This is a genomic window from Nocardia sp. FDAARGOS_372, assembly GCF_002554515.1.
Taxonomy (GTDB): domain Bacteria; phylum Actinomycetota; class Actinomycetes; order Mycobacteriales; family Mycobacteriaceae; genus Nocardia; species Nocardia farcinica.
The window spans coordinates 273251-386746 of the sequence record NZ_PDDW01000001.1; the positions used below are offsets into that span (position 1 = coordinate 273251).

General features: G+C 71.7%; 109 protein-coding genes (2 of these 109 only partly in view). 57 read left to right on the forward strand and 52 right to left on the reverse strand.

Going from position 1 to position 113496, the window contains the following annotated elements:
- The 4 genes from CRM89_RS01500 to CRM89_RS30295 all read left to right on the forward strand — a co-directional run.
- Positions 1-1711: the 3' portion of an ATP-binding protein gene (locus tag CRM89_RS01500; protein WP_098083057.1), read on the forward strand. 431 nt of this gene lie to the left of the window's left edge; only the last 1711 of its 2142 coding nucleotides appear in the window; its start codon lies beyond the left edge, outside the window; it ends in the stop codon at positions 1709-1711.
- 7 nt (positions 1712-1718) lie between these two features.
- Positions 1719-2087 (forward strand): DUF742 domain-containing protein, encoded by a 369-nt coding sequence (locus tag CRM89_RS01505; protein ID WP_011208206.1) that lies wholly within the window; start codon positions 1719-1721, stop codon positions 2085-2087.
- Between the two features lie 34 nt (positions 2088-2121).
- On the forward strand, positions 2122-2871 hold the full coding sequence (locus CRM89_RS01510; protein ID WP_011208207.1) for an MHYT domain-containing protein: 750 nt from the start codon (positions 2122-2124) through the stop codon (positions 2869-2871).
- Positions 2872-2955: 84 nt separating this feature from the next.
- Positions 2956-3450 (forward strand): hypothetical protein, encoded by a 495-nt coding sequence (locus CRM89_RS30295; protein ID WP_127516038.1) that lies wholly within the window; start codon positions 2956-2958, stop codon positions 3448-3450.
- Positions 3451-3582: 132 nt separating this feature from the next.
- Here CRM89_RS30295 and CRM89_RS01520 read toward each other — a convergent pair whose 3' ends face one another.
- Positions 3583-3864: a hypothetical protein gene (locus tag CRM89_RS01520; protein ID WP_098083059.1), complete on the reverse strand. Its 282-nt coding sequence runs from the start codon at positions 3862-3864 to the stop codon at positions 3583-3585.
- Between the two features lie 443 nt (positions 3865-4307).
- On the opposite strand from CRM89_RS01520, the gene CRM89_RS01525 reads away from it, so the two are divergent.
- From CRM89_RS01525 to CRM89_RS31265, 4 genes are all read left to right on the forward strand, one after another.
- Positions 4308-5234, forward strand: a complete 927-nt coding sequence (locus CRM89_RS01525; RefSeq protein WP_098083060.1) for a helix-turn-helix transcriptional regulator — start codon at positions 4308-4310, stop codon at positions 5232-5234.
- Positions 5224-5430: a DUF397 domain-containing protein gene (locus CRM89_RS01530; RefSeq protein ID WP_098083061.1), complete on the forward strand. Its 207-nt coding sequence runs from the start codon at positions 5224-5226 to the stop codon at positions 5428-5430. Before CRM89_RS01525 ends, CRM89_RS01530 begins: the two co-directional genes overlap by 11 nt.
- Before the next feature lie 222 nt (positions 5431-5652).
- Positions 5653-6012 carry a hypothetical protein gene (locus CRM89_RS01535; RefSeq protein ID WP_098083062.1) on the forward strand — a complete coding sequence of 120 codons (360 nt, stop codon included), beginning with the start codon at positions 5653-5655 and terminating at the stop codon, positions 6010-6012.
- Between the two features lie 608 nt (positions 6013-6620).
- The gene (locus CRM89_RS31265; RefSeq protein WP_098083063.1) at positions 6621-6872 is read left to right on the forward strand and encodes a hypothetical protein; all 252 of its coding nucleotides are present in this window, start codon (positions 6621-6623) and stop codon (positions 6870-6872) included.
- Positions 6873-6989: 117 nt separating this feature from the next.
- Here CRM89_RS31265 and CRM89_RS01545 read toward each other — a convergent pair whose 3' ends face one another.
- Both CRM89_RS01545 and CRM89_RS30300 read right to left on the reverse strand, forming a co-directional pair.
- Entirely contained in the window at positions 6990-8942 is a 1953-nt protein-coding gene (locus CRM89_RS01545) for a UvrD-helicase domain-containing protein (protein ID WP_098083064.1), read from the reverse strand.
- 214 nt (positions 8943-9156) lie between these two features.
- Positions 9157-9759: a hypothetical protein gene (locus CRM89_RS30300; protein WP_127516040.1), complete on the reverse strand. Its 603-nt coding sequence runs from the start codon at positions 9757-9759 to the stop codon at positions 9157-9159.
- A gap of 318 nt (positions 9760-10077) precedes the next feature.
- Here CRM89_RS30300 and CRM89_RS01560 point away from each other — a divergent pair, with 318 nt between their 5' ends.
- Entirely contained in the window at positions 10078-10611 is a 534-nt protein-coding gene (locus tag CRM89_RS01560; RefSeq protein ID WP_098083066.1) for a hypothetical protein, read from the forward strand.
- A 314-nt stretch (positions 10612-10925) separates the two neighbouring features.
- Here CRM89_RS01560 and CRM89_RS01565 read toward each other — a convergent pair whose 3' ends face one another.
- Positions 10926-11258: a hypothetical protein gene (locus CRM89_RS01565; protein WP_060592595.1), complete on the reverse strand. Its 333-nt coding sequence runs from the start codon at positions 11256-11258 to the stop codon at positions 10926-10928.
- A 322-nt stretch (positions 11259-11580) separates the two neighbouring features.
- Here CRM89_RS01565 and CRM89_RS01570 point away from each other — a divergent pair, with 322 nt between their 5' ends.
- On the forward strand, positions 11581-11976 hold the full coding sequence (locus CRM89_RS01570; RefSeq protein ID WP_098083067.1) for a hypothetical protein: 396 nt from the start codon (positions 11581-11583) through the stop codon (positions 11974-11976).
- An 83-nt stretch (positions 11977-12059) separates the two neighbouring features.
- On the opposite strand, the gene lipA is transcribed toward CRM89_RS01570, so the two are convergent.
- The 5 genes from lipA to sucB form a co-directional block, all read right to left on the reverse strand.
- Entirely contained in the window at positions 12060-13118 is a 1059-nt protein-coding gene (gene lipA, locus CRM89_RS01575) for a lipoyl synthase (RefSeq protein WP_060592593.1), read from the reverse strand.
- Positions 13115-13867, reverse strand: coding sequence for a lipoyl(octanoyl) transferase LipB (gene lipB / locus CRM89_RS01580; protein ID WP_098083068.1), 753 nt, complete (start codon positions 13865-13867; stop codon positions 13115-13117). Before lipB ends, lipA begins: the two co-directional genes overlap by 4 nt.
- Before the next feature lie 90 nt (positions 13868-13957).
- Positions 13958-14491, reverse strand: coding sequence for a GNAT family N-acetyltransferase (locus CRM89_RS01585; RefSeq protein ID WP_011208219.1), 534 nt, complete (start codon positions 14489-14491; stop codon positions 13958-13960).
- A 248-nt stretch (positions 14492-14739) separates the two neighbouring features.
- A complete protein-coding gene (locus tag CRM89_RS01590) occupies positions 14740-15642 on the reverse strand; it encodes a TIGR01777 family oxidoreductase (RefSeq protein WP_098083069.1) in 903 nt (300 codons plus the stop codon).
- Between the two features lie 9 nt (positions 15643-15651).
- Positions 15652-17445, reverse strand: a complete 1794-nt coding sequence (gene sucB, locus CRM89_RS01595; protein WP_098083070.1) for a 2-oxoglutarate dehydrogenase, E2 component, dihydrolipoamide succinyltransferase — start codon at positions 17443-17445, stop codon at positions 15652-15654.
- Between the two features lie 261 nt (positions 17446-17706).
- Between sucB and CRM89_RS01600 the strand changes: the two genes are divergently transcribed.
- Positions 17707-18057: an oxidoreductase gene (locus CRM89_RS01600; protein ID WP_098083071.1), complete on the forward strand. Its 351-nt coding sequence runs from the start codon at positions 17707-17709 to the stop codon at positions 18055-18057.
- 36 nt (positions 18058-18093) lie between these two features.
- Here the strand turns inward: CRM89_RS01600 and CRM89_RS01605 are convergent, their stop codons facing one another.
- A complete protein-coding gene (locus CRM89_RS01605) occupies positions 18094-19605 on the reverse strand; it encodes a leucyl aminopeptidase (protein WP_098083072.1) in 1512 nt (503 codons plus the stop codon).
- 81 nt (positions 19606-19686) lie between these two features.
- Here CRM89_RS01605 and CRM89_RS01610 point away from each other — a divergent pair, with 81 nt between their 5' ends.
- Positions 19687-20154 (forward strand): NUDIX hydrolase, encoded by a 468-nt coding sequence (locus CRM89_RS01610; RefSeq protein ID WP_229434939.1) that lies wholly within the window; start codon positions 19687-19689, stop codon positions 20152-20154.
- Between the two features lie 30 nt (positions 20155-20184).
- Here the strand turns inward: CRM89_RS01610 and CRM89_RS01615 are convergent, their stop codons facing one another.
- Positions 20185-20985: a TetR/AcrR family transcriptional regulator gene (locus tag CRM89_RS01615; protein WP_229434941.1), complete on the reverse strand. Its 801-nt coding sequence runs from the start codon at positions 20983-20985 to the stop codon at positions 20185-20187.
- 97 nt (positions 20986-21082) lie between these two features.
- Between CRM89_RS01615 and CRM89_RS01620 the strand changes: the two genes are divergently transcribed.
- From CRM89_RS01620 to CRM89_RS01630, 3 genes are all read left to right on the forward strand, one after another.
- Positions 21083-21742, forward strand: coding sequence for a GNAT family N-acetyltransferase (locus CRM89_RS01620; protein WP_098083075.1), 660 nt, complete (start codon positions 21083-21085; stop codon positions 21740-21742).
- 9 nt (positions 21743-21751) lie between these two features.
- Positions 21752-22852: a glycine cleavage system aminomethyltransferase GcvT gene (gene gcvT / locus CRM89_RS01625; protein WP_060592582.1), complete on the forward strand. Its 1101-nt coding sequence runs from the start codon at positions 21752-21754 to the stop codon at positions 22850-22852.
- Positions 22853-22923: 71 nt separating this feature from the next.
- The gene (locus CRM89_RS01630; protein WP_098083076.1) at positions 22924-24024 is read left to right on the forward strand and encodes a branched-chain amino acid aminotransferase; all 1101 of its coding nucleotides are present in this window, start codon (positions 22924-22926) and stop codon (positions 24022-24024) included.
- A gap of 46 nt (positions 24025-24070) precedes the next feature.
- On the opposite strand, the gene CRM89_RS01635 is transcribed toward CRM89_RS01630, so the two are convergent.
- The 3 genes from CRM89_RS01635 to cobT all read right to left on the reverse strand — a co-directional run bounded on the left by CRM89_RS01635 (position 24071) and on the right by cobT (position 26752).
- Entirely contained in the window at positions 24071-24784 is a 714-nt protein-coding gene (locus tag CRM89_RS01635; RefSeq protein ID WP_060592579.1) for an MBL fold metallo-hydrolase, read from the reverse strand.
- A gap of 112 nt (positions 24785-24896) precedes the next feature.
- Positions 24897-25676 carry an adenosylcobinamide-GDP ribazoletransferase gene (locus CRM89_RS01640; RefSeq protein ID WP_098083077.1) on the reverse strand — a complete coding sequence of 260 codons (780 nt, stop codon included), beginning with the start codon at positions 25674-25676 and terminating at the stop codon, positions 24897-24899.
- Positions 25673-26752, reverse strand: a complete 1080-nt coding sequence (cobT, locus tag CRM89_RS01645) for a nicotinate-nucleotide--dimethylbenzimidazole phosphoribosyltransferase (RefSeq protein WP_011208231.1) — start codon at positions 26750-26752, stop codon at positions 25673-25675. Before cobT ends, CRM89_RS01640 begins: the two co-directional genes overlap by 4 nt.
- Positions 26753-26896: 144 nt before the next feature.
- On the opposite strand from cobT, the gene CRM89_RS01650 reads away from it, so the two are divergent.
- Positions 26897-27439, forward strand: a complete 543-nt coding sequence (locus CRM89_RS01650) for a bifunctional adenosylcobinamide kinase/adenosylcobinamide-phosphate guanylyltransferase (RefSeq protein ID WP_229434943.1) — start codon at positions 26897-26899, stop codon at positions 27437-27439.
- 28 nt (positions 27440-27467) lie between these two features.
- Here the strand turns inward: CRM89_RS01650 and CRM89_RS01655 are convergent, their stop codons facing one another.
- Positions 27468-28436, reverse strand: a complete 969-nt coding sequence (locus CRM89_RS01655) for a helix-turn-helix domain-containing protein (RefSeq protein WP_011208233.1) — start codon at positions 28434-28436, stop codon at positions 27468-27470.
- A 91-nt stretch (positions 28437-28527) separates the two neighbouring features.
- Here CRM89_RS01655 and CRM89_RS30695 point away from each other — a divergent pair, with 91 nt between their 5' ends.
- Positions 28528-28689, forward strand: a complete 162-nt coding sequence (locus CRM89_RS30695; protein ID WP_011208234.1) for a hypothetical protein — start codon at positions 28528-28530, stop codon at positions 28687-28689.
- Positions 28690-28746: 57 nt separating this feature from the next.
- On the opposite strand, the gene CRM89_RS01660 is transcribed toward CRM89_RS30695, so the two are convergent.
- Complete coding sequence (locus tag CRM89_RS01660) at positions 28747-29418, reverse strand: DUF3043 domain-containing protein (protein WP_041560805.1); 672 nt, start codon at positions 29416-29418, stop codon at positions 28747-28749.
- A gap of 178 nt (positions 29419-29596) precedes the next feature.
- Here CRM89_RS01660 and CRM89_RS01665 point away from each other — a divergent pair, with 178 nt between their 5' ends.
- Both CRM89_RS01665 and CRM89_RS01670 read left to right on the forward strand, forming a co-directional pair.
- Positions 29597-29947 carry an iron-sulfur cluster assembly accessory protein gene (locus CRM89_RS01665; protein ID WP_011208236.1) on the forward strand — a complete coding sequence of 117 codons (351 nt, stop codon included), beginning with the start codon at positions 29597-29599 and terminating at the stop codon, positions 29945-29947.
- Between the two features lie 119 nt (positions 29948-30066).
- Complete coding sequence (locus tag CRM89_RS01670; protein WP_011208237.1) at positions 30067-31035, forward strand: carbohydrate kinase family protein; 969 nt, start codon at positions 30067-30069, stop codon at positions 31033-31035.
- Positions 31036-31096: 61 nt separating this feature from the next.
- Here the strand turns inward: CRM89_RS01670 and asnB are convergent, their stop codons facing one another.
- Positions 31097-33040, reverse strand: a complete 1944-nt coding sequence (gene asnB, locus CRM89_RS01675; protein WP_086842545.1) for an asparagine synthase (glutamine-hydrolyzing) — start codon at positions 33038-33040, stop codon at positions 31097-31099.
- Positions 33041-33406: 366 nt separating this feature from the next.
- On the opposite strand from asnB, the gene CRM89_RS01680 reads away from it, so the two are divergent.
- Together CRM89_RS01680 and CRM89_RS01685 are read left to right on the forward strand one after the other, a co-directional pair.
- Positions 33407-34507: a cytochrome c oxidase subunit II gene (locus CRM89_RS01680; RefSeq protein ID WP_060593448.1), complete on the forward strand. Its 1101-nt coding sequence runs from the start codon at positions 33407-33409 to the stop codon at positions 34505-34507.
- Between the two features lie 13 nt (positions 34508-34520).
- Positions 34521-34937 carry a cytochrome c oxidase subunit 4 gene (locus CRM89_RS01685; protein WP_011208240.1) on the forward strand — a complete coding sequence of 139 codons (417 nt, stop codon included), beginning with the start codon at positions 34521-34523 and terminating at the stop codon, positions 34935-34937.
- Between the two features lie 133 nt (positions 34938-35070).
- Here the strand turns inward: CRM89_RS01685 and CRM89_RS01690 are convergent, their stop codons facing one another.
- The 12 genes from CRM89_RS01690 to CRM89_RS01745 form a co-directional block, all read right to left on the reverse strand.
- Positions 35071-36348 (reverse strand): FAD-binding oxidoreductase, encoded by a 1278-nt coding sequence (locus CRM89_RS01690; RefSeq protein ID WP_041559994.1) that lies wholly within the window; start codon positions 36346-36348, stop codon positions 35071-35073.
- A gap of 126 nt (positions 36349-36474) precedes the next feature.
- Entirely contained in the window at positions 36475-37239 is a 765-nt protein-coding gene (locus tag CRM89_RS01695) for a sporulation protein (RefSeq protein ID WP_060592571.1), read from the reverse strand.
- 133 nt (positions 37240-37372) lie between these two features.
- On the reverse strand, positions 37373-38095 hold the full coding sequence (locus CRM89_RS01700; RefSeq protein WP_011208243.1) for a 1-acyl-sn-glycerol-3-phosphate acyltransferase: 723 nt from the start codon (positions 38093-38095) through the stop codon (positions 37373-37375).
- Between the two features lie 172 nt (positions 38096-38267).
- Complete coding sequence (locus CRM89_RS01705; protein WP_041559995.1) at positions 38268-39302, reverse strand: ROK family protein; 1035 nt, start codon at positions 39300-39302, stop codon at positions 38268-38270.
- Positions 39271-39705 carry a hypothetical protein gene (locus CRM89_RS01710; RefSeq protein ID WP_011208245.1) on the reverse strand — a complete coding sequence of 145 codons (435 nt, stop codon included), beginning with the start codon at positions 39703-39705 and terminating at the stop codon, positions 39271-39273. Before CRM89_RS01710 ends, CRM89_RS01705 begins: the two co-directional genes overlap by 32 nt.
- A gap of 1 nt (position 39706) precedes the next feature.
- On the reverse strand, positions 39707-41017 hold the full coding sequence (locus tag CRM89_RS01715) for an ArsA family ATPase (protein ID WP_060592567.1): 1311 nt from the start codon (positions 41015-41017) through the stop codon (positions 39707-39709).
- A 44-nt stretch (positions 41018-41061) separates the two neighbouring features.
- Entirely contained in the window at positions 41062-41499 is a 438-nt protein-coding gene (locus tag CRM89_RS01720) for an SRPBCC family protein (protein WP_060592566.1), read from the reverse strand.
- Positions 41500-41574: 75 nt separating this feature from the next.
- The gene (locus tag CRM89_RS01725) at positions 41575-41958 is read right to left on the reverse strand and encodes a hypothetical protein (protein ID WP_011208248.1); all 384 of its coding nucleotides are present in this window, start codon (positions 41956-41958) and stop codon (positions 41575-41577) included.
- 59 nt (positions 41959-42017) lie between these two features.
- Positions 42018-43145: a glycosyltransferase family 4 protein gene (locus CRM89_RS01730; protein WP_060592564.1), complete on the reverse strand. Its 1128-nt coding sequence runs from the start codon at positions 43143-43145 to the stop codon at positions 42018-42020.
- 68 nt (positions 43146-43213) lie between these two features.
- Entirely contained in the window at positions 43214-44194 is a 981-nt protein-coding gene (locus CRM89_RS01735; RefSeq protein ID WP_098083078.1) for a peptidase MA family metallohydrolase, read from the reverse strand.
- Between the two features lie 5 nt (positions 44195-44199).
- The gene (locus CRM89_RS01740) at positions 44200-45264 is read right to left on the reverse strand and encodes an NlpC/P60 family protein (RefSeq protein WP_098083079.1); all 1065 of its coding nucleotides are present in this window, start codon (positions 45262-45264) and stop codon (positions 44200-44202) included.
- Between the two features lie 155 nt (positions 45265-45419).
- A complete protein-coding gene (locus tag CRM89_RS01745) occupies positions 45420-45992 on the reverse strand; it encodes a C40 family peptidase (protein WP_011208252.1) in 573 nt (190 codons plus the stop codon).
- Positions 45993-46586: 594 nt separating this feature from the next.
- Between CRM89_RS01745 and CRM89_RS01750 the strand changes: the two genes are divergently transcribed.
- The gene (locus CRM89_RS01750; RefSeq protein WP_098083080.1) at positions 46587-48383 is read left to right on the forward strand and encodes a DEDD exonuclease domain-containing protein; all 1797 of its coding nucleotides are present in this window, start codon (positions 46587-46589) and stop codon (positions 48381-48383) included.
- A 5-nt stretch (positions 48384-48388) separates the two neighbouring features.
- Positions 48389-48664, forward strand: a complete 276-nt coding sequence (locus tag CRM89_RS01755) for an Lrp/AsnC family transcriptional regulator (protein WP_011208254.1) — start codon at positions 48389-48391, stop codon at positions 48662-48664.
- Positions 48665-48699: 35 nt separating this feature from the next.
- Here the strand turns inward: CRM89_RS01755 and trpD are convergent, their stop codons facing one another.
- Positions 48700-49806, reverse strand: a complete 1107-nt coding sequence (gene trpD / locus CRM89_RS01760) for an anthranilate phosphoribosyltransferase (protein ID WP_050767983.1) — start codon at positions 49804-49806, stop codon at positions 48700-48702.
- 149 nt (positions 49807-49955) lie between these two features.
- Positions 49956-50417: a hypothetical protein gene (locus CRM89_RS01765; RefSeq protein ID WP_082668722.1), complete on the reverse strand. Its 462-nt coding sequence runs from the start codon at positions 50415-50417 to the stop codon at positions 49956-49958.
- Between the two features lie 124 nt (positions 50418-50541).
- Between CRM89_RS01765 and CRM89_RS01770 the strand changes: the two genes are divergently transcribed.
- From CRM89_RS01770 to CRM89_RS01790, 5 genes are all read left to right on the forward strand, one after another.
- On the forward strand, positions 50542-51153 hold the full coding sequence (locus CRM89_RS01770; protein WP_011208257.1) for a heme-copper oxidase subunit III: 612 nt from the start codon (positions 50542-50544) through the stop codon (positions 51151-51153).
- An 83-nt stretch (positions 51154-51236) separates the two neighbouring features.
- Positions 51237-52100, forward strand: a complete 864-nt coding sequence (locus CRM89_RS01775) for a c-type cytochrome (protein ID WP_076574026.1) — start codon at positions 51237-51239, stop codon at positions 52098-52100.
- Positions 52097-53281 carry a ubiquinol-cytochrome c reductase iron-sulfur subunit gene (locus CRM89_RS01780; RefSeq protein WP_082668646.1) on the forward strand — a complete coding sequence of 395 codons (1185 nt, stop codon included), beginning with the start codon at positions 52097-52099 and terminating at the stop codon, positions 53279-53281. Before CRM89_RS01775 ends, CRM89_RS01780 begins: the two co-directional genes overlap by 4 nt.
- Positions 53278-54909, forward strand: a complete 1632-nt coding sequence (locus CRM89_RS01785; protein ID WP_011208260.1) for a cytochrome bc complex cytochrome b subunit — start codon at positions 53278-53280, stop codon at positions 54907-54909. The genes CRM89_RS01780 and CRM89_RS01785 overlap by 4 nt, the downstream gene beginning before the upstream one ends.
- A gap of 178 nt (positions 54910-55087) precedes the next feature.
- Positions 55088-55267 carry an antitoxin gene (locus CRM89_RS01790; RefSeq protein WP_041559999.1) on the forward strand — a complete coding sequence of 60 codons (180 nt, stop codon included), beginning with the start codon at positions 55088-55090 and terminating at the stop codon, positions 55265-55267.
- A gap of 57 nt (positions 55268-55324) precedes the next feature.
- On the opposite strand, the gene CRM89_RS01795 is transcribed toward CRM89_RS01790, so the two are convergent.
- Positions 55325-55813: a polyadenylate-specific 3'-exoribonuclease AS gene (locus CRM89_RS01795; protein ID WP_041560810.1), complete on the reverse strand. Its 489-nt coding sequence runs from the start codon at positions 55811-55813 to the stop codon at positions 55325-55327.
- Between the two features lie 196 nt (positions 55814-56009).
- On the opposite strand from CRM89_RS01795, the gene CRM89_RS01800 reads away from it, so the two are divergent.
- On the forward strand, positions 56010-57398 hold the full coding sequence (locus CRM89_RS01800; protein ID WP_011208263.1) for a class II 3-deoxy-7-phosphoheptulonate synthase: 1389 nt from the start codon (positions 56010-56012) through the stop codon (positions 57396-57398).
- Between the two features lie 44 nt (positions 57399-57442).
- Here CRM89_RS01800 and pknB read toward each other — a convergent pair whose 3' ends face one another.
- Positions 57443-59410 carry a Stk1 family PASTA domain-containing Ser/Thr kinase gene (gene pknB, locus CRM89_RS01805; protein WP_216641954.1) on the reverse strand — a complete coding sequence of 656 codons (1968 nt, stop codon included), beginning with the start codon at positions 59408-59410 and terminating at the stop codon, positions 57443-57445.
- A 150-nt stretch (positions 59411-59560) separates the two neighbouring features.
- On the opposite strand from pknB, the gene CRM89_RS01810 reads away from it, so the two are divergent.
- Entirely contained in the window at positions 59561-59929 is a 369-nt protein-coding gene (locus CRM89_RS01810; protein WP_011208265.1) for an Rv2175c family DNA-binding protein, read from the forward strand.
- Positions 59930-60032: 103 nt separating this feature from the next.
- Here CRM89_RS01810 and CRM89_RS01815 read toward each other — a convergent pair whose 3' ends face one another.
- The 5 genes from CRM89_RS01815 to CRM89_RS01835 all read right to left on the reverse strand — a co-directional run bounded on the left by CRM89_RS01815 (position 60033) and on the right by CRM89_RS01835 (position 66071).
- Positions 60033-61226, reverse strand: a complete 1194-nt coding sequence (locus CRM89_RS01815; protein WP_098083081.1) for a phytoene/squalene synthase family protein — start codon at positions 61224-61226, stop codon at positions 60033-60035.
- Positions 61223-62917: an alpha-(1->6)-mannopyranosyltransferase A gene (locus CRM89_RS01820; protein ID WP_098083082.1), complete on the reverse strand. Its 1695-nt coding sequence runs from the start codon at positions 62915-62917 to the stop codon at positions 61223-61225. Before CRM89_RS01820 ends, CRM89_RS01815 begins: the two co-directional genes overlap by 4 nt.
- Before the next feature lie 64 nt (positions 62918-62981).
- Positions 62982-64562, reverse strand: a complete 1581-nt coding sequence (gene crtI, locus CRM89_RS01825; protein ID WP_098083083.1) for a phytoene desaturase family protein — start codon at positions 64560-64562, stop codon at positions 62982-62984.
- A gap of 160 nt (positions 64563-64722) precedes the next feature.
- The gene (locus CRM89_RS01830) at positions 64723-64929 is read right to left on the reverse strand and encodes a hypothetical protein (RefSeq protein ID WP_011208269.1); all 207 of its coding nucleotides are present in this window, start codon (positions 64927-64929) and stop codon (positions 64723-64725) included.
- On the reverse strand, positions 64926-66071 hold the full coding sequence (locus tag CRM89_RS01835) for a polyprenyl synthetase family protein (protein WP_081433290.1): 1146 nt from the start codon (positions 66069-66071) through the stop codon (positions 64926-64928). The genes CRM89_RS01830 and CRM89_RS01835 overlap by 4 nt, the downstream gene beginning before the upstream one ends.
- A gap of 183 nt (positions 66072-66254) precedes the next feature.
- Here CRM89_RS01835 and CRM89_RS01840 point away from each other — a divergent pair, with 183 nt between their 5' ends.
- The gene (locus tag CRM89_RS01840; protein WP_011208271.1) at positions 66255-67220 is read left to right on the forward strand and encodes a methylenetetrahydrofolate reductase; all 966 of its coding nucleotides are present in this window, start codon (positions 66255-66257) and stop codon (positions 67218-67220) included.
- Here the strand turns inward: CRM89_RS01840 and CRM89_RS01845 are convergent.
- The 8 genes from CRM89_RS01845 to CRM89_RS01880 form a co-directional block, all read right to left on the reverse strand.
- Positions 67187-68371 (reverse strand): LLM class flavin-dependent oxidoreductase, encoded by a 1185-nt coding sequence (locus CRM89_RS01845; protein WP_098083084.1) that lies wholly within the window; start codon positions 68369-68371, stop codon positions 67187-67189. The genes CRM89_RS01840 and CRM89_RS01845 overlap by 34 nt on opposite strands.
- The gene (locus CRM89_RS01850; RefSeq protein WP_011208273.1) at positions 68368-69177 is read right to left on the reverse strand and encodes a DUF1684 domain-containing protein; all 810 of its coding nucleotides are present in this window, start codon (positions 69175-69177) and stop codon (positions 68368-68370) included. The genes CRM89_RS01845 and CRM89_RS01850 overlap by 4 nt, the downstream gene beginning before the upstream one ends.
- The gene (locus CRM89_RS01855) at positions 69174-70541 is read right to left on the reverse strand and encodes an NtaA/DmoA family FMN-dependent monooxygenase (RefSeq protein WP_086842484.1); all 1368 of its coding nucleotides are present in this window, start codon (positions 70539-70541) and stop codon (positions 69174-69176) included. Before CRM89_RS01855 ends, CRM89_RS01850 begins: the two co-directional genes overlap by 4 nt.
- Complete coding sequence (locus tag CRM89_RS01860; protein ID WP_098083085.1) at positions 70538-71689, reverse strand: LLM class flavin-dependent oxidoreductase; 1152 nt, start codon at positions 71687-71689, stop codon at positions 70538-70540. The genes CRM89_RS01855 and CRM89_RS01860 overlap by 4 nt, the downstream gene beginning before the upstream one ends.
- Positions 71689-73296, reverse strand: coding sequence for an ABC transporter ATP-binding protein (locus CRM89_RS01865; protein ID WP_228802618.1), 1608 nt, complete (start codon positions 73294-73296; stop codon positions 71689-71691). Before CRM89_RS01865 ends, CRM89_RS01860 begins: the two co-directional genes overlap by 1 nt.
- A gap of 74 nt (positions 73297-73370) precedes the next feature.
- The gene (locus CRM89_RS01870) at positions 73371-74219 is read right to left on the reverse strand and encodes an ABC transporter permease (protein WP_170916197.1); all 849 of its coding nucleotides are present in this window, start codon (positions 74217-74219) and stop codon (positions 73371-73373) included.
- A gap of 37 nt (positions 74220-74256) precedes the next feature.
- On the reverse strand, positions 74257-75246 hold the full coding sequence (locus CRM89_RS01875; RefSeq protein WP_060592546.1) for an ABC transporter permease: 990 nt from the start codon (positions 75244-75246) through the stop codon (positions 74257-74259).
- Between the two features lie 2 nt (positions 75247-75248).
- On the reverse strand, positions 75249-76865 hold the full coding sequence (locus tag CRM89_RS01880) for an ABC transporter substrate-binding protein (protein WP_098083087.1): 1617 nt from the start codon (positions 76863-76865) through the stop codon (positions 75249-75251).
- A gap of 251 nt (positions 76866-77116) precedes the next feature.
- Between CRM89_RS01880 and CRM89_RS01885 the strand changes: the two genes are divergently transcribed.
- Complete coding sequence (locus tag CRM89_RS01885; RefSeq protein WP_041560814.1) at positions 77117-77815, forward strand: hypothetical protein; 699 nt, start codon at positions 77117-77119, stop codon at positions 77813-77815.
- Between the two features lie 12 nt (positions 77816-77827).
- Here the strand turns inward: CRM89_RS01885 and CRM89_RS01890 are convergent, their stop codons facing one another.
- The 5 genes from CRM89_RS01890 to CRM89_RS01910 form a co-directional block, all read right to left on the reverse strand.
- Positions 77828-79042: a glycosyltransferase gene (locus tag CRM89_RS01890; protein WP_041560815.1), complete on the reverse strand. Its 1215-nt coding sequence runs from the start codon at positions 79040-79042 to the stop codon at positions 77828-77830.
- Complete coding sequence (locus tag CRM89_RS01895; protein WP_011208282.1) at positions 79039-79800, reverse strand: DUF3153 domain-containing protein; 762 nt, start codon at positions 79798-79800, stop codon at positions 79039-79041. Before CRM89_RS01895 ends, CRM89_RS01890 begins: the two co-directional genes overlap by 4 nt.
- A 61-nt stretch (positions 79801-79861) precedes the next feature.
- Positions 79862-80704 (reverse strand): carotenoid biosynthesis protein, encoded by an 843-nt coding sequence (locus CRM89_RS01900; protein ID WP_098083088.1) that lies wholly within the window; start codon positions 80702-80704, stop codon positions 79862-79864.
- On the reverse strand, positions 80701-82254 hold the full coding sequence (locus CRM89_RS01905) for an NAD(P)/FAD-dependent oxidoreductase (protein ID WP_098083089.1): 1554 nt from the start codon (positions 82252-82254) through the stop codon (positions 80701-80703). Before CRM89_RS01905 ends, CRM89_RS01900 begins: the two co-directional genes overlap by 4 nt.
- A complete protein-coding gene (locus tag CRM89_RS01910; protein ID WP_060592538.1) occupies positions 82251-82859 on the reverse strand; it encodes an N-acetyltransferase in 609 nt (202 codons plus the stop codon). Before CRM89_RS01910 ends, CRM89_RS01905 begins: the two co-directional genes overlap by 4 nt.
- Positions 82860-82953: 94 nt before the next feature.
- Between CRM89_RS01910 and CRM89_RS01915 the strand changes: the two genes are divergently transcribed.
- From CRM89_RS01915 to CRM89_RS02025, 22 genes are all read left to right on the forward strand, one after another.
- Positions 82954-83394 (forward strand): SAV_6107 family HEPN domain-containing protein, encoded by a 441-nt coding sequence (locus tag CRM89_RS01915; protein ID WP_011208286.1) that lies wholly within the window; start codon positions 82954-82956, stop codon positions 83392-83394.
- 147 nt (positions 83395-83541) lie between these two features.
- Positions 83542-83961, forward strand: coding sequence for a DUF3040 domain-containing protein (locus tag CRM89_RS01920; RefSeq protein ID WP_011208287.1), 420 nt, complete (start codon positions 83542-83544; stop codon positions 83959-83961).
- A gap of 495 nt (positions 83962-84456) precedes the next feature.
- The gene (gene mraZ / locus CRM89_RS01925) at positions 84457-84888 is read left to right on the forward strand and encodes a division/cell wall cluster transcriptional repressor MraZ (RefSeq protein ID WP_011208288.1); all 432 of its coding nucleotides are present in this window, start codon (positions 84457-84459) and stop codon (positions 84886-84888) included.
- Between the two features lie 241 nt (positions 84889-85129).
- Positions 85130-86104 carry a 16S rRNA (cytosine(1402)-N(4))-methyltransferase RsmH gene (gene rsmH, locus CRM89_RS01930; protein ID WP_060593439.1) on the forward strand — a complete coding sequence of 325 codons (975 nt, stop codon included), beginning with the start codon at positions 85130-85132 and terminating at the stop codon, positions 86102-86104.
- Positions 86105-87156: 1052 nt separating this feature from the next.
- Positions 87157-89046 (forward strand): penicillin-binding protein 2, encoded by a 1890-nt coding sequence (locus CRM89_RS01940; protein ID WP_082668644.1) that lies wholly within the window; start codon positions 87157-87159, stop codon positions 89044-89046.
- Positions 89047-89202: 156 nt separating this feature from the next.
- Positions 89203-90777: a UDP-N-acetylmuramoyl-L-alanyl-D-glutamate--2,6-diaminopimelate ligase gene (locus tag CRM89_RS01945; RefSeq protein WP_098083090.1), complete on the forward strand. Its 1575-nt coding sequence runs from the start codon at positions 89203-89205 to the stop codon at positions 90775-90777.
- A gap of 154 nt (positions 90778-90931) precedes the next feature.
- A complete protein-coding gene (gene murF, locus CRM89_RS01950) occupies positions 90932-92431 on the forward strand; it encodes a UDP-N-acetylmuramoyl-tripeptide--D-alanyl-D-alanine ligase (protein ID WP_060592532.1) in 1500 nt (499 codons plus the stop codon).
- Positions 92428-93504 carry a phospho-N-acetylmuramoyl-pentapeptide-transferase gene (gene mraY / locus CRM89_RS01955; protein ID WP_011208294.1) on the forward strand — a complete coding sequence of 359 codons (1077 nt, stop codon included), beginning with the start codon at positions 92428-92430 and terminating at the stop codon, positions 93502-93504. Before murF ends, mraY begins: the two co-directional genes overlap by 4 nt.
- Before the next feature lie 47 nt (positions 93505-93551).
- Positions 93552-94994, forward strand: a complete 1443-nt coding sequence (gene murD / locus CRM89_RS01960; protein ID WP_041560008.1) for a UDP-N-acetylmuramoyl-L-alanine--D-glutamate ligase — start codon at positions 93552-93554, stop codon at positions 94992-94994.
- Between the two features lie 113 nt (positions 94995-95107).
- Complete coding sequence (ftsW, locus tag CRM89_RS01965; protein ID WP_050768252.1) at positions 95108-96502, forward strand: putative lipid II flippase FtsW; 1395 nt, start codon at positions 95108-95110, stop codon at positions 96500-96502.
- Positions 96503-96530: 28 nt separating this feature from the next.
- Positions 96531-97667, forward strand: coding sequence for an undecaprenyldiphospho-muramoylpentapeptide beta-N-acetylglucosaminyltransferase (gene murG / locus CRM89_RS01970; RefSeq protein ID WP_172964427.1), 1137 nt, complete (start codon positions 96531-96533; stop codon positions 97665-97667).
- Entirely contained in the window at positions 97664-99169 is a 1506-nt protein-coding gene (murC, locus tag CRM89_RS01975) for a UDP-N-acetylmuramate--L-alanine ligase (protein ID WP_060592530.1), read from the forward strand. Before murG ends, murC begins: the two co-directional genes overlap by 4 nt.
- Positions 99166-99864, forward strand: a complete 699-nt coding sequence (locus CRM89_RS01980) for a cell division protein FtsQ/DivIB (protein WP_086842468.1) — start codon at positions 99166-99168, stop codon at positions 99862-99864. The genes murC and CRM89_RS01980 overlap by 4 nt, the downstream gene beginning before the upstream one ends.
- Before the next feature lie 289 nt (positions 99865-100153).
- Positions 100154-101392 carry a cell division protein FtsZ gene (gene ftsZ / locus CRM89_RS01985; RefSeq protein WP_011208300.1) on the forward strand — a complete coding sequence of 413 codons (1239 nt, stop codon included), beginning with the start codon at positions 100154-100156 and terminating at the stop codon, positions 101390-101392.
- A gap of 132 nt (positions 101393-101524) precedes the next feature.
- On the forward strand, positions 101525-102259 hold the full coding sequence (gene pgeF, locus CRM89_RS01990) for a peptidoglycan editing factor PgeF (RefSeq protein WP_060592526.1): 735 nt from the start codon (positions 101525-101527) through the stop codon (positions 102257-102259).
- A gap of 59 nt (positions 102260-102318) precedes the next feature.
- Entirely contained in the window at positions 102319-103074 is a 756-nt protein-coding gene (locus tag CRM89_RS01995) for a YggS family pyridoxal phosphate-dependent enzyme (RefSeq protein ID WP_098083091.1), read from the forward strand.
- A gap of 107 nt (positions 103075-103181) precedes the next feature.
- A complete protein-coding gene (locus CRM89_RS02000) occupies positions 103182-104024 on the forward strand; it encodes a cell division protein SepF (RefSeq protein ID WP_041560009.1) in 843 nt (280 codons plus the stop codon).
- 89 nt (positions 104025-104113) lie between these two features.
- Positions 104114-104416, forward strand: a complete 303-nt coding sequence (locus tag CRM89_RS02005) for a YggT family protein (RefSeq protein WP_041560822.1) — start codon at positions 104114-104116, stop codon at positions 104414-104416.
- Between the two features lie 66 nt (positions 104417-104482).
- Positions 104483-105328, forward strand: a complete 846-nt coding sequence (locus CRM89_RS02010) for a DivIVA domain-containing protein (RefSeq protein ID WP_098083092.1) — start codon at positions 104483-104485, stop codon at positions 105326-105328.
- 62 nt (positions 105329-105390) lie between these two features.
- A complete protein-coding gene (locus CRM89_RS02015) occupies positions 105391-105585 on the forward strand; it encodes a hypothetical protein (protein WP_011208306.1) in 195 nt (64 codons plus the stop codon).
- A 287-nt stretch (positions 105586-105872) separates the two neighbouring features.
- Positions 105873-109001 carry an isoleucine--tRNA ligase gene (gene ileS / locus CRM89_RS02020; RefSeq protein WP_098083093.1) on the forward strand — a complete coding sequence of 1043 codons (3129 nt, stop codon included), beginning with the start codon at positions 105873-105875 and terminating at the stop codon, positions 108999-109001.
- Positions 109002-109359: 358 nt separating this feature from the next.
- Positions 109360-109923 (forward strand): NlpC/P60 family protein, encoded by a 564-nt coding sequence (locus tag CRM89_RS02025; RefSeq protein WP_041560010.1) that lies wholly within the window; start codon positions 109360-109362, stop codon positions 109921-109923.
- Here CRM89_RS02025 and CRM89_RS02030 read toward each other — a convergent pair.
- Positions 109920-110804, reverse strand: a complete 885-nt coding sequence (locus CRM89_RS02030; protein WP_076574018.1) for a UTP--glucose-1-phosphate uridylyltransferase — start codon at positions 110802-110804, stop codon at positions 109920-109922. The genes CRM89_RS02025 and CRM89_RS02030 overlap by 4 nt on opposite strands.
- 288 nt (positions 110805-111092) lie before the next feature.
- On the opposite strand from CRM89_RS02030, the gene CRM89_RS02035 reads away from it, so the two are divergent.
- The 3 genes from CRM89_RS02035 to CRM89_RS02045 form a co-directional block, all read left to right on the forward strand.
- The gene (locus CRM89_RS02035; RefSeq protein WP_172964428.1) at positions 111093-112475 is read left to right on the forward strand and encodes a DNA polymerase IV; all 1383 of its coding nucleotides are present in this window, start codon (positions 111093-111095) and stop codon (positions 112473-112475) included.
- 37 nt (positions 112476-112512) lie between these two features.
- Positions 112513-113070, forward strand: a complete 558-nt coding sequence (locus CRM89_RS02040; protein WP_011208311.1) for a hypothetical protein — start codon at positions 112513-112515, stop codon at positions 113068-113070.
- 112 nt (positions 113071-113182) lie between these two features.
- Positions 113183-113496, forward strand: the 5' end (the start) of a protein-coding gene (locus tag CRM89_RS02045; RefSeq protein ID WP_172964607.1) for an arabinosyltransferase domain-containing protein. The gene runs 2941 nt beyond the window's last position; the window shows 314 of its 3255 coding nt (coding positions 1-314); its start codon is at positions 113183-113185; its stop codon lies off the right edge, out of view.

Genomic DNA, 113496 nt, shown 5'->3' on the forward strand with positions numbered 1-113496 from the left:
GCGCGTGGAGGCGATCCACGTCGCGCTGCTGTCGGCCGTGACGCGGGCGGTCGCGGTGGACGGCGCGGAGAACATCGACCGCTTCACCGAGCAGTTCACCGACGCGTGGGATGCCCGGCGCGCCTTGACTACTCAGCGCATCCTGGCCGAGACGGTCGGTGACGATACCGCGGCGCGCGTCCGGCTCACCTTCCCGCTCGGTGCCGAAGCCGCCGCCATCGAACGGCTCGCCGCCGACTCGGCAGCCGCCGACGTCGCACTGGTCGCCGATTCGATTCAGGTGCGCCAGAACATGTTTCTCGGCGATCCCGACCCGGTGCGCGCTCCGCACTACACCGAGTCCGTCACCGCCGCCGCCAGGCACTACGACACCCTGCTCGCCGGGATCGCCACCGAACTCGTCGACAGTGCCGACGCGCAGGCCGCGGCCGCCCGCGCCGCCGCCCTGCGCGACACCGCCTGGGTCATCGGCGCGCTGCTCGCGGCCTTGACGTTCGCGTTGCTGGTCGCCCAGTCGTTGATCGCGCCGCTGCGCCGGCTGCGCCTCGGCGCCCTGCACACCGCCCGCCGCGACCTGCCCGCCGCACTGGAACGCATCCGCGCCGGCGCGGCCCCGGAAGCGGAGTCGAACACGAAGCTCGCGCTGGGCACCGGCGAAGAACTCGACGAACTCGCGCAGGCCATCGACCAGCTGCACGGCCAGGCCATCCGGCTGGCGGGCGAGCAGGCCGCCACCCGCCGCCAGGTCAACGACATGTTCGAGACCCTGTCACGTCGCAACCGTGCCCTCATCGACCAGCAGCTCGGCCTGATCGAGGAACTCGAGCACGACGAGGCCGACCCGTCCCGGCTACGCAGCCTGTTCCGGCTCGACCACCTGGTCACCCGCATGCGCCGCAACGGCAACAACCTGCTCGTGCTCGCGGGCACCCGGGTCCGCCGCAACCGCGCCGTGCCGGTCGACCTGGCCGAGGTGCTGCAGGCCGCGATGTCGGAGGTCGAGGATTTCCACCGGGTGCGGCTGCTGTCGGGCCCGGACGTCGAGATCGCCGGAGCGGTCGCGCCCGATCTCGTGCACCTGCTGGCCGAACTCCTCGACAACGCCCTGCGCTTCTCCCCGCCCGATGCCGCCGTGGATCTCAGCGTCGCGGCCTCGGTCAGCGGCGGCATCGTGATCGAGATCGTCGACACCGGCATCGGCATGTCCGACGAGGACATGGAGCGCGCCAACCGCACCGTCGCCGCCGGCGGCGCCATCAGCGTCGAAACCGCCCGCCGGATGGGCCTCTTCGTCGTCGGACGGCTCGCCGAACGCCACGGTGTCACCGTGGCCCTGCGCCGCACCAGCCCCGAGACCGTGCGCGGCGGCGTCACCGCCGCGGTCGGCGTGCCCGCCCAGGCGCTGGTCGTGCAGACCGTCGCCCCGACCGCCTTCGACCACGGAAACCCGCTGTCCACCAAAATCGTTCGCGGCAGCGGCGCCCACGCGCTGCGCCAGCAGGCGGCTCCCGTGCCCGACCCCGGCCGCCCCGCCCTCCCGCGGCGGGTCCGCGCCACCGACACCACCGGCTGGGAACGACCGACCCCGGGCACGGTCCCCGCCCGCGACCCCGACCACATCAGAAGCCAACTGTCGCAACTGCGCTCGGGAGTGGACCGCGCCCGGCGCGGGAACGGCAGCCACGACGAACAGACGGGCGCGGGACGCTGAGGTCGCCATGAGCGAGGAGCCCTACTATCTCGACGACACCGGGCCCCGGCTCGCCCGCCCCTACGCCGTCACCCGCGGCCGCACCGAATCGGCCGTCGACCTGCCCCTCGAGGCGATGATCGAGACCTGCCGGGACGTGGGCTTCGACGCCTTCCACGTCGCGCACGCCCGCATCGTCGCACTGTGCCACACCCCGCTCTCGGTCGCCGAAATCGCCGCCGAACTCGACCTCGCCCTCGGCGTCGCCCGCGTGCTCATCGGCGACCTGCTCGTCGAGGGCATCGTCCGCCGCCACCAGACCATCACCGCCGACGCCTCCCGCGAGCAGTGGATGCACCTGCTCGAACGCACCCTGCAGGGCCTGCGCGCCCTCTGAAAGTATTTCCTCCCAACGAATTCGGAGAACACCCATGCACCACCACGTCCACCACTTCGAGATGGGCGCATGGCTGATGTGGCTGGCCTACCTCGTCTCGGTCATCGGCTCGATCGTCGGCCTGGCCGCCGCCCGCCGCTCCCTGTCGGCCCGCACCGACGGGCAACGCCTGGGCTGGTTGTGGATGTCGGCGGTCGCGATCGGCGGCGTCGGCATCTGGCTGATGCACTTCATCGCCATGCTCGGCTTCGCCGTCCCCGGCGTGCCGCTGCGCTACGACATGACCTGGACCGCGGGCTCGGCGGTCCTGGCCATCGTCGCCGTCTTCGCCGGCCTCCTCGTCGTCGGCACCAGCGTCAGCGCCCCGCGCCTGCTCGCCGGCGGCCTGATCACCGGCCTGGCCGTCAACATCATGCACTACGCCGGCATGAACGCCGTCCGCTTCCAGGGCGAAATCCACTACAACCGCTGGCTGGTCGCCCTGTCGGTACTCATCGCCGTCGTCGCCGCCACCGTCGCCCTGCTGTTCACCCTCATCCTCGACTCGGTCCTCATGCGCCTGCTCGGCGGCCTCGTCATGGGCGTCGCCGTCGTCGGCATGCACTACACCGGCATGGCCGCCGTCAGCGTCACCGTGGACCAGAGCATCCCGGTACCCGAGGGGGCCGAAGTGTTCTCCTTCCTGTTCCCGGTATTCGTGATGGGACTGTTGGGATTGGCCGTGCCGATCACGGTGCTGTTGATCAGCGACCCGGACGATCTGGCAGCATCGGAACCGGTGTAGGGCGAGGCGGCATGCGTCCGAGATGGCCCGATCGCGGGTCATGCCGCTTCCCGCCGTCGGCAGGCGATCCCCGGGAGACATGACATGCGAAACCGGACCGAGTCGGTGGTGCTGTCGACCGCCGCATTCCTCGCCTGCGCGGCAATGACGACCGGTTGCGGAACCGACCATTCCCGAGCCGAGCCGAACTGCCCGACGACATTCGACTTCGCATCCTCGCCTGCACCTCTCGGCGATGGTGCAGAACTGTCGAACGCGGCCAGAACGGCCGCTCGGGGATCGGACCCCGTGACGATGCAGGACCTGACCAGCGCCGCAGGCCTGACCGACGAGTGGGACCGCATGGTGGTGGTCTTTCCCGGAACCTCGGAAGCCACGCTGAATTCCGACGCGGGCACCACCGGCGTCTGCTGGGCGAACCTGCCCGGCGCCTACGGGGACGACACACCGCACACCGCGTACTACTTGTTCGTCGCGGGGGACAGCCCGTCCAAGCAATTCACTGGTTCTATCCGAGCGATCGTGCGCTCGATTTCCTGCGGCCGCGCAGGAGCGTCATTCATCCGTCCACACTCCTGACTCCGGTACACACCGCAGGAGCCGAGCCCTTCCTCCGCCCGTCCACCGAGTGACGGCGTCGATCGTCGTGGCCACCGGCGCCCCGTGGTTCGATTGCCCTCATCGTCCACGGGCGGACCAGGGCGACTGGGCTCAGCCGACCGGTGGTTGTCGGCCGAGGTCGTCCGGGCTCGGATCCCACCGCCGCAGCAGTGTGCTACCCACCGCGAACTCGTCGGCGTCGCGCACGGCACGACCGGCGACCAGATCCAACTCGAAGGACGTGGCGTCACGACCGGTCGCCGCCGCGATCATGTGGCGGGCGGCCGACCGGATCGACTTCTTGTCGGTGGTCACGGTCCAGCGGTCGACGGCGGGGACGTGGATGAGCCAGTGCGGTCCGCAGCAGTGGACTTTGACGTAGTACCGGCGCACCGGTCAGGACCTCCTTCGGTGGGCGCACATGGGTCCGGTCACGACCCGGTTTCGGTGGGGGTCACCGGAGGCGGGGGAGAGGTGGGCACCCCGCCTCCGGGACGTTCTCGCGGACCCGCCCACTCGCGTAACGCGGCGGCGTAACGGGTCAGTACATGCAGGGGTGGCGGTGTGTAGCGAGTGCGCGGACGGTCGAGCGGTATCCGCTGCGGCAGAGCGCCGCGGTGCGTGTGGGGGTCGATCACGCTCCCAGTGGAGCAGCGGAACCGCGCGGTTCCGGCCTGTCCCGGGAAAGTCGTGGCGGAAAGCGGCGAATAGCCTGGACACCTTCCAGCGAATCTGCATAATGGGAGCTCGCGAGATCGAAATCATCTATTCCACAACATATTTCACAATATTCCAGTCCCGGTGACGGACGGATTCCACAGACGGGAGCACACTGCATGGGGGACAGGGATGTGCGGGCGGAGGCACCGCAGCTCGCCGCAGACGTTCCGGGGACGGCGGGCGTTCCACACCGCAGTCTCGGCCGGTGTCTGCGCGGGATGCGGCAGGAGGCCGGGTTGTCCATCGAGGTCGCGGCGCGGGCGATCGGGCGAGGGGTGGGGACGTTGCACCGGTTGGAGACGGGTGCGCCGAATGTGGTGGTCCGGGAAGAGGACCTGCGGCGGCTGTGCAAGCTGTATCAGCAGGTGGAGATGTTGCCGGTGCTGAAGTCGCTCGCGGCGCAGGGGAAGTCGCCGTCGTGGTTGGACGAATTCCCCGATCAGGTGAATCCGACGTTCAACGCTTACATCCAGATGGAAGCGGCAGCGACACAGATCACGAGCTACCGCCCGGACTTGCTGCCCGGGATATTCCAGATACCTGACTACGCGCGTGCGCTCGATCGTGTGTATTTTGCGAGCGATACTGTCGACGGCATCGAGCGGCGCGTGCGAGTCCGACGCAACCGAAAAGCTCTGATCACCCGCACCATCGCTCCGTTGCGCGCCGTACTCGTGCTCGACGAGGCGGTGATCAGGCGCGTGGTCGGCGGCCCTAAAGTCATGTCCGCCCAATTGCGACACCTGGCCGACCTACCACCGAATGTGCGCGTGCAAGTACTCCCCTTCGGCGTGGGTTTCCCGTTGGGAACCTCCACCGGACCGTTCACGATTCTGGACTTCGATAGTGATCAACACGGGAGGGTGTTGGAGCCTCCGGTGGTCTACGTCCAGAGCTACACCGGCGACATCTATCTCGAACGCCGGGACACGGTTCAGCGTTACAGGGCTGCGGCCGAGGTCATGCAGCGGGTAGCGTTGGATGTGCAGAGTAGCAAACGCCTGCTGAGACAGGCAGCGAAGGAGTTCGACTGTGTCCGTTGATCTATCCGGAGCACGCTGGTTCAAGAGCACACACAGTTCTGCTGGCAGCGACTGCGTAGAGATCGCACATCTGGACGGCGGACACGTGGGCGTCCGCGACTCCAAGAACCCCACAGGCGGGGCGCTGGTGTTCACGCCCTCGGAGTGGGATGCCTTCCTCGCGGGTGCGCGTGCCGGAGAGTTCGACCGTCCCTGACGTTCTCGGCCGGGCATCCCCGGCCCGGCCGATGGCGGAGCGGTTCGTGAAGCAGCCCGAGAATCGCCGGGGTGTCTGAGACCGGAGCAGGGACAACGCGCGATTAGCGTGTGACGCGCATCACTACAAGTGATGTCTGAAACATATCCGTTTCAACGCTGACCCTGTTTAGTGTGTGCATCGAGCGCGCAGGTAAAGCTCTTCCGTCGCAAAGGAATACGCATGAAACGGCTTCTCACCACCGGACTCGTCGCCCTCGCCACCACCGCCGTCGCCGCAGCCCCCGCACAGGCCGAGGGATTGGCTCTCGTCGACAGTCCGAGCACCGGTAGCACCGAGGTCGTCCCCGAGTGCTACAACGGTCCCATGGTGCTGTTCCACGGCACCGGTTCGGCCACGCTGGACAGCGCCGCGTCGGCGGCCGCCGAGGTGACACTCATGGCGCTGAGCCTGTTCTCCCCGGGAGCGAACACCGGCAGCGGCGACGACGCCGCGGTCGACGGCCCCTGTGCCGACCCGGGCGAACGAGACAAGGTGACCCAGTTCCTGACCTACCTCCACTCCGGCTCCGCACACCACTGATCACCGGTTCTCGTCGTCCCGTCGTGAGGTCCCGCTTCGGTCGTCCTCGGTCTGCTCGGCAATCGACCGAGGTCGCCCCTCGGCGACGGGAGCGTGAGGCCCTGCTACGCACCGGCTGCGTGGGGTACGGACGGACGGTCGATCAGGTACTCCGCCACGGTCGATGCGGTACTGAAGCCGACAACCCGTTGTTCGAGGCATCAACGGACACGTTGGCGTCGCAGTGAGAACAGGTCCCGTCCGGCACAATCGGTCGCGCGAACCAGTCGATGGGAGACAGGACGGCCGGGTCGTAAAGCGACGCCACCGAGAATTCGATTGCGATACTGTGAATTCGATGCGGTCTCGCAGTCTCCGATATCGTGAACTCGCTGTCGACACAGGGAGGGAGATGTGCGCCGTCAATCGCACTGAGCGTATCGCCGGGTGGCGGCCTCGGAGTGGTGCCCGCGGGCTTACGTGACGACGAGTCCGACCGATGGTCGCGGAACTGGAAGGGAACCTGCTGCCGCCGGCTCCATGTCCGGCGTCATGATTCGGGGGTGAGCCATGGTGAGGGACCGCGGCAACGTCGTCATCGAAGCGACCAAGGTTCGCTACATTCGTCGTTGGACGAGGCAGCGTTCTTTTCCTGGCTCCGCGCAATCGAGTGTGTGAAGTCGTTCGAGGGGCGTGAGCGTACGCTTTACATCACTATCGATCTCACGGCTGTCGACGAAGGCGGACTGCGTGAATTGGTAGCGCTGTACAGCAGGGACGACCTGGATCTGGCGCGATTGCGGGTCCTCCAGGAGTGCCGGGTGGGCCCGTGGTTCAGCAGCCCCGCCCACTGGTGGCACGATGAGGTCTCGAGCGGTTGAGTGGGCGTCCGCCGCCATGCGCAGTTCGGCCGTGCCAGTCTCCTCATCGTCGGCTGGGGATCTGGATTTTTGCTACGGCGGACGGGTTGGTCGGCCCGTGAGACGCGTCGTGGCGGGTCAACCCGATACATACGCCACCCACAAGTGGTCGCGTGCACGGCTGGTGGCGACGAGGCGTTGCCGGGCCAGAAGCTCCGCGCGGTCACGTGCTGCCGGGGTGAGGCCGCCCGGATCAGCCGGCGCTTCGGTGATGAAGTAGACGGCGGCGAAATCGATGCCCTTGGCGCGTCGGACGGTGCCCACCTTGATCGGATCGACCTGTGTGCCGTCGTACTTGTCGAGGGGCAGCGTGGACAGTCCGGCTCGGTCGAGGATGCGTTTGAAATGGTCGGCGTCCTTCAGCGAACCGACGATCACGGCGGTGTCGGTGAGCGGACGGTTCGATTCGGTGAGAGCGCGAACGAGTTCGGCGTCGACATCACGACGGCGTAGATGCTTCTCGACGACCGTCCCGCCCGGCAAGGTGGTCTCGCTGTCGCGGAGCACGACCCCCGGGCCGCCGTCCAGATCGTCGACGACGTTGCCGGCCTCGATTCGTTTGGTGTATTGGAGCACCGCGTGGCGGTTGCGGTAGTTGGTGCGAAGTACGCGACCGCGTCCCGATATCGGGATACCGGCGTCGGAGAGCCGCCAGCCACCCGCGTAGACCTGCTGTTGTCCGTCGCCGACGAGCAGGAGCGGGGCGTCGCGCCCGCCGCCCGCGATCTGGTGGACGAGGCGGAGTTCCATGAGCGTGAAGTCCTGGACCTCGTCGACCACGACCAGTCCGTAGTCCTCGGTGTCGTCGAGGGGACGGGCGCGCAGTTCGTCGACAGCCAGCCGGATCACATCGTTGAAGTCGTGCGCCCCTTTGGCTTTCATGGCCTCCTGGTATGGAGTGAACCAGTGTTCCCACACGTATTTGCGCCGTGGTCCGTGCAGTTGAATCCCCTCGCGGCCGGTGCGCCGCACGCTTTGATATTCGGTGAGCTTCGCTATGCCCCTGCCTTTGATGACCCGGTCGATTTCCTCCGTCCAGTAGGCGAAGTCGGTGCCCTCGACCCTGCCGAGCACCTCTCTGGCACCCTGCCAGGCTTTGGCGCGCGCGGAGTCGCGTGCCGCCTCGTCCAGGTTGTAGCCGACGCCGCGCCGCCTGAGGAAAGCGGTGGTCCAGGCGTGCAGCCCGGTGAACTGCGCACGGTCCGCGGCGCGCGGCGCCAACCGAGAGAATGCCGCACCGTGGTAGGCGGGCAGGGTCTTGACGAAACTGGTGAACAGCAGGCGGCCCGGGTTGTGCCTCGCGAATTTGCCCATCCGGTGCAAGGCCACCACCGTCTTTCCGGTACCCGCGGGTCCGCTGACTCGGGCCGGGCCGGTGAAATTCGTGTCGACGAGGGTCAGCTGGTCCGGGTCCAGGAAGGTGATCCACTCCCGGAACGGCCGCTTCAGCGCTTCCTCGCGTGCTTCCGCGGCCAGTTCTCGTGCGGAGATGAGGGTGTCCGCGGCGACGTCGACCGCGGCCGGAGCGCCGTCGGGGCAGATTCGGTCGAACCAGTCGAGCCTGCGGTCGAGCGCGTCGGCGACCTCGCGGACCTTGTTCGCCGACAGGCGTTGCTCGCCCTCGGTCAGCACGGTGTGCAGTGTGGACTCATCCGCGGCGACGAACAGGTCGTGTGCTTCCGTGCGGATGGCTCGCGGCATCAACAACACGACCTCCACCGTGTGCGGCACGAATTGTGCGCGGCCGCCCAGTAGCCCCCCGAAGGTCTCCTCCGCGCGCTTGCGGAGGCTTCGCAGGGCAGCGTGTTCCGGTACGTCGTCGGTGAAGACGAGTGCGTAGGCCCCCGTTCTGCCGACCGCGAACGCCGCGATGTTCCCTGGCGACGGAGCCGAACGGCTGACGAACAGGTGCCAGCCGCGCGCCATGAGCGGCACGGACAGGAACCTTCGATGCTTGGCGTCCAGCCCGGGTAGCTGCGCGAGTTGTTGCTCGACCCAGCGGACACGGCGTTCGCGGTGGATATCCGGCATCGTGAAACCCCCATCACCCCTCGAGGCCTTCCGGCGTGGTCAACGGTACCGGCGCGGTGGCGATTTCGCTCGGGATCGACTGTGTGGCAATGAGATTGATCGGCCGCGATTCGATGCCGAAGCCATCGCGTCGGGTCGGACGGGTCCGTCTCGACGGCCCGGTGGGATGGGGGTTGTGGGGTCGATGCGCATACCCTCTGTCGCGCATAGTGTTTCACCGAGGAGCGTGTCCATGAGAAGGAGCGTTGTCGGCGGCCGCGTTGCTGATGCCCGCCGGAGCCGCCGCTGCCGAGCCGGTCCAGGCGGTGCCGGTCGCGGTACCGGCGGGCTCTTCCTCGACCGGATCGGCAGCGGTGCTGGATCCGTTGCTGTGCGCGCCGGTGATAGGGTCCGTCATCCAGGCGCTCGGATACAAACCGTACGGGCCCTTGTTGCCGTAGATCAGCGCGATGCGCTGAACGGACAGCGCAGTTCGTTGCGCGGCTGGTGTCGCGCCACGGGGGCCGCACCAGGCGCGGCGCGACAGGAGGGTGCCGCCATGAGCGGGACTGATGAACCGGTGATCGAATACGACGATCGGTGGATCGCGCGTCCGCTGCGGAGGCGGGTCATCCGCAGGATCCGTTGGGCGTCCGATCGGGTCGAGCTGATCTTCGACCCGTTCCTGGCCGTTGTTGTCGGACTCGACGCTCGACTGTCCCCGGTATTCCACAAGGACGACCCGCGGCGGCAGCCGCTCACGTACTGGAGCAGGAAGGAGGCCGCGCAGCTCCTCGCGACGCCCATTCTCTCGGCCGTCTTCTTCAAGTCCGGTCACCTTCGATTCGGATTCGAAAACGGATGGAATCTCACATCGGCCCGGCAGCCGGAACGGCCCCCGTGCGCGTATACCCGTGAGGGAGTTCTCTGGGACGGGTCCGTCTGGCATGAACACCCCGGCTATCGGGTGGTGGCGGTCGACAAATGGAGTGGACAGGTGATTTCCGCTCCTCCGTGGCCGATGCGCCCGCCGGAGCTGGGTTCGGAGTCCGGTTCCGGCGACATCAACGGATGAAACGGCGGGTCTGATCGGCGGATCATGTTCGGGCGCGGATATCGGTCGTGCGGGTGGGGCAATAGTCGGTAGAGGAGTGAGATGGCGCGGGTCAAGCAGGTGATCAGCCCGATGGTGTTGCTGTGGATGCTGGTCGTGGTGGTGGGGTTGCTGGCGTTCATGGCGGGTGTGCTGCAACTGGGTATGGCGATCGCGCGATGGAGCGGGTCGGACGTGGCGATGGCGTTGTTTCTCCCGGTGAGCGCGGTGGCGGGGATCGGCGCGTGGTCGGTGGTCCTGAGCGCGGCGTGGTGGTTGCGGCGAAGGTGCTTGCGGCGGGTGGGGGTGGCGGTGCCTGATGCGACGGTGGTCGAGTCGCAGGTGCGGTGTAAGCGGATGCGGGCGTTGTTCGATTTCGATCTGTGGCAGGTCACGGTGGAGGCTCGGTTCTCGCATCCGGACTCGGGACGTGAGGTTCGGGTGCGGAAGCAGTACTCCTTTCATCAGTTTCGCGCGGCTGCCGCTCGGCGGTTCGCGGATCGGCTGAGTGTGGGGTCGTCGGCGCCGGTCGTGGTTCGGAGGAACGCGGCGATGTTCGATGTTCCGCAGCGGCCGGTCTGGGTGGACATCTGGTGAGGTCCGCGGTGCGCGCCGCCGCCCGTTCGTTCTCGCGGCCCGGACGTCCGGTGGTCGGGCCCGCGGCTGGTAGACGTGTGCTGATCATTGCGCGGCGCGGGCAGTGGTGTGGCGGCAACTAGCAGGTGTCGGGGCACGTTCGGCGTGGTCGCCGTGTGTGAATCGGCGCGGTGTCGGTTTCGAGGTTCCGGCCCGATTCCCGTGTGGTGACGGTAGCGGTCGGGGCGGCTGGATCTCGATTGCCGCGGATTCGCTCTGGGCCGTGAACGATCCGCGTCGTCGCGGGCCGGCTGGGGTGTGAACGAGCCGGTGGATCAGGAACTTTCGCAGCCGATCCCGTTGCCGTCGCGATCCAGGTCGTAGTCGTCGGGGCCGATGACGCGGACTCGGCCGGTGTACACCGGCCCGTCGCCGGATCCGCCCGCGCAGTCGACGTCGATGACTCGGGGGAGGCAGGGGTCGTAGGAGGGGTGGCAGTCCTGGGATCGGGGCGGGGGTGCGACCGGCGGTGGGGGTGGGCAGAACTGGGCGGAGCCGCTGGTGCAGAGGAAGTCGGTGAGGGGGTCGGCGGTGGCGGTCAGGGGCGCGGTGAAGGCCAGGGCGAGGGCGGCGCCGGAGGTGAGGGCGAGCGTGGTTGCGGTGCGCATGGTGGTGCCTCGAGACGGGATCGGGTGCTCGGCAAGCGAGTGGCTAATTTCCTGATGCTACGGCGGAGGCTCAGCGTCAAGAGGGGTTTCGAGAATCGTGGGGGATCGGTGGAACCGAACCGTGATACGGGCCGTCCAACCCGGTATCGAACTGATCGTGCGGGGAAGGGGAGTCGTGGTGATGTCGGAATCTCGTCGGTTGCCTGGGCGGTACTGCCACGGGCGGTCGGGGCTGGTTGGTCGGTCCGGTGGCCGGGTGCGCGGGGCTGGTGGGCCGCCGCGGATGCGGTATGCCTGCTATGCCCATCACCCGGATGGTCGGATGGAGATTCCGGTGCATGCGGGGGCTCGGGCGGCGCCCGGGGCGATCGTGCAGGTGATGCTGGCGCCGCAGGTGGTTCGGGAGGCGGACGGGTCGTTCTCGGCACGGTATCCGTCGCAGGACTGGAGCGTGGCGGGGGCGACGCGGGAAGCGGCGATCGGGGCGCTGGTGGTGGAATCGCGGCGGCGAATGCGGGATCCGGCGTATGTGGCGGCGCACTACGAGGTGACGTTGCGGCATGTGCGCGGCGACCAGACGACGCCGGGGATCGAGATCGCGGTGCTGTCGTCGGAGCAGTACGTCGAGCGGATCGGGCGGCTCGGGGCGCGACTCAGACGCGGCTGGCAAGCGCCCGGGCCCGCGGGCGACGACGGTCTCGGTGGGCGGGGCCGGTGATGAGGTATTCGGAGGGTCTGATTCGTCGCTTGCGGGCGGTGTGCTCGGTCGACGGAGGAAGCCGCCGACCGAGCACGGCGAAATCAGCTACCGAACCGGGCCAGTACCGCCGAGGCTTCCTGCGAGGCCGTGCCTTCCTCCGCGAGATGTGCCATCGCGGGCGGGATCTCACGGCCGTGGTGCGCCATCGCCTGGGCGTAGAGACGGCCGGCGCGGTAGGAGGAGCGCACCAGCGGGCCCGCCATGACGCCGGCGAAACCGATCTCCTCGGCGACGCGGGAGTGCTCGACGAACTCCTCCGGCTTGACCCAGCGGTCGACGGGGTGGTGCCGGGGCGACGGGCGCAGGTACTGGGTGATGGTGAGGATGTCGCAGCCGGCCTCGTGCAGGTCGCGCATCGCCTCGGTGACCTCTTCGGGGGTCTCGCCCATGCCGAGGATCAGGTTCGACTTGGTGACCAGGCCCGCCTCGCGGGCGGCGGTGAGCACCGCGAGCGAGCGCTCGTAGCGGAAGGCGGGGCGGATGCGCTTGAAGATGCGCGGCACCGTCTCGAGATTGTGCGCGAGCACCTCGGGGCGGGCGGAGAACACCTCGGCGAGCTGGTCGGGATCGGCGTTGAAGTCGGGGATGAGCAGCTCGACACCGGTGGCGGGGTTGAGGCGCTTGATGGCACGCACGGTTTCGGCGTAGAGCCAGGCGCCGCCGTCCTCCAGGTCGTCGCGGGCGACGCCGGTGATGGTGGAGTAGCGCAGCCCCATCGCCTGGACGGACTCGGCGACGCGGCGGGGCTCGTCACGGTCGAGGGCGGCCGGTTTGCCGGTGTCGATCTGGCAGAAATCGCAGCGCCGGGTGCACTGCTCGCCGCCGATGAGGAACGTCGCCTCGCGGTCTTCCCAGCATTCGAAGATGTTGGGGCAGCCCGCTTCCTCGCAGACGGTGTGCAGGCCTTCGCGTTTGACCAAGCCCTTGAGCTCGGAGTACTCCGGGCCCATGGTGGCGCGCGTGCGGATCCACTTGGGTTTGCGCTCGATCGGGGTCTGCGCGTTGCGCGCCTCGATGCGCAGGAGCTTGCGGCCGTTCGCGGTGGCGGGGGCCGGGGCGGGGGTGCCGCCGTGCGGTGTCGGGGTGTCGACTGAGGTCACGTCATCGACCTTACGCGTGTCGAATTCGGCGCCGCCGGGGTATTGCCGGGGCGGGGGAGATCGTGGTCGCGGACGGGCAGGTCGCCGTTGAGCGCCTGCACCACGGCGGTGGCGACCATCGGCTTGACCTCGGCGACGGTGACCTCGCGGCCCAGTTCGCGGGTCAGCGTGGTGACGCCGGCGTCCTGGATGCCGCACGGCACGATCGCCTGGAAACCGTCGAGGGCGGAATTGCAGTTGAACGAGATACCGTGCAAGGCCACGCCGCGCTGCACGCGGATGCCGATGGCGGCGATCTTGCGTTCGGCGAGGGTCTCGGTCGCGGGCAGCCACACGCCGGAGCGCCCTTCGACCCGGCCGACGGTGAGGCCGAGCTCGGTGCACACCGAGATCAGCGCCTCCTCTAGGCGGCGGACGTAGTCGACGACGTCGACCGGCTCGGCCAGACGCACGATCGGGTAGCCGACGAGCTGCCCGGGGCCGTGCCAGGTGATCTTGCCGCCGCGGTCGACCTGGACGACGGGGCTGCCGTCGATCGGCAGGTCGGCGTCCTCGGTGCGGCGGCCCGCGGTGTAGACGGAGGGGTGCTCGAGCAACAGCAGACGGTCGGAACCGGCACCCTCGGCGCGCTCGGCGGCGATGGTGCGCTGCAGCTCCCAGGCGGCGTGATAGTCGATGAGACCGAGATCCTCGACGACGACAGGGGTGGTGTCGAAGCGGGCGGACCGTGAGGTGCGCGTGTCGTTCACGAGGACGACGTTACGCCCGGTGATTTCGCCGGGGGCGACGACCCGCTGTGGTCGACGCCACACGGTTGCGGAGGCGGCCGCGAGCCGCCGTCAGTCGCCCTCCGCGGGCAGGGTGAGCTGCAGCAGGGTGAGGTCCATCCAGCGGCCGAACTTGCGGCCCACCTCGGGCAGGCGGCCGACCTCGACGAAGCCGAACCGCTCGTGCAGGGCGATGGAGGCGGTGTTGCTCGACTCGATGGCCGCGATCATCGCGTGCACCCGGCCCGAGGCGGTGGCGCGGTCGATCAGTTCGCGGAGCAGGGCGGCGGCCAGGCCGCGGCGCTGGAAACGGTCCACGATGTAGACGGAGTTCTCCACGGTGAAGCGGTAGCCGACCTTCGGGCGCCAGCGGCCGTAGCTGGCGTAACCGGCGAACTCGCCGTCCACCTCCGCGACCAGGATCGGCATGCCCGCGCCGGTGCGGTCGCCGAACCAGGCCAGGCGGTCCTCCAGACCGACCTGCTCGACGTCCCAGATCGCGGTGGAGGTGGCGATGTTGGCGTTGTGGAGCTCGAGGATCGCGGGCAGGTCGTCCTCGGTTGCGTCGCGGATGACGGCGGGGGGACGGGTGTGCGTCGCGGTCAACGGGTTCTCCGGGCGTCGGCGGAATGGGGGCGGGGCCTCGCTCGCGCGAGACGCGCCGCCGGGGCGGCGCGAGCAGCCGCTTCCTCGATCATCGCCGGTCGGCAGCGCGAGCGGCAATGCGGGATCGGTCACGTTCGTGGCACGCGGAGGAGGTCGCCGACATCGCGGGGAAGCCCGCCGGGCTGCGCGGAGGTCGATGGGGTCGGAGCGGCAGCCGGGGGCCGCGTCGCACCGGGCGGCCGAGCGGGCTACCGTCCGTCCGGCCCGAAGATCGCGGTGAGCGCCGTCCCGATCGTGGGATGCCGGAACGAATACCCCGCCTCTTCCAGTGCGGCCGGGATCGCCCGTGGCCCGCGCAGGATCGCCTCGTCGGCGAACTCGCCCACCACCGCGCGCAGCGCGAACGCGGGCACCATCAGCGCGGACGGGCGGTGCAGGGCGCGGGCGAGCGCGCGGCTGAACTCCGCGTTGGTGACCGGGGCGGGGCCGGCCAGATTGACCGGGCCGCGCAGGGCGTCGTGGGTGAGGGCGAAGACGATCGCCCCGATCTCGTCGTCGAGGGAGATCCACGGTAGGTACTGGCGGCCGCTGCCGAGGCGGCCGCCGAGCCCGAGGTTGTACAGCGGCGTGAGCATGCCGAGCATGCCGCCGTGCCGGGAGAGCACCACGGCACTGCGCAGCAGCACGGTGCGCGCGCCCGCGGCGCGCGCCCGTGCGGTGGCGGCCTCCCAGTCCCGGCACAGGGTGGCCAGGAAACCGGTGCCCGCCGGGGAGTTCTCGTCGACGACCCGATCGCCGGTGGCGCCGCCGTAGTAGTGCACGCCGCTGGCGTTGACCAGCACCGGCACGCCCGCGGCGGCCACCTCGGCGGACAGCACATCGGTGGGTGTGATGCGGCTGTCGCGCAGCTCCTGTTTGAAGCTGCCGGTCCAGCGCCGCCGTCCGAGACTCGCGCCGCACAGGTTGACCACCGCGTCGGCGCCCCGCAGCGCGCGCGGATCGAGCTCGGCGCGAGCGGGGTCCCAACGGAATTCGTCGCGGGCCGCGACGGGACGGCGCACGAGGCGGGTCACCTCGTGTCCGTCCCGGCGCAGGGCGGCGACCAGCGCCGTCCCGACCAGCCCGGACGACCCGGCGATCACAACCTTCATCGGCGGGAGTTACAGACCCAGATCGGCCTCGAACGCGGCCTCCTCGAGGCGGTGCCGGATGGTGGTCAGGAAGCGACCCGCGTCGGCGCCGTCGATGAGGCGGTGATCGTAGGTGAGCGGCAGGTAGCACATCGACCGCACGCCGATGGACTCGCCACCGGTCTCGTCGGTCACCACCACCGGGCGCTTGACGATCGCGCCGGTGCCGAGCATGGCCGCCTGCGGCGGAACCAGGATCGGAGTGTCGAACAGCGCGCCCTGGCTGCCGATGTTGGTGATGGTGAACGTGCCGCCGGCCAGCTCGTCCGGCTTGAGGCCGCCGTTGCGGGCCCGGTCGGCGATGTCGGCGATGGCGCGCGCCAGCCCGGCCAGCGACAGGTCGCTGGCGTTGTGGATCACCGGGGACAGCAGACCCTGCTCGGTGTCGACGGCGATGCCGAGGTGCACCGAGGCGTGGTAGGTGATCTCCTTGGTGTCCTCGTTGTAGGAGGCGTTCACGTTCGGGTGCACGCCCAGCGCCTCGACGACGGCCTTGGCGAAGAACGGCAGGAACGTCAGGTTGACGCCCTCGCGCTCCTTGAACGCCGCCTTCGCCTGCGCGCGCAGCGCGGCGATCTTGGTGACGTCGGCCTCGTGGACCTGGGTGAGCTGCGCGGTGGTCTGCAGCGACTCCCGGGTCTTGGTGGCGGTGATTTGCCGGATCCGGCTGGCCTTCTGCGTGGTGCCGCGCAGGTGCGCCAGCTGCGGGGCGGGCGCGGGCGCGGACGGCGCCTTCGCCGCGGGCGCGGCGGCGGCCGGGGCGGGCGCGGCAGCGGCGGGCGCGGCAGCGGCGGCGGGAGCCTTCTTGGCCTCGGCCGCGGCGAGCACGTCCTGCTTGCGGATGCGGCCGCCGACACCGGAACCCTTGATCGAGTTCAGGTCGACACCGTGCTCCTCGGCCAGCTTGCGCACCAGCGGGGTGACGTACGGCGTGGCGCCGGAGTCGGCCGGAGCGGGGGCCTGCGGCTGCGCCTGGGCGGCGGGCGCGGGCTGCTCGGCCTTGGGGGCGGGCGCGGGCTTCGGCTCCGGTGCGGGCTCGGGCTTCGGTTCGGGCTTCGGCTCCGGGGCGGGCTCCGGCTTCGGCTCGGCCTTGGTCTCCGGCGCGGGGGCCGGGGCGGGCGCCGACGCGGCGGCGGGCTTGCCGCTGCCGATCACGCCGAGCTGACCGCCGACGGCGACGACGTCGTCCTCCTGCGCGGTGATCTCGAGCAGGGTGCCCGCGACCGGCGAGGGGATCTCGGTGTCGACCTTGTCGGTGGAGACCTCGAGCAGCGGCTCGTCGACCTCGACCTGGTCGCCGACCGACTTCAGCCAGCGGGTGACGGTGCCCTCGGTGACCGACTCGCCGAGTTCGGGCATCTTCACGGGGGTGCCCTCGGCGGCGTCGCCGGACGCGGCGGGCTGCTGGGCGGGGGCCTGCTCGGCCTGGGCCGGCTCGGGCTCGGCTTCGGCGGCCGCGGACTCCTCGGCGGGAGCTTCGGCGGCGGGGGCTTCGGGGGCGGGGGCGGATTCGGCGGGCGCCTCACCGGCTTCGCTGATCACACCGAGTTCGCCGCCGACCTCGACCACGTCGTCCTCCTGGGCGACGATCTTCGACAGCACACCCGCCGCCGGGGACGGGATCTCGGTGTCGACCTTGTCGGTGGAGACCTCGAGCAGCGGCTCGTCGACCTCGACCGTGTCTCCTTCCTGCTTCAGCCACCTGGTCACCGTTCCCTCGGTGACGCTCTCACCAAGAGCCGGCATCTGGACGGAGAAGGCCATGTCCGTTGACTCCTCTGACTGCTCGACGGGTTCTACAACAGTTGATCTTCCAGCGGGCGGTCACCGCGGTCGCGGCGAAAACCCGGAAGCCACGCCGACATTCTGCGCGGCACCGGAGATCGGTGCGGTTCTTGTACCGCCGACCATCCTTGCACTCGACCGCGTGGCGCGTAGCACAGGGCGGTCATCTGAGCGTGAGCTGGCACTATGGAAGGTAGCGGTGGCGCGGTGTGCCGCCGCCGCACGAGGAGGTCGGCACGAATGGGTCTGTTGGGTCGCCTGCGTGGCGCGGTCAGCCGGGGCGGCGGGACGGGCCCGCGCGCGGAAGACGCGCGCTACCTGGCCGAATGGGTGCGCACGCACACCGGTGTGGAGGGTTTCGTCGAGCCGAAGACGACGGTGACCGACGTGACGGTGGTGCTGGTGGCCGCCGACGGCGAATGGACGCGCCGCGTGGTGGGGGAGGCGGGCGCGCATAGGCTGGCGAGCGACTTGCGCATCCCGGTCTACGACGTCGCCAAGACCGGTTACCCGCAACGGATGCGCGACTACGACGAGCGCAGGCGCATCGAGCGACGCCGCGCGCTGGAAGACGAACTGCGCGATCTGTGACCGGCGGCGGCCCGCCGGGACCGCCGCCGGTGGTGCTCACTCGGCCGCGATGTCCTCGAGCACCGCGATGAGGGTGCGCACCGGAACACCGGTGCCGCCCTTGCCGATGTAGCCGAACGGGCCGCCGGTGTTGTAGGCCGGGCCCGCAACGTCGAGGTGCGCCCACTGCACGCCTTCGGGCACGAACTCCTTGAGGAACAGTCCCGCCGAGAGCATGCCGCCCCAGCGGTGCGGCGCCACGTTGGCCAGGTCGGCGATCTTGGAGTTGAGGTCGGCGCGCAGTTCGGCGGGCAGCGGCATGGGCCAGCCGTTCTCGCCCACCTCCTGGGAGATGCGCGCGACCCGGTCGCGGAATTCGTCGGTGCCCATCACGCCCGGCGTGCGGGTGCCGAGGGCGACCATCTGGGCGCCGGTGAGGGTGGCGACGTCGATGAGGAACTCGGGGGAGTCCTCCCCGGCCCGCACGATCGCGTCGGCCAGGATCAGCCTGCCCTCGGCGTCGGTGTTGAGCACCTCGACGGTGGTGCCGCCGTACTGGGTGAGCACGTCGCCGGGACGCTGCGCGGTGGCCGAAGGCATGTTCTCGGCCATCGGCACGGTCGCGGTGACCGTGATCGGCAGGCTCAGCCGCGCGGCGAGCAGGGTGGTGGCGATGACCGCGGCGGCGCCCGCCATGTCCGAGGTCATGTTCTCCATGTTCTGCGCGGGCTTGATGGAGATGCCGCCGGTGTCGAAGGTGACGCCCTTGCCGATCAGCGCGACCTTCTTCGGCCCGCCCGCGTAGGTGAGGCGGACCAGCCGGGGCGGGCGCGAGGAGCCCTTGCCGACGCCGAGCACGCCGCCGTAACCACCCGCCTCCAGCGCGTTCTCGTCGAGCACCTCGACGTCGAGGCCGGCGGCCTCGGCCAGCACCTGGGTGCGCGCGGCGAACTCCGCCGGGTAGAGGTGGCTCGGCGGGGTGTTGACGAAATCGCGGGCGGTGGCGACGGCCTCGGCCACCAGCTGCGCGCGGAACAGCGCCTCCTCGCCGAAATCGGCGGTGGGCACCAGGAACTCGACCTTGGCGACCGGCCGCTCGTCGGGCTTGGGTGCGGACTTGGCCGACCGGAACGGGGTGAAGGTGTAGGCGCCGAGGTAGAAGCCCTCCGCCGCGGCGGCGATGTCGATGCCGCCCAGGGTGGTGGCGACCACTTCGGTGCCGGTCAGCGAACGGGCGGCGACCCCGGCGCTGCGGCGCAGTTGCTCGGCGTCGAGCTTGTCCGGTGCGCCGAGACCGACCGCGAGCACGCTGGTGACGCCCTCGAGTGCGGCGGGTGCGGGCACCCGGGTCAGCTCCTCGGCCTTGCCCTTCGCGCCGACGGCGCCGAGCTGGTCGAGCAGCTCCGCGCGCACGTCCTCGGTGAGCACGTCGCCGAACATGTCGTCCGGCGCGATCGAGGGACCGTTCTCCGACGAGGTCAAGCCGATCACCAGCACGTCGGTGTCCGGGCCGAGGGTTTCGGTGCGCGCCAATTCGGGTCCGAGGGAGCGATCTGCAACAGCGGTCATGGGCACAGGCTATTCGGTCGGCGCGGGGGCGTGCAGGTGGCGGGCGTGCGCGGGCGCCCGCGGTGGGCGAGACTGGAGCGCGTGACCGAGACGACGGCCGGGGTGGCGCAGCGACAGCGGGTGGCGGCGTATGCGGTGTGCGTGCGGGCGGGGCGAGTGCTGCTGGCCCGGTGGGTTCCGCTGGACGGGAGCCCGCCGCTGTGGACGATGCCGGGCGGCGGGATCGACCACGGCGAGGACCCCTACGACGCGGTGATCCGCGAGGTGCGCGAGGAGACCGGCTACGAATTCCGGCCGACCCGGCTGCTCGGCATGGACTCGTTGCGACTGACCGACGACGACGGCGCCGCCTTCCACGGGCTGCGCGTGGTCTACACCGGCGAGATCGTCGGCGGCGAGTTGCGGTACGAGGTGGGCGGTTCCACCGATCGCGCCGAGTGGTTCGACCTCGATGCGGTGACCGAGCTCGACCGGGTGGGGTTGGTGGACATCGCGCTCGCGCTGTACCGGGACCGACCCGCGACCGGCTCGCTCACGGCGAGCGTCTGACGGAGGCCGGCCGGGCGGTCGCCGGTCTCGTTACGGACTGCCGTGCTCGCGCCGGTGTTCGATACCGGTCAGCAGCAGGTCGACCGCGTCGCCGATCAGCCGCTCGACGTCCGGTTCGGCGGGGCCGCCCGCGAAGACCTTGTGCAGGGTCGGCCGGGCGACCGGATCGATGAGTTCGACCAGCTCCGGCGGCGGCGCGCCGGGCGGTCGCCCGCGGTCGGCGTACCAGAGCAGGGCGAGCCCTTGGACCAGGCCGGACAGGGCCAGGTAGGCGTTCAGCAGCTGCGCACCGGACAGTCCGAGGCGGTCGAGGGTGGCGAAGGTGGCTTCCAGGGAATCGAACAGGACCGGGCCCGCCGGTGGCCGGATGCGGGCGAGGACGGGCAGCAGCCAGGGGTGGGTGCGGTAGCGGCGCCACTCCGTGAGCGCGTCGTGGGTGAGGGCGGCCCGCCAGTCGGCGGGGCGCGAATCCGCCTCCGATGGTTCGGTTTCGGCGAGGACCAGTTCGGTCATCGCGCCCAGCAGGGCGTCCCGGTCGGGGTAGTGGCGGTACAGGGCGGCGGTGGCGACGCCGAGGTCACCGGCGAGGCGGCGCAGCGTGAGGCCCTCGATGCCGTCGCGGTCGGCCAGTGCCACGGCCGCGCGGGCGATCCCGACGCGGGTCAGGCGGGCGGGGCGCGGCGGCCGGTCGACGGGCGTGCCCGCGGCTCGTCCGGCCCGGCGGGAGCGGTAGGCACGGGCCTGGCAGGAGCGCGAACAGTAGCGGCGGGGCCGGCCGCGTGGCGGTTGCGGTACCGGACGGCGGCAGACGGGGCACACGCTTTTCCTCACACGAACAAGTGTGACGAAATCGTGGAAGCCGATGCGGGCGCTGCCTAGCGTGGCAGACGTTATCGCTGTTCACGTGGTCACTACGGGAGGTCGGGTCATGGAGTTGCGGGTGCGGCGGGCGCGGGCGGGGGACGTCGCGGCGGTGGCGGCGGCCTATGTCGCGGCGACCGCGGACGAGGCCGTCTGGGCGTGGGTGACCGCGGGGAGCGCCGAGATCGTCGAGGCGTTCCGGGTCGAGCACGCACCGCGCCTCATCGAGCGGGCGGTGGCCGAGGACGAGGTGTGGATCGCCGGGCCAGGGGACGAGGTCTGGGCGGTATCGCTGTGGCACCGGGTGACTTCGGTGCAGCGCTACCGCACCGAGGCCGAGGAGAGCGCCGCGATGGCCGCCGCCCCCGGGGTGCGGCCGCTGGCTCGCCTCGCGACGCTCACCGCGCTGGTGGCCGACCATCATCCGCGCGAGTTCCCGCACCGCTACCTGCAATCCATCGCCACCGTGCCCGAGCATCGCGGGACGGGTGCGGGCGGGGCCGTCATCGCCGACCGGCTGGCGGCCGCCACGGCGGCGGGCGAGCCGGTGTTCCTCGAGGCCAGCACCGAGCGGTCCGCCGCCCTCTACGCCCGGCTCGGTTTCACACCGACCGGCGCGGCTCTCGCGCTGCCCGAGGACGGGCCGGTCCTGCGCCCGATGTGGTTCCGTCCGGGCACGGCAGCGGGGGTCACGGGCGTGGCGGGAGCGACGGTGACCAACGGATAAGCTCGGCGGATGACCGAGACCGACCTGTTGCGCGGACCTGTTCACGACCTGCACGGCGAGCTGGGGGCGACCTTCGCCGAGTTCGGCGGCTGGCAGATGCCGGTGGCCTACGCGGGCACCGTGGGCGAGCACCAGGCGGTGCGCACGACGGTCGGGCTCTTCGACGTCAGCCATCTCGGGAAGGCGACGGTGGCCGGACCCGGCGCCGCGGAGTTCGTGAACGCCACGCTCACCAACGATCTGGGCCGCATCCATCCCGGCAAGGCCCAGTACACCCTGTGCTGTTCGGCCGACGGCGGCGTCATCGACGACCTGATCGCCTACTACGTCGCCGACGACGAGATCTTCCTCGTGCCGAACGCCGCCAACACCGCCGCCGTGGTCGCCGAGCTGGCCGCCGCCGCGCCCGCCGGTGTCACCGTGACGGATCAGCACCGGGACTACGCGGTGTTCGCGGTGCAGGGCCCGCGTTCGGCGCAGGTGCTCGCCGCGCTGGGGCTGCCGACCGAGATGGAGTACATGGCGTTCGCCGACGCGGCGTGGGAGGGGCGGCCGATCCGGGTCTGCCGCACCGGCTACACCGGCGAGCACGGCTACGAGGTGCTGCCGCGGTGGGCCGACGCGGAGCCGGTGTTCCGCGCCCTGCTCGAGCAGGTCCGCGCGGCCGACGGCCAACCGGCCGGGCTCGGCGCCCGCGACACCCTGCGCACCGAGATGGGGTATCCGCTGCACGGGCACGAACTCTCGCGGGAGATCTCGCCGGTGCAGGCCCGCACCGGCTGGGCGGTCGGCTGGCGCAAACCGCAGTTCTGGGGCAAGGCGGCGCTGGAGCAGGAGAAGGCGGCCGGGCCGCGGCGAATCCTGATGGGGCTGAAGGCGATCGATCGCGGCGTGCTGCGGCAGGGGCAGCCGGTGCTGCGTGACGGCGAGCCCGTCGGCGAGACCACCTCGGGCACCTTCTCCCCGACGCTGAAGGTCGGCATCGCCCTCGCCCTGCTCGACACCGGTGCGGGTCTGGAGCCGGGCGCCGAGGTGGCGGTGGACGTGCGGGGCAGGCGGCTGCGCTGCGAGGTCGTCAAGCCGCCGTTCGTGCCCTCGCGCACGTCCTGAGCGGGCGGTCGCAACCGGCTCGTGGCCGACACGCGCGACGGCCGAAATCGGGCACCGATAGGATCACCGGCATGACCGTTGCCGCACAGTTCGCCCGAATTCCCCATCCCGCGCCGCTCCCGGCGCAGCGGGTAGCGGAGATTCTGGCGGCACCCGGCTTCGGGCGGTACTTCACCGATCACATGGTCTCCATCGAGTACACCGAGGCGCAGGGCTGGAGCAACGCCAAGGTCGAGCCCTACGGCCCGCTGCAGATGGATCCGGCCACCATGGTGTTCCACTACGGTCAGGCGATCTTCGAGGGGCTCAAGGCCTACCGGCAGGCCGACGGCGGTGTCGCCACCTTCCGCATCGACGCCAACGCCGCCCGCTTCCGCCGCTCCGCGCGCCGGATGGCGATGGCCGAACTCCCCGACGAGCTGTTCGTCGAGTCGGTGCGCCAGCTGCTCGAGGTGGACGAGCGCTGGGTGCCCGCCGCGGGCGGTGAGGAGTCGCTGTACCTGCGGCCGTTCATGTTCGCCACCGAGGCGGGCCTGGGCGTGAAGCCCGCGTCGGCGTACACCTACCTGCTGCTCGCCTCGCCCGCCGGTGCGTACTTCCCGCGCGGGGTGAAGCCGGTGCGCGTGTGGCTGTCGACGGAGTATGTGCGCGCCGCCCCCGGCGGTACCGGTGAGGCGAAGGTGGCGGGCAACTACGCGGCGTCGCTGCTGGCCCAGGCGCAGGCCGCCGAGCAGGGCTGCGACCAGGTGGTGTGGCTGGACGCGTGCGAGCGCCGCTACGTCGAGGAGATGGGCACCAACAACCTGTTCTTCGTCTACGGCTCCGGTTCGCAGGCGCGGCTGGTGACCCCGGAGCTGTCCGGTTCGCTGCTGCCCGGCATCACCCGCGACTCGCTGCTCACCCTGGCCGCCGACTCCGGCTACCCGGTGGAGGAGCGCAAGATCTCGGTGGAGGAGTGGCGTGCGGGGGCGCAGTCGGGCGAGATCACCGAGGTCTTCGCCTGCGGCACCGCCGCGGTGATCACCCCGGTGGGCTGGGTGCGTTCGGCCGAGGGCGAATTCACCATCGGTGGCGGCGAGCCCGGCGAGGTGACGATGGCGCTGCGGGAAACCCTCACCGGTATCCAGCGCGGCACCTTCGCCGACATCCACGGCTGGATGCGGCGGCTCTGAGCATCCCGGGTGCGGTGGCGGCCTGCCCGCCACCGCGCCGGCCGGATCAGCCCGGCATCAGCATGTGCCACTGTTCGAGCGTCTGCGGGCGCATGACGTAGTTGTTGTCGCGCACGGTCGACAGCGCGGCGCTGGGTTCCTCGGAGTACCAGTGCCCCGGGTAGACCACCGGGTCGCCGCTCAGCCCGGCCAGGTAGCGCAGGCTGCGGAACATCTCGTCGGAGTCGCCGCCCGGGAAGTCGGTGCGGCCGCAGCCGTCCACGAACAGCGTGTCCCCGGCGATGAGCCGGTCCTCGAACAGGAAGCACTGACTGCCCGGCGTGTGGCCGGGGGTGTGCAGCAGCTCGATGGTCATCGCGCCGACGGCGATGGTGTCGCCGTGCTCGTGGCCGGTGAGTTCGCTGGGCGCGATACCGGTCACGTCGGCGACCCAGGAAAGCTCATGGGTGTTCACGTGCACGGGCACGCTGGTCTTCTCCAGCAGTTCGGCCACGCCGCGCAGGGTGAAGCCGAGCATGGTGCCGCCGACGTGGTCGGGGTGGTGGTGGGTGGCGAGCACGCCGGTCAGCCGCAGGCCGTCCGCCTCGGCGATGTCGACCAGATCACCGGCCGCGTAGGCCGGATCGACCACCACGCAATCACCGGTCTCCCGATCACCGATCAGGTAGGCGAAGTTTCGCATCTGCGTCGCGATCGGGTCGCCGACGGCGAAATCGCGCCCGGACAGCAGCTGCCGGAAGTAGAGACGGTCGGAAGACATACGCTCACCCTAGAGCCAGCACCCCGGCGTCGGCGCATCGGCGGCAATAAAATACCGGTCGGTTGGATCTAGGACTTATGTGACCGCCGGTTCCCACCGGGTGCGGCATCGATCAGTGCGTAACCATCGAGAAGCCGACGGCCGCGACGGCGACCGTGGTCTCGATCGCCGCGCCGAGCACGTCACCGGACAGGCCCTCGAAGCGCCGCACACAGTGCCGGACCAGCAGGAGCGCCGCCGCGACGGCGACCAGCACGACCAGCGGCCCGAGCCACGCCCGCCCCGGCACGGCGAACACCGCGCACGCCGCGGCGAGCACCGTCCACACCACCCCGGTCGCCGGATGCTGGGTGGCCGCCACGAGACTGCCGAAGCCGGTACCGGGCGCGGCGGGGGCGCGGCGGCAGGCGAACACGACGACGACCCGCCCGAGCGCCACCGCGAGCCCGATCGCGAGCCAGCGCCCCTCGGCGGCGGCCGTCCCGAAGGCCAGCGCGGGCACTCCGACGGCGAACACGATCGCCGCGACGCCGAACGGCCCGACGTCGCCGCCCTTCATGATCTGCCTGGCTCGCTCCGGCGGCCCGTAGCTGCCGAGGCCGTCGGCGGTGTCGGCCAGTCCGTCCAGGTGCATGCCGCGCGTGGCCACCGCGAGAGCCCCGACGGCGAGCAGGGCCGCGAGCCCCGTGCTCAGTCCCGCCGCGACGAGCGACCAGGTGAGCCCGGCCGCCGCGGCGCCGAGCACGACACCCACCACCGGGGCCAGCGCGATCGCCCGGGCGGCACCGGCCCGGTCGACCTCCTCGGGTCCGCGGACGGGCAGCACGGTCAACCAGGAGAACGCCAGCCGCAGCCCGTCGGGCCAGGACACCCGCCGCCCCGGCGCGGTCATTTGCGCAGGTTCAGCGCGGATTCCGCCGCGGTGGGTGCGGCGGTGCTGACGCCCGCCTCGTCGAAGGTGGCCATCTCCGCCAGGGCGGCGACGGCCGCGCGCAGGATCGGCAGCGCGGTGAGCGCGCCGGACCCCTCGCCCAACCGCATCTCCATATCGATGAGCGGATCCAGCCGCAGCTGCCGCAGCGCGAGCGCGTGGGCGGGCTCGGTGGAGCGGTGCCCGGCCAGCCACCAGGCGCTCGCCCCGGCCGCCAGATCCTCGGCGACCAGCGCGGCGGCGGTGACGACCACGCCGTCGAGCAGGACGGGGGTGCGGCGCACGGCGGCCTGGGCCAGGAAACCGGCGGTGGCCGCGATGTCGGCGCTCGCGGCCACGCGCAGCAGGTCGACGGGATCCTTGTGCACCGGCCGGGCCCGGCGCATCGCGTCGCGGATGGCGGCCACCTTGCGGATCCATCCGGCGTCGTCGACACCGGTGCCGCGGCCGACGGCGGCGACCGGTTCGGTGTCGGTGAGCGTCGCGATCAGCACGGTCGCGGGCGTGGTGTTGCCGATGCCCATGTCCCCGGCGATCAGCAGGTCGGCCCCCGCGTCGATCTCCTCGTCGGCGATGGCGCGACCGGCGGCGAGCGCGGCCTCGACCTCCTCCCCGGAGAGCGCGTCCTCGCGGTCGATGCGGCCGCTGGAGCGGCGGACCTTGTGGCCGGACACCGCCGGGTCGGTGTCGGCGTCCACCGCGATGTCGACCACCCGCACGGTGGCGTCGGCGACCCTGGCCAGCGCGTTGACCGCGGCGCCCCCCGCGAGGAAGTTGGCGACCATCTGCGCGGTGACCTCGCTCGGATAGGCCGAGACGCCGTGCGCGGCCACCCCGTGATCCCCGGCGAACACCACCACGCGGGCCCGCTCGAACTGCCGGGGCGGACACACCCCCTGGCATGCCGCCACCCAGTTGCCCAGCCGTTCCAGCCTGCCCAGTGACCCGGCCGGTTTGGTCAGGCGAGCCTGCCGCTGTTCGGCCTCCGCGCGGATCCGCGCGTCGGGGGGCGCAACCGGTCCGAATCCGTGTGTCACTAGTCGAGCCTCTCGGGTCGGGCAGCGGCGTCCGCGCCGCGCGTCGTCGCGCCCAATCTTGCCCGGCGCGCGGACGGGCGCGCCACGGCACCCGGCGGCGCACCCCGCACGACCAGGTCGCGCGGCGTTGGTAGCGTGCTCGCCGTGGCGGATGGTGTGACGCGGCGGACGCTGGTGCTCGGCGGGGCGCGGTCCGGAAAATCGGCCTTCGCCGAGCGCCTGGCGGGCGAATGGGCGACGGTGCGGTACCTGGCCACCGCCGTGCTCGACCCGGCCGACACCGATTTCGCCGACCGCGTCGCCGGGCACCGGGCCCGCCGTCCGGCGCACTGGACGACGGTCGACAGTGCCGATCCCGCAACCGTTCTCACCGCCGAGCCGGGCTTTCCCGGGGCGACACTCGTCGACGACCTCGGCACCTGGCTGACCGCGCGCATCGACGCGCTCGACGCCTGGGACGCCCCGCGCGGCACCGTCGCCCCCGCGGCCGACGCACTGGTGGCCGCGGTGCGCGACTACCCGGGCCGCTTGGTGATCGTCAGCCCGGAGGTGGGCATGGGCGTCGTTCCGGCGACCCGCTCGGGACGGCTGTTCCGCGACGAGATCGGCGCCCTCAACCAGGCGCTCGCGGCCGTCTGCGAGGAGGCGTATCTGGTCGTCGCCGGCCTGCCGCTGCGACTGAAATGAGCGTTGCGGCCGAAATGAACACGGACGCTCAGGAGGGACGCCGTCCGAACCGGCGGCGATATTCGGTGGGGGCGATGCCGACCTGGCGCTGGAAGTGGTGGCGCAGCAGCGCGCCGGACCCGAAGCCGCAGCGGGCCGCGATCTGCTCCAGGCCCAGATCGGTCTCCTCGAGCAGGTGCTCGGCGCGCAGCACGCGCTGATTGGTCAGCCACTTGACCGGGGTGGTGCCGGTCTCGGCGGCGAAGCGGCGGGCGAAGGTGCGGGTCGACATGCTGGCGCGGGCCGCCAGGCTCTCGACGGTGTGCGGCAGCTCGAGGTGCTCGCTCATCCACAGCAGTGTCTCGCCCAGACTGTCGGCCTCGCAGTCGGCGACCGGGCGTTCGATGAACTGACGCTGACCGCCGTCGCGCTGCGGCGGCACCACCATCCGGCGCGCGATGCCGTTGGCGGCGGCGCTGCCGATCTCGCGGCGCACCAGGTGCAGGCAGGCATCGATACCCGCGGCGGTGCCCGCGCTGGTGATCAGATCGCCCTCGTCGACGAACAGGACGTCGGGGTCGACGGTGGCCTTCGGGTAGCGGGCGGCAAGCTGATCGACGTAGCGCCAGTGGGTGGTGCACTTGCGGCCGTCCAGGAGTCCGGCCGCGCCGGCCACGAACGCGCCCGAGCACACCGTGAGCACCGTCGCTCCCGCGTCCGCGGCCGCCCGGACCGCCTCGACCAGCTGGGGGTCGAGGTCGCCGGTGAGCGCGCTGACCGGCGCGGCGGGCACCGCCACCAGATCGGCTCGGGCGAGTTCGGCCAGGTCGTATTCCGGGGTGACGGTGACGCCCGGGGTGGTGGACCGCAGCGGTTTGCCGGGTTCGGCGCCGCAGACCTTGAAGTCGAAGCCCGGCAGGCCGTCGGCGGTGCGGTCGAGGCCGAACACCTCGCACACCACGCCGAACTCGAACATGGCCAGCTTCTCGAACAGCGGGACCGCGACCTTCGACAGCATTCTCCCAGCGTAACCGCTCTGGCCGGATATTTGCGAACAATGTCAGAGCTGCCACTGTTGGTGAAAACTGCACGGTCGCAAAATTACTGCCATGACGGCTTTGATTCTCACCCTCGCGGCGCTCGGCTTCCTCGGCCTGCTGCTCGCCCTCGGGCACGGGCTCTCCGGTTCCTCACCCGTGGTCGACCGGGACGCGCAGCGCGTGCGCGCCGAACTCGACGCCATCGCGGGCCGCCTCACCCACCACCGCTGACACAACGCGACGGCCGCCCGTCCGGGTGGACGAGCGGCCGTGCGGTATCGAGCGCGGTCAGACCGGATCGCCCGGCCCGACGCGGGGCTTGGGCGCGCGCATCTTGCGGATCTGCGAGGCGCGCACGAACGCGTACCAGCCGAGCTTGAAGCCGGTGTCGGTGGTGTCGGGGAACTTCTCCAGCACCCGGTTGTTGACCAGCCTGCCCAGCAGCACGCCCTCGATCGCCATGAACAGCATCATCACGAGCATGACCAACGTCACGATGGTCTGTAGGCCGGGTGCGGCGAACATCGACAGGATCAGCACCAGTGCCATCGGCATGAACAGGCCGACCAGGTTGCGCCGGGCGTCGACGATGTCGCGCACGAAGGCGCGCACCGGGCCCTGATCGCGGGGCAGCAGGTACTTGTCCTCGCCGGCCAGCATCCTGGCGCGCCGCTCCTGCGCGGCCAGCCTGCGCTCGGCGGCGGCGGCCTTGCGCTCCTCGCGGGTGCCACGGGTGGCCTTGCGTCGCGCCCGCGCCTCCTTCGCGGTCAGCGGGGCGGGCGCGACCGGGCCGCGCCGCTTGCCTTGCGCCTCACGCCGTTTGGGGGTGGGGCGGCCCTTGCCGGGCGTCGTGGTCGGACTGGTTTTCGTGGTGGTGACGGCCGGGCCGCCGGTCGCGTCCGCCGTCGATTCGGCGGTCGCGTCGGTGGTGCCGGCCTGGCCGCGACGGAAGAACTTCACGTTCACCAGGCTATTCGATGTCACAGCTCACGTGGCAACGTGGTCGGTTCCCGGTGAGGCCGGCTCGGCGTCCGCGCGCGACGGTGGCAAGATGGGGAATAGCAGCCCGTGCAGTGGCGTTGACTCCACGAGCCGTGCGCTGTTCACGGGTTGACCACAGCTGTCCTTAGGAGAGTTCATGACTGTGCAGAACGAGACGACCACCCACGGTGTGACTCTGACCGACGCCGCTGCCGCCAAGGCCAAGGCGCTGCTGGATCAGGAAGGCCGCGACGACCTGGCGCTGCGGATCGCCGTGCAGCCGGGCGGCTGTGCCGGTCTGCGCTACCAGCTCTTCTTCGACGACCGCAGCCTCGACGGTGACCTGACCGCCGACTTCGGCGGCGTCACCCTGGCCGTCGACCGGATGAGCGCCCCCTACGTGCAGGGTGCGTCGATCGACTTCGTCGACACCATCGAGAAGCAGGGTTTCACCATCGACAACCCGAACGCCACCGGCTCCTGCGCCTGCGGCGATTCCTTCAACTGAGGCCGTTTCCGGCCACGAGGCGGCTCCTTCCGGGCGGCCGGTGTTGATACGGTGAGGGCCTGGCCCGGTGCGTCCGGGCCCGCACCGTCTGCCGCCTACCGCTGAAGGGGCCCCGCCTCGTGTCTATCGCCGTGTCCGCGTCCATCGCGACCGACCACCTCATGCGCTTTCCCGGACGGTTCGCCGATGTGCTGCTGGCCGACCAGCTCGACCATGTCTCGCTGAGCTTCCTCGTCGACGATCTGCAGATCCGCCGTGGCGGCGTCGCGGGCAACATCGCCTTCGCGATGGGCGTGCTCAATCGCTCGCCGCTGCTCGTTGGCGCGGTCGGCGCCGATTTCGGCGAGTACCGGGCGTGGCTGGAGAAGCACGGCGTGGACTGCTCCACCGTGCACGTCTCCGACCGGGCACACACCGCCCGGTTCGTGTGCACCACCGACGACGACATGGCCCAGATCGCCTCGTTCTACCCGGGTGCGATGAGCGAGGCGCGCGACATCTCCATCGCCGAACTGGCCGGGAGCAAGCAACTCGATCTGGTGCTGATCGGCGCCAACGACCCCGAGGCGATGCTGCGCCACACCGACGAGTGCCGGGAACTGGGCATTCCGTTCGCTGCCGACCCGTCCCAGCAGCTGGCCCGCCTCGACGGCGACCAGGCCGTGCGGCTCATCGACGGCGCCGCCTATCTGTTCACCAACAAGTACGAGTGGGGCCTGCTGCTGCAGAAGACCGGCCTGAGCGAGGCCGAGGTCGCCGCCCGGGTCGGCATCCGGGTGACCACCCTCGGCGCCGAGGGCGTGCTCGTGGTCGACGCCGACGGCAGCGAAGTGCGCGTCGGTGTGGTGCCCGAGCGCGAGAAGGTCGAACCGACGGGTGTCGGCGACGCCTTCCGCGCCGGCTTCCTCACCGGCCACACCGCGGGCCTGAGCCTCGAGCGTGCCGCCCAGCTCGGCTCGCTGGTCGCCGTGCTCGTCCTGGAGACGATGGGCACCCAGGAATGGACGCTCAACAAGGACGACGCCCTCGACCGGCTCACCCAGGCGTACGGCCCCGACGCCGCCGCCGACATCAAGCCCCTGCTCTGAGCGCGAAACGCCGACGCCCCGATCCGGCACGGATCGGGGCGTCGGCGTTTCGCGGCCGTGGTCAGAGGGTGACCGGGTAGACCGGTTCCTGGATGTCCGGCTTGATGCGGTCCTCGACGAAGATGCCGTGCCAGACCATGAAGACCAGCAGCGTCCACAGGCGTCGGCTGTGGTCGGCGCGGCCCGCGCGGTGCTCGACGAGCATCGCGGTGATCGCGGCCTTGTCCAGCAGGTGGTCGGTCTGCGACTCGGCGATCTGGGTGTGCGCCCAGTCGTAGAGTTCGGTGCCGCGCAGCCAGTGCCGCAGCGGCACCGGGAAGCCGAGCTTGGCCCGGTGCAGCACGTGCGCGGGCACGATGCCCTCGAGCGCCTGGCGCAGCGCGTACTTGGTGGTGTGCTTGGTGATCTTCTGGTCGAAGGGCAGCTGCTCGGCGACCCGGCGCACCTCGGTGTCGAGGAACGGCACCCGCAGCTCCAGCGAGTTGGCCATCGTCATCTTGTCGGCCTTGACCAGGATGTCGCCGCGCAACCAGGTGAACAGGTCCAGGTGCTGCATCCGGGCCACCGGATCCCAGCCGCGCGACTGCGCGTAGATCGGGGCAGTGACGTCCTGGTGGGTCCACTCCGGCCGGAACTCGCGCAGCACCGCCCGCAGCTGAGCGTCGTTGAAGCTGCGCGCGTTGCCGTAGTAGCGCTCCTCGAGGGTGAGCGAACCACGATGCAGCAGGCTCTTGCCCCGGGTACCGTCCGGGATGCGCTCCGACAGCCGCCCGGCCAGTCGGCGCAGCCCCTTGGGCAGGTACTCGAACGGCCGGAGCGACAACGGCTCGCGATAGATGGTGTAGCCGCCGAACAGCTCGTCGGCGCCCTCGCCGGACAGCACCACCTTGACGTGCTTGCGTGCCTCCTTGGCCACGAAGTACAGCGGCACCAGCGCGGGATCGGCCACCGGGTCGTCGAGGTACCACACGATCTCGGGGATGGCGGCGGCGAACTCGGCGGGGGAGACCACCTTGACGATGTGGCGCGCCCCGATCGCCGCGGCGCTCTCGGCGGCCACGTCCACCTCGGAGTAGCCCTCGCGCTCGAACCCGGTGGTGAAGGTGATCAGGTTCGGGTTGTGCCGCATGGCCAGCGCCGCCACCGCGGTGGAGTCGATGCCGCCGGACAGGAACGAGCCGACGGTCACGTCGGCGCGCATGTGCTTGGCGACGGAGTCCTCTAGCGCGGCCGCGATCTCGTTGTAGCGGGTCTGCGCCGAGCCGGGAGCGAACGGGCGCACCGGGAAGCGCGGGGTGAAGTAGCGGGTCACCTGCGGCGCCGCGCCCGGCCGCACCACCGCGTAGGTGCCCGACTCGAGCCTGCGGATGCCCTTGTGCAGGGTTTCCGGCTCGGGCACGTACTGCAGCACCGTGTAGTGCTCGAGCGCGCGGGGGTCCAGGTCGTCGGACAGGCGCAGCGCGGGCAGCAGGTCGAGCAGGCTCTTCTTCTCGCTGCCGAACGCCGTGCCGCCGGGGCCGGTGGCCAGGAACAGCGGCTTGATACCGAACGGATCGCGGGCCAGGAACAGCTCGCGGGTCTGGGTGTCCCAGATGGCGAAGCCGAACATGCCGCGCAGCTTGGCCACCGCCTCGGCGCCCCAGTAGTGGTAGGCGGCGACGATCGCCTCGCTGTCGCCCTCGGTGCGGAACATGGGTGCGTCGCCGAACTCGGCCGCGTGCGCGGCCGCGAGTTCCTCGCGCAGCTCCAGGTAGTTGTAGATCTCGCCGTTGAAGGTCAGCGCGTAGCGCTCCGGGTTCTCCGGCGGACCCCAGCGCAGCGGCTGGTGGGAGTGCTCGATGTCGATGATCGACAGGCGGTTGAACCCGAAGACGAGGTGGTCGTCGTGCCAGGTGCCACGTTCGTCCGGTCCACGGTGGCGCATGCAGTGCAGCGCGTTGTAGACCTGGTCCACCACCTCGGATGTCGCCGCGTCAGCTGTCAGGAATCCGAGCAGTCCGCACACGTGTCGGCAACCTCGTTTCTCCGGTCGTGGGGATGCCGCGGGCAGCGCGGCCGAAATACTGTGTCCGAGTATGCCGCACGCGCGGTCCGCGCGCGCCGCGCCCACCCTGTCCTGCGGCGATACCCTGGTGACGGCCGCAGCGACGGCCCCGAGCCGGCGGTGGGCGAGTGTCGAACCCGACCCGGCGACATACCGGACGCGAGTTTGGTCTACGCTGCGTAGTACTCAGGTCGTTCTCAGGCGCCGCGTGTCCGTCGTGGCCGCCGCCCGGGGAGGGTCTGAAACGTGCTTGGAACGTGTCGTCAGGGCGGATCGCGGCCCCGGCGGCGCACTGTCGGAATGTGTGGCGACCAGGAAGGCGTGAGCGTGGCGCACAAGGCGAGCGAAGAGATCGGGGCACGACCCGTTCGGGGTCGGCAGGGCCGCATCCTTCGGCGGGCCGGGCTGGCGGTGTCCTTGGGGATCACCGCGATGCTCGTCTCGGGCTGCTCGATCGACAATGTTTGGCTGCGGTTCGGCTGGCCCTCGGGCGTCACGCCGCAGGCGACCCGGATGCGGGAGCTGTGGACCTGGTCGATCATCGCCGCGCTGGCGATGGGCGTGCTGGTCTGGGGTCTGACCTTCTGGACCGTCGTCTTCCACCGCAAGAAGAAGGACTCGCCGGAGTTCCCGCGCCAGACCGGCTACAACGTGCCGCTGGAGCTGACCTACACGGCGATTCCGTTCGTCATCATCGCGGTGCTGTTCTACTTCACCGTCGTCGTGCAGAACTACGTGCACGAGAAGGTGGCCGACCCGGACGTCACCGTCGACGTGACCGCCTTCCAGTGGAACTGGAAGTTCGGTTACCGCGAGGTCGACTTCAAGGACGGCGGCTACCAGTTCAACGGCATCGACACCGCCCGTGAGGAAGCCGCGCAGGCGCAGCTGAAGGAGTACGAGGAGCGGGTCGACACCGAGCACGGCCACCCGCAGCCCGGCCCGGTGCACGGCAAGCCGGAGAACGACATCCTCTCCTACCTGCACTACGACACCGTCGAGACCGTGGGCACCAGCACCGAGATCCCCGTCCTGGTGCTGCCGACCGGCAAGGTCATCGAGTTCCAGCTCGCCGCCGCCGACGTCATCCACGCCTTCTGGGTGCCGGAGTTCCTGTTCAAGCGCGACGTGATGCCGAACCCGAAGGAGAACCACTCCGACAACGTCTTCCAGATCACCGAGATCGAGAAGGAAGGCGCCTTCGTCGGCCGCTGCGCGGAGATGTGCGGCACCTACCACTCGATGATGAACTTCGAGGTCCGGGCGGTCTCGCCGGAGAAGTTCACCCGCTACCTGGACGAGCGTCGCGCGGGCAAGACCAACGCCGAGGCGCTGCAGGCGATCGGCGAGTCCCCGGTGGCGACCTCCACCCGCCCGTTCAACACCGACCGGACTGTCAAGAGCGCGGCCGCGCCCGAGGCCGAGTGAGGATTGATCTGACATGAGGATCGAAGCGCGCATCTTCGAACTGCTGACGGTGTTCTTCATCATCGTCGGCGTCGTCTACGGCTTCTTCACCGCCCAGTCGCGTACCGGCGTCGAATGGGCGGGCACCACCGCCATCGTGCTGACCGCGGGTCTGTCGCTGATCATCGGCACCTACTTCCGGTTCGTCGCCCGACGTCTGGACCTGCGCCCGGAGGACTACGAGGACGCCGAGATCGTGGACGGCGCGGGCGACTTGGGCTTCTTCTCGCCCGGCAGCTTCTGGCCCATCCTGCTGGCCGGCGCCGGTTCGGTGGCCGCCCTCGGCCTGGCCTTCTTCGAGCCGTGGCTGATCGCCGTCGGCGTGATCTGCGTGATCGCGGCCGCCGCGGGCCTGGTCTTCGAGTACCACCTCGGACCCGAGAAGCACTGAGCTGGTTCACACTCCGACATACAGCGCCCCATCGGAAACGGTGGGGCGCTGTGCGTTGTCGGGGGGCACGCGCAGAGCACGGCGAACGGCCGGTCCGGAATGCCCGGACCGGCCGCTGTGACGTCCGGCTGCCCTACTGGGCCGATTCGTAGCGCATGGCGTGCTCGGAGGCGCAGATCTCGTCGATACCCGCCACGATGTCGCGCAGCAGCTCCGACGGCAGCGCCGAGGGCCGCAGGCGGCAGGTGAAGGTGATCAGGCCGTGGTCCTCCACCGGCAGGTTGCGCGCCGAGGCCTCCGCGCGCAGGTACTTCGACCGCACACCGTAGGTCATCGCGGAGATGACGGTGAAGCAGCCGGTGCGCTCACGATGCCCGGCGAACAGATCGTGCAGTCGGTAGAACACCGAGGCGTAGGTCGACATCGGCGCGAACACGCCGACCCGGTAGGCGGGGCCGCGCTCGGAGGAACTGATGACGGTGTCGGCCAGGTACTCCGCGTCGCGCAGGGTGAGCACCTTCGGCGCGAACATCAGCGCACCCGCGGCGGCGTTGCGCACCGGCATGCCCGCCCGCCCGCCCGCGTGCGAGGCGATCGCGCCCAGCGATTTGCGGGTGCGGGTGCCGACCTCGCGCCGGGCCCGCAGCGACCGGGTCGGGGTGGTGGGGTAGAGGCTCGACCACTGCCCGAAGCGGACGGTGCCCAGCTGCACGTGCCCGGTGCCGACCGGCCGCGCGACCTTCAGCGGCGCGGTGTCGACCCAGCGGCCCACCTGGAGCACCGCGTTGCCCGGCCGCACGATCTCGGCATGGGCGTGCTCGACGAAGGAGTCGAAGTCCAGGAACCGGTCGGCGTCGGTGGTGAGCCAGGTGTGGTCCTTGTCGACCTCGACGGTGTCGAGGGTGAGCGCGGTGATGATGCCCGCGCGCCCGCCCGCGCCGAGGATGCGATGGAAGCGCTCGGTGTGGTGGTTGCGGCCGCAGGTGCCGATCCGCCCGTCCGGGTCCACGTACTCCAGATCGACGATCTGGTCGATGAACAGACCGTAGCGGTGCGAGGCGCTGCTGACGCCGCCGACCGAGGCGAACCCGCCCGCGGTGATGTCGCGGTGGTCGCCGACGATCGGCAGGCCGAGCCCGTGCGCGCCGAGTCGGCGATCGATGTCGGACAGCTTGGCGCCCGCCTGGACCCGGACCGTGCGCCTGCCCAGGTTGATGTCGAGCACCGCGTTCATCCGGCGCAGCGAGACCACCGCACGGTGGTCGGGCACCAGCAGGCTGTCCTCGAACGCCTCACCGCCACGGACGGTGAGACGCTCGGCGCGCACTCGCGAATCCCGCACAGTGCGAACGACATCCGCGGTGTCACGGGGGAGATATTCTTCGGCGGAGACAGTCTGCGGCGTGCTCATGGCAGGAAACTTAACCACAGCCGAGCCACTTGTGCGCACTCGAAGCCGAGCCCGATCCGAGCGCCCCCGGACGACCCGGGACGACCTGCATCGATGCGGGATCCGGCGCCAGTCCCCTCGACCGGCTCAGCCGGCCAGCCGGGCGATGCGGTGGTGCAGTTCGCCCGCCCAGTCGATGCCGTCGAGGCGATGGTGTTCCACCCACAGCCCGTCGAAGACGTCGCGGCCCTCGCCGAGCCAGCCGCCGCGCTTGTCCGCCTCGAGCACGACGCTCATCCCGCTCTCGGTGGGCACGAAGGTGACCTCGAGCTGGTTCAGTCGCGGGTAGTGCGGGCAGGGACCGAATTCGATCTCCTGATAGAAGGGCAGGGTCTGCGGAGTGTTGTGCACCCGGCCGGATTCCACGTCCGCGCTGCGCAGCGGGAAACCCAGCCGCTCCACCGCCGCCAGGATCACGTGCTGGGCCGGCAGCGCGCCGACCCCGATCGGGTCGGTGTCGGCGGCGTCGGTCGCGCCGCGGATCTCCACGATCGTGCGCAGCGCGACCGTGGTGCCCGGCAGGTGCCTGCCGTTGTAGAAGGTGATCGGCGTTTCCATCGGCGCCCGTGCGCCGAACCGGAATTCGAGCACCGCCCCGGCGGGCAGGTGCAGCGGGCCGGTGACGCCGACCCGGCCGAAACCGATCTCGCGCACGCCCTCGTGGTCGTCGTACTCGACTTCGGCCCGGGTGACGAACTCGACGGCGATCTGCGAGATGTCCTGGGCCACCTGGCCACCGCGCAACCGGATCACTCCGTCGACCACCCCGCCCGGCTGCACGCCGGGAGTGAACAGCTGGGTCTCGACCTCGGCGCCGCCGACCCCGGCCGCGGCAAGCAACTTCTTGAACATGCCGGGAAGTCTGGCGGCCGCGGCTGAAGAAGATCGTGCCGACGGCTTGGCTTGTGAGCAACGTCATCTCGTCCGGGCACGAAAAAGGCCCCGGGAAACGGGTTCTCGGGGCCGGTCGCGGGTCGGTCGGTGCTCAGCTCGCCGCGGTGTCGGGGATGCGGGGTGCCTCCGGCTTGGAGCCCGAGGGCACGCCCTTGAGGCTGTGCGCGTACACGTCGACGTACTCCTGGCCGCTCAGGCGCATCAGCTCGTACATGACCTCGTCGGTGACGGCGCGTTCGACGAAGCGGTTGCCGCCCATGCCCTCGTAGCGGGAGAAGTCGATGGGGGCGCCGAACTTCACGGTCACCTTGTGGCGGCGCCACCGGAACGGTCCGGGCGGGGCGACCTTGTCGGTGCCGATCACCGCCACCGGGATGACCGGGACGCCGGTCTCGAGCGCCAGGCGCGCCATGCCGGTCTTGCCCTTGTAGAGCCTGCCGTCGGGGGAGCGGGTGCCCTCCGGGTAGAGGCCGACGAGCTTGCCCTGGTCGAGCAGCTTGCGGGCGGCGTTGAGGGCGTCCTCGGCCGCGTCGGCGCCGCTGCGGTCGATCGGGTACTGGCCGGTGCCGCTGAAGAAGAACTTCTGCAGGCGGCCCTTGATGCCCGGGGTGGTGAAGTACTCGGCCTTGGCGAGGTAGTTGATCCGGCGCGGGCTCAGCAGCGGGGCGAAGAGCCAGTCGGCGATGGACAGATGGTTACCCGCCAGGATCGCCGGGCCGTCGGACGGAATGTTCTCCACGCCTTCGACGGTCGGGCGGTTGTAGACACGGATGAAGGGCCCCACGAGCACGAATTTGAGCAGCCAGTAGAACATGACGTCCTTCCCCCAGGGGGACCGGGATAGAGGTGAGCAACCTGCGACACGTGCGACTTTACCGCTGGTCGGAGATCACATCCAACCACGACGGGGCCCTCGGCCACATTCGCCGCGCCGGGTGGCGTGGGTCGTGTCACAGCCGCCCCGAGATCGAACGTGTGTGCGAATCTCAGCGGCCCGTGCCGACCCGGCGCGACGGCGGTGCGGCAGGTTCGGACAGCACCGCCCTGGCCAGTTCGGCGGCGCCGATCATGCCCGCGGCCTCGCCCAGCTGGGTGGTGCGGATGCGGGCGAGCGGGCGGTGCCCGGCCCCGGTCACCGCGCGGGCGTACTCCTCGCGCGCGTCGTCGAGGAACAGCGGAGCCGAGCTGCTCACCCCACCGGCCACCACGATGAGATCGGGGTCGAAGATGTCGCTGACGAAGGCCAGGCCGAGGCCGAGCCAGCGGCCGAAGTCGGCGACCGCGGCCAGCGCCACCGGATCGCCGTCCTGCGCCGCCCCGGCGACGCGGCGACCGGTGAGCGCGCCAGGATCGCTGAACACCTCCCTGGCCAGCACCGTCGACTCGGACGGATCGGTGGCCAGCAGCTCGATCGCGGTGTCGGCCAGTGCGGTGCCGCTGCAATAGCGTTCCCAGCAGCCACGTTTGCCGCACGGGCAGGCGCGGCCGTTCGGGACCACCTGCAGGTGCCCCAGTTCCGGGGCGACACCGTGCGTGCCGCGATACAGCGCGCCGCCGACCAGCAGCGCCGCGCCGATGCCGGTGCCGATGGCGACCAGGACGACGTTGTGCCCACCCGCCGCGGCCCCGAACCGGTATTCGGCCCAGGCCGCCGCGTTGGCGTCGTGCTCGAGGATCACCGGCAGGCCGAGGCGCTCGGTGAGCTGGCGGGCCACCGGCGCATCCCGCCAGGGCAGATGCGGGGCGAAGCGGACCGCCGCGCGGTGCTCGTCGACGAACCCCGCGACGGCCAGTCCCACCGCGGCGATGCGGTGCCGCGCGCACAGTTCGCGCACCGCACGGTCGAGGGCGTCCTCGAGCGCGCGGGCACTGTGCGGGGTGGGGGCCTGGACGGTGTCGAGCACCTCGCCCGCGGCATCCACTACGGAGGCCCGAATGTTGGTGCCGCCGACATCGATGCCGACGGTGAGGGGCGCCGCGGCGGTCACGTCACGACCTGACGGTGACGGGGATGTCGACATAACCCGGCCGCGTCCCGGCCGCGCCGCGCCGCGCGGACTCGCCGGTGCGCGGGGCATGCTCGTGCCGCGCACCGGTTTCCGGGTCGGTCTCGGTGGGCAGCACCGGCTCGACCGGCGCGCCGGCCAGCGCCTCGCGCAGCACGGTGACGATGGCGGTGCCGTGGTCGGCGATGGCGGCGAGCACGTCGTGATGTTCCCCCCGCACCAGCGCCGCGGCCGCGCACACCGGGCACCAGCTGCAACTGGACCACTCCGGCTGTCCCTCGGCGGCGCTGCGCCGTAGCACCGGCTCGACGCGCTCGAGCACGGTCTCGGCGAGCAGGCGCAGTTCCTCGGCGAACTCGGCGAACGAATCGGGCTGTCCCCCGGAACGGGCGTCGCGCCCGTGCGATTCGGAGCTCATCTCACCGGCCCTCCGCCGGCCACAGCGCCGGGTCGGGCCGGAACCGCACGGTCAGGTGGCCCGCGTCCAGCTCGGCGCCCTCGACCGTGCACCGCCGCAACACCGGCGCCAGGCGCACCCGGCGCCGCACCCCGTCCGCTCCCACGATCAAATCGTCCTCCACTCGTCCCAGTCGCAGCGTCGCCGCGTCGACGACGGGCAGGCGCATCCGCAGCGCGTACACCGCGTCGACGCCCGTGCCCGACTCCCATCGAACCACCGGCTCGCCCGAACGCGCGCCGACACGCGTCGACTCGGCGCGGGTGTCCGGCTCACCGTCCGGTATTCCCCGTTTCCGGGCGTTCTCCCGTGCGGTGTGTTCCGGCGGTGGGGCGTCCAGCGGCTCGTAGGACAGCAGCGACAGGGCCTCGGCGCCGACCGGCTCGGGGCCGCTGTGCTGGGCCAGCAGCACCGGGACGTCGTCGAGCTCGGCGCGCAGCCGGTCGACGACGGCCTGCTGTTCGGCGCGGCGGTTGCGGTACCAGTGCACGGCGGGATGAGCTGCCTCCAGCGGGCCCGCGGGTGCGGGGGTGGCGGGCAGCATCTTGTTGACGACCACCGCGTCCAGCCGCAACCCGAGCAGCGCGGCGGCCGAACGCACCCGCCGGGTTTCGGCCACCGCCACCCGTTCGGCGACGGTCACCAGCCGCAGCCCGGTGCGGTCGTGGTCGGCGAGCAGATCGCGCACCCGCGTGACGGCCGCGACGATCCGCGCGACCGTGGCGGCCAGGATCGCGCGCCGCGGGTCCGGGCCGGCGGCGCTCATCGCGCGCGCGTGCGGCGGCCAGAGCCGGTCGAGATAGTCCAGCAGCGTCTGCGGTGCGGAGACGATGCGCAGCAGGTCCGCCGAGGGCGGGCAGTCCACCACCAGCACGTCCCAGTCGTCCTCGTCGGCGAAGGCGGCCAGTTCGGTCAGTGCGAGCAACTCCTGGACGCCCGGCAATCCGGTGAGTTCGGCGGGCTCCAGCGCGCCGGGGTCGAGACCGAGGTCGTGGGTGTGCGTGCCGCCCGCCGAGAGCATCCGGACCACCTCGCGGTACCGATCCTCCAGCAGCGCGAGCGAATCCAGCTCGATCACGTCGAGCCCCGGTGCCACCCGGACGATCCCGGCCACGGCGCCCGGGTCGTGCGGGAAGCGGAAACCGAACGCGTCGCCCACCGAATGCGCCTGGTCCAGCGAGGCCAGCAGCACGTCCTGACCGGCGCGGGCATAGGCGAGCGCGCTCGCGCAGGCCAGGGTGGTCTTGCCGACACCGCCCTTGCCGACGAACAATTCGAGCCGGGTGCGCCGCGGCGCCGGCCCGTGCTCCGGCGCGATCAGCCTTCGACCCGTTTCTTCAGTTCCTTGAGGGCCGTGTCGGTGATGACCTTCTCGGCCTTGCGCTTGAACATGCCGATCATCGGGATGTTCAGATCGACGGTGAGTTCGTAGGTCACCTCGGTGACCCCGCCGGGCTTCTCGGCGAGCACGTAGCTGCCGTCCTGCGCCTTCTGCAACTCGCCGCTGACCAGTTTCCAGCTCACCGCGAGATCGTCGGGGCGCCAGGTGTAGGACAACACGTAGGTGTCCTTCACCACGCCCGCGTCCAGGACGAACCGGGCGGTGCGGGCGCGGCCGTCGGTGCCGGTCTCGAGCACCTCGACGGACTTGGCCGCCGCCACCCACTCCGGGTAGGACGCGAGGTCGGCGATGACGGCCATCACCTCGCGTGCGGGGGCCTCGATGAGGATCGACCTCTGCGTGCGGTCGGCCATCTGGTCAACGGTTCCTTTCCAGCGACGTTGCGGGAGGCCGAGCCGGGCACGGACGCGGCCTGCGGCGGTACCGAATCATGCCGCGGGCGTGACGCCCGCCGGACGCCCGGCCTCGAGCAGTGCCTTGACCTCGAACGACATCACCTTGCCCGCCACCCGGCGCGCGCGGTTCAGCGCGGCGAGCTTGCGCGGTGGCAGTGCCGGTGCGCCCTCGGGCTCGCAGTGCAGGAAGTAGTGCAGGATCACCCCGTCCAGCGAGGGTTCCAGCCACACCTCCATGGTGCCGGTCAGCGGTCCGCGCACCAGCCAGCGAATGCCCTTGTCGCCCCGGTCCTCTCGGACCTCGAGCATGAGGTCCGGCCACCACCGGCGCCACCGGCCCCGGTCGGCCAGCACCTCGGCGACGGCAGCGCCGGGGGCGGCGATGAACGTCTGGTCCGCGACCTGAATACTGCTCACTCCGCTGAGCGTAGTAGATGGCCCCGCCGCCGTGGTCGGCGCAGGAGCTGCCGCCGTGGTCAGCGCAGCAGGTGCCGCAGCCGGGCGCCGATGGTGTCCCAGTGCCAGCGCTCACGCACCCAGGCCCGGCCCGCGGCGCCCATCGCGGCCGCGGCGTCGGGATCGGACAGGATGGCGGTGACGGCGTCGGCGATCTCGGTGACCCGGCGGCCGTCGACCACGCGGCCGGTCTCGCCCTCGCGCACGGTTTCCGGTGCGCCGCCGGAGCGTCCGGCGATCACCGGCACACCCGTGGCCGAGGCCTCCAGGTAGACGATGCCGAGGCCCTCCACGTCCAGCCCCGCGCCGCGGGTGCGCGAGGGCATGGCGAACACGTCGGCGAGGGTGTGGTGGGCGGCCAGTTCCGCCGAGGGCACCCGGCCGGTGAACACGACGTCGCGCTCGAGGTCGAGGGCCTGGGCGAGCGCGCGCAGCTTCTGCTCGTAGGGGCCGCTGCCCGCGATCACCAGCACCGCGCCGTCGACACGGGTGCGGATCTCGCGCATGGCGACGATCAGCGCGTCCTGCCCCTTGCGCGGCACCAGCCGGGACAGGCACAGGATGGTCGGGCGTTCGCCCAGGCCGTAGCGGGCGCGCAGCTCCGCGCGGGCGGCGGGATCCGGGCGGAAGACCTCGGGGTCCACGCCGGGGGGTAGGTACTCCAGTGCGGCGTTCGGGCCGAAGGCGGCGGCGAACCGGCCGCGGGTGTACTTGCTGACGTAGGTCACCACGTCGGTGGTCTCGCCGATCGCGCGCAGGGCCTGACGGGCCACCGGCAGCATCGACCAGCCGACCTCGTGGCCGTGCGTGCTGGCCAGCACCCGCTGTGCGCCCGCGCGGCGCAGGCCGGGGGCCAGCAGGGCCAGCGGGGCTGCGGCGCCGAACCAGACGGTGTCGCAGCGCTCCGCGCGAACCAGCCGGGCGGCACGCCGCAGCACGGCGGGGGTGGGCAGCATGAGCGTGGTGGGATGCCGGACCACCCGGAACTTCTGCTCGGCGTCGAACTTCACGTGCGAGTCACCGCGCCAGCGCGGCGCGTAGACGACCAGTTCGTCGGAGGGCACCTGTCCGGCCAGTGCCTGCAGATACGACTGGATACCGCCCGGCCGCGGCGGGAAATCATTGGTAACCAGCAGAGTTCGGGCCATACCGACCAACCTACTTGGTGCCGTGCCCACCGCCCCCGGCCCGCCCCGCGCCGCCGCGGTGGTCGAGCTCAGCGGGCACGATCGGCGACCCACTCCCGCCAGCGCGCGACGAACGCGGTCCGGTCGGTGCCGAGCACCTCGCGCAGCACCCGGTCCTCGCCCGCGGTGTCCAACCGGCCCGCGGCCACCGCCCGGTACAGCCGGACCAGCCGGTCCTCGCCGTAGCTGTCGGCGACGAACGCCGACACCGTCCATGCCTGCTCATAGGCGAGTACCGCACCGGCGCCGGTGAAGGCCGCGTCGGCGGGCAGATCGGCGGGCAGGTCGCCGCGCTGGGCCGCGGCCAGGACGGTCGGCGCGATCGCCGCGAACGACGAGCCGAGGCCGCGGTGTGCGGCGTACTCGGCGAAGCCCTCGAGCATCCACTGCGGCGCACCGTCGACGGTCTGCGCGCGGGCGGCCACGTGGGTGAGCTCGTGCCGCAGCAGGGTGCGCAGCTCGGCGGGGGACAGGCGCGTGCCCGCGTCCGGGGCGAACACCACGCGCTGCCCGGTGGGGCGGGTGCCGGGGCGGAACGGGTCGGCCACCGAGGCCGCGGCGACCTCGGCGGGCAGCAGATCGGGGGCGCGCAGCAGCGCGGCGAACTCCGACGGGTTGGCCGCGGCCACGACGACGGCTTCGCGCGACCAGTCCGGGCCCCACAGGTCGGTGACGGCGGCGGTGGCGGCGGGCAGTTCGGCGGCCAGCGTCGCCGCCGCCTCCGCCTGCCCGGGATGGGCCAGCACCAGCCCGCCGTCCGCGGCGGTGCGTACCTCCACGGCACCGAACGGCGCCATGATCCGCTCGACTTCGGCGACCCGCGGGTCGGTGCTCCGGCTGCCGACGACCTCGCCCGCCACCGGGCGCGCGGTGTCCGCGCCCGCCCCGCGGGGCAGCAGGACCAGCGCGCAACAGGCGCCCGTCAACAGCGCGACCGTGAGCACGGTGAGCAGGAAATGGGCGCGCCCGCGGGCCGAACACCACGACAGCGCCCGCCGCCAATCGTTCACGGAGTTCAGTATCGCCGGGCCGAGTGATACGGCGTGGAATCCATCGGCGCGACCGCGACCGGCACCCCGAAGGTGGAGGCGTGCAGCATCAGGCCGTTGCCCGCGTAGATACCCACATGGGAGATGTCCGGGTAGAAGAACACCACGTCGCCGGGTTGCAGATCCTCCTTGGCGACCGGCGTGCCGTAGCTCGCCTGCGCGGAGCTGGTGCGCGGCACATCCTTGCCGACCTGCTTGAACGCCCACTGCACCAGCCCGGAGCAGTCGAACTGGTGCGGCCCGGTCGCGCCCCACACGTACGGATCGCCGACGCGGGTGAGCCCGGCGGCCAGCGCACTGGTGCCGCTGCCGGGGACCAGGCCCTGCAGCAGGGTGTCGCGGTCGAAGCCGGGCGGGAACGGCGAACCCGCGAGCGCGGACTTGTCCCGGGTGGACAGCGCGCCCCACGCCTGGACCACCTGCGCGATCGCGCCGCCGAGTTCGCTGCGCTTGCGTTCGAGATCGGCGCGCACGCGCTCGGCCTCGGCGGCCGCGGCGCGCGCGGTGTCGGCGGCGGCTCTGGCCGCGGATTCGGCCGCGACGGCCGCGTCGTCGGCCTTCTTGAAGCGGCGCAGTTCCTCGCTGGTCTGTGCGGAGAGCACGTCCAGGGTGGACATCTGGTCGAGCAGCTGCTGCGGTGAGTCGCTCACCAGGACCGCGAACATGCGGTTGGTGCGCGCGCCCTGATAGGCGGCGATGGCGGTGCGGTCGATCACCGGCTGGAAGCGGCGGACCTCCGCGCGAGCTGCCTCCACCGCGGCGGTGCGGGTGGCCAGTTCGGCCTCGGCGGCCTGCTGGGCGGCGAGCTTGGCGTCGAGATCGGCCTGGGCGCCGAGCGCTTGCTGATTGAGCTGTTCGGACTGGCGGGACAGCTCGATCATCCGCTGCACCGCCTCGCTCGCCGTGGCGGGCAGCGCCACCGGATCGGCGATCGCGGGGCCGCTCGCGCAGACTCCCGTGGCCAGCACACCCGCGGCGAGGATGCCGCCGAGCAGCCGCCTGGTGCGGTGCGGTCGGTGATCAGCTACCACGGCCTGCCGTTCTCCTTCTGCTCCGCATCCACTTTTGGTCTCGATCAGGTTACGAAACGGTCGCGACCGGTGTCCAGGGGGTCGCGAGCCGGTCACGACACACCGCCCGCGCGACGGTACCCGAGCGGGTGCCCTCGCGCGGGGGCGCGTGCCGATCAGAAGCGGCGCGCGCCCGCGACCGGCATCGAGGAGATCGAGGCGATGTGCACGGGGCTGCCGGAGGTGGCGGCGTGCACGACGTTGCCGTCACCGGCGTACAGGCCGGAGTGGCCGCCGCCGTAGAAGGAGACCAGGTCGCCGGGGCGCAGGTCGTCCAGCGACACCGGGCTGCCTGCGGACAGCTGGGCGCCGCTGGTGCGCGGTAGCTCGAGGCCGGCCTGGCGGTAGGACCACTGCACGAGGCCGGAGCAGTCGAAGGCGTTCGGGCCCGCGGCGCCGTAGACGTAGGGCGAGCCGATCTTGCTCAGCGCCGCGTCCAGGGCGAGCTCGCCGACGGTCTTCTGCGGCGCGACGAACGGCGGCGGGCCGGGCTGGCCGAGCTGGATGCCGGGGATCTCGGCCGGGATCGGGATCTCGTTGGGCACCTCGAAGGTGCCGACGCCGGGAATGGTGACCGGCTGGGCCGAAGCGGGCGCGGCGGGGAGGAGGAACGCGCCGATGGTGGCAGCGCCGACGGCTCCGGCAGCAACGACACGCTGCGCCTGTCGCTTGACGGTGTTGTTCGCCATGATGCGGTTACTTCCTATCTGCCCCACGACGCCACACCCGGTGGTGCGGCGGACTGCGTGGTGTCGCACCGGTTCGGCGCGACGGACTCCGTGAGGTCTCGAAAAGGTTACGAAAGCATCACGGCGGTTTGTAAAGCCGCGAACTCGGGAATCGGGCGCTGCCACTCGCCGGCCGCGCGCATATCTGCGAGAGATCTCACAACGATCACGAAACGATAAATCACCGGTTTCCTCGGCGCCCCACCGACGTCGCCGGCTGTGCTCGTGCGGACGAGAAGTATCCGTCCGTCCGGTCGGTTCTTCGACATTTTCCCAGTTCACGAGCATCGCGGCGCCGGGTCGCGGAGTGTCGTTCTGGACAAGCGTACAAGTCTGGGATCCCACGGGGGTCGGCGGCGCAAGGGTGCCGCCCGGCCGTGGCCGACACGCCCGGATACCGATAGTTCGGCGGAAAAAATATGAACCGGATCACTTTTTGGTTTTTCTAGATCATCCGCGCGAATACGGCGGAAATGTCACCGTGGTGATTCCGGACAAACCTCGCCGGCTGCGGCCGGCACGGACCTGTCGGACCGTCGGCCTACGCTGCCGACCGTGCCCGCCCCCGAGCCCTCCCGCGCCGCGCGGCAGCTCGCCTTCGACGAGTTGGACACTCCGCTCTACGACACCACCTTCGTCGTCGTCGACCTGGAGACCACCGGCACCAGCCCCGAGGGCGACGCCATCACCGAGATCGGCGCGGTCAAGGTGCGCGGGGGAGAGGTGCTCGGCGAGTTCGCCACCCTCGTCAATCCGGGCCGGGCGATCCCGCCCGCGGTCGTGCAGGTCACCGGCATCACCACGGCCTTGGTCTACGCGGCTCCCCGGATCGAGGCGGTGCTGCCCGGATTCCTCGAGTTCGCCGCAGGCGCGGTGCTGGTCGCGCACAACGCCCGCTTCGACACCGCGTTCCTGCGGGCCGCCGCCGCCCGCTGCGCACTGCCCTGGCCGGACGCGCCGGTGCTGTGCACGGTGAAGCTGGCGCGCCGGGTACTGGGCCGCGACGAGGCGCCCTCGGTGCGGCTGGCGTCGTTGGCCCGGCTGCTCGGCGCGAGCACGCAACCGACCCACCGCGCCCTCGACGACGCCCGCGCCACCGTCGACGTGTTGCACGCGCTCATCGCCCGGGTGGGCAACCAGGGCGTGCACAGTCTCACCGAGCTGATGGACTACCTGCCCGACGTGAGCGCCGGGCAGCGCGCCAAACGATCCTTCGCGGCAGGGCTGCCGACCGCCCCCGGCGTCTACCTGTTCCGTGGACCGTCCGACGAAGTCCTCTATATAGGGACGGCGGTGAACCTGCGCCGCCGCGTGCGCACCTACTTCACCGGCTCCGAGACCCGCGGGCGGATGAAGGAGATGGTCGCGCTCGCCACCCGGGTCGACCACGTGGTGTGTGCGCACGGCCTGGAGGCGGGCGTGCGCGAGCTGCGCCTGCTCGTCGCGCACGCGCCGCCCTACAACCGGCGCTCGAAATTTCCCAAGCGCGTCTGGTGGATCACCCTGACCGACGAAGCCTTCCCGCGCCTGGCGGTGGTGCGCACGCCCACCCCGGATGCGCTGGGTCCCTTCACCTCTCGCCAGGACGCCGTCGACGTGGCCGCGACGCTGGCCGAGCACGCCGGACTGCGCACCTGCACCACCAGGCTGGCGCGGTCGGCGGTGCACGACTGTCCGCCCGCGGTGGTCGGCGGCTGCCCGGCGGCCCGCGAAACACCGTGCAGCGCGGCCGAATACGCGCCCGCGCCCGCGGCTGTGCGGGATCTGGTGGCGGGTCGTTGCGACGCCGTGCTGCACACCATGCGCGCGCGCATCGACAGTGCCGCCGCCGCGGAGCATTTCGAGGCCGCCGCCCGGCTGCGCGACCGCATGGTCGCGGTGGTGCGGGCGCTGCGCCGCACCCAGCGGCTGGCCGCGCTGGCCCGCATCGCCGAACTGATCGCCGCCCACCCCGACGGCGCGGGCGGGTGGGAGTTCGCCGTCGTCCGGTACGGCAGGCTGGCCGGCGCGGGAGTGGCCGCGCGCGGCACCCCGCCGATGCCGGTGGTCGAGCAGATCGTCGCCGCCGCCGAGACGGTGGTGCCCGACGGCGTGGCCGGTGTCGGCGTGCCGGATGACGAGGTGGCCGGTCTCGCGGAGATGGTGGGCCCGCCGCTGCTCGGCGCGCCACCGGAGGAGGTCGGCCTCATCGCCCGGTGGCTGGAGCGGCCCGGCGTGCGCATCGTGCGTACCAGCCACGGCTATCACGAACCGCGCTGCGGGGCGGGCCGCTGGTCCGGCTGGGTCGCCGCCGCCGAGGCCGCGGCGCGCGCCCGACCCGACGGGGCGGACTACGCCGAACGCTTAGGCTGATCCCCATGATTACCGCGATCGTGCTGATCCACGCCGACAACGCCCGCATCCCGGAAACCGCGCAGGCCGTGGCCGACACCGAGGGCGTGGCCGAGGTCTACTCCTGCGCCGGCGACGTCGATCTGATCGCGATCGTGCGGGTGCGCGACCACGAGCAGATCGCCGAGGTGGTCACCGGCCGGATCGACAAGACCCCCGGTGTGCAGCGCACCACCACGCACATCGCGTTCAAGTCCTATTCGCGCGCCGACGTCGAGGCCGGCTTCTCGCTCGGGGAGTGAGCACCGGGCAATGAGCACCGGCGGGTGAGCGACCGCTAGCGGTCGCCGAGGGTGTTGGACAGTTTCGCCCAGCGCTCCAGCAGCGCCGCGGCCTGGCCGCCGTCGATGGCGGCCGCGGCGCGCGCCATGCCGGCGGCGAGGGCGTCGTGCACGTCGGCGTCGGGATCGCCCACCCCGCGCGACAGGTCGTAGGCGACGATCGCGGCCGCCGAGTTCACCAGCACCGCGTCGCGGACCGCGCCCGCGGTACCGGCGAACACCGACCGCGCCACCCCGGCGTTGACCTCGGCGTCGCCGCCGCGCAGCGCGTCCAGGTCCACGCGGGCGATGCCGAGCCTGGTCGGGTCGATGGTGGTGCGGCGCATCCGCCCGCCGGAGACCACCCAGGTGTCGGTGACGTCGGAGGTGGTGATCTCGTCGAGCCCGTCGGCGCCGCGCACCACCAGGGCGCTGGCCCCGCGCTCGGCGAACACGCCCGCCACCACCTCGAGCAGTTCGGGGAAGGCGCAGCCGACGAGCCCCGCGCGCGGGCGCGCGGGGTTGGTGAGCGGACCGAGGATGTTGAACACGGTCGGGATGCCGATCTCGCGCCGCGCCGCGCCGGCGAACCGCAGCGCCGGATGGAAGACGGGCGCGAAGCAGAAACCGATCCCGACCTCGCGCACGCACCGCGCCACGGCCTCGGGCCCGAGGTTGAGGCGCACGCCCAGCGCTTCGAGCACATCGGCGCCGCCGCTCTTGGACGAGGCGGCCCGGTTGCCGTGTTTGACCACCGGCACCCCCGCCGCCGCGACCACGATCGACGACATCGTGGAGATGTTCACCGACCCGGAGCGGTCCCCGCCGGTGCCGACGATGTCGACCGCGTCGCCGTCGATGCTCACCAGCCGCGCGTGCTCGAACATGCCGGTGGCCAGGCCGCCGAGCTCCTCGGGCGTCGGACCCTTGATCTTGATCGCGACGCCGAAGGCCGCGATCTGGGCCGAGGTCGCGTTGTCGGACATGATCTCGTTCATCGCCCACGCGGTGTCGGCGGCGGACAGGTCGCGGCCGTCGGCGAGGGCGCCGAGCACCTGCGGCCAGCTGCGCGCGCGACCTTCGTGATCGGCAGTGGCGTGCGCTTCCGGTCGCTGACCGCTCATCTCTCCAGATCCTTCCGGCATGCCCGCCCGCGCGTCACGGGAATCGCATGCGCCTCGACGTCGGGTCTCCACCGGCGCCGCGCGCCGGTCCCGTGCAGCAGCCTAGTGGGCGCGCCCCCGCGCGGTCGTGGGATATCCGCCGCTCCGGCTCACCCCGGCGGCGCGGGCGCCAGCACCTGCCAGCCGTCGGCGTGCCCGTCGTGGCGCTGGGCCAGCCCGGCCATCCGCGACCGTTCCTGCGAACAGTGCAGCGCGTCGATCGGCTGCACGCGGTGCAGCCGCAGCGGCACCAGGCCGTCGGGGCCGGGCCCGGCGGGCGCGGCGGCGGGGGAGTAGCCGTCCTGGGCGGCGATCGCGCACACCCGCTCGACCTGTCCGGCGGGCACCCGCAGGTGATGGCGCAGCACCGCCGGTGTCGCCGCGTCCAGCCCGGTCGCCCGCGCCAGCGCGGCCGAGCACGCCTCGGCGTCGTCGAAGCTCTCGGTGAGCACCACCAGGTCCGTCCGGTCCGGGTCGAGCGGGGCCGGTCCGCCGCGCCCGAACAGCCGTCGCCACATCCGCCCAGCCACGTCTTCTCCTCGTCTCAGGTTCTCCTCATCCTGGCCTGTCATGCTGGCGTCGCCGCAGCTGGGGCGCGTCGTCGAGAGCCGGTCGCCGCCCGCCGATTCCGACACAGGCGGGCAAGTTTCGTACCCGGGTACTCGCGTCGTACTACGACGAGTCATACTTACCCCTGTGACGACCGCAGTAGGGACCCCAGGATCGGCCATTACCCAGCGTGTGCACTCGCTGAACCGGCCCAACATGGTCAGCGTCGGTACCATCATCTGGCTGTCGAGCGAGCTGATGTTCTTCGCCGGCCTGTTCGCGATGTACTTCGTGGCGCGTGCCCAGGCCAACGGGAACTGGCCGCCGGAACCGACCGAGCTGAACCTCAAGCTCGCCGTGCCGGTCACGGCCGTGCTGGTGGCTTCGTCGTTCACCTGCCAGATGGGCGTGTTCGCGGCGGAGAAGGGCGACGTGTTCGGGCTGCGCCGCTGGTACTTCATCACTCTCCTGATGGGCGCGTTCTTCGTCGCCGGCCAGGGCTACGAGTACTACCACCTGGTGCACGAGGGCACGTCGATCTCGAGCAGCGCGTACGGCTCGGTGTTCTACATCACCACCGGCTTCCACGGCCTGCACGTCATCGGCGGCCTGATCGCGTTCGTCTTCCTGCTGATCCGCACCAAGGTCAGCAAGTTCACGCCCGCGCAGGCCACCGCCGCGATCGTCGTCTCGTACTACTGGCACTTCGTCGACATCGTCTGGATCGGGTTGTTCGCCACGATCTACTTCGTTCGCTGAGTCGCCGGGCCGAGCGTCCTCGCGGGACGGTCAGCTCCAACTCTTTCGCACAAGTCGGTTCCGTCTACTCCAAAGGGACACAGATGAGTTCATCTCCCCCGTCAGCGCCAGAGCCCGCCAGCCCCGGGAACGGCCAGGCCAGCAAGACCCGCAAGCAGCGCCGCGCTCGCCGTCGCGTCGCGGGCGGGCTCGCGCTCCTGGTGGGCCTGGTCGGAGCCGGCTTCCTCGCCACCGCGTTGACCCCCGAACCCCAGGTCGCCACAGCCAACCAGGACCAGTCGGCGCTGATCCGCGAGGGTAAGCAGCTCTACGAGACCTCCTGCATCACCTGCCACGGTGCCAACCTGCAGGGTGTGCCGGACCGCGGCCCCAGCCTCATCGGCGTCGGTGAGGCCGCGGTCTACTTCCAGGTGTCCTCCGGCCGCATGCCGCTGGCCGCCAACCAGGCGCAGGCCACCCGCAAGCCGCCGAAGTTCGACGCCCAGCAGATCGACGCGCTCGGCGCCTACATCGCGGCCAACGGCGGCGGCCCCACGGTCGTCCGCAACCCCGACGGTTCGATCGCCCAGGAGTCCCTGCGCGGCGACGACATCGGCCGCGGTTCGGAACTGTTCCGGATGAACTGCGCGTCGTGCCACAACTTCACCGGCCGGGGCGGCGCACTGTCGTCGGGCAAGTACGCCCCGCCGCTGGATCCGGCGAGTGAGCAGCAGATCTACACGGCCATGCTGACCGGCCCGGAGAACATGCCCAAGTTCTCCGACCGCCAGCTGACCCCCGAAGAGAAGCGCGACATCATCGCCTACATCAAGAACGCCGCCGAGGAGAACACCCCCGGTGGGTACGGGCTCGGCGGCTTCGGTCCCGCCACCGAGGGCCTGGCCATCTGGGTCGTCGGCATCGTGCTGACCGTCGGTGCGGCGATGTGGATCGGATCCCGATCATGAGCGAACAGGAGCGAGACGTGAGTCGGCCGGACGAGGGGCCAGAATTGTCGAAGAAGCCGGTGAACCCGCCGGTGGATCCGACCGAGGACGAACTGGACGCGATGACGCGCGACGAGCTCGTCGAGCTCGGTACCGCCCGCGACGGCGTCGAGGTCGTCTACCGCGGTGAGCGCTTCCCGGTCCCGGGCACCCGGGCCGAGAAGCGGGCCGAACGCCAGGTCACCTTCTGGTTCGCGGTGTCCGGTCTGGCGGCCGCCGCGCTGATCGGCGTGTTCCTGTTCTGGCCGTGGGAGTTCAAGGGCAACAAGGAGGACGGCCACGCCGCCTACTCCCTGTTCACCCCGCTGGTCGGCCTGACCTTCGGCATCTCGGTGCTGGTCATCGGCATCGCGGTGGTGCTGATCCGCAAGAAGTTCATCCCGGCCGAGATCTCCATCCAGGAACGGCACGACGGACCCTCGCCCGAGGTGGAGCGGCGCACCCTGGCCGCCGAGCTGCAGGACGCGTTGGACACCTCCACGCTGGGTCGTCGCAAGATGATCACCCGCACCGCGGGCGCCGGTGTCGGCGTGCTCGGCATCGGCGCGCTGCTGGTCTTCGTCGGCGGCATGGTCAAGAACCCGTGGGCCAAGCGCGAGAAGTCGCCGCTGTGGGTCTCGGGCTGGACCCCCGACTTCGAAGGCGAGACCGTCTACCTGCGCCGCGACACCGGTCGCCCCGAGGACATCGTGCTGGTGCGCCCCGAGGACCTGGACGCCGGCGCCATGGAGACCGTCTTCCCGTGGAAGGAGAAGTGGCGCGGGGACTCGCACGCGACCCTGCAGTCGCTGCGCGGTATCCGCAACGCCGTGATGCTCATCCGGCTGCGCACCGAGGACGCCGAGAAGGCGATCAAGCGCAAGGGCCAGGAGAGCTTCAACTTCGGTGACTACTTCGCCTACTCGAAGATCTGCACCCACCTCGGTTGCCCGACCTCGCTGTACGAGCAGCAGACCAACCGGATCCTGTGCCCCTGCCACCAGTCGCAGTTCTCGGCGACCGAATGGGGTAAGCCGATCTTCGGTCCCGCCGCTCGCGCGCTGCCGCAGCTGCCGATCACCGTCAACTCCGAGGGCTTCCTGGTCGCCAACGGCGACTTCATCGAGCCGCTCGGACCGGCCTTCTGGGAGCGTCGTTCATGAGCCCTTCAGTCGCAGCCCAAGCCAACGAGATGGACGAGCGGTATCGCGCCGCCGCGTTCGTCAAACGGTCGATCAACAAGGTCTTCCCGACCCACTGGTCGTTCCTGCTCGGTGAGATCGCGCTCTACAGCTTCATCATCCTGCTGCTGTCGGGTGTGTACCTCACGCTGTACTTCGACCCGTCGATGGCGCACGTCGTCTACGACGGCGCCTACCAGCCGCTGCGCGGCGTCGGCATGTCGCGTGCCTACGAGACGGCGCTGCAGATCTCCTTCGAGGTCCGCGGCGGCCTGTTCGTGCGCCAGGTCCACCACTGGGCCGCGCTGCTGTTCGCGGCGTCGATCATCGTCCACCTGTTCCGCATCTTCTTCACCGGCGCGTTCCGCAAGCCGCGTGAGGCGAACTGGGTCATCGGCTCGCTGCTGCTGATCCTGGCGATGTTCGAGGGCTTCTTCGGCTACTCGCTGCCCGACGATCTGCTCTCCGGTACCGGTCTGCGCGCCGCGTTCTCCGGCATCACCATCGGCATCCCGGTGATCGGCACCTGGATCCACTGGCTGATCTTCGGCGGCGACTTCCCGGGCGAGATCATCATCCCGCGCCTGTACATCGCGCACGTGCTGCTGTTCCCCGGCATCATGCTCGCGCTGATCGCCGCGCACATCGCGCTGGTCTGGTACCAGAAGCACACCCAGTTCCCCGGCCCCGGCCGCACCGAGAACAACGTGGTCGGCGCGCGCATCGTGCCGGTGTTCGCCGCCGACCAGGGTGCGTTCTTCGCCTTCACCCTCGGCATCGTGGGTCTGATGGGCGGCCTGTTCCAGATCAACCCGATCTGGAACCTCGGTCCGTACAACCCGTCGCAGGTCTCGGCCGGCTCGCAGCCCGACTTCTACATGATGTGGACCGACGGCATGGCGCGCCTGATGCCGCCGTGGGAGCTGTACCTGGGCCGCTACACCATCCCGGCCGTGTTCTGGGTCGCGCTGGTGATGGGCCTGGTGTTCACCGTGCTGATCGCCTACCCGTGGATCGAGAAGCGGCTCACCGGCGACGACGTGCACCACAACCTGCTGCAGCGTCCGCGTGACGCTCCGGTCCGCACCGCGATCGGCGCCATGGCGATCGCCTTCTACGTGGTGCTCACCCTGTCGTGCGTCAACGACATCATCGCGTTGAAGTTCGACATCTCGCTGAACGCGACCACCTGGATCGGCCGCATCGGCATGCTGGTCGCCCCGCCGCTGGCGTACTTCTTCACCTACCGGTTCTGCATCGGTCTGCAGCGCAGCGACCGGCAGGTGCTCGAGCACGGCATCGAGACCGGTGTGATCAAGCGCCTGCCGCACGGCGAGTACATCGAGGTGCACCAGCCGCTGGGCCCGGTCGACGACCACGGCCACCCGATCCCGCTGGAGTACCAGGGCGCCCCGGTGCCCAAGAAGATGAACAAGCTCGGTTCGGCGGGCAAGCCCGGCACCGGTTCGTTCCTGTTCCCCGACCCGCCGCAGGAGTCGGAGCGCAACTTCGAACTCGAGCACGCCGCCGAGCAGAAGCAGCTCGAGGCGCTGGCCAAGGCGCAGGAGAAGGCCGCGCAGGAGGTCAGGGGCGGCAGCGGCGGACACTGATCGCCCACCGCCCCGGCCTCGAAGGCCCCGAGTCGGATTCCGGCTCGGGGCCTTCCCGTGTTCCGGGGGCGATATCGCGATGTGATAGCGAAACCGCATGTCCGGGCGCCGGCCCGCGTAGGGTTCACCCCGAAGGGCGCGGGTGCACCGCGCGAGCCGAGAACACCAGGAGGAGCGGATGTCGATTATCGATAAGCTCAAGGAGTTGGTCGGCAAGAACCCCGACCGCGTCAAGGGCGGCATCGACAAGGCCGGCGACATGTTCGACCAGCGCACCGGCGGCAAGTACGCCGACCACGTGGACAAGGGCCAGCAGAAGGCCAAGGACTACCTCGACCGGCCGAATCAGCAGCCGTAGCGCACCCGCCGTCGGCCCCGGATCGCATCCCGATCCGGGGCCGACGCGTGCATCGGGTCAGCGCCGGCGCGCCGCCTCGATGGCCTCGAACTTGGCGAGGTTGTGGCGGGCGTCGGCGAGCGCGTCGTGGGCGTCCGGTGGGACCGGCGGCAGCTCCGGGCGGCCGTGGGCCTCCCAGTGCTGGCGCAGCTCGTTGGTGTAGCGCGGCAGCAAGCTCGGCAGGTCGGTCATCGAGCCCCACAGCTGGCACAGCGCCACGTGGTCGTAGGCGCCCACCCAGGCCCACAGTTCCGGCTGCACCGAGGAACGCGGGATGAGGAATTTGTAGAGCTCGTCGCGGATCTGCGCGCGACTGCGCCAGCGCGGGGAGGCGGGCGGCGGCAGCTGCGGCAGCACGTGCTTGCGCACCCACGGCCCGGCCCGCTCGGGATCGAATTCGGTGGACACCGCGTAGTATTCGCGTCCGTCCTCGCAGACGACCCCGATGGAGACCAGGTCGATGACCCGGCCGTCCTCGATGAATTCGCAGTCGTAGAAGTAGCGCAGCGAGATCGACCTCTCCTCGTCGTCGGGTCCGGGTTGTCCGGTGCGGGGACGGTTCCCCCGGACGGTCACCCTATGCGCACCGGTTGCCCGCGCCCGCGCAAGGGCCTCCACGGGTGGGTGGGGACGCACCCTCGGTGGAGGTATCTCACCCCTCCCGAGGGGTGTCGGTCGAGGCGGCGGTACGTATTCTGAACTGGTGAACTGGACCGTCGACGTACCCATCGATCGCTTGCCGGAGCTGCCGCCGCTGCCGGCCGAGCTGCGCAGGCGCCTGGACGACGCGCTGGCGCGTCCCGCGCTGCAGCAGCCGTCGTGGGACCCGGAACAGGCGGCGAAGATGCGCACCGTGCTGGAGAGTGTGCCGCCGATCTGCGTGCCCGCCGAGGTCGAGGAGCTGCGCGAGCGGCTGGCCGAGGTCGCCAGGGGCGAGGCGTTCCTGATGCAGGGCGGCGATTGCGCCGAGACGTTCGCCGACAACACCGAGCCGCACATCCGCGGCAACATCCGCACGCTGTTGCAGATGGCGGTGGTGCTCACCTACGGGGCGAGCCTGCCGGTGGTGAAGGTGGCCCGTATCGCGGGCCAGTACGCCAAGCCGCGCTCGTCCGACACCGACGCGCTCGGCCTGAAGTCCTACCGCGGCGACATGGTGAACTCGCTGGTCGCCGACGCCGCGCTGCGCGAGCACGACCCGTCGCGGCTGGTCCGCGCCTACGCCAACGCCAGCGCCGCGATGAACCTGGTGCGGGCGCTGACCAACGCGGGCATGGCCGACCTGCACAAGGTGCACGACTGGAACCGCGATTTCGTGGCGCAGTCGCCCGCGGGCGCGCGCTACGAGGCGCTGGCCGAGGAGATCGATCGTGGCCTGGCCTTCATGACCGCCTGCCGGGTGAACGACCCGAGCCTGCAGTCGGCCCGGATCTACGCCAGCCACGAGGCACTGGTGCTCGATTACGAGCGCGCCATGTTGCGGCTGAGCGACCACCCGGTGACCGGTGAGCCGCTGCTCTACGACCTGTCCGCGCACTTCCTGTGGATCGGCGAGCGCACCCGCCAGCTCGACGGCGCGCACATCGCGTTCGCCGAGCTGCTGGCCAACCCGATCGGTCTCAAGATCGGCCCGAGCACCACCCCGGAGCAGGCGGTCGAGTACGTCGAGCGGCTGGACCCGAAGAACGAACCGGGCCGGCTGACGATCGTCTCGCGCATGGGCAACACCAAGGTGCGCGACGCGCTGCCGCCGATCATCGAGAAGGTGCAGGCCACCGGCCACCAGGTGATCTGGCAGTGCGATCCGATGCACGGCAACACCCACGAGGCCTCCACCGGGTTCAAGACCCGCCACTTCGACCGGATCGTCGACGAGGTGCAGGGCTTCTTCGAGGTGCACCACGCGCTGGGCACCCATCCGGGCGGCCTGCACATCGAGCTGACCGGCGAGGACGTCACCGAATGCCTCGGTGGCGCCCAGGACATCTCCGATCTGGATCTGAGCGGCCGCTACGAGACCGCCTGCGACCCGCGCCTGAACACCCAGCAGTCGCTGGAGCTGGCGTTCCTGGTCGCGGAGATGCTGCGCTGAGACGCCCCCGCGCGGGCCGCGGAGCGCCGGCCCGCGCTCGGGGATCAGGGCAGGGCGACCAGGGTGACGGTGGTGCCCGGCTCGACCTTGCTCGACGCCGACGGACTCTGTGAGATGACCACCGAACTGTCGCGCGGGGTGAGCTGGCGGACCTGCACGTGCAGGCCGAGTTCCTCCAGCTTCGCCCGCGCCTCGGCCACGTTCTGCCCGAGCACGCCGGGGATCTTCACCGCGTTGGACACCAACAGTGTGATCGCCTGGCCGGAATCGACCGTGGTGCCGATGGCCGGCTCGGTGCCGATCACGCTGCCGGATTCGATCGCGCGGTCGTAGCGGGTGACGGTCCCACCCACACCGAGCCCGGCCGCGGTGAGCGCGGCGATGGCCTCCTCGGTGGTCTTGCCGCGCACGTCCGGCACCGGCACCGGTTGGGCGCCGTTGCTGCGGAAGATCTTGACCTGGGCGTTCATCGGCAGCACGGTGCCGGGCGCCGGGTCGACCTTCGCCAGGGTGCCCTCCGGTGCACTGCTGCCCGCCTCCCCGGCCTGCACCGGGGTGAGTCCTGCTTCGCGGATCAGATCGACGACCGTGTCGATCGCATCGCCCGGCTGCACCTGCGGCACCCGGGGTTTGCCGTTGGACACCAGCACCGCGACCGTGGAGCCCTTGGTGACCTTGGATCCGGCGGGCGGATCGCTGCCGACCACCCCGCCCACCGGAACGGTGTCGGAGGCCTTGGGCCTGGTCTCGGCGTCGAACCCGGCGGCGGCCAGGGCCAGGGTGGCCTCGTCGGTGGTGAGCCCGGCCACCGGCGGCACGGCGGCGTAGCGGCCGACGCCGAGCCACCAGCCGCCGAGGCCGACCAGCAGGGTGAGCACCGCGACGATCGCGACCCAGATCAGGGTGGTGCGCCGGGACCGCTGCCGGTCGGGGGTGTAGGGCGGATACGGCGGGGGCTGGCGGTGGGCCACCGGGCGCGGGTCGGCCGGGCCCGGATACGGCGCCGGATCGTCGTGCCGCGGATGCGGGCTCGTGACCACCTTGGTGTGCTGGGTGTGCGGCGGCGCCGGAGCCGGGGCGACCGCGACCGGGGCCGGTGTGCGCGGGCCGTCCGGGCTCGGCACGGCGCGGTAGCGGGCGCTGAGATGTTCGGCGGAGTCCTGCGGGGCGGGGACGCGATACGGCGGCAGGTTCAGCACGGCCGCGATCCGGCGGAGCTCGGCGACCATCTCGTTGGCGTCGGCGAACCGGTGCGCGGGTTCGCGTGCGGTGGCGCGGGCGACCAGCTCGTCGAATTCCGGTGGCACACCGGCGATGAACTGCCCCGGGCTCGGCACGTCCTTCTCCACCCGCTGGTAGGCCACCGAGAGGGAGTTGTCGCCGGTGAACGGCACCCGGCCGGTGAGCAGCTCGAAGATCAGAATGCCGAAGGCGTAGACGTCGCTGCGCGCATCGGCGCTGCCCGCGGTGACCTGTTCGGGGGAGAGGTAGGCGGCGGTGCCCAGGATGACGCTGGCGGAGGTGGTGTTGGCGGCGGCGACCGCGCGGACCAGGCCGAAGTCGGCGATCTTCACCTCGCCGGAATCGGAGATGAGCACGTTCTCCGGCTTGATGTCGCGGTGCACCAGGCCGTCGGCGTGGGCGACGCCGATCGCGGCCAGCACCGGTTCGGCCACCGCGCGCACCGCGTGCGGCGGCATCGGGCCGCGTTCGCGCAGCAGCTCGCGCAGTGTGCCGCCCTCCACCAATTCCATGATGAGGAACGGATGTTCGCCGTCCACGCCCTGGTCGTAGACGGCCACCAGCGAGGGGTGCTTGAGCCGGGCGACGGTGCGCGCCTCCAGCTCGAAGCGGGTGAGGAACTGCGGGTCGCCCGCGAACTTGGGGTCCATCACCTTGATGGCGACGGGGCGGTCGAGTCGGGTGTCGACGCCGCGGAAGACCATGGACATGCCGCCCCGCGCGATCGGCGCGTCAATCCGGTAGCGCCCGTCCAGCATCTGCCCGATCACGTGATGGTCCTCCGCATTCCTCGGCCGCGCTCTGCGACCCCCTGATCGTAACCATCCGCCCCGGCGGCGCCCGGTCCGTCGTCGCGCAGGGCGTGTGCCTGCGGGTTCCCGGGTGACGGGCGACGCGGCGCACCGGCTACCGTTGGGGGAGTGAGTGCATTCCCTTGCAGCGAAGACGTGCTTCCGGCGTCGGTGACCTTGTTGCCACTGCCCGAGGTGGCCGATCGGCTCGGGATCGTGGTGACCCGGGTGCATCAGATGCTGCGCGATCATCAGCTGATCGCGGTGCGCCGTGACGGCGTGGCCGGTGTGCCGGAGGTCTTCTTCGACGACAGCGGCGCGGTGGTCAAGTCGCTGCCCGGCCTGATCACGGTCATGAAGGACGCCAAGTACACCGACGAGGAGATCCTGGAGTGGATCTTCACCGACGACGAGACGCTGCCCGGTAAGCCCGTCGAGGCGTTGCACGGGCCGCTGGCGCGCGAGGTGCTGCGCCGCGCCGCCGCCGAACCGTTCTGAGCGGCGGCGCCGATCCGCGATGTCCGGCTGAGGTGCCCCGCTCACCGATGGGCGGGTGGCCTGCTCCGCACACAGCCCCTATTCGAGGTGGCTGAGCGGCCGGTCAGCGGCCGAGACCGAGTATACCCGCCGCGAATTCGCGCGCCGCGACCGCCGCGCGTCGGCGGCGCGGCACCACGGCGCGGGCGGTGAACACCGCGTAGCCGGAGTCCTCGATGCGGTCGAGGATGGCGGCGTAGAGGGCACTGGCGGTGCGGATGGCGGGGCGCACCCGCGGCGTGAGCAGGTCGACGCCCGGGGCCGCGCGACGGTAGAGGTCGCGATTCACCGCGATCAGATGCGCCAGCGCGCGACGGACCCGCGGGTCGGTGTGGCCGGTGGCGCGGCAGTGCCCGAGCAGTTCGTCGGTGACACCGAACGCGGCCAGCTCCGCGGCGGGCAGGTAGACGCGGCCGCGATCGAGATCCTCGGCGACATCGCGCAGGAAGTTGGTGAGCTGGAAGGCTTCGCCCAGCGCGGCGGCCGCGGGCTCGGCCGCGGCGCGCGGCCCCACCGTGCCCAGCACCGGCACCATCTGCAAGCCGATCGCCGCCGCCGAACCATGCATGTACTCGCGCAGCTCGGCCATGTCGGCGTAGCGAGCCCGGAACGTGGACGAGCCGGGCACGTCCATCCGCATCGAGTCGAGAAACGTCCAGAAGTGCTGCGGGGCAATCGCGTAGCGCGCGACGGTGTCGGCGAGCGCGGCCAGGACGTGCGGCCACTCGGCGGGCAATCGCGGGTCGAGCGCCGCGCGCGCCGGCCGATCGGCGTGCGTGCGGCCGTGCTCGGCTGCTGCCGGGCACGGTGCGCCCGGCGTCCTGGAGCCGTCGGCCGGCCGTGGCACATCGGTGCCGGCCGGGGCGAGGGGTGCCGCCCCCGCGCGTCCGGCGGCGTTCGAGGTCTGCCTGCCGGGCACGTCGGCGGAGGTGATCGGTGCGGCGGGCGCGTCGGGCGCTGCCGTGGCGACGGGTACGTCCGGGCGGGCGGGCGCGGCGAGGGCGGCGCGGAGCCGGTCCTCGACGACGTCCAGCGCGGCGACCGGGTCACCGCCGCCCGCCGGACCCGGCACGTCGACGATGTCGTCCACCAGGCGGGCGAAGGCGTACAGCGCGTGCACGGCGGGCCGCTGCGCCGGGGTCAGCAGGCGGGTGGCCAGGAAGTAGGTGCGGCCGTGGTCGGCGGCGATCCGGCGGCAGGTGCGATAGGCGGGCGCGAGGTCCGCCGGTGCCGGGTCGACCGGGCGGGTGCCGCTCACGCTCGGGAGACGCGGGCCGCCGACGGCGCGGGCGGCGGGTTGGCGCGCAGTCGCAGCGGGTCGACCTGGCGCAGCGAGAGCGCGGCCACCACCGCGACGAAGGTCGCCGCCGCGACATGCCAGAAGTTGTACAGGCCGATCGAGCCGTCCGGCTGGAACACCAGCATCAGCCAGGTACACACGCCCACCAACGCCATCAATGTCGTCGTCGACAGCGCGAAACCGGCGGCCAGCGCCAGCGGCCACGAGTAGTACCAGGGCAGCGCGGCGGGGGAGAGGATCACGATCGCCACGAACGCGATGAGGATGCCGAACACGGCCTCGCGCTCGCTGTGCCGGAACCGCCACCAGGTCGCCACCAGCACCACCACCAGCGCCAGCGCGCACAGCGCCCGGGTGACGGTGAGCACCGACTCCAGCCGCAACGGGGTGATCCACGTGGTCGCGTGCGCCATCACGGTGGGCAGCGAGAGCCAGTTGATGATCTTCTTCGACCCCGACAGTGCGGTCAGCCAGCCGATGCCGACACCGGCGATGGCCGAGGCCGCCACGAACACCAACGCGAACACGCTCAAGCCGAGCCCGGCGATCTTGGCGAAGGTCAGCACGGGATGCGGCATGTCCGGGGTGGCCTTGGCGGCGTCGTCGGCGGTGCCCGCGGTCGCGTCGAGGTCCCGGCCCGCGCGTTCGGCGGCGCGGCGCTCCCGTTCGTGCAGCATCCAGATCCACACCAGGAACGGCAGCGCGACGCCCGCGGTGGCCTTGATGGCGACGCCGATCGCGACCACGACGATGCCCGCGACGTGGTGGCGTTCGAGCACCAGCGCGATGCCCGCGCACATCAGCCCCACCATCAGCATCTCGTTGTGCACGCCGCCGATCAGGTGGATCAGCACCAGCGGGTTGAGCACCGCCAGCCACAGCGCCACCGTCGGCTTGCCGCCGAGATGTTTGGTCAGGTACGGCACCGCCCACATCATCAGCGCCAGGCCGGGCAGCATCACCAGCCGCAGCGCGATGGTGCCCGCGACCACGTTGTCGCCGGTGATCGCGGTGATCGCGCGGCCGAGCAGCAGGAAGACCGGACCGTAGGGCGCGGTGGTGGTGGTCCACACCGGGCTCACGTTGTCCAGCAGCACACCGGGATTGGCGACCGGGCCCACCTGGTAGGGGTCGAATCCGTCGCGCAGCAGCGCGCCCTGCGCCAGGTAGGAGTAGGCGTCGCGGCTGAACATCGGCACCGCGAACAGCAGCGGGAAGATCCAGATGCCGACGATCGCGCGCAACTCGTTGAGCGTCACGTGGCCGGGCCGCTCGCCGAAGCCGATCGTGGTGCGGCCCAGTCGCACCCAGGCGGTGATCATCAGCAACACGCCGATCCAGATCACGATCGTCGACAGCGCGTACCCGTGCCCGAACCGCAACCACGACAGGTGCAGCGCCTCGAGTAGCGGATCGCGTTTGCGGACGCTGCCCGCGCCGAAGCCGCCGAAGGTGATCATCAGCGCGCCGAGGAAGCCGAGCAGGGCCGCGTGGCCTTCGGGGCTGCGCGCGAAGTCGGCGTAGGTCTGCATCCGCGAGCGCAGGCCGGGCCGGGCGTCGAGACCGCCGGGCCCGGGACGGGAGGTCCCGGTGGAACCGCTGGTCACGGTCTCGGCGGAGGTCGCTGCGCTCGTCTCGGGGGGATGCATGTCGTGTCGGTCCCCCCGGCAAGGTCGGCGGCCGCAACCGCGAGCGAATAGGTCGGCAGACAGTTTAATGGGTGGCTGTGGACGTCAGCGGGCTGGTACGGGCCGTTTCGCCGACGAGGTGCCCGCGGGCGCCGGTGATCCGGTTTGCCGCGAGTTTCCCCGACAGCACGACGGTGGGCACGCCCACCCCCGGCGTGGTGCCGCAACCGGCCAGCACCACGTTGTCGGCGAAGGCCGGGAAGTTGCGGGTGCGGAACGGCCCGGTCTGGCGGAACAGGTGCGCCGCGGAGAACGGGCTCCCGTCCAGCATCCCCTGATCGCGCCAGGTGGCCGGGGTGTCGAGGTGGTCGACGGTGAAGTGCTCGGCGATCCCGCGGTAGCCGCGTCCCTCCAGCACCGTCAGCAGTTCGCGCAGATAGGGGCGGCCCAGCCGGTCCCAGTCCAGCGGCGCGGCGGCCAGATTCGGGCAGGGCGCCAGCAGCGAGAACGGCTCGTGCCTGCCGTCGGCGCGGTCGACGAACAGCGCGGGGTCGGTGAGCGCGGGGCGGGTCAGCAGCAGCGAGGGGTCGCTCATCAGCCGTCCGCCGCGGCGCGCGGCGATCTCGCGGAAGGTCTGCTCCCAGGCCGCGCCGAACTCGATGGTGTGGTGCGCCTGCACCGGCCAGCGCGCGGCGACCGCGGCGGGCACGGTGCCGTGCGCGACCACCGCCGACGGCGAGGCGCGCAGTCCCCGCCTGCGCCTGCCGCCGAAGCGCTCGAGCGAGCCGAGATCGGCGGTGAGCACCACCGCGTCGCACGGCACCGAGCCGCCGTCGGCCAACCGCACCCGCCGGGCCCGCCTGCCGCGGTAGTCGATGCCGGCCGCCTCGGTGCCCAACCGCAGCGTGCCGCCCGCGGCGGTGAACGCCGAGGCCATCGTCTCGGCGATGGCCCGCATTCCGCCGCGCGGGAAGTACACGCCGAGCGAGGTGTCCATGTGCGGGATGGCGCCGTAGACCGCGAGCGCGTCGGCGGGCGACATGCCCGCGTAGAGGGCCTGGAAGGTGAACAGCCGGGCCAGGCGCGCGTCGGTGAGCAGCGTGCCGACCTTCGGCCCGAGCTTGCCGAAGCCGCCGAGGCGGATCAGGTCCAGCAACGCCGCGCGTTTGGCGGGGAGCCGCACCATGTCCAGCGGGGAATCGAAGTTGGTGTCCATGAACTCGCCGAACTCGGCCCGGTAGATGCGGGCCAGCCAGCGGCGCAGCTCCCGGTAGCGGCTGGCCTCGGCGGGACCGCAGGTGCGCGCCACCTCCGCGGCCATCCGGTCGGGGTCGGCGAAGACGCGGATGTCGGAGCCGTCGGCGAAGCGGGCGTGGTAGCTCGGCGCCATCGCCAGGATGTCGAGCGGCACCGGAGCGGAGTCGACGGTGTGGCCGACCGCGGCGAGCGCGTCGGCCACCACCTCGGGCAGCGTCAGCACGGTGGCGCCGGAATCGATCTCGTAATCCGGCCCGCGGTAGCGGCCGACCCGCCCGCCCGGGTGATCGGCGCGCTCCAGCAGCGTCACCTGCCTGCCCGCCCCGGTCAGATAAAGCGCCGCGGCGAGACCGGCCAGGCCCGCGCCGATCACGACGACTCGATCGGTCGGCCCCGCAACGGTTTTCATCTGTCGACGTCCTCGCTTCCTACACCCCGCGGATTCCTGCCCCGCGCGCCCGCACCGGCGCGCTCGGTCCGCCGTCCCGTGCCTGCCGGTCGGTCGGCGGTCCACTCGCGCGACGGTACCCGCGATGCCCGGGTGACCCCGGACACGGGTGCGCTGCGGGTCAGTCCTCGGCGGACTCGTCCTCCGGCAGCGCGGAGCAGGACCGGGGCACCCGGATACCCCGCCGCGTCGGCAGCGAGGCGCCGAGGATCACCCGGCGTTCGGTGATGGCGGCCACGGCCTTGCCGCGGCGCTTGGCGGTGCTGCGCGGGGCGGGCCCGGCGCCGACAGCTATCACCCGATGGGCGGGCGCCACAACGGCTTTCATGCGGTCCTCCTGGTAGCGGCCAACGCCATCCCGCGCAGGGTCTGCTTCGCGGCGGGCGCGGCCGAACTGGTTTCCAATGCGGCAAGGCCGCGGTCGGTGAGATCGGCGATGCGGCGTTCCACATCGTCGACGGCGCCGAGATCGATGAGCACGGCGCGTAAGCGTTCCACTTCCTCGGCAGCCAGATCGGTGCCGATGCTGGTCCGCAGCAAGGATGCCGCGGCGGGATCGGTGGCGTCGGCGCGGCGCAGCGCCTCGGCGAGCAACACGGTGCGCTTGCCCTCGCGCAGGTCGTCACCGGAGGGCTTGCCGGTGACCTCGGGATCCCCGAACACCCCGAGCAGGTCGTCGCGCAGCTGGAAGGCGACGCCGATGTCGGTGCCGAAGGTCCGGTAGGCCGCGACCAGCTCGGCGTCGGCGTCGGCGATCGCGGCACCCAGGTGCAGCGGCCGTTCGACGGTGTAGGCGGCGGTCTTGTAGCGGTTGATCCGCAGCGCGGCCTCCACCGAATCGTCGCGGCCCGCCTCGCCGTTGATGTCGAGCAGCTGCCCGCCGAGCACCTCGGTGCGCATCAGCGCCCAGACCGGGGCGAAGCGGCCGATCGCGGCCGCGTCGAGGCCCGAGGCGTGCACCATGTCGTCGGCCCAGGCCAACGCGAGATCGCCGATCAGGATGGCGACGCTGACGCCGAAGTGCGCGGGGTCGCCGGTCCAGCCGCGCTCGCGGTGGCGCTGCTCGAAGTCGACGTGCACGGTCGGGAAGCGGCGGCGGGTGCGCGAGGAATCGATGATGTCGTCGTGCACCAGCGCGCAGGCCTGCACGAGTTCGAGCGCGGCACAGGCGGTGAGCACCGCGTCCGCCTCGGGAGCCGTCGGGCTGCCACCCGCACCGAGCCACCCCGTCCACGCGAACGCGGGCCGGGTGCGCTTGCCGCCGCGCAGCACGAACGCCTCCAGCGCGTCGGCGGCCTCCTCGAACACCGGGCCGAGTGCGCGGACCGCGGGACGGCGGCTGGTGAAGAAGTCGCTCAGCACCGCCTGCACGGAGGCGACGAATTCCGCGGACCCCAGGGTCGGCGCGGGCGCCCCGGCGACCGGGGTTCGTGTCGGAGTACCGGGTCCGGCGGACAGGGGAACCTCCAGGGTCACGGGTGTGGGAGCGCTGTGCGGGGCCGGGTGAGAGTGCCGCCGTAACGAAGAATACGCGCCCGCGCGCGGGGTGCGGATGTCAACCTCCCTACTCTCAGGAAAGGCCCGCTACCAGGCATTCCGCGTCCGAACGTATGAGCGGACGGACCCGCGGGCCGCCCCCACTACACTGGACCGGTGACTTTCGATCCCGCGCCGCCGCACGCCGCAGGCACCCCCTCGGTGGTGCAGAGCTTGCGCGCCCACGCCGGCCGGTCGGTGCCGTTCTCCGTCGAGTTCAACCCCCCGCGCGACGCGGCAGGCGAGGCCAGGCTCTGGCGCGCGGTGCGCGAGTTCGAGCGGATGCACCCGGCGTTCGTCTCGATGACCTACGGCGCGGGCGGCTCCACCAAGGATCGCACCGTGCGGGTCACCGGCCAGCTGGCGCAGGAGACCACCCTGTTGCCGGTGGCCCACCTGACCGCCGTCGGGCACAGCGTGGCCGAACTGCGCTCGCTGGTCGGCGCCTACGCCGACTCCGGGATCCGCAACATCCTGGTGCTGCGTGGCGACCCGCCGGGCGACCCGCTGGGCGAATGGCACAAGCACCCCGAGGGCGTGGAGTACGCCGAGGAACTGGTGCGGATCGTGCGTGACCTCGGTGATTTCCACGTCGGCGTCGCCTCGTTCCCCCAGGGGCACCACCGATCGCCGGACCTGGCCACCGACACCGCTTTCCTGGCCGCGAAACTGCGTGCGGGCGCGGAGTATTCGATCACCCAGATGTTCTTCGAGGTCGAGCACTACCTGCGGCTGCGCGACCGGCTGGCGGCGCTCGACCCGGTCGAGGGCGCCAAACCGATCATCCCCGAGCTGATGCCGATCACCTCGCTGCGCACCGTCACCCGCGCCGAGGAGCTGTGCGGGCGCCCGCTGCCCGCCGCCGTGCTGGACCGGCTGCGGCGCGCCGCGGGCGACGGCCCGGAGGAGGATCGCGCCGCGGTGCGCGAGGTCGGCATCGAGATCGCCACCGAGATGGCGCAGCGGCTCATCGACGAGGGCGCGCCCTGCCTGCACTTCATCACCCTGAACTTCGCCAAGGCGACCAGCGAGGTCCTCACCAATCTCGGCTACGGAGTCACCGCCGCCCCCGTCCGGGCGTGACCGTCGCGGGCGGCGGGTGGTAGTCCCCACGCCTCGGCGAGCAGCCGGTGCGAGGCCAGGCGGGCGGCGTGGTCGTGGGTGACGCTGGTGACGAGCAGTTCGTTCGCGCCGGTGGCCCGCTGCAACGCGCCGAGCCGTTCCACCACCGTGGCCGGGCTGCCGACGAACTGGGTGGCCAGCCGGTCCTCGACCAGCCTGCGCTGATCGGGCGTGAGCGGCGCGGCGGTGTCGGGATCGAGGATCTCGGCCGCGCCGCCGCCCGCGCGGATGCTGTGCACCCAGTGGCCGTACGTCGAGGCCAGATGCCGGGCGGTGGCGTCGTCCTCGGCGACCACGACATCGGCCGAGACCACCACGTACGGCTCGGCCAGCTGCACCGACGGGCGGAAGGCGGCCCGATAGGCGGCCACCGCCTCCAGCGCCGTGCCGGGTGCGGTGTGGTAGGCCGCCGCGAACGGCAGGCCGAGCCTGCCCGCGAGTTCCGCGCTCTCGCCACCGCTGCTGCCGAACAGCCACAGTTGCACCCGCGCGCCCTCGCCGGGCACCGCGTGCAGCGGCACACCGTCGGCGCTGACGTAGGTGCCGTCCAGCAACGCCCGGATCTCGGCGACCTGCGCGGCGAAATCGAGCGGTTCGGCGCCGGGCAGGTGCAGGGCGGCCAGCCCGGCCAGGTAGCGGCGGCGGTCGCCGAGCCCGCGTGGATCGAAGGCCGGCGGCACCACCACGCCGTCGCGGACCGTGGTGCGGCCGGTGGCGGCGTCGTCGACCGGGTGCGCGCCCTCGGGCGCGCCCGCCTCCGCGCCGAATTGGGCGCGCCGGTGCCCGGACCGGCCGATGCCCAGGTCCAGCCGCCCCGGGTGCAGCGCGTCGACGGTGCCGAAGCCCTCCACGATCGACGCCGAGGTGTGGTGTCCGAGCTGCACCGCTCCCGATCCCACCCGGATGCGGGAGGTGGCCGCGGCCACCAGCGCGATCAGCGTGATCGGGCTGGCGCTGGCCACGGCGACGAAATGGTGTTCGGCCAGCCAGTACCGGTGATAACCCCACTCCTCGGCCTTGCGCGCCAACTCGACGGTGTTGCGCAACGCCTGACGCGGGGAGGAGCCCGCGCTCACCGGGGCGAGGTCGAGAACCGACAGCGGCACGGTCATCGCGGCGCCCCACCCAGCCGCGGATCCTGTTCGCCCGCTTCGATCGCCACCCGCAGCCGGTTCTGTTCCGGCGCCACCGGGCAGGTCGCGAAATCGGTGAAGGCGCACGGCAGGTTCACCGCCCGGTTGAAGTCGAGCACGACCGCGCCCTCGGCGTCGGGGGCGGGCAGCGTCAGCGACCGCGCCGCCGGATAGGTGGTCACGCCGCTGGTCGCGTCGGTGAACAGGATGCGCAGATCGGCGCCGGTGCGGAAGACGACGACCTGTTCGGTCACCGCGCCCACGGCGAACTCCACGACGCCGACGGCCTGGTGCTGGTGTTCGAGCCCGTCGATGACCGCGCCGGTGGTGACCGTCCGTGGCGCGGCGAAGGCGGTGAAGCGTCCGGGCAGCACCCAGCGCGGGTCGGGCGCATAGGCCGGGACGCCGGTGAACCGCGCCAGCGCGGGCGCGGCCGGATCGTGCACCCGCACGGCGTGGCGGCCGGTGCGGCGGATGACCTCGAGGATGCGGCGCTCGTGGCGCACCGGTACGCCGGGTCCGCCCTCGACGGGCGTCAGGATCCGCACTCCCGCGATGTCGCTGCCCTCGGCGATCAGCCGGTCGCCCGGTTGCGCGGTGATGAACACCTTGTCGTCGGTGACCCACCAGGTGCCGGGCAGACCGTCGAAGTGCTCGGGGCGATCGGACAGCCAGTGCAGGGCGGTCAGGCTCAGGAAGCCGAGCGGGTCGCGCAGCTGGTCTTCGCGGGCACGGTGCCAGTGCGCCCAGTCGGTCTCGAAACCGGTCGCGGTGCTTGTGGTCATGACGCTCGGGCTCCTTCGGGTGCGGTGCGGTGACGGTGGGGGTGGGGCAGACCGAGGTGGTCGCGCAGCGTGGCGCCGCGGTACTCGGTGCGGAAACTGCCGCGGTCCTGCAGTTCCGGGACGACCCGGTCGACGAACTCGTCGAGGCCCGCGGGCGTGAGGTGGGGGACGAGGATGAACCCGTCGGCGGCGTCGGTCTGCACGTATTCGTCGATCTCGGCGGCCACCTGGGCGGGGGTGCCGACGAACTGCTGGCGGGCGGTGACCTCGATGACGAGCTCGCGGATGCTCAGCCCCTCGGCCGCGGCCTTCTCCCGCCAGGCCGCCGCGACGGCGCGCGGGTCCTTGGCGTGCCGCACCCGGCCGCGGGTGATCTCCACGTCGCCGGTGGGTTCCAGGTCGGGCAGCGGACCGTCCGGGTCGTAGCCGGACAGGTCCCGGCCCCACACCTGTTCCAGGAACGCCAGCGCGGTCTGCGGCCCCACCTGCTGGAGCCGGATGTGGCGGGCACGCTCCTGGGCCTCCTCGGCGGTGTCGCCGAGGACGAAGGTGGCGGCCGGGAAGATCTTCAGGTGTTCGGGCCTGCGGCCGTACTTGGCCAGCCTGCCCTTGACGTCGGCGTAGAAGGCGCGGCCCGCGGCCGGCGTGCCATGCGCGGTGAAGATGGCATCGGCGGCGGCCGCACCGAATTCGCGGCCCTCGTCGGAGTCGCCCGCCTGCAACAGCACCGGATGCCCTTGCGGGCTCGGCGGCACCACGAACGGCGCCGCGATGTCGAACTGGCTGCCCCGGTACCGGGTTTCGGGGATCGCGCGCGCGAACACGCCCGCCGCGCGATCGACCACCAGCGCGTCGGCGGGCCAGCTGTCCCACAGCGCCCGGCTGAGTTCGACGACCTCGGCGGCGCGCCGGTAGCGGTCGGCGTGCTCGAGATATCCGCCGCGGCGGAAGTTCTCGCCGGTGAACGCGTCGGAGGAGGTGACAACGTTCCAGGCCGCCCGGCCGCCGGAGAGGTGGTCCAGCGAGGCGAACTGTTTGGCCAGCTCGAAGGGTTCGTTGTAGGTGGAGTTGATGGTTCCCGCCAGGCCGAGCCGTTCGGTGACCCCGGCCAGGGCGTTGAGCACGGTGAAGGTGTCCGGCCTGCCGACGACGTCCAGGTCGTGGATGCGGCCGCGGTGCTCGCGCAGCCGCAGTCCCTCGGCGAGGAAGAAGAAGTCGAACAGGCCGCGTTCGGCGGTGCGGGCGAGATGCTCGAAGGAGGCGAAATCGATCTGGCTGCCCGAGTCGGGGTCGCTCCAGACGGTGGTGTTGTTGACGCCGGGGAAGTGCGCGGCCAGGTGCACCTGTTTACGGGGCCGGGTCATGACGGCGTTCCTTCCGTGCGTGCCGCGGCGTAGCGGCTGGGTGGGCGGGGCAGGCCGAGCCGCTCGCGTAGCGAACCCGCCGCGCCGGCGGGGGCCGGCGGGTCCGAGGCGAGCAGGCGCAGTGCCGCGGGCACCGCCAGCGGGCGCAGCACCACGCCGTCGGCGGCGCCGGACCCGGCCAGGTCGGCCAGCAGCTGCCGCAGCGAGCCGGGGGTGCCGATGTGGCGCAGGCCGGTGGCGGCGGGACGAATCGACGGCGCGGCCCAGCGGTCGAGCTGCTCGAGTTCGGCGTGCGCGTCCTCGTCGCGCTCGGCCAAGTGCACTTCGAGGTCCAGGAGCACGGTGAGGGTGTCGGGGTCGCGGCCCGCGCCGAGCGCTGCCTGGCGCAGCGCGGTCCGGCGGGCGTGCGCGGCGTCCAGATCCGGTGGGGCGATGCGGAGCAGGTCGGCGCGGCGCACCGCCACGCCGATGGCGGCGCCGTCGTCGGCGCGGACGGCCACGACCGGTTGCCCCTGCGGCGAGCGCGGGGTGATCGAGGGCCCCTTCACCGAGAAGTACTCGCCGACGAAGTCGATGTAGTGCAGTTTGTCGCGGTCGATGAAGCGCCCGGTCGCGACGTCGCGGATCTCGGCGTCGTCCTCCCAGGAATCCCACAGCCGGGTGACCACCTCGATCGCGTCGTCGGCCTCGCGCCACAGCTGCGCCGCCTCCTGCGGCCCCTTGCGCCCGAACGCCTTGGCCTGCGCGGCGCCGGGCGAGACGGCGACCTCCCAGCCCGCGCGGCCCCGCGTCGCGAAATCCAGTGCGGCAACGGCTTTGGACACGTGGAAGGGCTCGGTGTGGGTGACGGTGACCTGCGGCACCAGACCGATGCGGCCGGTGGCGGCCGCGGCGCGCGCGGCGACGGCGACCGCGTCCAGCCTGCCCCGCACCACCGCGGGGCCGCCGGGTTGCAGGCCGAAGGAATCGGGCAGGAAGACCGCGTCGAGCCCGGCGCTTTCGGCCGCAGTGATCGCCGACACCCAGTACGGCGCGCCGAACAGGTCCTCGGCGCGTGAGTCGGCCCGTCGCCAGGAGGCGGGGTGGGCGCCGGTGCCGACGAGTTCGATCCCGTGGAAGAACGCGGGGCGGTGCTGCGGTTGCGCCATCAGGACGGTCCTTTCCGGGACAGCTGGGGGTGGGGGATCGCCGCGAGCAGCTCGGCGGTGTACTCGTGGCACGGCGCGTCGAATATCGCCGCCGTCGGCCCGGATTCGACGACCTTCCCGTGCCGCATCACCGCCACGTGGTCGCTGATGCGCCGGACCACCGCGAGGTCGTGGGAGATGAACAGGTAGCTCACATCCAGCTCGGATTGCAGGCGTTCGAGCAGGTCGAGGATCTGGGCCTGCACCGAGGCGTCCAACGCCGAGACCGGTTCGTCGAGGACCAGCAGGTCGGGGTGCAGCGCCAGCGCGCGGGCGATCGCGACGCGTTGACGTTGGCCGCCGGAGAGTTCGGCCGGGCGGCGGACGGCGTAGTGCTCGGGCAACGCGACCTGTCCGAGCAGTTCCCGCACCCGGGCCCGGCGGGCTGCCCGGTCGCCGATGCCGAAGGCGCGCAACGGCTCGGCGATGATCGTGGCCAGCGACTGGCGTGGATCCAGCGAGCCGTAGGGATTCTGGTACACCACCTGGAAGCGCCTGCGCAGCGCACGCAACCGTGCGCCGCGCACGGCGGTGATGTCGTGCCCGTCGAAGGTCACGCTGCCACGGTCGGCGCCGGTCAGCCGCAACGCGATCCGCGCCGTGGTGGACTTGCCCGACCCGGATTCGCCGACCAGCGCCAGCGTTTCCCCACGGCGCAGTTCGAAGCCGACCCCGTCCACGGCGGTGACCGTGCCCGCGGGCGTGCGGTAGCGCTTGTGCACCTCGCGCAGCACCAGCAGCGGCGCACCGGTCGCCGGGCGGGCCGGGCGCGCGGGCGCGGGGCGCAGGCTCGGCGAGGCGGCCAGCAACCGCGCGGTGTAGGGATGCCGTGGCGCGGTGAGCAGGTCGGCGGGACGGCCGGACTCCACGATCTCCCCGTCGGCCAGCACTACGAGCCGGTCGGCCCGCTCGGCGGCCATCGCCAGGTCGTGGGTGATCAGCAGCACGGCGGTGCCGCGCGCGCCGATCCGCTCGGCCAGCCGGTCGAGCACCCGGCGTGCCACCGTCGCGTCCAGGGCACTGGTGGGTTCGTCGGCGATGATCAGCTCCGGTCCGCAGGCCAGCGCGATGGCGATGAGCACCCGCTGGCGTTGCCCCCCGGACAGCTCGTGCGGATAGCGCCGCTCCCAGCGCTGCGACCGCTCCAAGCCCACCTCGTCGAGCAGGTCGAGGACGCGGGCGCGGGCGGTGCGCGGATCGGCCAGGCCGTGCACGCGCAGCGCTTCGGCGATCTGATCGCCCACCCGCCGCACCGGGTTCAGCGACAGCCCGGGATCCTGGGGGACGAAGCCGATCCTGGCCCCCCGCAGCCGCCGCAGCGTGCGCTCGTCGGCGGTGTCGACGCGCAGCCCGGCGAACTCGATGTGGCCGCCGCCGACTCGCGCGGCCCGCGGCAGCAGGCCGATCACCGCGTGCGCGAGCGTCGATTTGCCCGAACCGGATTCGCCGACCAACGCCACCACCTCGCCGGGAGCGACCGTCAGCGAGGCGCCGGCCAGCGCGGTCACCGCGCCGCCGCCGCTGCGATAGGTCACCCGCAGCTGGTCGATCCGCAGCAGTTCGCTCATACTGTGCCCGATTCCGCCTGAGTGGGGCGGCCTGCGTGGTGATGCTGCGCTGCCGCCTCCGGCCGCTGACCCACTCATGCGGTCCGGCTCCGCTCCACGGCGCGGCCCAGGTGCTGGGCCGCGAGCACGACCACGACGATCACCAGACCGGGCAGGGTGGTCAGCCACCAGGCACCGGCCAGGTAGTTGCGGCCCTCCGAGATCAACGAACCCCACTCCGGGGTCGGCGGTTTCGCGCCGTAGCCGAGGAAGCTCAGCGCCGAGACCGCCAGGACCGCCATGCCGAACTCCACCGCCGCCAGCGCGAGCACCGGACGGTAGGCGTTGGGCAGGATGTGGCGGGCGAGCACGACATACCAGCGCACCCCGCTCGCGCGCGCCGCTTCCACGTAGGTCGCGGTGCGCACCCGCAGCACCTCCGAGCGCATCACCCGGGCGAAGTTCGCCACCAGCGAGACGCCCACGGCGATCGCCACATTCGCGGTGCCGAAGCCGAGCGCGGTCACCAGGGCGAGCGAGAGCAGCAGCGCCGGAATGGACAGCAGCACGTCGACCACGCGCATCGTCACCGCGTCCACCACGCCACCCAGCGCGCCGGCCAGCAGACCGAGCAGCGCACCGGCCACCAGGGCGATCGCCACCGCCGAGACCGTGGCGGTGAGCGAGAGCCCCGCGCCGTGCACCACCCGGGTGTAGAGGTCGCGGCCGAGGTTGTCGGTGCCGAACCAGTGGTCCGGACTCGGCGGGCGCAGCTTCTCGGCGGGTACCCCGGTCAACGGGTCACCACCGGCGAACACCGACGGGAACAGCGCCCATCCGAGCACCAGCACCGTCACCGCCGCCGACACCACCAGCCCGGCATTGGCCCGCACCGACTGCGGGGCCGGGCGCGCGCCGCGCCACCACGCGGCCACCGCGCCCAGCGCCGCCGCCGGTCCCGCGCCCGAGACGATCCTGCGGTCAGACACCGGCAGGCACCTCCTCCCGCCCGGCGGCGCTCGGCACGCGCCCCACGCCCGTCGTGGTGATGCGCGGATCCAGCAGCGGATACACCAGATCGACGACGAGGTTGACGCTGACGAACACCAGCGCGGTGACCATCACGATGCCCTGTACCACCGGAATGTCCTGGGCCAGCACCGAAGTCTGGGTGAGGCGGCCCAGCCCCTCGCGGGCGAACACCGTCTCCACCACCACCGACCCGGCCAGCAGGTTGCCCACCAGCACGCCACCGATGGTCAGCGTCGGTATCGCGGCCGGCCGGGCCACATGCCTGCGCTGCACCCACCACCGGGACGCGCCCTTGGCCAGCGCCACCTCCGTGAACGGTTGCCGCCAGGTCGATTCCAGGCCCGCGGTGAGCACCTGGGCGAGCACGGCGCCGATCGGCACCGCCAGCGTGATCGCGGGCAGCAGGGTGCCGCGCAGCCCGTCACCGCCGAACGCCGGCGCCAGCCGCCAGTGGAAGGAGAACAGCTGCAACAGGATCAGGCCCGTCCAGAACGTCGGAACCGACACACCCATCGGCGGCAGCGCGGTGAGCACACCGCGCAGCCACGGCCTGCGGGTATAGGTCGCCGCGAACGCCACGATCACCCCGCCCGCCACGGCCAGCGCCAGCGCCAGCGACGCCAGCGCCAGCGTGGCGGGCAGCACCGCGCCGATCGCCGTCGTCACCGGGCGGCCGGAGGCGATGGAGTAGCCGAGATCGCCCCGCACGGCGTGGGTCAGCGCGGTGCCGTACTGCTCCCACAGCGGCCGGTCCAGCCCGTAGCGTGCCTGGAGTTCGGCGATGGCGGCCTGGTCGACCGGCGTGCCGGTCCCGCCCGCGTCCGCGGCGATCGCGACCGGATCGGCGGGCAGCAGGTAGAGCACCACGAACGACAGCGTGAACGCCGCCCACAGCACCCACAGCGCTTGCAGCACCCGCGAGATCAGATAGCGCGCCATCGTCACCGCCCGCCCAGCCAGGCGTCGAAGAACTGCAACCGCGCCGAGGCGTCGAAGGCCACCCCGTGCGTCGCCGGACCGACGCCGATCGCCTGGGACAGCTCGATGGTGGGAATCCACAGGCCCGCGTCGAGCACCTGCTCCTGGGCGGTGCCGATCAGCGCCGCCCGCGCGGCCGGGTCGGCGGTGCGCAACTGCCCGTCCAAGGCCTCGTCGAGCGCCGGGATCGCCGCGCGCAGATTGAGATTGCGCCCGGTGAGTCCGAAGACATTGCGCAGGATGTCGCCGTCGGCGCGGGTGGTGTTGTAGTACAGCGCGTCGTAGTCCTTGGCGTTCTGCCTGGCCGTGTACTCCGGCGTGGCGGCGGGTTCGAGCCGCAACTCCACACCCACCCGGCGCAGTTGCTGCTGGCTCAACTCCAGCACCGCCTGGTTCCCGGCGAACGCGCCGCTGAACAGCACCGCGAACGACAGCCGCTGCCCGTCCTTGGCCCGGATACCGTCGCCACCGGGCACCCAGCCCGCCCGGTCCAGGATCTCGCCCGACCTCGCCGGATCGTGCGTCAGCCGCGCCGACAGGTCGCGGTACCCGGGGGTGGACGCGGCCAGCGGGCCGGTGGCGGCGTGGAACTGCGGGCCGAGCACGGTGTCGACCAGTTCGCGTCGGTCCAGCGCCGTCAGCAGGGCTCGGCGCACCGCGGGATCGCGCAGCGGGCCGCGGGACACGTTGGGCTGCAACCCGAACGGCACGCCGGGGTTGGACGCGGTGAGCACCTGCCCGCCCGCCGCTTCGATCTGGGGCAGGTCCTGGGGCAGGGCGTCGCTCACCGCGTCCAGCTGTCCGGAGGCCAGACTGCCGGTGCGCACGCCCGATTCGGGCACCACGGTGAACTCGAGGCGATCCAGGTAGGCCTCGCCGCTGTGCCCGAACACCGCCGAACCCCAGTGGTACCCGGCGCGTTTGACCAGGGTGGCCGACTGGTCCTGCCGCCACTCGGCATAGGTGAACGGACCGCTGCCCACCACGCCCGCGCAGCGTTGCTCGGCGGTCGCGGCGGTGCTCGCATCGGCCAGGATGCCCAGCTGGGTGGTCGAGGACGCCTGCAGGAACTGGGCATTCGGCCGCTGGAAGGTCACCCGCGCGGTCAGCCGGTCCACCACGGTGGTGCCGGTGTACTCGCTGAGGTAGCTCGCGCCCAGCGGGGACTTGACCGTGCCGAGCCGGGCGACCGCGTCGAAGGTGTTGCGCACCGACTCGGCGGTCAGCGGCGTGCCGTCACTGAAGGTGACGCCGTCGGCGAGGTGGAAGGTGAAGGTGGTGGCGTCCGGGCTCACTTCCCAGCTGCGGGCCAGCCACGGCCGCAGCTCGCCGGTGCGCGGATCCTGATCGGTGAGCGAATCGACCACCTGGCGGGTCACATACAACGTCTGGTTGGTACCCGACTGCGCCGGGTCCGCGCAGGTGGGCGCCTGGGACAGCCCGTAGCGCAGGGTGCCGCCCGGCTGCGGCGGGCCCGCGTCCGCGCCCGGTGCGGCCGTGCCACCGCCACACCCGGTCACGCCGACGGCGGCGGCGAGCGCTCCCGCGAGGGCGAGGATTCGGTGACGGCGACGGATCACGGTGCTACTCCAGTGCTTCGGATCTGCTTCGAATTCAAGGGACGTCACAGCATGCGAACGGCGCGGGCGGGCCGACAAGGGTAGGAATCAGGCTGAGCACAGCCCTGGCCGCACGGCGGCCGGGCGCGCATGATGGCCCGGTCGAGCCACTCCACCGCGACGCGCCGAGCGTTCGCCCGGCCGGGAAACCGCTGGTGCGGGCGGTTGCCGGGGTACCGTCAGCTCAGCTCGTGCCGTCGAGGAGGTCTGTGGTGTCCCTGTCGCGTCGTCTGTCCACCTGCTGTGCCGCCGCGATCGCCGCGGTGGCGTTGTCGTCCGGCGTGCCTGCCCACGCCGCACCGGCCGCCCCGGCGGCGGTCGAGAACCCGCTGCTGCGCGGGGCCGCCGCGCCGGGTGACCTGCTCGGCGCCTACCAGTCCGCGGTGGAGGTGCTGCGCGGCCTCGGCATCGACCCGTTCTTCTACCCGACCGCGGCCGCGTTCTGCGGCGACGGCCCGCTCGGGCTGCTGCCCGCCGCCGCGGGCGCGGTGCCGGGGCCCTGGCCGAAGACCGGCCTGAATCTGCCGGGGCTCGACCTGAGCGCGGTGAAATCCGGTCAGACCCTGTTCGCCTTCGTGCCCTACGGCATGGGCCCCGACAGCGGTGCGACCGCGGGCCTGCAGGTGGCCTGGTTGAACGTCAGCACCGGGCGCGCGGGCATGGCCGCGATGGGGCCGCTGGCCGACGTGATCGGCGCGATGATCCCGCCGGAGGTGCCCGCGCAGTGGCGCCCGATCGCCGAGCAGGCCCTGCGCAACCTGTTCGCGGCCGCGCTGCCCGTCGGCGGTATCCGGGCCGTGCCCGTCGACACCGGCAAGGGCACCGTGCTGGCCGCGGTGTTCGGCAGCGTGCGCAACGGCGACCGGGACTGCTTCTTCCTGCCGACCGTCGGCCTCACCACGGTCGGATAGCGGCGCGCGGGCTCAGCCGCGAACGCCCGTCAGCGCCCGCCCCTTCCAGCGCAGCCTGCCCCGTCGCCGCGCCCGGTGCGACCGCACGACCAGCACCTGGTAGGCGGCGACGGCCACCGGATGCGCGGCCGCGGCGAGCAGGTCGGCGGCCCGCGGCGCGGCCCCGGTCTCCACGCGGCGGGCCAGCAGACGGCTCACCACCGCCGCCGCGTACCCCACCGCCCCGACCCGGCGCACCCCGCCCCGGCCCAGCAGCGCGGCCGCCGGGGGGACCCAGAACGCCAGGGCCGCAGCGATTCCCACGGCCGCGGCGGCCGCCGGCGACCCGCCGTAGGCCGACCAGAGCCAGCGGGTGTATCCGGCCGCCAGTTCCGCGCCGCCCCGGTACATCCGTGTGCTCGCCAGCCCGCCCGCGGCCACCACGCGGGTGCGGTACCCCGCCCGGCGCAGCGTTCTGGCGAGGTCGAGGTCCTCGGTGGCACTGCCCGCCACCGCCGCGTGCCCGCCGATCGCGCCGTACGCGGCGGCGTCGAACGCGAGGAACTGACCGCACGCCACCGCGGTGCTCGGCCTGCGTGACCGGTTGCCCAGCACCACCGGCAGGGTCGCCGCCCACGACCAGCACAGCAGCGGCTGCACCAGCGCCTCCGCCGGAGTCCCGGCCCGCTGCCACGGCCACGGCGAGACCAATGCCGCGCCGCCGCGCCGCACCTGCGCCACCGCGGCCGCCACGGCCTCGGGCGCCAGCCGTACGTCGGCGTCGAGGAAGATCAGCGTCGCCGCGCCCCCGCCCGTGTCCTCGTCGGAATCGTCGACCGGGTCCCGCCCCGCCCGGTCCTGTGCCGCGACGGCGCGCGCCAGCGCCGCGCAGGCCGCGGCCTTGCCGGTCCAGCCCGGCGGGGGCGGTGTCGTCGACCGCAGCACCGTGATGCGGGGGTCGCCGCCGGCCGCGGCGCGGGCGACGGCGGCGGTGTCGTCGGTGGAGGCGTCGTCGAGGATCAGCACCCGCAGGCGCGGCACGCCCACCTGGGCGCGCAGGTCCGCGATCAACGCGGGCAGCCGGTCCGCCTCGTCGCGGGCGGGCACGCAGACCGTGACCGGTTCCAGCACCGGCACCCCGGGGGACAACCGCGGCATGGTCACGCGGTTGACCGTCGCCACCGCCGCACCGGCCAGCGCGAGGCCGGTGCCCAGCCGGACCACGGCCACCGCGCGCCGCCGGGTCAGCGGAACTGCTTGACCGACTGCCACCAGCGACGCCAGGAGAACTGGTGCTCGGGCACGGGCGGGGTGGGGTTGCGGTTCATGTACGCCATCGCCGCGACGATCGCCGCCACCGCGAGCGTGATACCGCCGACGATGCCCGCCCAGCCCGCGAACGAGCGGGTGTTCGGGTCCGCGTAGCCCACCTCGGCCCGCAAGGTGGACACCTCACCGGGCGGCAGCTTCCACGACACCGTGTTGTCACCCTCGCGGGTGCCGTTGGTCTTGGCCACCCGGGAGGGGAACGCGATGGTGAACTGCACATCCGAGCCGTGCGGCGGCACCGACTTGAGATCGACGCGGCCGTTGAGGCTCACCAGGTCGCCGGTGCGTTGGAACTGCAACTGCAGCATCCCCTGGGCCTGCTCGTTGAGCTGGCTCAACTGCTGCACGTCACCGAAGGACAGATCCTCGAAGAAGACCTTGCTGCCCACATAGCCGTCCTGGTTGTACGGCTCCACCCGCACCTTGGCCGCCAGCGAGTCCGGCGCCTTCAGCTGCGGGCCCTTGTCGTCGGGGGAGGCGGGCACGACGGCCGCCACGATCCGCCCGGACACCCGGTCGTTCGACGACACACCCATCGACACCTGCACCCGCAGGCACCCGGCCAGCATCGGCACCAACAACGCCGCCAGCAGGACGGCCGACGCTACTCGGACCCGGGTACGCCTGGGTGCCCCGGCACCGGGCGTAGTGGCTGCACTCGATCGCACGGCACACATCGTGCCAGGCGCGCGCCCTCCGGCGCCAAAGGGCAGGCGCCGACACGGCGGTTCGCCGCGCTTACCGACGCGGGCGGTCCGCCGTGGCGGTGCGACGGTCCCGGACGAGCAGGACGAGCAACGGAACACCGAGCACGCCCATCCCCAGGAAGCCGTACCCCGCCGAGGCGGGCAGGCCGAGGAAGGCGGCGTGCGCCAGCGCCGAGCCGAGCCAGGTCCAGCAGAACACCGCGACCGGCACGACCACGGTGGCCGGTTCGTCGCGCGGCTGCGAGGGTGCCGGCGCCGCGTGCTCCCAGACGGCCAGCAACGCGGCCATCACCGTGGCGACCACGAGCCAACCCAGGTAGTTGGTGAGCGGGATCTCGGGGACGCCGGGCAGGCCGGAATCGGTGTCGCACCACGTCCATTGACCGTCGGCCACCATCTGCGGGTCCAGGAACAGATCCCAGCCCACCGCGCCGATCGCCGTCAGCGCGATCCGCGCCGGTGTGCGCAGCCGCCCGGCGCGCGCGGTCAGCAGGCCCGCCACGATCCAGACCGGGTACACCCCGCCCGTCCAGGCCAGCGGCACCAGCACGGGCACACCCGCCAGGCCGGGACCGATCCGGTCCACCGCGTACTCGTAACAGCCGTAGGGCACACCGAGCGCCACACCGACGACCTCCGACAGCAGCCCGAGCCCGGACACGATCACCAGAAACCCGGCGGCGTACCGGAATCCGCGGGTCACCGCGGCGTGGGCGAGCGCGGTGCCCGCGGCCAACAGCACCACCAGGACCGTCACCCGGTCACGGGCGGGGCCCGCGGTGAGCGGGTAGGCGATCTGGGCGAGCACGAGCGCCACCGCGAGCACCAGCGGCAGGAACCGGGCGCGCGCCGCCGACCGGTTTCGGTCGCTCATCGGCGCAGGAAGGGAATCCGGGACCGGCGGCGGTCGGCCAGCACCAACCGCGCGGCGCTGCGTCCGCTCGCCCCGCTGACCCCGCCGCCCGGGTGCGTGGACGCGCCGGTGAGATACAGCCCGGGCGCGCCGGGCACCCGCTGACCGGACAGTTCCGGCAGCGGCCGCCACATCATCATCTGATCCAGTGCCATCTCCACGTGCATCACATTCCCGCCCCGCAAGCCGAGTTCCCGCTCCAGATCGACCGGCGTCTGCACGAACCGCCGCCGCACCGAGCCCGCGAAACCGGGGGCCACCGCCTCCACCTCGGCGATGATCCGGTCCGCCTCCCGCTCGGCGTGCCCGGCCCAGTCGCTGCCGTCGGCCAGCCGGTAGGGATGCCACTGCGCCCACAGCGAGAGCTGATGTTCCCCGGCCGGGGCGATGCCGGGATCCAGCGCGCTGAAACTCATCGCCAGCACCACCGGCCGCGGCGGCAACTCACCGGCCAGCGCCGCGCCGTGCGCGCGGTACAGCTGCGCGCGCTCGGTGACCAGCAGCTGCAATCCGCGCGCCGACTCGGCCGCGCTCGCCCCGGGATAGGAGGGCAGTGCGTCGGTGGCCACCCGGACCACCATTCCGATGCCGGGGCCGACCCGGATGCGGGCGCGCCACTCGGCCAGCACCGCCCGATCGAAACCACCCGCTTCCAGCAGGTCCAGCGTGGTCAGCACGTGCGCGCCCGCGATCACCGCCGTGGCGTCGAGTTCCCGGCCCGCCGCGGTGCGCACCCGCCAGCGCTCGCCGACCCGGCGCAGCGCGGTCACCGCCTCGCCCGTGCTGACCGTCGCGCCGTCCGCGCGCAACCGGGCGACCAACGCCTCGGTGAGCGCGCCGCTGCCGCCGACCGCCCGCCCGGGCGGCAGCGTGTGCATGAGCGCGGCGAACCCCACCATCGGCGCGGTACCCGGCTCCGACATCGGCGGTCCCGACTGCGCGCCGAACCAGGCCAGCGCCGCCTTCAGCCGCTCGTCCCGGAACCAGCTGTCCAGCAAGGCATCACCGGATTGCAGGAACTCGCGCGAGAGCGCGCTGCCACCGGCCCCGGTGTCCAGCCCCCAGAACGAGCGCAGCAGGTGCGGCGGGCGGGGCGGCGCGCCGAACGCGCGCATGACCCGGGCGCTGCGCGGCCCCCACACGCCGACGAAGCGGCGGTAGGCGTCGGCGTCGGCGGCCCCGCAGGCCCGCTCGATCGAGGCGCAGGTGGCGTCGAGGTCGCGGTGGAAGACCAGCGGTGGCGCGCCGGGCGCGAAACCCCACGGGTCACAGTCGAGGTAGCACAGGCCGAAGCGCTCGAGCTCGAGCTCCTCGACGATGCCGGTGTGCCGGATCATCAGGTGCGCCGAGGAACCGCGATCGACCCGGTGCCCCGGGAACCGCGCCACCGTGGACACCGCGCCGCCGAGCACCTCGTCGCGTTCGAGCACGTGCACCGGATGCCCGGCCCTGGCCAGATAGCAGGCGGCGATCAACGCGTTGTGGCCGGAGCCGACCACCACCACCGTCACAGCGGCAACCGCCGTCCCAGGATCGCGAAGGGCCGGGTGTCCCCGGCGAAGACGAAGTCACGGATCACATCGGTGAAGCCGGCCCGGCGGTACAGCCGCCAGGCCCGGTTCTCCTCCCGCGCCACCTCGGGGGTCGACAGCAGCACCGCCCGCTCGTCGCGGTGTTCGAGCAGCCGGTGCAGCAGCGTGCCCCCGATGCCGAGCCCCTGTGCGCTGGGATGCACGTGCAACTCGGTGAGTTCGAAGTAGTCAGCGAGCAGTTCGCGGGCCGAATGCTCCGGCCAGCCGCAGCGGCGCATGCCCGCGTGCACCTGCTGGTGCCACCACTGGTGCGGGGCGCCGCGGTAGCCGTAGGCGATGGCCAGCAGCGGCGCGGTGCGGACATCGACGTGGCCGTCGTCGGGCAGCATCGCCGCGACCGCCTGCCAGCCCGCGCGGGTGGTGTGCTCGGTCCACATGGGCGCGCGGTGGTTCTCGGTGCCGCGCGGATACTCCATGGCGGCCACGTACACCGACAGCGCGTCGTGCAGCCGGTAGCGCAGCTCGGCGACCGAGAGGTCGACGACGGCGGGGGCGGGGGTGTGATGTGGCGTGACGGCGGTCATGGCTCTCGTCGGTGCCGCGCGAGCGCGGAAAGTTGTCGGTGGTCGTCTCTATATTCAAGCGCAGTTGCCGCCACGGTACGGAAGGGGACGGCTCATGAGTTACGCATCGCCGAGTCGCTACGCAGCACCGGGCGGGCCCGGCAAGGCGGGCATGCTGCTCGAGAAGGCCGACGGCCTGCTCATGGCGGCGGCGGGGGAGCGCGATCCACGCGAGCGGTTCCGCACCGCGTACCTGGCCGCCCTGCGCGGCGCGGGCGCGGTGCTCGCGCACACCGGCGCCGACGCGGCGCCGCGGGCGCGCTCCCGCAACGCGTGGGTGCTGTTGCAGCGCGCCGCGCCGGAGTTCGTGATGTGGGCCGACTATTTCTCCGCGCGCTCGGAACTGCGCGCCGCGCTCGAGGCCGGACTCGACCGTGATGTGGACGACACCGAGGCCGACGAGTTCGCTTCGCGGGTGGGCGCATTCCTGCACGACGTGGAGGATCTGCTGCGCTCGGCGGCCCGGCTGCGGCCCGCGCCGGGCATGAGTGCGTAGCGGCTCGGCGACAGTTTCGTTCCGCTGCCCCCATTAGGTGGTACGGCCCTGATCGAACTCGTATCATTGGGGGCAGATAGCCGCCAAGGTCGGCTATCTGTCGCCTACCCGGAGGCGACAGCCACGCCTAGTGCCGGGGGAGGTACCGTGCCACTCTCCGAGCACGAGCAGCGCATGCTCGAACAGATCGAGAGCGCGCTCTATGCTGAGGATCCGAAGTTCGCCTCGTCCGTCCGTGGCGGACGTCTCCGCTCGACCTCGAGTCGCCGCAGACTCCAGGCCGCCGCTCTATTCGTCCTCGGTCTGTTTCTGCTGGTCGCGGGCATCGCCGGTCCCAAGCCCGGCGGGTTCCCCATCATCAGTCTGATCGGGTTCATCGTGATGTTCGGCGCCGGCGTGCTGCTGCTGACCGGCGGGTCGAAGGGCGGCGCCGCCCGCGGTGGGCACGCGGACCTGCCCACCGGCCCCGGTGCGTCCGGTGGTCGCGGTGGCGGTCGTCCGCGCAAGTCGGGCGGCTTCTCCGAACGCATGGAGGACAGGTTCCGCCGGCGCTTCGAACAGGAGTAGCGGCCCCGACCACGCGCTCGGGCCGCGCGCCCCGGTACATCGTGACAACGACAGGCGGCGTCCACCCGCACGGGTGTGGCGTCGCCTTCTCGCGCGTCTGGAGAGTGTCTGGACGGTGTCTGCCTCGGCGCGCCGGAAGCGTGCGCGACACGCCGAGAACGTGGGCACTTCTTACCGTTCGGTAGTCCCCGCGGGCCGTCGCGCCCGATCCCCCCACAACGCCCCACGCGTTCGCCCCACTTCGCCCCCCGGCACGGGCCGCACCCCGGGCTAGCTGGGGAGTTTGCTGGCAGTTTCCGGAGACCCGCCGCGTGTCGGCGGGACATGCACAAAGTTCCCCACCCCGGTGATAGCTGGGATGACCTGCGGAATCGTCGCCGCGGGGAGCCAGATCACCCGTTGTTTCGATTGAAAGTGGGGGAAAGTGGGGTAATGTGGAGCCCGCACTACAGGAGAGGCCATGCAGGCGCGGTGATCCGGTAGGGAGGTAGCGAGGTGTTTCTCGGTACCTACACACCGCGGCTGGATGACAAGGGGCGACTCACGTTGCCTGCGAAGTTTCGAGACGATCTGGCGGGAGGGTTGATGGTCACGAAGGGTCAGGACCACAGCCTTGCCGTGTACCCCAAGGAGGAGTTCACCGCGCTCGCCCGGCGAGCCGCGGCCGCGTCTCGCAGCAATCCGCAGGCTCGGGCGTTCGTCCGAGCGCTGGCGGCCGGCACCGACGAGCAGCGGCCGGACGCGCAAGGGCGGATCACGTTGTCGGCGGACCACCGTCGCTACGCCAACCTGTCACGGGATTGCGTGGTGATCGGCTCGGTCGACTTCCTCGAGATCTGGGACAAGCAGGCGTGGGAGTCCTACCTCGCCGAGCACGAGGAGGATTACGCGCAAGCGAGAGACGAGTCGCTGGGCGGGATCTTCTAGACCGGGCGAGCGAGTGCCGCGCGGTCTCTGCCCGGACGCGGACCCTGGCGTACTTCCCCGACGCCAGGTGCCGGTTCGGACAGGGACCACGGGGCATTCGCCTCCGGTGCGAACGACAGATCATTCCCCGGCATCCGAAAACCCGAGTGGAACAAGGCGACCCGTGTACGCCGGCCCGCGGCCGCACCACCGGGCGCCCGTACCCGTACAGACGACGCGAGGCAGGATCCGGGAGGTCGAGGTGAACCGTGAACAGCACGGCGCCCGCCATGTCCCGGTCCTGCTCGAGCGGGCCGACGAACTGCTCGGCCCGGCGCTCACCGAACCGGGCGCGGTCTACGTCGACGCCACGCTGGGCCTGGGCGGACACGCCGAGCACTTCCTGACCCGGTACCCCGGACTACGGCTGGTCGGCCTCGACCGCGACACCGAGGCGCTGCGGCTGGCCGGGGAGCGGCTGGCGCCCTTCGCCGAGCGAATCACCTTGGTGCACACCCGATACGACGGCATCGCCGATGCCCTCGGGCAGGCGGGCCTGCCGCCCACCGGCTCGGTGAGCGCGATCCTGATGGATCTCGGGGTGTCCTCGATGCAACTGGACGAGGCCGAGCGCGGTTTCGCCTACTCGGTGGACGCGCCGCTGGACATGCGGATGGACCCGACCTCGGGCATCACCGCCGCCGACGTCCTCAACACCTACAGCCACGGCGATCTCGCGCGGGTGCTGAAGAACTACGGCGAGGAACGCTTCGCGGGCAAGATCGCCTCCGAGGTGATCCGCCGCCGTGCGCACAAACCGTTCGAGACCAGCGGCGAGCTCGTCGAGCTGCTGTACGCGACCATCCCGGCCGCGGCGCGGCGCACCGGCGGCCACCCGGCCAAGCGCACCTTCCAGGCGTTGCGGGTGGAGGTGAACGGCGAGCTCGACTCGCTGCGAGCCGCGCTGCCCGCCGCGCTGGACGCGCTGCGGGTGGGCGGCCGGATCGTGGTCATGTCGTACCAGTCGCTCGAGGACCGGGTCGTCAAGCAGGAACTCGCGGCCCGCACGACCTCGCGCACACCGGTGGACCTGCCGGTCGAATTGCCCGGCATGGGACCGGAATTCCGGTTGCTCACCCGCGGCGCCGAAAAGGCCGGCGAGCGGGAGATCGCGGAGAACCCGCGCGCGGCGCCGGTGCGGATGCGCGCGGCCGAACGGATCGAGGCGGCCTCGTGAACGGGGAGCCCGGCACGTCGACGGGGTGGGGATGTTCATTCGGAGCAGAGGAGGCGACGACACCATGAGTATTCGGACGCGTACGGTCCCTTCGCCAGGTCGCGTCGCCCGCCGGGTGCAGGCCGCCGAACGGGTGAAGTCCGGTGCGGCACAGCGCGCGTACGCCAAGCGGCGGATGCGGGCCGAGCAGCTGGCCGACACGCCGAAGCTGCCGAAGACCTCCTCGGCGATGGCCGGGCGGATTCCGTTCGTCGCCGCGATCATCGCGTTGCTCGGCTGCGGTCTGGCGCTGACGCTGCTGCTGACCACCCGCGCCGCCGAGGACAGCTACCAGCTCAGCGACGCCAGGCAGCTCAATCGCAAGCTCACCGAGGAGCGGGCCGCGTTGCAGCGCGAGGTCGAAGCCGCCGACTCGGCGCCCGAACTCGCCGCGCGCGCACGGGAACTCGGCATGATTCCGGCCAAGGATCCGGCCCGGCTGGTGATCGCGCCCGACGGTACGGTGACCGTGATCGGCGACCCGACGCCCGCGCAGGGCGCCCCGGCGCCGCCGCTGAACACCACGCCCGCCGACCCGTCCCGCCCGGGTGCGCCGCAGGGTGAGCGGGTGGTGCCGGTGACGGCCGTCGCCACCCCGCAGCATCCGGCCGCGCCGGGCACCCCTTCGCAGCCCGCGGTCCCCGCCCCGGCGCCCGCGCCGCTGCCGCCGGTCGCCGCGCCGCCGTCCCCGGTGCCCGGCGCCCCGGCGCCGCAGGGCGAACCGCTGCCGGAGGGTGCCGTGCCGCTCGGCCCCGCCGATCAGGCTCCGCAGCAGGTCGCACCGCCCGCGCCGGAAGCGGTACCGGCACCAACGCCCGAGGTGACTCCGCCCGCCCCGGCGGGTATCGCGGGCTCCGGACCGGAAGGGCTCGCGGCGCCCGCGCCGGACGCGGTGCCCGCGCCCACCCCGACGAACGCCGCCGCCCCGGTGCCGCCCGGCGGCGTCGCCGCGGCCCCCGCCCCGCGGCGATCGATCCCGCGCAGGCGCCGCCCGTGCCGGAGGGAGGCACCCGATGACGCAGGCCAGGCCCGCACCGCCCCGGCGGCGCGGGCCGTCCGCCCCCGGCCCCGCCGGGGCGCGGGCCGCCGCGGCCGATCAGCCGTTGCGGCTGCGCCTCGGCGTGGGCCGCATCGTCATGCTGGTCGCGCTCGCCGTGGTCGCGCTCCAATTGCTGTGGGTGCAGAGCATTTCCGCGCCCGGCCTGTCCGCGCAGGCGGCCAGCCAGCGCACCACCCGGCTCGTCGACGAGGCCACCCGCGGCCCGATCACCGACCGCAACGGCAAGTCGCTGGCGTTCACCGTCTCGGCCAAGGCACTCACGTTCCAGCCGGTGCAGGTGCGCAAGAACCTGGCCGAGGCGCGGGAGAAGAACGACAAGGCGCCCGATCCCGAGCAGCGGCTGCGCGACATCGCCGCGACCATCCACGACAAGCTCGGCGCGCAGGCGCCGAAGGAGTCCGAACTGCTGGACAAGCTGACCAGCGACGAACCGTTCGTCTACCTGGCCCGCAGCGTCGATCCCCGGATCGCCACCGAGATCACCGTGCAGTTCCCCGAGGTCGGCGCCGAGCGCCAGGACATGCGGGAGTACCCGGGCGGGTCGCTGGCCGCCAACATCATCGGCGCCACCGGCTGGGACGGGCACGGCCTGATCGGGCTGGAGTCCTCGTTGGACTCGGTGCTCGCCGGCACCGACGGCTCGCACACCTACGACCGCGGCTCCGACGGCGCCGTCATCCCGGGCAGCTGGCGCGACAAGCAGCCCGCGGTGGACGGCAACGGGGTGGAGCTGACCCTGGACTCGGATCTGCAGTACTACGTGCAGCAACAGGTGCAACAGGCCCGCGAGCTGTCCGGCGCCGAGGGCGCCTCGGCGGTGGTGCTCGACGCCAAGACCGGCCAGGTGCTCGCGATGGCCAACGACAACACCTTCAACCCCGCGCTCGGCCCGCAGAGCTGGGGCTCGGCCAACACGAACAACCCTTCGGTGAGCGATCCGTTCGAGCCGGGCTCGGTGAACAAGATCGTCACCGCGGCCGCCGCCATCGAGTACGGCCTGACCAACCCCGACGAGGTGCACCAGGTGCCGGGCTCGATCCGGATGGCCGGCGTCACGGTCAGCGACGCCTGGGGACACGACGTCGCGCCCTACACCACCACCGGCATCTTCGGTAAATCGTCCAACGTCGGCACACTGATGCTGGCCCAGCGCATCGGCGAGGACCGCTTCGCGGACATGCTGCACCGTTTCGGCCTCGGCCAGCGCACCGGGGTCGGCCTGCCCGGCGAGACCGCCGGACAGGTGCCAGCGCGCGACCAGTGGTCCGGCGGCACCTTCGCCAACCTGCCCATCGGGCAGGGCCTTTCGATGTCGACGTTGCAGATGACCGGCATGTACCAGGCCATCGCCAACGACGGCGTGCGCATCCCGCCGCGCATCGTCAAGGCCACCGTCGCCCCGGACGGCACCCGCACCGAGGAACCGCAGCCCGAGGGCGTGCGGGTGGTGAGCGAGCAGACCGCGCGGACGCTGCGCACCATGTTCCAGTCGGTGGTGCAGCGCGACCCGATGGACGCCGACCAGAACGGCACCGGTGCGCCCGCCGCCGTGGAGGGCTACCAGATCGCCGGCAAGACCGGCACCGCCCAGAAGATCGACCCGCGCTGCAAGTGCTATTCGTCGTCGAGCTACTGGATCACCTTCGCGGGTATGGCGCCGGCCGACGACCCCCGCTACGTCATCGGCTTGATGCTGGACAACCCGGTGCGCAGCTCCGACGGTTCCGGCGGCCAGTCGGCGGCGCCGCTGTTCCACAACATCGCCTCCTGGGCGCTGCAGCGCGACCGCATCCCACCCTCGACCGAGCCGGCCAGAAAGTTCGTGTTGCAGGCCGGTGCGTAGTTTCGGACGTTCGAACAGGGGTGCTCAGCAGGGCTCGCGCGGGCGCGCGGGAGTGCTTGGCCGAGGCGCGTTGCCCGGGCGTGCGCGCGCGTCGGTAACCTGACTCGTCGCCACCCTCGCGTGTCCGCAGAATTCGCCCCACCAGAGAGGAGCAAGGTGCCCCAGCAGTCCAGCCAGCCCGTGCTGCGGCCGGTCGACCCGCCGTCGACGCCGCTGACCACCGTGCTGGAGCTGACCGGCGCCCACGCGGCCGCGCCGGTGCCCGCCGACGTCGTGGTCACCGGCATCGAACAGCGTTCCGGCGCGGTGCAGCCCGGCGACCTGTTCGCGGCGCTGCCCGGCGCGCACGCGCACGGCGCCCGCTTCGCCCACGACGCGGTCGCGCGCGGCGCGGTCGCGGTGTTCACCGATGCCGAGGGCGCGCGCGTGCTCGACGGGCTCACGGTCCCGGTGCTGGTGCGCGAACGCCCGCGCGAGGTGCTCGGCGAGCTGTCGGCCGCCGTGTACGGCCAGCCCTCCCAGCGCCTGCGCCTGATCGGGATCACCGGCACCTCCGGCAAGACCACCACCTCCTATCTGGTGGAGGCCGGGCTGGCCGCCGCGGGCCTGTCGACCGCGCTGATCGGCACCATCGAGACCAGGATCGGCGGCAGGCGGGTGCCCAGCGCCCTGACCACCCCCGAGGCGCCGCAGCTGCACGCGATGTTCGCGCTGATGGTCGAGCAGGGCGTGCAGGCGGTGGTGATGGAGGTCTCCAGCCACGCGCTCGCGCTCGGCCGCGTCGACGGCGTGCGCTTCGACGTGGGTGCCTTCACCAACCTCTCCCAGGATCACCTGGATTTCCACGCCGATTTCGAGGACTACTTCGCCGCCAAGCGCAGGCTCTTCGAGCCGCAGTCGCCGGTCGCCGCGCGCACCGCGGTGGTCTGCGTGGACGACGCGTGGGGCAGGCGGCTGGCCGAGGGGCTGGCCGCGCCGATCACCGTGTCCACCACCGGTGAGGCCGACTGGCGGGTCGCGGGCGGGGTCGCCACGGTGGGGGCCGAGCAGGAATTCACCGCCGCTGGGCCCGCCGGCGAGCTGGGCGTGCGGTTGCGGCTGCCCGGCCGCTACAACGTCGCCAACGCGCTGCTGGCCGTCGCGGTCTGCGCGGCCGCGGGCGCCGATCCGGCCGTTGCCGCGCCCGCGCTGGCCACCGTGGACGTGCCGGGGCGGATGCAGCGGGTGGAGCGCGGGCAGGACTTCCTGGCGGTGGTGGATTACGCCCATAAACCCGCCGCGCTGGAATCGGTCATCGCCACGCTGCGCGAGCACCTGACCGCCGCCGATCCCGAACATCCGGGCAGGCTGGCCGTGGTGGTCGGCGCGGGCGGTGACCGCGACGCGGGCAAGCGCGCGCTGATGGGCGCGGCCGGTGCCCGCGGTGCGGACCTGCTCGTCATCACCGACGACAACCCGCGCACCGAGGATCCGGCGACGATCCGCGCCGCGCTGCGCGCCGGGGCACTCGAGGTGCCCGCGGAGGTGCGCGGCGAGGTGCGCGAGATCGGCGACCGCGCCGCCGCGATCGAGGCCGCGGTGGCGTGGGCGCGCCGCGGCGACGCGGTGCTGGTGGCGGGCAAGGGCCACGAGACCGGCCAGGAGATCGCGGGGGTCAAGCACCCGTTCGACGACCGGGAGGTTCTCGCCGCGGCGCTGGCCGGCAAGGCGGGCGCGGAGGCGCGCACATGAACGAACGTGTGGCACAACCTGTTCACAGTGGGTGCCGAACGAACGGGCACCGAAAGAACGGGCACCGAACGAACGGGCACGGAAGAAGCGGGCACGGACGATGCCCCGGAGACGACCGTCCGTCGCGGACGGACGCGGAGGACTTGACGGTTTCATGATCGAGATGACACTGCGGGAGATCGCGGACGTCGTCGGCGGCACGCTGCACGACGCTCCCGACCCGGAGGTGCGAGTGACCGGTACGGCCGAATTCGATTCGCGCCGCATCGGTTCGGGGGATCTGTTCCTCGCCCTGCCCGGTGAACGGGCCGACGGGCACGACTACGCCGCCGCGGCGGTGGCCGCCGGTGCGGCCGCGGTGCTGGCGGCGCGACCGGTGGGCGTGCCCGCGGTGGTGGTCGAACCACGGCGGGGCAGTGTGCCGGCCACGTCGATGGCGCTGGCGCACGACGCCGACGGCTCCGGCGCCGCGGTGCTCGCCGCGCTGGCCGCGCTGGCCCGCGCCAGCGTCGAAAGGCTCAGCGCCGCCGGTGGTCTCACCGTCGTCGGGGTGACCGGCTCGTCCGGCAAGACCTCCACCAAGGATCTGCTCGCCGCCGTGCTCGCGCCGCTCGGCCCGGTCGTCGCGCCGCCCGGCTCGTTCAACAACGAGCTCGGCCACCCCTGGACGGCGTTGCGCGCCACCGCCGACACCCGCTTCCTGGTGCTGGAGATGTCCGCCCGCGGTGTCGGGCACATCGCCGCGCTGGCCGAGGTCGCGCCACCGCGCATCGGCGTGGTGCTCAACGTCGGCACCGCCCACCTCGGCGAGTTCGGCAGCCGCGAGGCCATTGCCCGCGCCAAGGGCGAACTGGTCGAAGCGCTGCCCGCCGACGGGCTCGCGATCCTCAACGCCGACGACCCGAACGTGGCGGCCATGGCCGCGCGCACGGCCGCGCGGGTGGTCCGCGTCGGTCTGTCCGGCGACGCCGACTACCGCGCGAGCGAGGTCCGCCTCGACGAGCAGGCACGTGCCACCTTCACCCTGCACACCCCCGCGGGCAGCACCGAGATCCGGCTCGGCGTGCACGGCGAACACCAGGTCGGCAATGCGCTCGCCGCCGCCGCGGTGGCGAGCGAATGCGGCGCCGATCTCGCCACCGTCGCCGCGGCGTTGTCCGGCGCCCGCGCGGTGTCCGAACGCCGGATGGACGTGCGGACCACCGCCGACGGCGTCACCGTGGTCAACGACTCCTACAACGCCAACCCCGACTCGGTGCGGGCCGCGCTCAAGGCGCTGGTCACCATGTCCCGGGCGGGCGAGCGGCCGCGGCGCAGCTGGGCGGTGCTCGGCGAGATGGCCGAGCTGGGCGAGGAGTCGGTGCTCGAACACGACGGGATCGGCAGGCTCGCGGTGCGTCTGGACGTCGACCGGCTGGTCGTCGTCGGCACCGGCCGCCCCTCCCGGGCGATGCACCAGGGCGCGGTCATGGAAGGCTCGTGGGGCGAGGAGTCGGTGCTGGTGCCCGACATCGACGCCGCCGTCGCGTTGCTCGACCGGGAGGTCGAGCCGGGTGACGTGGTGTTGGTGAAGGCATCGAAGTCGGTGGGCCTGTGGGAGGTCGCCGAGCATCTGACCCGCCGGGCGGGCAGCGACACGGAGGCGGCGCAGTGAGACAGATCCTATTCGCGGCGGCGATCGCGCTGACGGTGTCGATCCTGTTGACCCCGGCGCTGATCAAGTTCTTCGCCAAACAGGGCTTCGGGCAGGAGATCCGGGTCGACGGGCCGGCCAGCCACCAGTCCAAGCGCGGCACGCCGACCATGGGCGGCGTGGCCATCCTCATCGGCATGTGGGCCGGTTACCTGGGCTCGCACCTGATCGGCATCGCCTACGACGCCGAGGGGCCCTCGGCGTCGGCGCTGCTGGTGCTCGGTCTGGCGACCGCGTTGGGCGCGGTCGGCTTCATCGACGACTTCATCAAGATCCGCAAGGGCCGCAACCTCGGCCTGACCGCCGCGGGCAAGTATCTCGGGCAGCTGACCGCCGCCATCGTCTTCGGCGTGCTGGCGCTGCAGTTCCGCGGCGAGAACGGGCTCACCCCGGCCAGCAGGCACCTGTCCTACGTCCGCGACATCACCACGGTCTCGATGGGGGTGATCGTCTTCCTGGCCTTCGTCAGCCTGGTGGTGGTCGCCTGGTCGAACGCGGTGAACCTCACCGACGGGCTGGACGGCCTGGCCGCCGGCTCGATGAGCCTGGTGCTGGGCGGCTACGTCATCATCACCTTCTGGCAGTACTACCACGCGTGCGCCACCAAGCCGGAGACCGGCTGCTACAACGTGCGTGATCCGCTGGACCTGGCGCTGGTGTGCGCGGCGGGCACCGCGGCCTGCATCGGCTTCCTGTGGTGGAACGCGGCGCCGGCGAAGATCTTCATGGGCGACACCGGGTCGCTGGCGCTGGGCGGCCTGCTGGCCGGGTTGTCCATCACCACCCGCACCGAGCTGCTGATGGTGGTGATCGGCGCGCTGTTCGTCGCCGAGGCCGCCTCGGTGGTGTTGCAGGTGGCGGTGTTCCGCACCACGCGCAACCGGTTGTTCAAGATGGCGCCGTTCCATCATCACTTCGAACTCAGCAAATGGGCGGAGACGACCGTCATCATCCGGTTCTGGTTGTTGGCCGCGATGGCCTCGGCCTTCGGTCTCGGCCTGTTCTACAGCGAATATCTCTCCGCGGTCGGGTGATCAGGATGGTCGAACATTCTCCGCGGGCCCTGCGATCACCGGGGCCCATGCTCGAATTCCTGCGCGGGCGTGACGTGCTCGTCGCCGGCTGGGGCATCTCCGGGCGCTCGCTGGTGGAGCCGTTGCGCGACATCGGCGCGCATCCCGTCGTCACCGACAGCGGCGCGAAGGCGCTGGCCGAGGCCGCCGAACTCGGCCTGGAGGTGGCCACCTCGGTCGAGCTCGAGAGCGCCGACCTGAGCCGGTTCGCGCTGGTCATCACCAGCCCGGGCTGGCGGCCGGACTCGCCGGTGCTGGTCTCGGCGGTCACCGAGGGCATCCCGGTCTGGGGCGATGTCGAGTTCGCCTGGTGGGTGGACCAGGCCCGCATCTACGGGCCGGTGCGCAAGTGGCTGGTCGTCACCGGCACCAACGGCAAGACCACCACCACTCAGATGACGCACGCCATCCTGCGCGCGGCGGGGATCGCGAGCGTCGCCTGCGGCAACATCGGGCTGCCGATCCTGGACGCGCTGCGCCGCAACCCCGGTCCGCAGGTGCTGGCGGTGGAACTGTCGAGCTTCCAGCTGCACTGGGCTCCCTCGGTGCGCCCGGAGGCGGGCGTGGTGCTCAACGTCGCCGAGGACCATCTGGACTGGCACGGCGGGCTGGACGCCTACGCCGCGGCCAAGGCCAGGGCGCTGGTCGGACGGATCGGCGTGGTCGGCCTGGACGATCCGGTGGCCGCGGCGTTGGCCCGGCGCTCCAAGGCCCGGCGCACGGTCGGCTTCCGGGTCGGCGTGCCCGCCGACGGCGAGCTGGGCGTGGTGGACGGCAAACTGCTCGATCGCGCGTTCACCAAGGCCGCGATCCTGGCCGAGGTGGGCGACATCAGCCCGCCCGGGCCCGCCGGTGTCGCCGACGCGCTGGCCGCCGCCGCGCTGACCAGGGCCATCGACGTCGCGCCGCAGTTCGTCAAGGAGGGCCTGCAGGAGCACAAGGTGGGCCCGCACCGGGCGGCGTTCGTGCGGGAGGTGGCCGGTGTCGAGTTCATCGACGACTCCAAGGCCACCAACCCGCACGCGGCCCGCTCCTCGATCCTGGCCCACCCGCACGTGGTCTGGATCGCGGGCGGCCGGCTCAAGGGCGCGGCCGTGGAGGACCTGGTGGAGGAGGTCGCCGACCGGCTGGTCGCCGCCGTGCTGATCGGCGTCGACGCGCCGGTGATCGCGGCCGCGTTGGCGCGACACGCGCCCGAGGTCCCCGTGGTCGAGGTGCGCGCGGGTGACGATGCAGTGATGGCCGACGACCCGCTCCGCCCCGACGAGGCCGACGCCGTGATGGCGGCGGCCGTGCGCACGGCCGCCGGGTACGCCCGCGCGGGCGACACCGTGCTGCTCGCGCCCGCGGCCGCCTCGCTGGACATGTTCGCCGATTACACCCACCGTGGACGCAGCTTCGCCGACGCGGTGCACGCGCTGGAAGACGGTGACATCGGGCGGCAGCCGTGACCGCGCCCGCCCGGCGGGCGCTGCGCCGCGGCAAGTCCGACACCGGCAAGCAGGCGCGCGCGGCCCGGCCGGCGGGCGCCCGTGCTCCCGCGGTGACCCGGTTCCTCACCTGGATGGCGCGTCCGCTGGCCTCGTTCCACCTGATCGTCACCATCGCCACGTTGCTGACGGTGCTCGGTCTGGTGATGGTGCTCTCGGCCTCCAGCGTGGAGGCCTACGCCGAGGGCGGCTCGGCCTATTCGCTGTTCGTGCAGCAGACCATGTTCGCCGCGATCGGCTGCGTGCTGTTCTATCTGGCGCTGCGCATCCCGATCCGGCGGCTGCGGCAGTGGTCGTTCCCGCTGTTCGCGCTGTCGGTGCTCGCGCTGTTCCTGGTGCTGATCCCGGGGATCGGCACCGAGGTGCAGGGTTCGCGGCGCTGGATCGATCTCGGCCCGGTCTCGGTGCAGCCCTCGGAGATCGTGAAGGTGACGCTGGTGGTGTGGGGCGCGCACCTGCTGGCCTCCCGGCGCAGCGAACAGGCGCCGCTCAAGGACATCCTGGTGCCGCTGGTGCCCGCGGGCATGCTGGTCTGCCTGCTCGTAGTGCTCGAGCCCAACCTGTCGACCACGATCGCCCTCGGCATCGTGCTCGCCGCGCTGCTGTGGTTCGGTGGGCTGCCGGTGCGGTTGTTCGTCACCATCGCCATCTCCGGCATCGTCGCCGCGGCCGTGCTGGCCCTGTCGGCGGGGTACCGCTCCGACCGCATGCGCGCCTTCTTCAATCCCGGCGAGGATCCGCAGGGCATCGGCTACCAGGCCCGCCAGGCGCTGTACTCGCTGGCCGACGGCGGGATCTGGGGTCGCGGGCTCGGCCAGAGCCGCGCCAAATGGAGCTACCTGCCCAACTCGCACAACGACTTCATCTTCGCCATCATCGGCGAGGAACTCGGGTTCCTCGGCTGTGCGCTGGTGCTCGGCCTGTTCGCGCTGTTCGTCTACACCGGCCTGCGCATCGCGGCCCGCTCGGTGGACCCGTTCCTGCGGCTGCTGGTCGCCACGGCCACCACCTGGATCACCGCGCAGGCACTGATCAACGTCGGATACGTCGTCGGCCTGCTGCCGGTGACCGGCCTGCAGCTGCCGCTGGTCTCGGCGGGCGGCTCGTCGCTGGCGATCACGCTGTTCATGTTCGGCATCATCGCCAACGCCGCCCGGCACGAACCCGAGGCGGTGGCGGCCTTGCAGGCCGGGCAGGACGGGCGGTTCAGCCGGTTGCTGCGCCTGCCCAAGCCCGAGCCGTATTCGCCGGCCAAGGCCGAGGCCGCGCGCGCCCGCTCGGCCGCCCGGCGTGGTGAGCGTGGTCGCGGCGAGGGTGCGCGGCCCCGCCCGGGCGAGCGCTCCCGCCAGCCCGCGCCGCGGCGGCGCCGCGCGGGGGAGAGCCGCGGCACCAGCTCGGCGCGCGCGACCAGAGCCTGGGAGCCGACCTATCCGATGCCACACGCGAGAGAACGGGGAAGATACAGGTGAGTGACGGGCGACGCGCACGACGGGCCCGGTGGAGGAGTACGAGGTGACCACGAAGGATTCCGGTTCCGGGCTCTCGGTGATCGTCGCGGGCGGTGGCACGGCAGGACACATCGAACCGGCACTCGCGGTCGCCGACGCGCTGCGGCGGCTCGACCCCGCCATCCGGGTGACGGCGCTGGGCACCGAACGGGGGCTGGAGACCCGGCTCGTGCCCGAGCGCGGCTATCCGCTCGAGCTGATCCCGCCGGTGCCGTTGCCGCGCAAGCCGACCGTCGACCTGCTGCGGCTGCCCGCCCGGGTGCGCGCCTCGGTGCGGCGCACCCGCGCGGTGATCGACGCCGTGCAGGCCGACGTGATCATCGGTTTCGGCGGCTATGTCGCGCTGCCGGCCTACCTGGCGGCGGGCCGCGGTGTGCTGCGCCGTCGCCGCGCGGTGCCGGTGATCGTGCACGAGGCCAACGCGAAGGCGGGCATCGCCAACAAGATCGGCGCCAGGGTGGCGCGCGCGGTGCTGGCCGCGGTGCCGGATTCGGGGTTGCCCGGTGCCGAGGTGGTGGGCATCCCGGTGCGCGAATCCATCACCGCGCTGGACCGGACCGCGCTGCGCGAGGAGGCCCGTGCGCACTTCGGGCTCCCCGATGCGGGCCCGGTGCTGCTGGTGTTCGGCGGCTCGCAGGGCGCGCGCAGCCTGAACGAGGCGATCGCGGGAGCCGCGCCGCAGCTGGCGGCGGCGGGGATCTCGGTGCTGCACGCGCACGGCCCGAAGAACACCCTGGACGTGCCCGAAACCGGTGGTACGGCACGCTATGTCGCGGTGCCGTACCTGTCGCGGATGGATCTGGCCTACGCCGCCGCCGACGCGGTGGTGTGCCGCTCGGGAGCGATGACGGTGGCCGAGGTCTCGGCGGTCGGCCTGCCCGCGTTCTACGTGCCGCTGCCGCACGGCAACGGCGAGCAGGAGTTCAACGCCCGTCCGATCGTCGCGCAGGGCGGTGGCAGAATTGTCCCCGACTCGGAACTGACCCCGAAATACGTGATCGACGAGGTGATACCGCTGCTGCTGGACCGAACCCGGCTGACCGAGATGGGCCGTGCCGCCGCCGGTGCGGGACACCGCGACGCCGCCGACGAGGTGGCGCGCATCGCCGTGCGGGTGGCGCGATGAACGACATCGCCGCGGGCACCGAGCAGCGGTCGGCGCTGCCGCCGGAGCTGCGGCGCGTGCACATGGTCGGCATCGGCGGTGCCGGTATGTCCGGCATCGCGCGGATCCTGTTGTCGCGCGGCGGCGAGGTCTCCGGCTCCGACGCGAAGGAGAGCCGCGGCGTGCTGGCGCTGCGGGCCCGCGGCGCGCAGGTCCGCATCGGCCACGACGCGGGCGCGCTCGACCTGCTGCCCGGCGGTCCGACCGCGGTGGTCACCACCTACGCGGCGATCCCCAAGACGAATCCGGAACTGGTGGAGGCGCAGCGCCGCGACATCCCGGTGCTGCTGCGTCCGGCGGTGCTGGCCTCGCTGATGCGCGGGCACCGCACCCTGCTGGTGTCGGGCACGCACGGCAAGACCTCCACCACCTCGATGCTCATCGTGGCCTTGCAGCACTGCGGTTTCGACCCGTCCTTCGCGGTCGGCGGTGAGCTGAACGAGGCGGGCACCAACGCCCACCACGGCACCGGCGAGATCTTCGTGGCCGAGGCCGACGAGAGCGACGGCTCGCTGCTGCAGTACGACCCGGACGTCGCCGTGGTCACCAACATCGAGTCCGACCACCTGGACTTCTTCGGCTCCGACGCCGCCTACACCCAGGTGTTCGACGATTTCGCCGACCGGCTCGCCGCGGGCGGACTGCTGGTGGTGTGCCTGGACGATCCGGGTTCGCGAGCGCTGGCCGAACGGGTCGGCGCGCGGCTGGCCGAGCGCGGTGTGCGGGTACTCGGTTACGGCTCCGGCGAACTCGCCGACGCGCCGGTTCCGGTCGGGGTGCGCCTGCACAGCTGGGAGCCGCGCGACGTGGGTGGGGTCGCCCAGTTCCAGCTCGGCGACGAACCCGCCCCGCGCACGCTGCGGTTGTCGGTGCCGGGCAGGCACATGGCGCTCAACGCGCTGGCCGCGCTGCTGGCCGCCCGCGCCGCGGGCGCCGACCTGGACGAGATCATCCAGGGGCTGGAGGGCTTCGGCGGCGTGCATCGCCGGTTCCAGTTCGTCGGCCGGGAGAACGGCGTGCGGGTCTTCGACGACTACGCCCACCATCCCACCGAGGTGCGGGCGGTGCTCGGCGCCGCCGCCGCGCTGGTCGAGCAGGAGGCTCGCGACGGGGCCCGCTCCCGGCAGGGCCGGGTGATCGTGGTCTTCCAGCCGCACCTCTACAGCCGCACCGCCACCTTCGCCGCCGAATTCGGCGCCGCGCTGAGCCTGGCCGACGAGGTCGTGGTGCTCGACGTGTACGGCGCACGGGAGAAGGCGATGCCCGGGGTGAACGGCGCGCTGGTGGCCCAGGCGGTCACCGCGCCGGTGCACTACCAGCCCGACATGTCGCGGGTCGGCCGTCAGGTGGCCGGGCTCGCGCTGCCGGGCGACGTGGTCATCACCATGGGCGCGGGCGACGTCACGATGCTCGGCAGCCAGATCCTCGACGGCCTACGGGCGCGGCCCCAGCACGGGCGGTGAGCGTGCGCGCGGCGGGGGAACTGCTCGGCCCGGGCGGGCTGCGCCGGGTACGGCTGTGGGCCCTGCTCGCGGTGAGCCTGTTGACCGTGCTGCTCGCGGTGGCGTGGTTCAGCCCGGTGCTCTCGGTGCGCACGGTGGCCGTGGAAGGACTGCGCGCGGTGCCCGAGGACGAGGTCATGGCCCAGTTGCAGGTCCCCGAGGGCCGGTCTCTGCTGCGGGTCGACACCGACGCGATGGCCCGGCGGGTGGCCGCGCTTCCCAAGGTGGCCTCGGTGCGGATCAAGCGCGTGTATCCGCAGACGTTGCGGGTCACGGTGGTCGAGCGGGAGGCGGTGCTGTACTTCGACACCCCGCAGGGTTCGCATCTGCTCGACGGCGAGGCCGTCGAATTCGCGATCGAGCCGCCTCCGCCCGGCCTGCCCAAGCTCGTCGCCGACCACCCCGGCAGCGCCGATCCGCTGACCAGGGCAGCGGTCACCGTCGTGAACGCCGTGCCGCCCGCGTTGAAGATCCAGGTGGGCGAGGTTGTCGCGCGGTCGATTTCGGACATCTCCTTGAAACTGAAGGACGGCCGCACGGTAGTGTGGGGCGGAGCGGACGATGCCGAACGCAAGGCGGCGGTGGTGTTGCCGCTGTTGACGCGAGAGGGCACGGTGTTCGACGTTTCGAGTCCGAATCTGGTCACGGTGAAGTGATCGACACCTCGTGCGCCCGGCCGGTTTTCGGGGGTGGTGTGCCACCGGTCCGGTTGCTGCGGCCGGATCGTCCCGCGGTGAGCAACCGTCCAACCCTACGGGGTGCCCCGCCCGCGGTGAGTGGGATCGTGCAAGATTCTGTTCCTCGTTTCGGCGCGCCTGCGCCGGGATCGCGGCGGCGGCGAATAGCGTTCCGCAGCAGTCGGATACTTGACATAACGCTAACCCTATGGTTGAGGTTCAGGGTTTTCCGAAATGACAGGCTTGGATCGAAGGAAGGCGAGAGCCCATGACGCCCCCGCACAACTACCTTGCAGTGATCAAGGTCGTCGGTATCGGCGGCGGCGGCGTGAATGCCGTCAACCGGATGATCGAACAGGGACTCAAGGGAGTCGAGTTCATCGCGGTCAACACCGACGCGCAGGCGCTGCTGATGAGCGATGCCGACGTCAAGCTCGACGTCGGCCGTGAGCTCACCCGCGGTCTCGGCGCCGGCGCCGATCCCGAGGTCGGCCGCAAGGCGGCCGAGGACCACAAGGACGAGATCGAAGAGGTGCTCAAGGGCGCCGACATGGTCTTCGTCACCGCGGGTGAGGGCGGCGGCACGGGCACCGGCGGTGCGCCGGTGGTCGCCAGCATCGCGCGCAAGCTCGGCGCGCTGACCATCGGCGTGGTCACCCGGCCGTTCTCGTTCGAGGGCAAGCGCCGCGGCAACCAGGCCGAGGTCGGCATCAACATGCTGCGCGAGTCCTGCGACACGCTCATCGTCATCCCCAACGACCGCCTGCTCCAGCTCGGCGACGCCGCGGTGAGCCTGATGGACGCCTTCCGTTCCGCCGACGAGGTGCTGCTCAACGGTGTGCAGGGCATCACCGACCTGATCACCACCCCCGGCCTGATCAACGTCGACTTCGCCGACGTCAAGAGCGTGATGTCGGGCGCGGGCAGCGCCCTGATGGGCATCGGCTCGGCGCGCGGGGAGGGGCGTTCGGTCAAGGCCGCCGAGGCGGCGATCAACTCGCCGCTGCTCGAGGCGTCGATGGACGGCGCGCACGGCGTGCTGCTGTCGATCGCGGGCGGTTCGGATCTGGGCCTGTTCGAGATCAACGAGGCGGCCTCGCTGGTGCAGGAGGCCGCGCACATCGAGGCGAACATCATCTTCGGCACCGTCATCGACGATTCGCTCGGTGACGAGGTGCGGGTGACCGTCATCGCGGCCGGCTTCGACGGGGGCGGTCCGGCCCGGCGCACCTTCGACACGCCGTCGCACACCCGGGGTGGCACCATCGGCGCGGGCCGCGCGGGGGAGATCAGCAACCGCGGCAGCGAGCTGCCCCCGTCGCGGGCCACCGAGAGCGCGTCGTCGGCGAGCGCCTCGACCGGCTCCACCCGGGGCGCGGTGCCGAACTACCGCGACAGCGAGCGGGCCCGCCTGGCCGAGCCGACCGTCGCGCACAACAGCCGCTCCCATATCCAGGACCCCGATCCCGACGACGACGTCGACGTGCCCGATTTCATGCGTCGCTGACGCCGCGGCCGCGGTGCGGGCACCGGCGCCGGTGGCGTGCCCGCGGCCGAATCATGCGACCGACCAGCATGATTCATCGGGTGCCGCGGCAGCGCGCCGCCGCACTCGCGCGGTGCTATTACGCTCGGACGCATGACAGTTGCCTCCACGCTCACCGTCCGCCGGGTCACCACCACGCGGGCGGGCGGCTTCTCGGCGCCGCCCTACGACTCGTTCAATCTCGGCGACCACGTGGGCGACGATCCGGCCGCCGTCCGGCGCAACCGCGTCCGGCTGGCCGAGGGGATCGGCCTGGCCCCCGAGCGACTGGTGTGGATGGAGCAGATCCACGGCCGCAACGTCGAGGTGGTCGACGGTCCGCGCGACGAGCCGGTGCCCGCCACCGACGCGCTGGTGACCACCGTGCCCGATCTGGCGCTGGTGGTGCTGAGCGCCGACTGTGTGCCGATCCTGCTCTCCGACGACGAGGCAGGCGTCATCGCGGCCGTGCACGCGGGCCGCATCGGCGCCCGCATCGGCATCGTCCCGCGGGTGCTCGAGGTGATGATCGCCCAGGGCGCCCGGCCCGAGCGGATCGGCGCCTTCCTCGGCCCGGCCGCCTCCGGCCGCCACTACGAGGTGCCCGCCGCCATGCGCGACGACGTCGAGGCCCATCTGCCCGGCAGCGCCACCACCACCGTGCGCGGCACCCCCGGCCTCGACCTGCGCGCGGGCATCCGCAGGCAGCTCACCGAGGCGGGCGTCGGCGCGGTCGCGGTCGATCCGCGCTGCACCATCGAGGACAAGACGTTGTTCAGTCACCGGCGCGGCGCTCCCACGGGCAGGCTGGCCGGGGTCATCTGGATGGACACCCGCGCGGGCGTGTGAACCGCGGCGGCCGGGGTATCCACGACGTCGAGCCGGGAGGTTGGGGAAAGGTGCAGGGTGTGAGTGGAGCGGCGGGGACGCCGGTCGCCGACGCGGTCGCCGCGCGCGCCGCGGAGCTGTCGGCGAATCTGGACGCGCTGCTGGCGCGCATCGAGGCGGCCTGCCGTGCGAGCGGTCGCGCGCCGGACTCGGTCCGGATGCTGCCGGTGACGAAGTTCTTCCCGGCCCGTGATGTGGCGATCCTCCACGACCTCGGACTGCGCGAGTTCGGCGAGTCACGCGAGCAGGAGGCCTCGGCGAAGGTGGCCGAACTGAGCGGACTCGACGGTATCGCCTGGCACATGATCGGCCGGTTGCAGCGCAACAAGGCGAAGGTGGTCGCCCGGTGGGCGCACACCGTGCATTCGGTGGACAGCGAACGTCTGGCAACGGCTCTTGACAGGGGTGCGTGCGCCGCGCTGGCCGCGGGCGAGCGCGCCGAACCGGTGCGGGTGCTGGTGCAGGTGAGCCTGGACGCCGATCCGGCCCGGGGCGGCGTCGTGCCCGAGAAGCTGGACGAGCTGGCCGACCGGATCGCCGCCGCGGAAGGACTGCAGCTCGCGGGCCTGATGGCCATTCCGCCGCTGGACGCCGAGCCCGATAGCGCGTTCGCCCTTCTCGAGACCTTGCACACGCGGATCCTGGCGCGCCACCCCGGTGCGCGGGAGCTTTCCGCAGGAATGTCCGGGGATCTGGAATCCGCGATCGCACACGGTTCCACGTGTGTGCGTGTCGGTACCGCCTTGATGGGTGCGCGACCGATAACCTCGGGCTAGCAAAGAAACCTCATCAGTCACATATGACACATAAGATTGGGACGGACGAGGGGCTGAGCAAGACTTCAACACCCGGCCGCCACCGGGGCCGAAGGAAGGTCGACCAGATGAGCACGCTGCACAAGTTCAAGGCGTACTTCGGCATGGTTCCGCTCGAGGATTACGAAGACGACTACGTCGACGACCGCGCACCCCGCGCGAGCGAGCGCGGTGGCGCGCGCGGACCCCGTCCGTACTCCGAGCGCGCCGGCTACGGCGCCGATCGCTACGGCGAAGATCGTTACAGCGCCGACCGTTTCGGACCCGAGCGGTTCGGCGCCGAGCGCTTCGGCCCCGACCGGTTCGGTGCCGACCGGTTCGACGAGGACGCCGACTACCCGGAGCCCGCCTACAAGTCCTACAAGTCCGGCTACCCCGTCGCCCGCCGCGACGACTACCCGGAGGACGCCTACGGCGAGGACCGCTACGAGGCGCCGCGGCGCCCCACCCGCATCGATGCCGCGCCCTCCTCGGGCCGGTTCCGTGCCGGTGGTGGCGCGCCGATGTTGCGGGGAGCCACCAGGGGTGCGCTCGCCGTCGATCCCGAGGCCGAGGAGCGCAGGCTCGAGGAGCGGATGCGCCCCGAGCCGGTGGTGGCTCGCAGGCCGGGGATCTTCGAGGACGGAGGTCCGTTGTCCAAGATCACGACGTTGCGCCCGCGGGACTACAGCGAGGCCAGGATCATCGGCGAGCGGTTCCGCGAGGGCAACCCGGTGATCATGGACCTGGTCGAGCTGAGCAACGCCGACGCCAAGCGGCTGGTCGACTTCGCCGCGGGCCTGGCGTTCGCGCTGCGTGGCTCGTTCGACAAGGTGGCCACCAAGGTGTTCCTGCTCTCACCGGCCGATGTGGACGTCTCGGCCGAGGAGCGCCGCAGGATCGCCGAAACGGGCTTCTACAACCAGAAATAGTCCTGTGATCCGGGGGGAGTGGTGAGCGGGTCCGGTCTCCGGCGGTGTGGTCATTTTGCGCGACGCCGATTTTCGGGCAGAGTGGCATGGTGGCCTTGTTCGCGGTGCTGTACTTCGTACTGTTCATCTTCTGGCTGTTGCTGATCAGCCGGGTGATCGTCGAGTTCATCCGTAGCTTCGCCAGGGACTGGCGGCCGACCGGCGTCGTCGTCGTCGTCCTCGAGGTGATCTTCACGATCACCGACCCTCCGGTGAAACTCCTGAGGCGCTTGATACCACCGGTGTCTCTGGGAGGAATTCGCCTGGATCTGTCGATAATGGTCCTGCTATTCATCGTCTTCATCCTGATGTCGATCGTCAGCAGGCTCGGCCAACCGGTAGCTCCGGTGTGACAGAATGGGCCAAGATACCTTGCTAGATCTGCTAGATCTCCAAAAGACGCGTGAAGGGATCCTTCCATGCCGCTGACCCCAGCCGATGTGCACAACGTCGCGTTCAGCAAACCGCCGATCGGGAAGCGCGGCTACAACGAGGACGAGGTCGACGCCTTCCTCGACCTGGTCGAACAGGAGCTCTCGCGTCTGATCGAGGAGAACGCCGATCTGCGGCAGCGGGTCGCCGAGCTGGACGCCGAGCTGGCGGACGCCAAGAAGAACCGCCCGGCCGGTCCCGCGACGGTGAAGGCGCCGGTCCCGCAGCCCCAGCCGCAGCCGGAGCCCATCAAGCCGCCGGTGCCCGCCGCGCCGCCCGCGCCCGTCGCCGCCGCCCCGGCCAAGGACACCTCGGCCGACGCCAACCTGCAGGCCGCCAAGGTGCTGAGCTTGGCCCAGGAGATGGCCGACCGCCTCACCAGCGACGCCAAGTCCGAGGCCGAGAACCTGCTCTCCAACGCGCGAGCGAACTCCGAGCGACTCGTCACCGACGCCAGGACCCGCTCGGAGGCGATGATCGCCGACGCCCGCCAGAAGGCCGACGCGATGCTGTCGGACGCGCAGACCCGCTCGGACAACCAGCTGCGCCAGGCCAAGGAGAAGGCCGAGGCGCTGCAGGCCGACGCCGAGCGCAAGCACACCGAGATCATGGCGACCATCACCCAGCAGCGCAGCGTGCTGGAGAGCCGGATCGAGCAGCTCAAGACCTTCGAGCGCGAGTACCGCGTGCGGCTGAAGTCCTACCTGGAGTCCCAGCTCGAGGAGCTGGAGAACCGCGGCTCGGCGGTTCCGGTGGACGGCGGCGACGCCTTCGCCGACAGCGACACCGGCACCAACCTGGCCCCCGCCTCCTTCGCCAAGGGCGGCAAGTAGCGCCCTCGGCACGGGGGTGGCGGTCGGCGCAGGCACGCGCCTGGGATACCTGAGGGGTCCGCATGCTCGTCGTGACGCTCGTCCTCGCCGCGATCGGCTTCGCACTGCTGGTGACCGCGCTGACCACCGGGTCGGTGATCTGGGCATGGGGCTGCATCGTGGTCTGCGTCATCGGGGCGGTGCTGCTGCTGGTGAGCGCGCTGCGAAGACCCGAAAGCGAGTCGCCACCGCCGCCGGGGCGGCACGCCAGACGCTAGGCGGACCGGCGCGATATCGAGTTGACCGCGCTGGCTAGAATCGAGGGAGACGGCGACGATCCGGCCATCACCGGGGAGCCTTCGGAAGAACGGCGCCACCGCCCGCGGCGGCGCTCAGTAGAACCGAACGGGTGAGCCCGTCACAGCTCGCAACGAGAGGTCCGGTGCGTCCGACGCCGGACAAACGGGGTGGTACCGCGGTTTCGGCGCACCGGGCGCCGAGGTCGTCCCCGTGCCCACACAGACACGCGCCCTGCGGCGCGGTGGCACGAGGAGACGCATCCGCGATGGCGGACGACAGCAACAGCGCATACCCCCGCGTCGACTACGGCGCGGGTACCGGGGCGGCGTTCCCCGATCTGGAGCGCCGCGTGCTCGAGGCATGGGCGGCCGACGACACCTTCCGTGCCAGCATCGAGAACCGTTCCGGCGCAGCGGAGTTCGTCTTCTACGACGGCCCGCCGTTCGCCAACGGGCTGCCGCATTACGGGCATTTGCTCACCGGATACGTCAAGGATGTGATCCCGCGTTTCCAGACGATGCGCGGCAAGCGCGTCGACCGGCGTTTCGGCTGGGATTGTCACGGCCTGCCCGCGGAAATCGAAGCGGAAAAGCAGCTCGGTATCACGGACAAATCACAGATCGACGCGATGGGGCTGGCCGAATTCAACGCCGCCTGTAAGTCGTCGGTGCTGCGCTACACCGGGGAATGGCGCGACTACGTCACCCGGCAGGCCCGCTGGGTCGATTTCGACAACGATTACAAGACGCTCGATCTCGACTTCATGGAGTCGGTGATGTGGGCGTTCAAGTCGCTCTACGACAAGGGCCTGATCTACCAGGGTTTCCGGGTGCTGCCCTACAGCTGGTACGAGCAGACGCCGCTGTCGAACCAGGAGACCCGCCTCGACGACGCGTACAAGATGCGCCAGGACCCCGCCGTCACGGTGGACATGGTGCTGAGCGTGCCCGGCGAGCATCCGCTGCGCGAGCTGGACGGCGCGAACGCGCTGATCTGGACCACCACGCCGTGGACGCTGCCGTCCAACCTGGCGATCGCGGTGCACCCCGACGTGCGCTACGTGCACCTGTGCGCCGCCGACGGCAAGCGGTATGTGCTGGCGGCCGAACGGGTTTCGCACTACAGCCGGGAGTTCGGCGAGGACGCCACCGTGCTCGCCGAGTTCGAGGGCGCGGCGCTGGTCGGGTTGTCCTACCGCCCGCCGTTCGACTTCTTCCTCGGCCATCCGAACGCGCACCGGGTGCTCGCCGCCGACTACGTCACCACCGACTCCGGCACCGGCGTCGTGCACATGGCCCCCGCCTTCGGTGAGGAGGACATGGAGGTCTGCTCGGCCAACGACATCGAGCTGGTGCAGCCGCTGGACCCGGGTGGCCGGTTCACCTCGATGGTGCCGCCGTACGAGGGCCTGATGGTCTTCGACGCCAACCCGGTGATCATCAAGGATCTCAAGGCCGCCGGAAAGCTGTTGCGGCACGAGACCATCGAGCACTCCTACCCGCACAGCTGGCGCTCGGGCCAGCCGCTGATCTACATGGCGGTGCCCTCCTGGTTCGTCGCGGTCACCAAGTTCCGCGACCGGATGGTGGAGCTGAACAAGCAGATCACCTGGGTGCCCGAGCACATCCGCGACGGCCAGTTCGGCAAGTGGCTCGAAGGCGCGCGCGACTGGAACATCAGCCGTAACCGCTACTGGGGCAGCCCGATCCCGGTCTGGGTCTCCGACGATCCGGCCTACCCGCGGGTGGACGTGTACGGCTCGCTGGACGAGCTCGAGCGCGATTTCGGCGTGCGCCCGACCGACCTGCACCGTCCGGCCATCGATCAGCTGACCCGGCCGAACCCGGACGATCCGACCGGACGGTCGATGATGCGCCGGGTGCCGGAGGTGCTGGACTGCTGGTTCGAATCGGGTTCGATGCCCTACGCCCAGGTGCATTACCCGTTCGAGAACAAGGAGTGGTTCGACTCCCATTTCCCGGGCGATTTCATCGTCGAATACAACGGGCAGACCCGCGGCTGGTTCTACACCCTGCACGTGCTCGCCACCGCGTTGTTCGACAGCCCCGCGTTCAAAACCGTTGCCGCGCACGGCATCGTGCTCGGTGACGACGGGCTGAAGATGAGCAAGTCCAAGGGCAACTACCCGGACGTCAACGAGGTGTTCGACCGCGACGGCTCCGATGCCATGCGGTGGTTCCTGATGAGTTCGCCGATCCTGCGCGGTGGAAATCTCATCGTCACCGAACGCGGAATCCGGGAAGGCGTCAGCCACGCGCTGCGGCCGTTGTGGAACGCGTGGACCTTCCTGCAGCTGTACGCCTCGAAGCCGGGCGAATGGCGCACGGATTCCACGCACGTGCTCGACCGCTACATCCTGGCGAAGCTGGCGCAAACGCGCGACGGGATGACCGAGGCGCTCGAGGTCTACGACATCGCCGGGGCGTGTGAGGAATTGCGCACGTTCGCCGACGCGCTGACCAACTGGTATGTGCGGCGCTCGCGCAGCCGGTTCTGGAGCGAGGACCGCGACGCGGTGGACACCCTGCACACCGTCCTCGAGGTCGCGACCCGGCTGGCCGCACCGTTGCTGCCGTTGATCAGCGAGGTGATCTGGCGCGGGTTGACCGGTGGGCGCTCGGTGCACCTGGCCGACTGGCCCGCCGCCGCCGACCTGCCCGCCGACCCGGAGCTGGTGTCGACCATGGACGAGGTGCGCACGGTGTGCTCGACGGTGCTGAGCCTGCGCAAGGCGAAGAACCTGCGGGTGCGGCTGCCGCTGGCCGAGGTCACCATCGCCGCCCCCGATGCCGAGCGGCTGGCGCCCTACGCCGACATCGTCGCCGACGAGGTGAACGTCAAGAAGGTCGATCTGACCACCGACGTGGCCGTACACGGCCGGTTCGAGCTGGCCGTCAACGCGCGGGCGGCGGGCCCGCGCCTGGGCAAGGACGTGCAGCGGGTCATCAAGGCGGTCAAGGCCGGTGACTGGACCGAGAGCGCCGACGGCGTGGTCAGCGCCGCCGGGATCACGCTGCTGCCCGAGGAGTACACCCAGCGCCTGGTCGCGGCCGAGCCGGAGTCCACCGCGGCCCTGCCCGGCAATGCGGGACTGGTCGTGCTGGACTCGGTGGTCACCGAGGAACTGGAGGCCGAGGGCTGGGCCCGCGACCTCGTCCGGGAACTCCAGGAGACCCGGAAGTCGCTGGGGCTGGACGTCTCCGACCGCATCCACGTGGTGCTCGAGGTTCCCGAGGACCGGCGGTCGTGGGCGCAGACCCACCGCGACCTGATCGCGGGGGAGATCCTGGCGACCAGCCTGGAATTCGGCACGGCGGGCGAGCCGGCCGCCGAACTCGCCGGTGGCGTGCGGGCTTCGGTGACGAAGGCGTAGGGCAGGCCCGACCCCGCGACGGTGCCTCCGCGCAGCCCGGATGCACCGCCGCGGGTTCCGGCGCCGCGCGGGCCTGCCCGGACAAGTCCCGGAGCGACCCGCTTTTGTGATGTAAATCACATGCTGGATATTTGCTGATCCACTGTCGGCGCCGCGTGGACTTCGGCACAATCCCCAGTGTTGCACCTGGTGCCCATGCGGCTGCTGGTGCTTGTGTGATCGCTCGACGAGTTCTACCTGATGTGCCCCGCCACGGCCGCCGACTCTCCGGCCGCCCGGGGCGAACTGTGGTCCGCGGCGTCGTCCCGTAGGCGTGCCGGTGTCGCGGATCGACGGGTCGACAGGAGGCTGCGTGCGGATGACCCGACGGATCGAGTATCGAAAACCTCTGCGGCGCATCGCGTTCGGATTCGTGATCGCGACGGTGGCCAGCGTGTTGCTCGCCGGCGCGGGCTGGGCCGACACCGGCAGCGCATCGGGCAGCGCCGGCAGTTCCGGATCGGGCTCCGGTTCGGGATCGGGGTCCGGCTCCGGGTCGGGCAGCTCCAGCGGATCGGCCGCCCTGCCGGTGCCCAGCATCGCGGGACTCGGCGCGCTGGCGGCGGCGACCACCCAGGTGGGCAAACCCTACGAATGGGGCGGCGTCGGCCCGCACACCTGGGACTGCTCCGGACTCGTGCAGTGGGCGTTCCGGCAGGTGGGCGTGCACTTGCCGCGCACGACCTGGCAGCAGGCCGAGGTCGGCGCGGCGGTGCCGCTGCACGCGCTCTCGCCCGGCGACGTGGTGATCCTGCACGCGGACGCCTCGCACGTGGGCATCTACGCCGGATTCGGCCAGGTGCTCAACGCCTACGGCGTGGGCGTGCCGGTGGGACTGACCCCGCTGAACCAGTTCGTCATCCACACCATCCGGCGTTTCTAGCCCAGCTCGGCAGCCAGGTTGCGCAGCAGCGGGCCGTACTCCGGATGCGCCAGGGCCGAGGCGAACTGGGCGACCAGGTAGTCGGCGGGGTTGCCGGTGTCGTACCAGCGGCCGCGGATGACCTGGCCGAAGACCGGGTTGTCGGCGGCGTGCACGTTGATCGCGTCGGTGAGGTAGACCTCGCCGGTGCGGTGCTCGTACCAGGCGGCGGTCTGGCGCCGCAGCTCCTCGATGATGCCCGGCGTCACCACGTAGCCACCGATGGCGGCATAGCTGGACGGCGCGTCCTCGGGCTTGGGCTTCTCCCGCAGCCCGGTGATGCGCAGCAGGCCCTCGCCGTGGTCGTCGGCGACCACCGGCACGCCGTAGCGCTGCGACTCGGCCGGGTCCATCGGCATGAGCGCCAGCACGGGCGCGCCGGTGCGCTCGTAGGCCTCGATGAGCTGCTGGGCGCGCGGGGTCTCGGCGACGAACACGTCGTCGGGCCACAGCACCAGCATGGGCTCGTCGCCCATCGTGCGGGCGGCGTTGAGCACCGGGGTGCCGTTGCCGTAGGGACCGTGCTGGTCGAGGTAGGTGATGTGGCCGAGCCGGGACAGCTCGCCCACCTCCTCCACCGCGTCGGCGAAAGCGGTCTTGCCGTCGGCCCGCAGCTGGGCGACCAGCGCGGGATTGGGGCGGAAGTGGTCCTGGATCAAGGACTTCCCCCCGCTGACGACGATGGTGATGTCGGTGATGCCGGAGGCGACCAGCTCGCGCACGGTGTGCTCGATCACCGGCTTGTCGCCGACCGGCAGCATCTCCTTCGGGATGGCCTTGGTCAGCGGGAGCAGCCGGGAGCCGATGCCTGCGGCGGGGATGACGGCCTTGCGGATCTTCATGCCTCCGATCATCACATATCGCCCACCGCGGACCACCCGCTCCCGGCCGCGCCGAGCACGGTGGATGTGACGGCTATCGGCCCTGGTCAATGCCGGTCTTCGTGGTCGCGGCGCAGGCCTGGCCCGCGGGTTCATCCCCAGCGGACCGGCAGCAAGTTCACAGCCACCACGGTGGCTCGGCCGGGTTGTCGGTGGACAGGCGTAGATTCCGGTCCGTGAGGAACGAGCGGGCGGGTGACACCGAGCGGGCGGGTGCCGCCGGTGTGGCACACGGCCCGGTGCGCGGGCATGTCCGCTGACGCCGTCGTGGCGGCGGAACTCCCCGACGCCGAGCACACCGCGCGCCGGTGGGTGCTGCACATCGACATGGATGCCTTCTTCGCCTCGGTCGAACAGCTGACCCGGCCCACCCTGCGCGGTCGCCCGGTGCTGGTCGGCGGTACCGGCGCGCGCGGGGTGGTGGCGGGCGCGAGCTACGAGGCCAGGGTGTACGGCGCGCGCTCGGCGATGCCGATGCACCAGGCCAAGCGGCTGGTCGGGGTGAGCGCGGTGGTGGTGCCGCCGCGCGGGGCCGTGTACGCGGAGATGAGCGGGCGGGTCTTCGAGGCGCTGCGCAGCCGCATCCCGGTGCTGGAGACGCTGTCGTTCGACGAGGCGTTCGGTGAACCGGCCGAACTCGCGGGCGCGAGCGTGGCGCGGGTGCACGAATTCTGCGCGGAGCTGCGGGCGCTGGTGCGCGAGCGCACCGGGCTCGTCGCCTCGGTCGGGGCGGGCACCGGCAAACAACTCGCCAAGATCGCCTCCGGCCTGGCCAAACCCGACGGCATCCGGGTGGTCTCCCCGGCCGAGCAGCAGCGGCTGCTCGCCGCGCTGCCGGTGCGCAAGCTGTGGGGAATCGGGCCGGTGGCCGAGGGCAGGCTGCGCTCACTGGGGATCGAGACCGTCGGCGCGTTCGCCGCCCTGCCCGAGTCCGAGGCCGTGTCGCTGCTGGGCGGCAGCATCGGCGCGGCGTTGCACCGGCTGGCCCGCGGCATCGACGACCGGCCGGTCACCGAGCGCGCCGAGGCCAAGCAGATCAGCGCCGAGAACACCTACGAGACCGACATCGTCACCATGCCCGCGCTGCGCCAGGCCATCGACGCGATGGCCGCGGCGGCGCACCGGCGCCTCGGCAAGGACGGCCGGGCGGCGCGCACGGTGGTGCTCAAGCTCAAGCGCTCGGACATGAGCATCGTCACCCGCTCCTCGAACCTGCCGTACGCCACCACCGATCTGGCCGCGCTCACCGCCGCCGCCCAGCGTTCGGCCATCGACCCGGTGGAGCTGGGGCCGATCCGGCTGGTCGGCGTCGGGTACGCGGGGCTGTCGGCGGTGCGGCAGGAGTCGCTGTTCCCGGAACTGGACCGGGCCCCCGTCGACGAGGACGCCGCCGTCGAGCCCCCGGAACCGGCCGCGCCCGAACCCGTCGCCCAGCCGGCCGCGGCGCGGATCTGGTACCCGGGAATGGATGTGGCACACCCGGAGTACGGCCACGGCTGGGTGCAGGGTGCCGGGCACGGGGTGGTGACCGTGCGGTTCGAGACGAGTTCGACAGGACCCGGTCCGGCGCGTACGTTCAGCGCCGACGACATCAGTCTGTCCCGGGCGGATCCGCTCGGCAGTCTGGCCTGACCGGTAGCCTGGGTCACCGGGCAGTGCTGCCGGTTCGATGTGCTGGGCTGCCTCGGTAACGACACGGACCTACTCGAACGCAAAGGACGAGCAGTTGAAGCTTCGTACGACTGGACGCATCGCGATCGCCGGCCTCGCCGTCGTCGCCTCCCTGGGTCTCACCGCGTGTGGCGGTGACGACAGCGGCAACGACGCGAAGCCGACCAAGACGACGACCAGCGCGGCGGCCACCACCACCGCGGCGAACACGCCCGCGGTGCCGACGGCGGCGGAGCTGAACACCCAGCTGCAGCGCGCGCTGGACCCGGCGGTGCCGAACTCCGAGAAGCTCGAGATGGTGCAGGGCATCGAGGCCGATCCCGAGCTGCCCTCGCGCCTGGCCCAGGCCTACAAGGACACCGGCGCCACCGTCGAGGTCACCGATGTGACCGCCTTCGGCGACACCCTCAACGCCAAGGCCAAGATCGTGCTCAACGGCCAGGAGAACATCGCCGACGTGCCGTTCGTCGCCGAGGACGGCAAGTGGAAGGTCCAGAAGGCCTGGGCCTGCACCATGCTGACCAACCTCGGCCAGCAGTCGGTCGCCTGCGCCTGACCCGTCACGCGCGGCCCGGCGACCGGCCGGGCCGCGCGCCGCGCGCCGTCTGCGGACACCGGGGTTCCCTTCTCAGCAACGACCGTTACGATCGGTCGCCGTGGCTGAGACTATGGTGCGAACGGGAGCCCCGCCCGCGGGTGAAGCGAAAACATCGGCACCGCAAGGGGTTCCGCGCTCGACCTGGGCGCGCCCGGTCGCGCTGCTCGCGGCGCTGATCGGCGCGCTGTGCGCGGTGGCGGTGCCGCTGCTGCCGGTGCGCGTGGACGCCGCGACACTCACCTGGCCGCAGAACGGCGCGCCCGACAGCGTCGAGGCCCCGCTGATCGGCTACGCCCCGCTGACCTTCGACGCCACCGTGCCGTGCGCGGCGATCACCCAGCTCGGTCCCGACGGCGGCGTGCTGACCGCCACCGGCCCCAAGGG

Bases quoted from the DNA above. Each gene is read 5' to 3' on its own strand.
- CRM89_RS01505 (WP_011208206.1), top strand. From the start codon at position 1,719: ATGAGCGAGGAGCCCTACTATCTCGACGACACCGGGCCCCGGCTCGCC.
- CRM89_RS01510 (WP_011208207.1), top strand. From the start codon at position 2,122: ATGCACCACCACGTCCACCACTTCGAGATGGGCGCATGGCTGATGTGG.
- CRM89_RS30295 (WP_127516038.1), top strand. From the start codon at position 2,956: ATGCGAAACCGGACCGAGTCGGTGGTGCTGTCGACCGCCGCATTCCTC.
- CRM89_RS01525 (WP_098083060.1), top strand. From the start codon at position 4,308: ATGGGGGACAGGGATGTGCGGGCGGAGGCACCGCAGCTCGCCGCAGAC.
- CRM89_RS01535 (WP_098083062.1), top strand. From the start codon at position 5,653: ATGAAACGGCTTCTCACCACCGGACTCGTCGCCCTCGCCACCACCGCC.
- CRM89_RS01545 (WP_098083064.1), bottom strand. From the start codon at position 8,942: ATGCCGGATATCCACCGCGAACGCCGTGTCCGCTGGGTCGAGCAACAA.
- CRM89_RS01560 (WP_098083066.1), top strand. From the start codon at position 10,078: ATGGCGCGGGTCAAGCAGGTGATCAGCCCGATGGTGTTGCTGTGGATG.
- CRM89_RS01565 (WP_060592595.1), bottom strand. From the start codon at position 11,258: ATGCGCACCGCAACCACGCTCGCCCTCACCTCCGGCGCCGCCCTCGCC.
- CRM89_RS01570 (WP_098083067.1), top strand. From the start codon at position 11,581: ATGGAGATTCCGGTGCATGCGGGGGCTCGGGCGGCGCCCGGGGCGATC.
- CRM89_RS01590 (WP_098083069.1), bottom strand. From the start codon at position 15,642: ATGAAGGTTGTGATCGCCGGGTCGTCCGGGCTGGTCGGGACGGCGCTG.
- sucB (WP_098083070.1), bottom strand. From the start codon at position 17,445: ATGGCCTTCTCCGTCCAGATGCCGGCTCTTGGTGAGAGCGTCACCGAG.
- CRM89_RS01600 (WP_098083071.1), top strand. From the start codon at position 17,707: ATGGGTCTGTTGGGTCGCCTGCGTGGCGCGGTCAGCCGGGGCGGCGGG.
- CRM89_RS01605 (WP_098083072.1), bottom strand. From the start codon at position 19,605: ATGACCGCTGTTGCAGATCGCTCCCTCGGACCCGAATTGGCGCGCACC.
- CRM89_RS01620 (WP_098083075.1), top strand. From the start codon at position 21,083: ATGGAGTTGCGGGTGCGGCGGGCGCGGGCGGGGGACGTCGCGGCGGTG.
- gcvT (WP_060592582.1), top strand. From the start codon at position 21,752: ATGACCGAGACCGACCTGTTGCGCGGACCTGTTCACGACCTGCACGGC.
- CRM89_RS01630 (WP_098083076.1), top strand. From the start codon at position 22,924: ATGACCGTTGCCGCACAGTTCGCCCGAATTCCCCATCCCGCGCCGCTC.
- CRM89_RS01635 (WP_060592579.1), bottom strand. From the start codon at position 24,784: ATGTCTTCCGACCGTCTCTACTTCCGGCAGCTGCTGTCCGGGCGCGAT.
- CRM89_RS01640 (WP_098083077.1), bottom strand. From the start codon at position 25,676: ATGACCGCGCCGGGGCGGCGGGTGTCCTGGCCCGACGGGCTGCGGCTG.
- CRM89_RS01655 (WP_011208233.1), bottom strand. From the start codon at position 28,436: ATGCTGTCGAAGGTCGCGGTCCCGCTGTTCGAGAAGCTGGCCATGTTC.
- CRM89_RS30695 (WP_011208234.1), top strand. From the start codon at position 28,528: ATGACGGCTTTGATTCTCACCCTCGCGGCGCTCGGCTTCCTCGGCCTG.
- CRM89_RS01665 (WP_011208236.1), top strand. From the start codon at position 29,597: ATGACTGTGCAGAACGAGACGACCACCCACGGTGTGACTCTGACCGAC.
- CRM89_RS01685 (WP_011208240.1), top strand. From the start codon at position 34,521: ATGAGGATCGAAGCGCGCATCTTCGAACTGCTGACGGTGTTCTTCATC.
- CRM89_RS01690 (WP_041559994.1), bottom strand. From the start codon at position 36,348: ATGAGCACGCCGCAGACTGTCTCCGCCGAAGAATATCTCCCCCGTGAC.
- CRM89_RS01695 (WP_060592571.1), bottom strand. From the start codon at position 37,239: ATGTTCAAGAAGTTGCTTGCCGCGGCCGGGGTCGGCGGCGCCGAGGTC.
- CRM89_RS01700 (WP_011208243.1), bottom strand. From the start codon at position 38,095: ATGTTCTACTGGCTGCTCAAATTCGTGCTCGTGGGGCCCTTCATCCGT.
- CRM89_RS01705 (WP_041559995.1), bottom strand. From the start codon at position 39,302: ATGTCGACATCCCCGTCACCGTCAGGTCGTGACGTGACCGCCGCGGCG.
- CRM89_RS01710 (WP_011208245.1), bottom strand. From the start codon at position 39,705: ATGAGCTCCGAATCGCACGGGCGCGACGCCCGTTCCGGGGGACAGCCC.
- CRM89_RS01720 (WP_060592566.1), bottom strand. From the start codon at position 41,499: ATGGCCGACCGCACGCAGAGGTCGATCCTCATCGAGGCCCCCGCACGC.
- CRM89_RS01730 (WP_060592564.1), bottom strand. From the start codon at position 43,145: ATGGCCCGAACTCTGCTGGTTACCAATGATTTCCCGCCGCGGCCGGGC.
- CRM89_RS01745 (WP_011208252.1), bottom strand. From the start codon at position 45,992: ATGGCGAACAACACCGTCAAGCGACAGGCGCAGCGTGTCGTTGCTGCC.
- CRM89_RS01755 (WP_011208254.1), top strand. From the start codon at position 48,389: ATGATTACCGCGATCGTGCTGATCCACGCCGACAACGCCCGCATCCCG.
- trpD (WP_050767983.1), bottom strand. From the start codon at position 49,806: ATGAGCGGTCAGCGACCGGAAGCGCACGCCACTGCCGATCACGAAGGT.
- CRM89_RS01765 (WP_082668722.1), bottom strand. From the start codon at position 50,417: ATGACAGGCCAGGATGAGGAGAACCTGAGACGAGGAGAAGACGTGGCT.
- CRM89_RS01775 (WP_076574026.1), top strand. From the start codon at position 51,237: ATGAGTTCATCTCCCCCGTCAGCGCCAGAGCCCGCCAGCCCCGGGAAC.
- CRM89_RS01780 (WP_082668646.1), top strand. From the start codon at position 52,097: ATGAGCGAACAGGAGCGAGACGTGAGTCGGCCGGACGAGGGGCCAGAA.
- CRM89_RS01785 (WP_011208260.1), top strand. From the start codon at position 53,278: ATGAGCCCTTCAGTCGCAGCCCAAGCCAACGAGATGGACGAGCGGTAT.
- CRM89_RS01790 (WP_041559999.1), top strand. From the start codon at position 55,088: ATGTCGATTATCGATAAGCTCAAGGAGTTGGTCGGCAAGAACCCCGAC.
- CRM89_RS01820 (WP_098083082.1), bottom strand. From the start codon at position 62,917: ATGCATCCCCCCGAGACGAGCGCAGCGACCTCCGCCGAGACCGTGACC.
- crtI (WP_098083083.1), bottom strand. From the start codon at position 64,562: ATGAAAACCGTTGCGGGGCCGACCGATCGAGTCGTCGTGATCGGCGCG.
- CRM89_RS01830 (WP_011208269.1), bottom strand. From the start codon at position 64,929: ATGAAAGCCGTTGTGGCGCCCGCCCATCGGGTGATAGCTGTCGGCGCC.
- CRM89_RS01845 (WP_098083084.1), bottom strand. From the start codon at position 68,371: ATGACCGTGCCGCTGTCGGTTCTCGACCTCGCCCCGGTGAGCGCGGGC.
- CRM89_RS01850 (WP_011208273.1), bottom strand. From the start codon at position 69,177: ATGACCACAAGCACCGCGACCGGTTTCGAGACCGACTGGGCGCACTGG.
- CRM89_RS01855 (WP_086842484.1), bottom strand. From the start codon at position 70,541: ATGACCCGGCCCCGTAAACAGGTGCACCTGGCCGCGCACTTCCCCGGC.
- CRM89_RS01860 (WP_098083085.1), bottom strand. From the start codon at position 71,689: ATGGCGCAACCGCAGCACCGCCCCGCGTTCTTCCACGGGATCGAACTC.
- CRM89_RS01865 (WP_228802618.1), bottom strand. From the start codon at position 73,296: ATGAGCGAACTGCTGCGGATCGACCAGCTGCGGGTGACCTATCGCAGC.
- CRM89_RS01875 (WP_060592546.1), bottom strand. From the start codon at position 75,246: ATGGCGCGCTATCTGATCTCGCGGGTGCTGCAAGCGCTGTGGGTGCTG.
- CRM89_RS01895 (WP_011208282.1), bottom strand. From the start codon at position 79,800: ATGTGTGCCGTGCGATCGAGTGCAGCCACTACGCCCGGTGCCGGGGCA.
- CRM89_RS01900 (WP_098083088.1), bottom strand. From the start codon at position 80,704: ATGAGCGACCGAAACCGGTCGGCGGCGCGCGCCCGGTTCCTGCCGCTG.
- CRM89_RS01910 (WP_060592538.1), bottom strand. From the start codon at position 82,859: ATGACCGCCGTCACGCCACATCACACCCCCGCCCCCGCCGTCGTCGAC.
- CRM89_RS01915 (WP_011208286.1), top strand. From the start codon at position 82,954: ATGAGTTACGCATCGCCGAGTCGCTACGCAGCACCGGGCGGGCCCGGC.
- CRM89_RS01940 (WP_082668644.1), top strand. From the start codon at position 87,157: ATGACGCAGGCCAGGCCCGCACCGCCCCGGCGGCGCGGGCCGTCCGCC.
- murF (WP_060592532.1), top strand. From the start codon at position 90,932: ATGATCGAGATGACACTGCGGGAGATCGCGGACGTCGTCGGCGGCACG.
- murD (WP_041560008.1), top strand. From the start codon at position 93,552: ATGCTCGAATTCCTGCGCGGGCGTGACGTGCTCGTCGCCGGCTGGGGC.
- ftsW (WP_050768252.1), top strand. From the start codon at position 95,108: ATGGCGCGTCCGCTGGCCTCGTTCCACCTGATCGTCACCATCGCCACG.
- murC (WP_060592530.1), top strand. From the start codon at position 97,664: ATGAACGACATCGCCGCGGGCACCGAGCAGCGGTCGGCGCTGCCGCCG.
- ftsZ (WP_011208300.1), top strand. From the start codon at position 100,154: ATGACGCCCCCGCACAACTACCTTGCAGTGATCAAGGTCGTCGGTATC.
- pgeF (WP_060592526.1), top strand. From the start codon at position 101,525: ATGACAGTTGCCTCCACGCTCACCGTCCGCCGGGTCACCACCACGCGG.
- CRM89_RS02000 (WP_041560009.1), top strand. From the start codon at position 103,182: ATGAGCACGCTGCACAAGTTCAAGGCGTACTTCGGCATGGTTCCGCTC.
- CRM89_RS02010 (WP_098083092.1), top strand. From the start codon at position 104,483: ATGCCGCTGACCCCAGCCGATGTGCACAACGTCGCGTTCAGCAAACCG.
- CRM89_RS02015 (WP_011208306.1), top strand. From the start codon at position 105,391: ATGCTCGTCGTGACGCTCGTCCTCGCCGCGATCGGCTTCGCACTGCTG.
- ileS (WP_098083093.1), top strand. From the start codon at position 105,873: ATGGCGGACGACAGCAACAGCGCATACCCCCGCGTCGACTACGGCGCG.
- CRM89_RS02025 (WP_041560010.1), top strand. From the start codon at position 109,360: ATGACCCGACGGATCGAGTATCGAAAACCTCTGCGGCGCATCGCGTTC.
- CRM89_RS02030 (WP_076574018.1), bottom strand. From the start codon at position 110,804: ATGAAGATCCGCAAGGCCGTCATCCCCGCCGCAGGCATCGGCTCCCGG.
- CRM89_RS02035 (WP_172964428.1), top strand. From the start codon at position 111,093: ATGTCCGCTGACGCCGTCGTGGCGGCGGAACTCCCCGACGCCGAGCAC.
- CRM89_RS02040 (WP_011208311.1), top strand. From the start codon at position 112,513: ATGTGCTGGGCTGCCTCGGTAACGACACGGACCTACTCGAACGCAAAG.